This is a genomic window from Haloferax mediterranei ATCC 33500, assembly GCF_000306765.2.
Taxonomy (GTDB): Archaea; Halobacteriota; Halobacteria; order Halobacteriales; family Haloferacaceae; genus Haloferax; species Haloferax mediterranei.
The window spans coordinates 1,391,358-1,502,932 of sequence record NC_017941.2; the positions used below are offsets into that span (position 1 = coordinate 1,391,358).

114 protein-coding genes and 1 tRNA gene (2 of these 115 cut by a window edge) are annotated in these 111,575 nt (G+C 61.3%); 52 read left to right on the top strand and 63 right to left on the bottom strand.

Annotated features, from left to right (window positions below; genetic code table 11):
- The 3 genes from HFX_RS07220 to HFX_RS07230 all read right to left on the bottom strand — a co-directional run.
- Positions 1-938, bottom strand: the 5' portion of a protein-coding gene (locus HFX_RS07220; RefSeq protein WP_004056979.1) for an ABC transporter ATP-binding protein. It extends 622 nt beyond the left edge of the window; the window shows 938 of its 1,560 coding nt (coding positions 1-938); the start codon lies at positions 936-938; its stop codon lies beyond the left edge, outside the window.
- A 260-nt stretch (positions 939-1,198) separates the two neighbouring features.
- Entirely contained in the window at positions 1,199-2,323 is a 1,125-nt protein-coding gene (locus HFX_RS07225) for a BMP family lipoprotein (RefSeq protein WP_004056978.1), read from the bottom strand.
- A 207-nt stretch (positions 2,324-2,530) separates the two neighbouring features.
- The gene (locus HFX_RS07230) at positions 2,531-3,892 is read right to left on the bottom strand and encodes a phosphopentomutase/phosphoglucosamine mutase (protein ID WP_004056977.1); all 1,362 of its coding nucleotides are present in this window, start codon (positions 3,890-3,892) and stop codon (positions 2,531-2,533) included.
- A 141-nt stretch (positions 3,893-4,033) separates the two neighbouring features.
- Here HFX_RS07230 and HFX_RS07235 point away from each other — a divergent pair, with 141 nt between their 5' ends.
- Both HFX_RS07235 and HFX_RS07240 read left to right on the top strand, forming a co-directional pair.
- A complete protein-coding gene (locus HFX_RS07235) occupies positions 4,034-4,318 on the top strand; it encodes an acylphosphatase (RefSeq protein ID WP_004056976.1) in 285 nt (94 codons plus the stop codon).
- A 90-nt stretch (positions 4,319-4,408) separates the two neighbouring features.
- Positions 4,409-4,648 carry a hypothetical protein gene (locus tag HFX_RS07240; RefSeq protein ID WP_004056975.1) on the top strand — a complete coding sequence of 80 codons (240 nt, stop codon included), beginning with the start codon at positions 4,409-4,411 and terminating at the stop codon, positions 4,646-4,648.
- A gap of 45 nt (positions 4,649-4,693) precedes the next feature.
- On the opposite strand, the gene HFX_RS07245 is transcribed toward HFX_RS07240, so the two are convergent.
- The 3 genes from HFX_RS07245 to HFX_RS07255 form a co-directional block, all read right to left on the bottom strand.
- Positions 4,694-5,137, bottom strand: coding sequence for a hypothetical protein (locus HFX_RS07245; RefSeq protein WP_004056974.1), 444 nt, complete (start codon positions 5,135-5,137; stop codon positions 4,694-4,696).
- A 449-nt stretch (positions 5,138-5,586) separates the two neighbouring features.
- Positions 5,587-6,264, bottom strand: a complete 678-nt coding sequence (locus HFX_RS07250; RefSeq protein ID WP_004056973.1) for a winged helix-turn-helix domain-containing protein — start codon at positions 6,262-6,264, stop codon at positions 5,587-5,589.
- Positions 6,265-6,599: 335 nt separating this feature from the next.
- On the bottom strand, positions 6,600-6,986 hold the full coding sequence (locus HFX_RS07255) for a hotdog family protein (protein ID WP_004056972.1): 387 nt from the start codon (positions 6,984-6,986) through the stop codon (positions 6,600-6,602).
- Between the two features lie 192 nt (positions 6,987-7,178).
- Here HFX_RS07255 and HFX_RS07260 point away from each other — a divergent pair, with 192 nt between their 5' ends.
- Entirely contained in the window at positions 7,179-7,832 is a 654-nt protein-coding gene (locus HFX_RS07260) for a hypothetical protein (RefSeq protein WP_004056971.1), read from the top strand.
- 72 nt (positions 7,833-7,904) lie between these two features.
- Here the strand turns inward: HFX_RS07260 and HFX_RS07265 are convergent, their stop codons facing one another.
- Positions 7,905-8,237 carry an SRPBCC family protein gene (locus HFX_RS07265; RefSeq protein WP_004056970.1) on the bottom strand — a complete coding sequence of 111 codons (333 nt, stop codon included), beginning with the start codon at positions 8,235-8,237 and terminating at the stop codon, positions 7,905-7,907.
- A gap of 188 nt (positions 8,238-8,425) precedes the next feature.
- Between HFX_RS07265 and HFX_RS20480 the strand changes: the two genes are divergently transcribed.
- The 3 genes from HFX_RS20480 to HFX_RS07275 all read left to right on the top strand — a co-directional run bounded on the left by HFX_RS20480 (position 8,426) and on the right by HFX_RS07275 (position 10,963).
- Positions 8,426-8,548, top strand: a complete 123-nt coding sequence (locus HFX_RS20480) for a hypothetical protein (protein ID WP_269321953.1) — start codon at positions 8,426-8,428, stop codon at positions 8,546-8,548.
- Positions 8,549-8,805: 257 nt separating this feature from the next.
- On the top strand, positions 8,806-9,780 hold the full coding sequence (mvaD, locus tag HFX_RS07270) for a phosphomevalonate decarboxylase MvaD (RefSeq protein ID WP_004056968.1): 975 nt from the start codon (positions 8,806-8,808) through the stop codon (positions 9,778-9,780).
- Positions 9,781-9,829: 49 nt separating this feature from the next.
- The gene (locus HFX_RS07275) at positions 9,830-10,963 is read left to right on the top strand and encodes an NAD(P)/FAD-dependent oxidoreductase (protein ID WP_004056967.1); all 1,134 of its coding nucleotides are present in this window, start codon (positions 9,830-9,832) and stop codon (positions 10,961-10,963) included.
- 40 nt (positions 10,964-11,003) lie between these two features.
- Here the strand turns inward: HFX_RS07275 and HFX_RS07280 are convergent, their stop codons facing one another.
- Positions 11,004-12,326 (bottom strand): DUF7096 domain-containing protein, encoded by a 1,323-nt coding sequence (locus HFX_RS07280; protein WP_004056966.1) that lies wholly within the window; start codon positions 12,324-12,326, stop codon positions 11,004-11,006.
- Between the two features lie 235 nt (positions 12,327-12,561).
- On the opposite strand from HFX_RS07280, the gene HFX_RS07285 reads away from it, so the two are divergent.
- The 7 genes from HFX_RS07285 (at position 12,562) to HFX_RS07315 (ending at position 19,191) form a co-directional block, all read left to right on the top strand.
- Complete coding sequence (locus HFX_RS07285; protein WP_004056965.1) at positions 12,562-13,896, top strand: helix-turn-helix transcriptional regulator; 1,335 nt, start codon at positions 12,562-12,564, stop codon at positions 13,894-13,896.
- Between the two features lie 117 nt (positions 13,897-14,013).
- Entirely contained in the window at positions 14,014-15,168 is a 1,155-nt protein-coding gene (locus HFX_RS07290) for an acyl-CoA dehydrogenase family protein (protein ID WP_004056964.1), read from the top strand.
- 77 nt (positions 15,169-15,245) lie between these two features.
- Positions 15,246-15,944 carry an HAD family hydrolase gene (locus HFX_RS07295; protein ID WP_004056963.1) on the top strand — a complete coding sequence of 233 codons (699 nt, stop codon included), beginning with the start codon at positions 15,246-15,248 and terminating at the stop codon, positions 15,942-15,944.
- Positions 15,945-16,012: 68 nt separating this feature from the next.
- A complete protein-coding gene (locus tag HFX_RS07300; RefSeq protein WP_004056962.1) occupies positions 16,013-16,324 on the top strand; it encodes a non-histone chromosomal MC1 family protein in 312 nt (103 codons plus the stop codon).
- Positions 16,325-16,537: 213 nt separating this feature from the next.
- On the top strand, positions 16,538-18,187 hold the full coding sequence (locus HFX_RS07305) for a right-handed parallel beta-helix repeat-containing protein (RefSeq protein WP_231512892.1): 1,650 nt from the start codon (positions 16,538-16,540) through the stop codon (positions 18,185-18,187).
- 257 nt (positions 18,188-18,444) lie between these two features.
- The gene (locus HFX_RS07310) at positions 18,445-18,894 is read left to right on the top strand and encodes a hypothetical protein (protein WP_004056960.1); all 450 of its coding nucleotides are present in this window, start codon (positions 18,445-18,447) and stop codon (positions 18,892-18,894) included.
- 21 nt (positions 18,895-18,915) lie between these two features.
- Positions 18,916-19,191 (top strand): hypothetical protein, encoded by a 276-nt coding sequence (locus HFX_RS07315; protein ID WP_004056959.1) that lies wholly within the window; start codon positions 18,916-18,918, stop codon positions 19,189-19,191.
- A gap of 97 nt (positions 19,192-19,288) precedes the next feature.
- Here the strand turns inward: HFX_RS07315 and HFX_RS07320 are convergent, their stop codons facing one another.
- Both HFX_RS07320 and HFX_RS07325 read right to left on the bottom strand, forming a co-directional pair.
- A complete protein-coding gene (locus HFX_RS07320) occupies positions 19,289-20,164 on the bottom strand; it encodes a DUF4399 domain-containing protein (protein WP_004056958.1) in 876 nt (291 codons plus the stop codon).
- A gap of 230 nt (positions 20,165-20,394) precedes the next feature.
- The gene (locus tag HFX_RS07325; protein WP_004056957.1) at positions 20,395-20,613 is read right to left on the bottom strand and encodes a hypothetical protein; all 219 of its coding nucleotides are present in this window, start codon (positions 20,611-20,613) and stop codon (positions 20,395-20,397) included.
- 211 nt (positions 20,614-20,824) lie between these two features.
- Here HFX_RS07325 and HFX_RS07330 point away from each other — a divergent pair, with 211 nt between their 5' ends.
- Positions 20,825-21,136, top strand: coding sequence for a MarR family transcriptional regulator (locus tag HFX_RS07330; protein ID WP_231512891.1), 312 nt, complete (start codon positions 20,825-20,827; stop codon positions 21,134-21,136).
- A 120-nt stretch (positions 21,137-21,256) separates the two neighbouring features.
- Positions 21,257-22,324, top strand: a complete 1,068-nt coding sequence (locus HFX_RS07335; RefSeq protein ID WP_004056955.1) for a hypothetical protein — start codon at positions 21,257-21,259, stop codon at positions 22,322-22,324.
- Between the two features lie 229 nt (positions 22,325-22,553).
- On the opposite strand, the gene HFX_RS19645 is transcribed toward HFX_RS07335, so the two are convergent.
- Together HFX_RS19645 and HFX_RS07340 are read right to left on the bottom strand one after the other, a co-directional pair.
- Positions 22,554-23,318, bottom strand: coding sequence for a hypothetical protein (locus HFX_RS19645; RefSeq protein ID WP_137685669.1), 765 nt, complete (start codon positions 23,316-23,318; stop codon positions 22,554-22,556).
- A 560-nt stretch (positions 23,319-23,878) separates the two neighbouring features.
- A tRNA-Arg gene (locus HFX_RS07340) sits at positions 23,879-23,953 on the bottom strand.
- 94 nt (positions 23,954-24,047) lie between these two features.
- On the opposite strand from HFX_RS07340, the gene HFX_RS07345 reads away from it, so the two are divergent.
- From HFX_RS07345 to HFX_RS07355, 3 genes are all read left to right on the top strand, one after another.
- Positions 24,048-24,902 carry a geranylgeranylglycerol-phosphate geranylgeranyltransferase gene (locus HFX_RS07345; protein ID WP_004056954.1) on the top strand — a complete coding sequence of 285 codons (855 nt, stop codon included), beginning with the start codon at positions 24,048-24,050 and terminating at the stop codon, positions 24,900-24,902.
- A gap of 183 nt (positions 24,903-25,085) precedes the next feature.
- Complete coding sequence (locus tag HFX_RS07350; RefSeq protein WP_004056953.1) at positions 25,086-25,697, top strand: RAD55 family ATPase; 612 nt, start codon at positions 25,086-25,088, stop codon at positions 25,695-25,697.
- Between the two features lie 74 nt (positions 25,698-25,771).
- The gene (locus tag HFX_RS07355; protein WP_004056952.1) at positions 25,772-26,194 is read left to right on the top strand and encodes a CoA-binding protein; all 423 of its coding nucleotides are present in this window, start codon (positions 25,772-25,774) and stop codon (positions 26,192-26,194) included.
- 80 nt (positions 26,195-26,274) lie between these two features.
- Here the strand turns inward: HFX_RS07355 and HFX_RS07360 are convergent, their stop codons facing one another.
- The 6 genes from HFX_RS07360 to HFX_RS07385 form a co-directional block, all read right to left on the bottom strand.
- Complete coding sequence (locus tag HFX_RS07360) at positions 26,275-27,255, bottom strand: PLP-dependent cysteine synthase family protein (protein ID WP_004056951.1); 981 nt, start codon at positions 27,253-27,255, stop codon at positions 26,275-26,277.
- A 95-nt stretch (positions 27,256-27,350) separates the two neighbouring features.
- The gene (locus HFX_RS07365) at positions 27,351-27,689 is read right to left on the bottom strand and encodes a DUF5798 family protein (protein ID WP_004056950.1); all 339 of its coding nucleotides are present in this window, start codon (positions 27,687-27,689) and stop codon (positions 27,351-27,353) included.
- Positions 27,690-27,788: 99 nt separating this feature from the next.
- Entirely contained in the window at positions 27,789-28,847 is a 1,059-nt protein-coding gene (locus HFX_RS07370; protein WP_004056949.1) for an ABC transporter permease, read from the bottom strand.
- A complete protein-coding gene (locus HFX_RS07375) occupies positions 28,840-30,708 on the bottom strand; it encodes an ABC transporter permease family protein (RefSeq protein ID WP_004056948.1) in 1,869 nt (622 codons plus the stop codon). Before HFX_RS07375 ends, HFX_RS07370 begins: the two co-directional genes overlap by 8 nt.
- Complete coding sequence (locus HFX_RS07380; RefSeq protein ID WP_004056947.1) at positions 30,705-31,622, bottom strand: ABC transporter ATP-binding protein; 918 nt, start codon at positions 31,620-31,622, stop codon at positions 30,705-30,707. Before HFX_RS07380 ends, HFX_RS07375 begins: the two co-directional genes overlap by 4 nt.
- A gap of 342 nt (positions 31,623-31,964) precedes the next feature.
- Positions 31,965-32,825 (bottom strand): 3-hydroxyacyl-CoA dehydrogenase family protein, encoded by an 861-nt coding sequence (locus HFX_RS07385; protein WP_004056946.1) that lies wholly within the window; start codon positions 32,823-32,825, stop codon positions 31,965-31,967.
- A gap of 115 nt (positions 32,826-32,940) precedes the next feature.
- Between HFX_RS07385 and HFX_RS07390 the strand changes: the two genes are divergently transcribed.
- The 5 genes from HFX_RS07390 to HFX_RS07405 all read left to right on the top strand — a co-directional run bounded on the left by HFX_RS07390 (position 32,941) and on the right by HFX_RS07405 (position 37,754).
- Positions 32,941-34,086, top strand: a complete 1,146-nt coding sequence (locus tag HFX_RS07390; RefSeq protein ID WP_004056945.1) for a helix-hairpin-helix domain-containing protein — start codon at positions 32,941-32,943, stop codon at positions 34,084-34,086.
- 192 nt (positions 34,087-34,278) lie between these two features.
- The gene (locus HFX_RS20485) at positions 34,279-34,413 is read left to right on the top strand and encodes a hypothetical protein (RefSeq protein WP_269321952.1); all 135 of its coding nucleotides are present in this window, start codon (positions 34,279-34,281) and stop codon (positions 34,411-34,413) included.
- The gene (locus tag HFX_RS07395; RefSeq protein ID WP_004056944.1) at positions 34,413-35,306 is read left to right on the top strand and encodes a class 1 fructose-bisphosphatase; all 894 of its coding nucleotides are present in this window, start codon (positions 34,413-34,415) and stop codon (positions 35,304-35,306) included. The genes HFX_RS20485 and HFX_RS07395 overlap by 1 nt, the downstream gene beginning before the upstream one ends.
- A gap of 116 nt (positions 35,307-35,422) precedes the next feature.
- Complete coding sequence (locus tag HFX_RS07400) at positions 35,423-37,171, top strand: acyl-CoA carboxylase subunit beta (protein ID WP_004056943.1); 1,749 nt, start codon at positions 35,423-35,425, stop codon at positions 37,169-37,171.
- 223 nt (positions 37,172-37,394) lie between these two features.
- Positions 37,395-37,754 (top strand): DUF5658 family protein, encoded by a 360-nt coding sequence (locus HFX_RS07405; protein ID WP_049917410.1) that lies wholly within the window; start codon positions 37,395-37,397, stop codon positions 37,752-37,754.
- A gap of 113 nt (positions 37,755-37,867) precedes the next feature.
- Here HFX_RS07405 and HFX_RS07410 read toward each other — a convergent pair whose 3' ends face one another.
- A complete protein-coding gene (locus tag HFX_RS07410; protein WP_004056941.1) occupies positions 37,868-38,329 on the bottom strand; it encodes a MaoC family dehydratase in 462 nt (153 codons plus the stop codon).
- A gap of 223 nt (positions 38,330-38,552) precedes the next feature.
- Between HFX_RS07410 and gdhB the strand changes: the two genes are divergently transcribed.
- From gdhB to pyrI, 5 genes are all read left to right on the top strand, one after another.
- Positions 38,553-39,839, top strand: coding sequence for a glutamate dehydrogenase GdhB (gene gdhB, locus HFX_RS07415; protein WP_004056940.1), 1,287 nt, complete (start codon positions 38,553-38,555; stop codon positions 39,837-39,839).
- 114 nt (positions 39,840-39,953) lie between these two features.
- Positions 39,954-40,793: an HpcH/HpaI aldolase/citrate lyase family protein gene (locus tag HFX_RS07420; protein ID WP_004056939.1), complete on the top strand. Its 840-nt coding sequence runs from the start codon at positions 39,954-39,956 to the stop codon at positions 40,791-40,793.
- A gap of 110 nt (positions 40,794-40,903) precedes the next feature.
- Entirely contained in the window at positions 40,904-42,157 is a 1,254-nt protein-coding gene (locus HFX_RS07425) for a Glu/Leu/Phe/Val family dehydrogenase (RefSeq protein WP_004056938.1), read from the top strand.
- A gap of 182 nt (positions 42,158-42,339) precedes the next feature.
- Positions 42,340-43,257 carry an aspartate carbamoyltransferase gene (gene pyrB, locus HFX_RS07430; protein WP_004056937.1) on the top strand — a complete coding sequence of 306 codons (918 nt, stop codon included), beginning with the start codon at positions 42,340-42,342 and terminating at the stop codon, positions 43,255-43,257.
- On the top strand, positions 43,250-43,717 hold the full coding sequence (gene pyrI, locus HFX_RS07435; RefSeq protein WP_004056936.1) for an aspartate carbamoyltransferase regulatory subunit: 468 nt from the start codon (positions 43,250-43,252) through the stop codon (positions 43,715-43,717). Before pyrB ends, pyrI begins: the two co-directional genes overlap by 8 nt.
- 36 nt (positions 43,718-43,753) lie before the next feature.
- On the opposite strand, the gene HFX_RS07440 is transcribed toward pyrI, so the two are convergent.
- Positions 43,754-45,286 (bottom strand): response regulator, encoded by a 1,533-nt coding sequence (locus tag HFX_RS07440; RefSeq protein ID WP_004056935.1) that lies wholly within the window; start codon positions 45,284-45,286, stop codon positions 43,754-43,756.
- Between the two features lie 502 nt (positions 45,287-45,788).
- Here HFX_RS07440 and HFX_RS07445 point away from each other — a divergent pair.
- Positions 45,789-46,664 (top strand): hypothetical protein, encoded by an 876-nt coding sequence (locus HFX_RS07445; protein ID WP_004056934.1) that lies wholly within the window; start codon positions 45,789-45,791, stop codon positions 46,662-46,664.
- Positions 46,665-46,951: 287 nt separating this feature from the next.
- Here the strand turns inward: HFX_RS07445 and HFX_RS07450 are convergent, their stop codons facing one another.
- The 8 genes from HFX_RS07450 to HFX_RS07485 form a co-directional block, all read right to left on the bottom strand.
- Positions 46,952-47,710 (bottom strand): SDR family oxidoreductase, encoded by a 759-nt coding sequence (locus tag HFX_RS07450; RefSeq protein ID WP_004056932.1) that lies wholly within the window; start codon positions 47,708-47,710, stop codon positions 46,952-46,954.
- 109 nt (positions 47,711-47,819) lie between these two features.
- Entirely contained in the window at positions 47,820-48,566 is a 747-nt protein-coding gene (locus HFX_RS07455; protein ID WP_004056931.1) for a ThuA domain-containing protein, read from the bottom strand.
- A 127-nt stretch (positions 48,567-48,693) separates the two neighbouring features.
- A complete protein-coding gene (locus HFX_RS07460) occupies positions 48,694-49,497 on the bottom strand; it encodes an enoyl-CoA hydratase/isomerase family protein (protein ID WP_004056930.1) in 804 nt (267 codons plus the stop codon).
- A 100-nt stretch (positions 49,498-49,597) separates the two neighbouring features.
- Complete coding sequence (menC, locus tag HFX_RS07465) at positions 49,598-50,626, bottom strand: o-succinylbenzoate synthase (protein ID WP_004056929.1); 1,029 nt, start codon at positions 50,624-50,626, stop codon at positions 49,598-49,600.
- The gene (locus HFX_RS07470; RefSeq protein ID WP_004056928.1) at positions 50,626-51,522 is read right to left on the bottom strand and encodes a 1,4-dihydroxy-2-naphthoate polyprenyltransferase; all 897 of its coding nucleotides are present in this window, start codon (positions 51,520-51,522) and stop codon (positions 50,626-50,628) included. Before HFX_RS07470 ends, menC begins: the two co-directional genes overlap by 1 nt.
- Positions 51,523-51,657: 135 nt before the next feature.
- The gene (locus HFX_RS07475; protein ID WP_004056927.1) at positions 51,658-52,587 is read right to left on the bottom strand and encodes an NAD(P)/FAD-dependent oxidoreductase; all 930 of its coding nucleotides are present in this window, start codon (positions 52,585-52,587) and stop codon (positions 51,658-51,660) included.
- A 2-nt stretch (positions 52,588-52,589) separates the two neighbouring features.
- The gene (locus HFX_RS07480) at positions 52,590-53,813 is read right to left on the bottom strand and encodes an ABC transporter substrate-binding protein (protein WP_004056926.1); all 1,224 of its coding nucleotides are present in this window, start codon (positions 53,811-53,813) and stop codon (positions 52,590-52,592) included.
- A gap of 79 nt (positions 53,814-53,892) precedes the next feature.
- Positions 53,893-54,810, bottom strand: a complete 918-nt coding sequence (locus HFX_RS07485; protein WP_004056925.1) for a 1,4-dihydroxy-2-naphthoyl-CoA synthase — start codon at positions 54,808-54,810, stop codon at positions 53,893-53,895.
- A gap of 144 nt (positions 54,811-54,954) precedes the next feature.
- Between HFX_RS07485 and HFX_RS07490 the strand changes: the two genes are divergently transcribed.
- Together HFX_RS07490 and HFX_RS07495 are read left to right on the top strand one after the other, a co-directional pair.
- Entirely contained in the window at positions 54,955-55,404 is a 450-nt protein-coding gene (locus HFX_RS07490) for a CopD family protein (RefSeq protein WP_004056924.1), read from the top strand.
- On the top strand, positions 55,397-55,948 hold the full coding sequence (locus HFX_RS07495) for a hypothetical protein (protein ID WP_004056923.1): 552 nt from the start codon (positions 55,397-55,399) through the stop codon (positions 55,946-55,948). Before HFX_RS07490 ends, HFX_RS07495 begins: the two co-directional genes overlap by 8 nt.
- Positions 55,949-55,950: 2 nt before the next feature.
- Here the strand turns inward: HFX_RS07495 and HFX_RS20490 are convergent, their stop codons facing one another.
- From HFX_RS20490 to HFX_RS07510, 4 genes are all read right to left on the bottom strand, one after another.
- On the bottom strand, positions 55,951-56,076 hold the full coding sequence (locus tag HFX_RS20490) for a hypothetical protein (RefSeq protein ID WP_269321951.1): 126 nt from the start codon (positions 56,074-56,076) through the stop codon (positions 55,951-55,953).
- A gap of 30 nt (positions 56,077-56,106) precedes the next feature.
- Positions 56,107-57,852 carry a 2-succinyl-5-enolpyruvyl-6-hydroxy-3-cyclohexene-1-carboxylic-acid synthase gene (menD, locus tag HFX_RS07500; RefSeq protein WP_004056922.1) on the bottom strand — a complete coding sequence of 582 codons (1,746 nt, stop codon included), beginning with the start codon at positions 57,850-57,852 and terminating at the stop codon, positions 56,107-56,109.
- 54 nt (positions 57,853-57,906) lie between these two features.
- A complete protein-coding gene (locus HFX_RS07505) occupies positions 57,907-59,232 on the bottom strand; it encodes an isochorismate synthase (RefSeq protein ID WP_004056921.1) in 1,326 nt (441 codons plus the stop codon).
- Between the two features lie 331 nt (positions 59,233-59,563).
- Complete coding sequence (locus HFX_RS07510) at positions 59,564-60,157, bottom strand: sulfite oxidase-like oxidoreductase (RefSeq protein ID WP_014732319.1); 594 nt, start codon at positions 60,155-60,157, stop codon at positions 59,564-59,566.
- Between the two features lie 259 nt (positions 60,158-60,416).
- On the opposite strand from HFX_RS07510, the gene HFX_RS07515 reads away from it, so the two are divergent.
- From HFX_RS07515 to HFX_RS07525, 3 genes are all read left to right on the top strand, one after another.
- Positions 60,417-60,629 carry a ribbon-helix-helix domain-containing protein gene (locus HFX_RS07515; protein WP_004056919.1) on the top strand — a complete coding sequence of 71 codons (213 nt, stop codon included), beginning with the start codon at positions 60,417-60,419 and terminating at the stop codon, positions 60,627-60,629.
- A gap of 58 nt (positions 60,630-60,687) precedes the next feature.
- Positions 60,688-60,966, top strand: coding sequence for a UPF0058 family protein (locus HFX_RS07520; RefSeq protein WP_004056918.1), 279 nt, complete (start codon positions 60,688-60,690; stop codon positions 60,964-60,966).
- Positions 60,967-61,095: 129 nt separating this feature from the next.
- Entirely contained in the window at positions 61,096-62,751 is a 1,656-nt protein-coding gene (locus HFX_RS07525; protein WP_004056917.1) for a rhomboid family intramembrane serine protease, read from the top strand.
- 33 nt (positions 62,752-62,784) lie between these two features.
- On the opposite strand, the gene HFX_RS07530 is transcribed toward HFX_RS07525, so the two are convergent.
- From HFX_RS07530 to HFX_RS07540, 3 genes are all read right to left on the bottom strand, one after another.
- Positions 62,785-63,411, bottom strand: a complete 627-nt coding sequence (locus tag HFX_RS07530) for an METTL5 family protein (RefSeq protein WP_004056916.1) — start codon at positions 63,409-63,411, stop codon at positions 62,785-62,787.
- The gene (locus HFX_RS07535; protein ID WP_004056915.1) at positions 63,411-63,806 is read right to left on the bottom strand and encodes a hypothetical protein; all 396 of its coding nucleotides are present in this window, start codon (positions 63,804-63,806) and stop codon (positions 63,411-63,413) included. The genes HFX_RS07530 and HFX_RS07535 overlap by 1 nt, the downstream gene beginning before the upstream one ends.
- 297 nt (positions 63,807-64,103) lie before the next feature.
- Positions 64,104-65,102, bottom strand: coding sequence for a lamin tail domain-containing protein (locus HFX_RS07540; protein WP_014732321.1), 999 nt, complete (start codon positions 65,100-65,102; stop codon positions 64,104-64,106).
- Between the two features lie 141 nt (positions 65,103-65,243).
- Between HFX_RS07540 and HFX_RS07545 the strand changes: the two genes are divergently transcribed.
- Positions 65,244-66,194, top strand: coding sequence for a transcription initiation factor IIB (locus HFX_RS07545; protein ID WP_004056913.1), 951 nt, complete (start codon positions 65,244-65,246; stop codon positions 66,192-66,194).
- 34 nt (positions 66,195-66,228) lie between these two features.
- On the opposite strand, the gene HFX_RS07550 is transcribed toward HFX_RS07545, so the two are convergent.
- The gene (locus tag HFX_RS07550) at positions 66,229-67,872 is read right to left on the bottom strand and encodes a flippase activity-associated protein Agl23 (RefSeq protein WP_004056912.1); all 1,644 of its coding nucleotides are present in this window, start codon (positions 67,870-67,872) and stop codon (positions 66,229-66,231) included.
- 124 nt (positions 67,873-67,996) lie between these two features.
- Here HFX_RS07550 and HFX_RS07555 point away from each other — a divergent pair, with 124 nt between their 5' ends.
- The 3 genes from HFX_RS07555 (at position 67,997) to HFX_RS07565 (ending at position 69,237) form a co-directional block, all read left to right on the top strand.
- The gene (locus tag HFX_RS07555) at positions 67,997-68,284 is read left to right on the top strand and encodes a hypothetical protein (protein ID WP_004056911.1); all 288 of its coding nucleotides are present in this window, start codon (positions 67,997-67,999) and stop codon (positions 68,282-68,284) included.
- A 34-nt stretch (positions 68,285-68,318) separates the two neighbouring features.
- The gene (locus tag HFX_RS07560; protein WP_004056910.1) at positions 68,319-68,807 is read left to right on the top strand and encodes a universal stress protein; all 489 of its coding nucleotides are present in this window, start codon (positions 68,319-68,321) and stop codon (positions 68,805-68,807) included.
- A 103-nt stretch (positions 68,808-68,910) separates the two neighbouring features.
- Positions 68,911-69,237, top strand: a complete 327-nt coding sequence (locus tag HFX_RS07565; RefSeq protein WP_004056909.1) for a 2Fe-2S iron-sulfur cluster-binding protein — start codon at positions 68,911-68,913, stop codon at positions 69,235-69,237.
- Between the two features lie 113 nt (positions 69,238-69,350).
- On the opposite strand, the gene HFX_RS07570 is transcribed toward HFX_RS07565, so the two are convergent.
- Together HFX_RS07570 and HFX_RS07575 are read right to left on the bottom strand one after the other, a co-directional pair.
- Complete coding sequence (locus HFX_RS07570; RefSeq protein ID WP_004056908.1) at positions 69,351-70,487, bottom strand: MBL fold metallo-hydrolase; 1,137 nt, start codon at positions 70,485-70,487, stop codon at positions 69,351-69,353.
- 72 nt (positions 70,488-70,559) lie between these two features.
- The gene (locus tag HFX_RS07575; RefSeq protein ID WP_004056907.1) at positions 70,560-72,299 is read right to left on the bottom strand and encodes a globin-coupled sensor protein; all 1,740 of its coding nucleotides are present in this window, start codon (positions 72,297-72,299) and stop codon (positions 70,560-70,562) included.
- A gap of 147 nt (positions 72,300-72,446) precedes the next feature.
- Between HFX_RS07575 and HFX_RS07580 the strand changes: the two genes are divergently transcribed.
- From HFX_RS07580 to galK, 3 genes are all read left to right on the top strand, one after another.
- The gene (locus HFX_RS07580) at positions 72,447-73,082 is read left to right on the top strand and encodes a hypothetical protein (protein WP_004056906.1); all 636 of its coding nucleotides are present in this window, start codon (positions 72,447-72,449) and stop codon (positions 73,080-73,082) included.
- A 105-nt stretch (positions 73,083-73,187) separates the two neighbouring features.
- Complete coding sequence (locus HFX_RS07585; protein WP_004056905.1) at positions 73,188-73,754, top strand: MOSC domain-containing protein; 567 nt, start codon at positions 73,188-73,190, stop codon at positions 73,752-73,754.
- Positions 73,751-74,959, top strand: a complete 1,209-nt coding sequence (gene galK, locus HFX_RS07590) for a galactokinase (protein WP_004056904.1) — start codon at positions 73,751-73,753, stop codon at positions 74,957-74,959. Before HFX_RS07585 ends, galK begins: the two co-directional genes overlap by 4 nt.
- Positions 74,960-75,139: 180 nt before the next feature.
- On the opposite strand, the gene HFX_RS07595 is transcribed toward galK, so the two are convergent.
- Together HFX_RS07595 and HFX_RS07600 are read right to left on the bottom strand one after the other, a co-directional pair.
- A complete protein-coding gene (locus HFX_RS07595) occupies positions 75,140-76,093 on the bottom strand; it encodes an acetamidase/formamidase family protein (protein WP_004056903.1) in 954 nt (317 codons plus the stop codon).
- A 100-nt stretch (positions 76,094-76,193) separates the two neighbouring features.
- The gene (locus HFX_RS07600; RefSeq protein ID WP_004056902.1) at positions 76,194-77,432 is read right to left on the bottom strand and encodes a mandelate racemase/muconate lactonizing enzyme family protein; all 1,239 of its coding nucleotides are present in this window, start codon (positions 77,430-77,432) and stop codon (positions 76,194-76,196) included.
- A gap of 433 nt (positions 77,433-77,865) precedes the next feature.
- Here HFX_RS07600 and HFX_RS07605 point away from each other — a divergent pair, with 433 nt between their 5' ends.
- Positions 77,866-78,390 carry a hypothetical protein gene (locus HFX_RS07605; protein ID WP_004056901.1) on the top strand — a complete coding sequence of 175 codons (525 nt, stop codon included), beginning with the start codon at positions 77,866-77,868 and terminating at the stop codon, positions 78,388-78,390.
- A gap of 113 nt (positions 78,391-78,503) precedes the next feature.
- On the opposite strand, the gene HFX_RS07610 is transcribed toward HFX_RS07605, so the two are convergent.
- The gene (locus HFX_RS07610; protein WP_004056900.1) at positions 78,504-79,724 is read right to left on the bottom strand and encodes an HAD family hydrolase; all 1,221 of its coding nucleotides are present in this window, start codon (positions 79,722-79,724) and stop codon (positions 78,504-78,506) included.
- Between the two features lie 130 nt (positions 79,725-79,854).
- On the opposite strand from HFX_RS07610, the gene HFX_RS07615 reads away from it, so the two are divergent.
- Positions 79,855-80,301: a DUF5799 family protein gene (locus HFX_RS07615; RefSeq protein ID WP_004056899.1), complete on the top strand. Its 447-nt coding sequence runs from the start codon at positions 79,855-79,857 to the stop codon at positions 80,299-80,301.
- Positions 80,302-80,384: 83 nt separating this feature from the next.
- Here the strand turns inward: HFX_RS07615 and HFX_RS20010 are convergent, their stop codons facing one another.
- Complete coding sequence (locus HFX_RS20010) at positions 80,385-80,534, bottom strand: DUF7557 family protein (protein WP_004056898.1); 150 nt, start codon at positions 80,532-80,534, stop codon at positions 80,385-80,387.
- A 121-nt stretch (positions 80,535-80,655) separates the two neighbouring features.
- Here HFX_RS20010 and HFX_RS07620 point away from each other — a divergent pair, with 121 nt between their 5' ends.
- Entirely contained in the window at positions 80,656-83,820 is a 3,165-nt protein-coding gene (locus tag HFX_RS07620) for a PAS domain-containing protein (protein ID WP_004056897.1), read from the top strand.
- Between the two features lie 52 nt (positions 83,821-83,872).
- On the opposite strand, the gene fba is transcribed toward HFX_RS07620, so the two are convergent.
- The 16 genes from fba to HFX_RS07700 form a co-directional block, all read right to left on the bottom strand.
- Positions 83,873-84,883, bottom strand: a complete 1,011-nt coding sequence (gene fba, locus HFX_RS07625; RefSeq protein ID WP_004056896.1) for a class II fructose-bisphosphate aldolase — start codon at positions 84,881-84,883, stop codon at positions 83,873-83,875.
- A gap of 169 nt (positions 84,884-85,052) precedes the next feature.
- Positions 85,053-85,538 carry a fructose PTS transporter subunit IIB gene (gene ptfB, locus HFX_RS07630; protein ID WP_004056895.1) on the bottom strand — a complete coding sequence of 162 codons (486 nt, stop codon included), beginning with the start codon at positions 85,536-85,538 and terminating at the stop codon, positions 85,053-85,055.
- Positions 85,535-87,232, bottom strand: a complete 1,698-nt coding sequence (gene ptsP / locus HFX_RS07635; protein WP_004056894.1) for a phosphoenolpyruvate--protein phosphotransferase — start codon at positions 87,230-87,232, stop codon at positions 85,535-85,537. The genes ptfB and ptsP overlap by 4 nt, the downstream gene beginning before the upstream one ends.
- Before the next feature lie 2 nt (positions 87,233-87,234).
- The gene (ptsH1, locus tag HFX_RS07640) at positions 87,235-87,504 is read right to left on the bottom strand and encodes a phosphocarrier protein HPr (RefSeq protein WP_004056893.1); all 270 of its coding nucleotides are present in this window, start codon (positions 87,502-87,504) and stop codon (positions 87,235-87,237) included.
- Positions 87,504-87,968 carry a fructose PTS transporter subunit IIA gene (gene ptfA / locus HFX_RS07645; protein WP_004056892.1) on the bottom strand — a complete coding sequence of 155 codons (465 nt, stop codon included), beginning with the start codon at positions 87,966-87,968 and terminating at the stop codon, positions 87,504-87,506. The genes ptsH1 and ptfA overlap by 1 nt, the downstream gene beginning before the upstream one ends.
- 39 nt (positions 87,969-88,007) lie before the next feature.
- A complete protein-coding gene (gene ptfC / locus HFX_RS07650; protein ID WP_004056891.1) occupies positions 88,008-89,135 on the bottom strand; it encodes a fructose PTS transporter subunit IIC in 1,128 nt (375 codons plus the stop codon).
- Between the two features lie 106 nt (positions 89,136-89,241).
- Complete coding sequence (gene pfkB, locus HFX_RS07655; protein ID WP_004056890.1) at positions 89,242-90,159, bottom strand: 1-phosphofructokinase; 918 nt, start codon at positions 90,157-90,159, stop codon at positions 89,242-89,244.
- Entirely contained in the window at positions 90,156-90,923 is a 768-nt protein-coding gene (gene glpR, locus HFX_RS07660) for an HTH-type transcriptional regulator GlpR (RefSeq protein WP_004056889.1), read from the bottom strand. The genes pfkB and glpR overlap by 4 nt, the downstream gene beginning before the upstream one ends.
- A 364-nt stretch (positions 90,924-91,287) precedes the next feature.
- The gene (leuB, locus tag HFX_RS07665; RefSeq protein WP_004056888.1) at positions 91,288-92,268 is read right to left on the bottom strand and encodes a 3-isopropylmalate dehydrogenase; all 981 of its coding nucleotides are present in this window, start codon (positions 92,266-92,268) and stop codon (positions 91,288-91,290) included.
- Positions 92,261-92,869 (bottom strand): 3-isopropylmalate dehydratase small subunit, encoded by a 609-nt coding sequence (gene leuD, locus HFX_RS07670; RefSeq protein WP_004056887.1) that lies wholly within the window; start codon positions 92,867-92,869, stop codon positions 92,261-92,263. Before leuD ends, leuB begins: the two co-directional genes overlap by 8 nt.
- On the bottom strand, positions 92,866-94,287 hold the full coding sequence (gene leuC / locus HFX_RS07675) for a 3-isopropylmalate dehydratase large subunit (RefSeq protein WP_014732325.1): 1,422 nt from the start codon (positions 94,285-94,287) through the stop codon (positions 92,866-92,868). Before leuC ends, leuD begins: the two co-directional genes overlap by 4 nt.
- Positions 94,280-94,564 carry a hypothetical protein gene (locus HFX_RS07680; protein ID WP_004056885.1) on the bottom strand — a complete coding sequence of 95 codons (285 nt, stop codon included), beginning with the start codon at positions 94,562-94,564 and terminating at the stop codon, positions 94,280-94,282. Before HFX_RS07680 ends, leuC begins: the two co-directional genes overlap by 8 nt.
- Positions 94,565-94,590: 26 nt before the next feature.
- Complete coding sequence (ilvC, locus tag HFX_RS07685; protein WP_014732326.1) at positions 94,591-95,628, bottom strand: ketol-acid reductoisomerase; 1,038 nt, start codon at positions 95,626-95,628, stop codon at positions 94,591-94,593.
- Entirely contained in the window at positions 95,625-96,281 is a 657-nt protein-coding gene (gene ilvN, locus HFX_RS07690; protein WP_004056883.1) for an acetolactate synthase small subunit, read from the bottom strand. Before ilvN ends, ilvC begins: the two co-directional genes overlap by 4 nt.
- Positions 96,278-98,035: a biosynthetic-type acetolactate synthase large subunit gene (ilvB, locus tag HFX_RS07695; protein ID WP_004056882.1), complete on the bottom strand. Its 1,758-nt coding sequence runs from the start codon at positions 98,033-98,035 to the stop codon at positions 96,278-96,280. The genes ilvN and ilvB overlap by 4 nt, the downstream gene beginning before the upstream one ends.
- Before the next feature lie 385 nt (positions 98,036-98,420).
- Positions 98,421-99,665, bottom strand: a complete 1,245-nt coding sequence (locus tag HFX_RS07700; protein WP_238547489.1) for a LeuA family protein — start codon at positions 99,663-99,665, stop codon at positions 98,421-98,423.
- A 358-nt stretch (positions 99,666-100,023) separates the two neighbouring features.
- On the opposite strand from HFX_RS07700, the gene HFX_RS07705 reads away from it, so the two are divergent.
- From HFX_RS07705 to HFX_RS07715, 3 genes are all read left to right on the top strand, one after another.
- The gene (locus tag HFX_RS07705; protein ID WP_004056880.1) at positions 100,024-100,311 is read left to right on the top strand and encodes a DUF5779 family protein; all 288 of its coding nucleotides are present in this window, start codon (positions 100,024-100,026) and stop codon (positions 100,309-100,311) included.
- Positions 100,312-100,387: 76 nt separating this feature from the next.
- On the top strand, positions 100,388-101,074 hold the full coding sequence (locus HFX_RS07710; protein ID WP_179955375.1) for an MBL fold metallo-hydrolase: 687 nt from the start codon (positions 100,388-100,390) through the stop codon (positions 101,072-101,074).
- Positions 101,074-101,655, top strand: a complete 582-nt coding sequence (locus tag HFX_RS07715; protein WP_004056878.1) for a hypothetical protein — start codon at positions 101,074-101,076, stop codon at positions 101,653-101,655. Before HFX_RS07710 ends, HFX_RS07715 begins: the two co-directional genes overlap by 1 nt.
- Positions 101,656-101,720: 65 nt before the next feature.
- Here the strand turns inward: HFX_RS07715 and HFX_RS07720 are convergent, their stop codons facing one another.
- The gene (locus tag HFX_RS07720; protein ID WP_004056877.1) at positions 101,721-101,933 is read right to left on the bottom strand and encodes a ribbon-helix-helix domain-containing protein; all 213 of its coding nucleotides are present in this window, start codon (positions 101,931-101,933) and stop codon (positions 101,721-101,723) included.
- Positions 101,934-102,076: 143 nt separating this feature from the next.
- Here HFX_RS07720 and HFX_RS07725 point away from each other — a divergent pair, with 143 nt between their 5' ends.
- Complete coding sequence (locus HFX_RS07725; RefSeq protein WP_049917400.1) at positions 102,077-102,403, top strand: hypothetical protein; 327 nt, start codon at positions 102,077-102,079, stop codon at positions 102,401-102,403.
- A gap of 18 nt (positions 102,404-102,421) precedes the next feature.
- Here HFX_RS07725 and aglJ read toward each other — a convergent pair whose 3' ends face one another.
- Positions 102,422-103,348: an S-layer glycoprotein N-glycosyltransferase AglJ gene (aglJ, locus tag HFX_RS07730; RefSeq protein ID WP_004056875.1), complete on the bottom strand. Its 927-nt coding sequence runs from the start codon at positions 103,346-103,348 to the stop codon at positions 102,422-102,424.
- A 104-nt stretch (positions 103,349-103,452) separates the two neighbouring features.
- Here aglJ and HFX_RS07735 point away from each other — a divergent pair, with 104 nt between their 5' ends.
- The 4 genes from HFX_RS07735 (at position 103,453) to HFX_RS07750 (ending at position 107,840) form a co-directional block, all read left to right on the top strand.
- Positions 103,453-104,607 (top strand): glycosyltransferase, encoded by a 1,155-nt coding sequence (locus HFX_RS07735; RefSeq protein WP_004056874.1) that lies wholly within the window; start codon positions 103,453-103,455, stop codon positions 104,605-104,607.
- Positions 104,608-104,643: 36 nt separating this feature from the next.
- Positions 104,644-105,684, top strand: a complete 1,041-nt coding sequence (locus HFX_RS07740) for a glycosyltransferase family 4 protein (protein ID WP_004056873.1) — start codon at positions 104,644-104,646, stop codon at positions 105,682-105,684.
- Positions 105,685-105,838: 154 nt separating this feature from the next.
- Positions 105,839-106,408: a class I SAM-dependent methyltransferase gene (locus tag HFX_RS07745; RefSeq protein WP_004056872.1), complete on the top strand. Its 570-nt coding sequence runs from the start codon at positions 105,839-105,841 to the stop codon at positions 106,406-106,408.
- Positions 106,409-106,475: 67 nt separating this feature from the next.
- Positions 106,476-107,840, top strand: coding sequence for a sulfatase (locus tag HFX_RS07750; RefSeq protein ID WP_004056871.1), 1,365 nt, complete (start codon positions 106,476-106,478; stop codon positions 107,838-107,840).
- A gap of 8 nt (positions 107,841-107,848) precedes the next feature.
- On the opposite strand, the gene HFX_RS07755 is transcribed toward HFX_RS07750, so the two are convergent.
- The 3 genes in view from HFX_RS07755 to HFX_RS07765 are tightly spaced (at most 24 nt apart) and all read right to left on the bottom strand, a layout consistent with a single transcriptional unit that may run on beyond the window.
- Positions 107,849-109,198: a sulfatase gene (locus HFX_RS07755; protein WP_004056870.1), complete on the bottom strand. Its 1,350-nt coding sequence runs from the start codon at positions 109,196-109,198 to the stop codon at positions 107,849-107,851.
- Between the two features lies 1 nt (position 109,199).
- On the bottom strand, positions 109,200-110,753 hold the full coding sequence (locus HFX_RS07760) for an alkaline phosphatase family protein (protein ID WP_004056869.1): 1,554 nt from the start codon (positions 110,751-110,753) through the stop codon (positions 109,200-109,202).
- A gap of 24 nt (positions 110,754-110,777) precedes the next feature.
- Positions 110,778-111,575, bottom strand: the 3' portion of a protein-coding gene (locus tag HFX_RS07765; protein WP_004056868.1) for a glycosyltransferase family 4 protein. The gene runs 237 nt beyond the window's last position; the window shows 798 of its 1,035 coding nt (coding positions 238-1,035); its start codon lies beyond the right edge, outside the window; its stop codon occupies positions 110,778-110,780.

A 111,575-nucleotide genomic window follows, 5' to 3' on the forward strand; every position in this document is an offset into this window, starting at 1 on the left:
TCGGTCGGGGTTCGGAGGCCGGTGATCGCCTCGACAAGTTGTGACTGTCCGTTGCCGTCGACGCCGGCGATACCGAAGACTTCGCCCTCTCGAATATCGAACGAGACGTCGGAGACCGCCGGAATCCCGCGGTTGTCGTCCGCGTGGAGTCCGTCGACCGAGAGAATCTCGGTACCCGGCTCGTTCGGTTCGGCCTTCGGTTCGAGAAGGACTTCGCGACCGACCATTAGTTCAGCGAGTTCCTCGTTCGAGGTCTCGTCGGCCTTCACCGTCCCCACGTTCTTCCCGTTGCGGAGAACGGTGATGTCGTCGGCGGCGTGCATCGCCTCGCCGAGCTTGTGGCTGATGAAAATAATCGTCTTGCCCTGCGCTGTGAGTTCCTCGAAGACGTGGAACAGTTCTTCGACCTCCTGCGGCGTGAGAACCGCAGTCGGTTCGTCCAGAATGAGGATATCTGCACCGCGATAGAGTGCTTTCAGAATTTCGACGCGCTGTTGAACGCCGACACTTACGTCTTCGATAGTGTCGTCGGGGTTCACGTCGAATCCGTATCGGTTCGAGAGGTCGATGACCTCTTGGCGCGCGCGCTCCCGGTCGACGGTCGTTCCGAACCACTTTCGCGGTTCGTTGCCGAGGACGATGTTCTCGGCGACCGTCATGGGGTCGACCAGCATGAAGTGCTGGTGGATCATACCGATACCGGCGGCGATTGCATCCGCAGGGGAGTCGAAATCCCGCGGTTCATCATTAACGTAGACGGTCCCCTCTGTGGGTTCATAGAGCCCGTAGAGGATGTTCATCAACGTCGTCTTGCCGGCCCCGTTTTCTCCCAGAAGTGCGTGCACCGTGCCGCGCTCGACGGTCAGGTCCACGTCGTCGTTGGCTACGACGCCGGGGAACCGTTTGGTAATTTCGTCGAGATGAACAGCGGTGCTCATCTTAACCCATTTTTCGGGGGGGTTTGCTTAAACTCGTGGTATTCGAGTCGCCGCGGGAGTCGTCCACACGGTTTGTCGCGCCGATTTACGGGAGATTCGAATTGTTCACCAAATCATCATTTCCGCTGGTCGATACCCACAGAGCTTGTCGGAGGTGTCGGGTCGACTCACACCAGAGTTCAGGAGTCGAGATGGTGAACGCTCGGTGCAGTCGCTCCCTGTGAGACGCGTCGAAAGAAAACCGTGCGTCGTGTCGCCGCTTATTCGGTCGTCGTCGGGACTTCGATGTCGCCGGCGATGATGGACTCGCGGGACTTCGTGAGTTTATCCTTGACTTCCTGCGGAATCTCGGAGCCGAGTTCGTTACCGTAGACGGCGGCGATACCGTCTTCTTCGAGGCCGAGCGTCGTGACAGAGCCACCCTTGAACTCGTCGTTCACGACGTTTCCGACAGACGTGAAGACAGGCGTCTCGACGCGCTTGACCATCGATGCGAGGATAACGTCGGCGTATTTCGGCTCGGTCACGGACTGGTCGGAGTCGACACCGATTGCGAACTTACCCTTCTCCTCTGCGGCTTCGAAGACACCGAGACCGGTCGCACCCGCCGCGTGGTAGACGATGTCCGCACCCTTATCGTACATCGAGACGGCGATTTCCTTCCCCTTCGCGGAGTCGGAGAACGACCCGGCGTAGGCGACGTCGACCGTGATTTCCTCGTCAGCGTGCTTCACACCGGCTTCGTAGCCGGCCTGGAACTTCTTGATAAGCGGGGCGTCGACACCGCCGACGAAGCCAACGCGCTTCTTGTCGGGCGTCGTCTCGCCAGCGCCAGCAGCGAACTCCTGCGTCGTGAGCAGTCCGGCGAGATAGCCAACCTGGAAGGAGCCCTGTTCCTCACGGAACACGTAGCTTGCGACGTTGTCCAGCTCAGGAAGCTTGTCGTCGACGAGCATGAACTTCTGGTCCGGGAAGTTCGGTGCCGTCTCCTTCAGCGCGGACTTCTGTGCGAAGCCGATACACGAGACGAGGTCGTAGTCCGGACTCGTCGACTGCGCGAAGCGACGCTGGTACTGCGGGAACTCCTCGGACGCAGACGGCTGTGCTTCTTGGTACTCGATTCCGAGTTCCGTCTTCGCCTGCTCGATGCCCCGCTTTGCCGCGTCGTTGAACGACTTGTCGCCGAGGCCGCCGAGCGCGTAGACCATTCCGACGTTGGCCGCCGGAGCGGATCCATCGGTCGTCTGTGCGTCCGTCGTGGTTTTCTCGTCACTACCGTGTTCGGTCGTCGTGGTTTCGCCGCCCTCGCTTGGGCCGCCAGTACACCCTGCGAGACCCGTAATGCCCGCAATCCCTGCCGCTTTAACAAAAGAGCGTCTGTCCATATCTATGGTCACCTATTGAGATAGCGGCTCCGAAAATTGCATAAAGGTGTCGTTTCGGAGTTCAAAGCCATCAGATGTCCGAACTCAACCACCAGAATGACAAATGAATTCAATTTGTTCCGTGGTGACAGCGACCGGGAAGGGCAGAATGTTCCGATAGCGCAAGATTGCGGTGACGGCGTCCTGCAGGACCGGAAACGGCCCAGCCTATGCGTGTTCGATTTCTGCTTCGACGACGGTCGTCACCTCGTCGACGAGCGCATCCACGTCGTCGGCCTCCGCGTAGACGCGGATGTATGGTTCGGTCCCCGAGGGCCGGACGAGCGTCCACGATGCGTCGGCGAACTCCAGTCGGACGCCGTACTCGGTGTCGACGGACTCGGGGTCCATCGCGTCCGGGAGCGACGTTTCGAGTGCTGCCATCGCGACCGCCTTCTTTTCGTCGGGGCAGGAAACGCTAACCTTGCGGTAGGGGCGCTCCGTGACCGGCTCACGCAGTCCGTCCATGCCGGACTCGGCCGCGAGGCGGGCAATGAGTGCCGCGGAGGCGACGCCGTCAATCCAGCCGCCGAGAGACGGATGGATGTGCTTCCACGGTTCGGCCGCGAACACCACGTCGCCACCGTCGGCACGGGCGCTGGCGATACCCTCGTGGAGTGCGCCGAGGCGGACGCGCTCAACCCGGCCGCCCGCTTCGCGGACGCGCTCGTCGATGCGCCCGGATGCGTTCGGCGTCGTGACGATAACGGGGTCAGAAACGTCGGAAACCCGAACGTAGTGCTCGGCGACGATGGCGATAATCGTGTCCTCGTGGACGATTTCGCCCTCGTCGTCGATGATGACGATGCGGTCGGAGTCGCCGTCGTGACCGATACCGAAGTCGAAGTCGCCCTCAGCGACGAACGCTCGAAGGTCCATCAGTGTCTCGGGCGTCGGCTTCGATTCGCGACCGGGGAAGTGGCCGTCGATTTGCGCGTTCAGCGTGACGACGTGAGCGCCGAGGTCGCGGAGTACCTGCGGCGTGCCGAGTGCGGACATGCCGTTTCCGCAGTCGACGGCGACGCGAAGACCGTCGAGGTCCGAGCCATGCTCGGAGGCGAAGTCGACGATAGTTTCGCGGTAGTCGTCGAGGACGCCGCTCGTTCCACGTGCGCCCCAATGGTCCCACTCGACAGGGTTCGCACTGGACTCGACGCGAGTTTCGATGCCTCGTTCGAGGTCACGGTCGTACTCCTCGCCGTCGACGAACATCTTGATACCGTTGTCGGTCGGCGGGTTGTGCGAGGCGGTGAGCATGATGCCGCGGCGGCCCTGCGAGGCGAACGCGAGCGCCGGCGTCGGAACGACGCCCACGCGGGTCACGTCTGCACCGGCCGAGAGCAGTCCGGCCTCGACTGCGGCGGCGAGTCCCTGCCCGCTCGTTCGTCCGTCGCGGCCGACGACGAACTCGGCCGAACTGTCCGATTCGAGTGCGGCGAGACCGGCGGCGCGGCCGACGTCGAGGGCGAGTTCCGGTGTCACTCGCTCCGTCACGCTGCCGCGAATACCGGCGGTGCCGAAGAGTTCCATAGTCCAGCGTTGGGAGGGTCGCACTTAGATGCTGACGGTTTGCGGGATGCGTGAGAGGCGAGCGCACGGCCGACTCGACGCTCCCGCGGCCAGTTCTGTGAGACGTCACGCCTTTGCTGCCGGACGACGAATCGTCGGCGCATGAGCGAGAGCACGCGAACGCGCGCACACGTGTACGTGTCCGGTCACGTTCAGGGCGTGTACTACCGAGCGACGACCCGCGACACCGCCCGTGACCTCGGCGTCGACGGGTGGGTGAAGAACCTCTCTGACGGCCGCGTCGAAGCCGTTTTCGAAGGGCCGCGCGACGATGTGGAGTCCATGGTCCAGTGGTGCCACGACGGGAGTCCGATGGCCAGCGTCGACGAGGTTGACGTGACCTACGAGTCACCAGAGGGAGTAACGGGATTCCGAATCGAGCGGTGAGTTCCGGATAATCGCGTCTCGTGTCGTACCATCGGTAACATCAGTGAGACGGCCAAATCGTTCAAGAGGCGGTCAATGAGATGTGGCCGCATGAACTTCCGGAGCGACACGCGCGCAATCGGCGTCGCAAAGCTGTTTTTCACCCTCGTCACGAGCGTCGGTCTCGGTCTCTCGATGGGAACCTCGTTTCTCATCGTCCGCGGACCGTTTCTCGGCGGTCCCACGCTCGACCCGTTCCCGATGATGGGCGCGCTGGCCGTCTTCATCGTCGGTATCGTCGTCTTGACGTGGGGAACGACGCGACTCTTCGGCGTGGGGAGCGGCGCGTAGTTCGCCCCGACCGTGAAATGGGGTGCGTAGTTCGGCGACGGAGCTTCAGGCGTGCTGGTCGACGCCGAGTTCGGCCATCGCGCGGATGACGACGTGTGCTTCGACGAGGTCGCGCTGTTCGACCATCGGGTTGTCCGCGTTGCCAACGACCTCGTGGGCCTCGGCAAGCAGTTGCTGTTCCTGTTCGGTCTGGTCCGGTTCGTCGCGGGTGCTGTTCAACAGTGCCTCGAAATCCTCGCGGATGCTGAAGTCGGCGCGCGCAACGTTACAGCGCGAAAGCGGATGTGTATCGAGGTCGAGAACCAACGCTGAAACGAGTTCCCAGTCGCTCTCACAGAACTGAAGCGTCACGTCGCCGACGATGTCGCGCCACGCGATGGGTGCGGCGTTCTGCATCAGTGTCACTGCCCGCGGCGGGACAGCGATTCGAGTGACTGTCTTCGGGTCGTCGCAGAGACAGCACGGTTGGTCCGTCCTGCCGGTGTACATACGCGGGGTTAGGAGAGGGGGAAGATGTACCTTCGGGCTAGAAGAGACGATGTTTGGGTGCGGGGACAGTCTGAAGAGACTCTCAGCTACGAGTGGCGAAACGAAAGGGTTCGAATCCGGGGCAGGGATGTCGAACCCCCAAGAGGCACAGGGGCGCGACCAACTGATTGGCTGGCACTGAAGCACGCGTTGGGCTGGCTGAATGTTCTGTGGCTGCGACAGCGGCCACGCCATATTATTAATTGTAAACCATAGATAAAAATCTTCGTTCTAGTGGACTACCAAACACTATATCCGACTATATAATTCTGTATTTCAAAATCTAGGCCCCATTATGGCTAGAATGCCAATACCATTTAGTCCCGGCGCGCAGAGGATAGCCACCGCCACTGACCACAGCTTCGTTGTGATACGAATTCTGGATGGAAGGTGAGACCCGAAAGGGAGACTTACGAATCGAGTGCCATAGTCGTCAACTGCTGGCAGGTCTCTCGAAGGTCGCTGATGACGGTGTCGAACTCCACGTCGAGAGAGACGAGGAGTTTTACTTCGTCATCGAGCGGAATCCGGACAACGAGGGTCTCCTCGATTGCGAACGCGACGAGGTCGGGTGCACCGATGGACAACTCAGCTAATGGTTCGTCGAGTGCTTCTTCGTTCGTGAGTGTCGAGACGAGCGTCTTCATCGTCTCTTCGTCGTAGCGGTCTGCAAGCGAAGGCGAGAAGAACCGAACCCACGTCTGGACGGGTTCACACCAGACGACCGCGCGAAGCGAATCGCCGTACGACAACTCCAGTTCCTCGATTAGCTCGGGAGACGGGAAGTTACCGGGGTCGACGACGGTAACCTCCGCTTCTTGGTCGAGTGCGACCCGTTCGTACGCGAGTTCACCGAGGTCGGTCAGTCCATACAATCGACCTTTCTGCTGGGACTCAGGGACCAGTAGTTCAACGATTTCTCGCTCTCGAAGCTCCGAGAGCGCACGAGACACGTGTGGTTGCGCGAGGTTAGTCTCCGCCGCGATTCGCGACGGAAGCCCAGAGCCGTGCTCCGAAAGGTACCGACACACTGCCCGGCGGTACCGAGAGCTCGCAATGTAGCCTGCGGAGTCCCAGGCGTCAGTCATAGCTGGGAATCACCGTGGATGTTCTTCACCATCATTGACACGTTCTAGGGAGATATGCAATGCCTAGCTGGGTATATCTTTCGAGCGTGAACAATATTACCACAGTTGTATCATGTTTAAGTCCCCTACACTGATGGCCTGAGTGGGTCGAAAACGCACCGCACCGTGGTGAAGACGACAGGAGTGTCTGGTCTACTCCAATTGTGTGTTTCTCAATATACTTAAGCGGAGGGTCTGGAGTTCGCTCGTCAGCACTTAGAGAGGAGGAAGTGAAGCAACTAACCTACGACGAACCAAAGACACCAGCACACAGAACGTATCTCTCTGGGAGAGAACTAATCGTCCTTCCAGATTATTCCCTCGACCGTCGCGCCCAACACGGCCTCACCGTTCGCCTTCTCGCACACGACGTCAGACGTGAATTCGTAGCGGTCGTCCCGTTCGACGACCGTGTCGTACGTCGACGAACAGGTAATCGGCTCGCCGGTGTAGACCGGTTGCAGAAATTCGAACTCCATCGTCCGGGCTAACACTTCGTTGTCACCGCCCAACTTCGTGGGAAGCGTTGCCGTCAACAACCCTTGGACCATCACTCGTCCGTCCGCATCCGGTTCGGTATGTCGGGGCTGTGCGTCTCCGGAGAGCTCTGCAAATTGCTGGACATCTTCGACCGTGAACGTTCGCTCGTACGTTTGCGTCTCGCCCTCGACTGGTTGATTCATCTGAATCTCTACTCCATATCACGTGACCCGGTGTAGTAAAACTGTAGTATAATGTAAACGTTAAACAGTGGTAATTATATCGGATGTCCACGGCGGCCCGTCGGAAGCGAACGCGAGTCCGTCGACCGAGTCAGTCTCGGTTGCACAGAGTACCGGGAAGCTTTATCTCAGGGTCTTTTGTCTGTCCGTGTGATGAGCGACGTGTCGTTGTCGAACCTACTCTCGTTTCTCGAAACTGACGACGTAGCGACCGTCGTCGAACGAGTCCGGGCAGCACGTGACGGGAGAACCAAGCGGAGTAAACGCGACGGTCGGATGTTTCTCTTTGCGGCCCCCGCGGGCGAACAACAACCGACCGAAGTTATCTGGGTCGACGTCGAAGCGGCGTTCGACCAACAGACCGTCGAGGCGTTTGCCGAGCGCTGTGAAGGGCGGGGTATCGAGGGAACACTTCTGACCACGGGCGACGAAGAACGTGCCCGAGAGACGCTTGCATTCACCTTTGCGACCGAAGAGCAACTCGAAGAACCAGGGGATACACCCGAAGAGCCGGAACTCCTCGTCGACCCAGAGGAGGTTGACGTACCAATCACCTTGGAGACACTGGACGACCTCGTAGCAGCACTCGAAGAGACCGACCTCGCCGACGAAGTCATCGACGAGTACCACGAACCACACGAACCGGAGTTCGAGGACATCCTCAACGAAATCGACGAAGAAGAAGCCGAGCAGGCGGCAACCGATGCTGAACAGGAATCCGGGTCGGGGTCCGGACTCATTTTCGTTCTTCTCGTCGTCCTTGTCGGTATCGCCGCCGTCGCACTGTTTCTGTTCGGTCCGTTCTGAACCGGGTCAGTTCGTTCTCTTCGTTTCAGCCTATTTAGAGTCTTTTTACCCCGTCTGAGCCTGTTCACCTGTTCAGCCCTGTTTGTTCTTCGCGGACGTTGCTAGCCGGTCGATTCGGCGGAGCGCGGCCACACAGACCACCACATAGGGACCGGCGAGTGGTGGAATCTCGAATGCAACCTCACACCGGTCGATACCAACCGCTTCGACTCGGTGGCCCGTCGCTGGAATTCCGGCGACCCGCCACGTCCATCGGTGGTCGTTGCACGTTTCGATAGTAAACGGAATCCAGATGCCACCGACGCGGACCTCGCCACGACTCCCCGCTTCGATTTTCCCGTCGACACCGCGAACCGCCGAGACACTCGGTCCCCACTCGGGCCAGTCCTCAACGGAGACCAGCATATCCCAGACAATCGACTCGGGCGCTGAAACCTCCCGACTAACGACTAAGCGTCGCCCATCCACGGTCCGCTCGAAGTGGGGCCTTATCGCACCTATGTTGTCTCCCACATATCCTAATATGCTAATAAGTCGTAATATAATATCCCCGAAAGCCTTATGCCTCAACCATGGTAGTCAGTAGCAAGGACATGAAGCACACAGACACCCGACCGAAACCGACGATGCGAGACGTTAGCCACACACCACCGATGGGAGAGAGCGTCACGAACGTCTGGGAACGCGGCAACGAGGCTGAATCAAGCGAAACATAACAGAGCAGAAAGAATCGACTGCAAAGTAACAGAGCAGAAGGGATTCGCAAACACGAAGTACCGACCACAATCCACCACCATCACCACCTTCTCACCTCCCGCTGGAGACGGGAGCGCAGGCAGCCGTCCTACCCCATGCCTGCTATTGCGACCGACCGTGTTGGCCCAGTCACTGGCTGACACGCCCGTTTTGATTTGCAGCAGCGTAGCCGTCACCTATCGGGACGTTTAACCCCGAGTCCGACGGGCGTTCGAATATGAAGGCGACCGCCAAGGCCCACCCAATCCAGGGCCTCGTGAAGTACCACGGGATGCGAGACCCTGAGATTCGACTGCCGTATCACGACAGCATCAGCGTCTGTACGGCACCGAGCCACACGAAGACGACTGTCGAATTCCTCCCCGACGCCGACGAGGACGTGTACGTCATCGGCGGTGAGGAGGTCGAAGGCCGCGGCGCAGAGCGTATCCGCGACGTGGTCGAACACGTTCGCGACCTCGCCGACTTCGACCACCGCGTCCGCCTCGAAAGTGAGAACTCCTTCCCGTCGAACATCGGATTCGGTTCGTCGTCGTCCGGGTTCGCCGCCGCGGCGATGGCACTCGCCGAGGCTGCCGACCTCGACCTGACGCGTCCGGAGATTTCGACCATCGCCCGCCGTGGGTCGTCCTCAGCCGCCCGCGCGGTTACGGGTGCCTTCTCGCACCTCTATTCGGGCATGAACGACACCGACTGCCGCTCCGAGCGCATCGAGACCGACCTCGAAGACGACCTTCGAATCGTCGCCGCGCACGTGCCCGCGTACAAGGAAACCGAGCAGGCCCACGCTGAGGCCGCCGACAGCCACATGTTCCAGGCCCGGATGGCCCACATGCATAAGCAAATCGACGACATGCGCGACGCGCTCTACGAGGCCGACTTCGACGCCGCCTTCGAACTCGCCGAGCACGACTCGCTTTCGCTCGCCGCGACGACGATGACCGGACCCGCCGGGTGGGTCTATTGGCAACCGCGCACCATCGCCGTGTTCAACGCCATCCGCGAACTCCGCGCGGAAGAAGACATCCCGGCCTACTTCTCGACTGACACGGGAGCCAGCGTCTACATCAACACGACAACTGAGTACGTCGACCGTGTCGAGAAAGTCGTCGCCGACTGCAACGTCGAGACCGACGTGTGGGAAGTCGGCGGTCCCGCCGAAATTCTCGACGAGTCGGACGCGCTGTTCTAAGCGCGCTCTCGCCGTCACCCTCTTTTCACTTGCGTCCGAGGTGATAGCCATGCGTGTCCTGGTTCTCGGTGCCGGGTACGCGGGCCTCACGCTCGCTCGCGAACTCGAACGCCGACTCCCCGCCGACGCCGACCTGACCGTGGTGAACGACTCGCCGTATCACCTCGTCCAGCACGAAGTCCACCGCGTAGTTCGGCACCCCTCCGTCGCCGACGCGATTCAGGTCCCGCTGGACGAAGCACTTCAGCGCGCCGAAATCATCGTCGACCGCGTGGAGCATGTCGACCACGACGCTCGCGCCGTCGCCCTCGCTGGCGGTGAGACGCTCGACTACGACTACTGCGCCGTCTGTCTCGGCGCGGAGACCGCCTACTACGACATCCCCGGCCTCGAATCTCACTCGGTCCCGCTCAAGCGACTCGACCACGCCAAGGACATCCGCGCCCGCTTTTTCGACGACTGCGACGAGGGCGGCACCATCGTCGTCGGTGGGGCCGGTCTCTCGGGCGTCCAAGTTGCGGGCGAACTCGCTGCCCTTCGAGACGAGGAAGACGCCCGCACCGATATCGTTCTCATCGAACAGATGGATACCGTCGCGCCGACGTTCCCCGAGAACTTCCAGCGAGCAGTTCGTGATGAACTGCTCGATAGGGGCGTCGACGTTCGGACCGAGACGGCGGTCCAATCGGTCACCGAGACGACCGTCACAACCGACACCGGGTACCTCGACTACGACATGCTCGTCTGGACCGGTGGCATCACCGGCAACGGTGCGATGGCTGGTGAGCGGCCCCCCGTCAGAGCGGACCTCCGACTGGACAAGCAAACTTTCGTCGTCGGTGACGCCGCCCGTATTGTGGACGCCGACGGCGAACCCGTTCCGGCAAGCGCATCTGCGGCCCTCCGCGAGGCGAAAGTCGCCGCGAAGAACATCGCCGCACTGGTCGACTACGATGACTGCGGCGACGAGAACGACTTCCCTCCGCGACCCGAGCCGTACCGGTTCGAAGTCCCCGGTTGGATTGTCTCCGTCGGTGACGGCACAGTGGCGCAGGTCGGCCCGAGTATCTTCCGTGGCAGCGCCGCGAAGGCGATGAAAACGACAGTCGGAGCGGGACATCTCACTTCGGTAGGGGCCGTATCGCAGGCGGTCGACCTCGTCGAAGAGGAGTTGAACCCCTGAGATTCGTTGTGAACCGAACGGTGTAATCAAAAATCGCTGTTCACACCCAGATTGGGCGTTCGAGTGTCTGTTTATACGGCCATTTACTTCCGAACCTATCTTCGATGCTACCTACTCCGAATCCATCATCGTCATCCTCGTCATCTATCCCGAATCCATCATCGTCATCCTCGTCACCCACCCCAAATCCGTCGTCGTCATCGTCACCCACCCCAAATCCATCATCGTCATCCTCGTCACCCACCCCAAATCCGTCGTCGTCATCGTCATCATCTATCCCGAATCCATCGTCGCTGTCTTCACTCTTCTCTTGGTCCTCTTCGTCCGCTTCATTCTCTTCGTCCGCTTCATCTCTCCCATCCTCATGTTCGGCTTCAGGACCCTCGAAGTCGGGCGATTTGACCTCTGATTCAAGGCGGAAAACCGTACCAGATGACCCGTCGACGCGGACTTCAGCATCACCCGTGAAGTTACCGCCGGTAAGTTCGAACTCGAACTCGTAGTAACCGGAATTGTCGTGGTCGTTCCCTTCGAGAAGTGACCAAGAACCATTTGATGGCGACCTGAGTTCGTTGCGGGCCATGTCGAGCGCGGCGGACTCGTTGATGGAGAAGGTAGTGTCGTTGTCGCGTTCGCGTTCAATCTCACGAGACGTTTCACCACCTTCGCTCTCGACGCTGATGGAAACCCCCTGGGTTGTCTCGATCTCAATTGTACCCGTGGCCAGGCCGGTAAAGTGCTTCAACAGCGCCTCCGTACCGCTCCCAGTCACGGTATCGAGTTCGTCATCAATGGTCTGGAGCTGAACGTCGTCGAAGCCAGCGGTCGACAAACTCTCGTTGGAGACGTTTTTCGAACGGGTTTTGAGTTGCTCAACGCTCCGAAGAAGATGTCCACTCCGCGCGTTGAGCGTTGCAATTCGTTGGGCATACTCCGAGCGGGTCAACTCACCGGATTCGTAGGCCTCGGTTGCTTCTTCGTAGCTATCGAGAATCTCTTCGGCACGCGCTTCGAGTTCTTCGGCCCGGTCAGCGATGACTACTGCTCGGTCAGCGTCCCTACCGGACGCAACCCGAACCTCGAACGCGCTTTCTTCCATTTCCGTTCGGACCTCGCTGTCCGTCTGGGAAACGATAGTCGTGAGTTGTTGGCCCACTGTGACCCTGATAGTTTGGTTCGCCGCGGAGTCATTGCCGGACGAGACAGTGGTCGTGTTATTCGCTGCGTACCAACCGTCAGTGTCGACAGTAAACGCTACCGGGGTCGAGACAGTATTCGCTGCCCCGCTTGCCGCTGCTACGGGTGTGGCGACACCCAGCACCAGAGTACAGGCGAGCAGTACCGGGAGCAGTTTTCGCATCATATTTGTTTCCACTCTCGTCGGAGATATCATAAACCAGAATTACCGTGAGTACAGTTTTCGGTGAATTTCAAACTGTTTCAAATCGTTTCAGATTGTTGTACTTCGGAAATTCACACGTATCATAGGTTATAGCCTTCAATTACCCGTTCGAAAAGACATATCAAGAAAGATACTTAGAGATGTGAGACAGTCCACGCGGTTTATATATCGTACACTGCTACCCAGAGTCGTCTAGATGAATCGTCCCTCTGTGCGCACTATCCTCGTCAGTCTCATCGTCTTTAGTCTCGTCGGCGGAGCGCTCAGTGCTACCGGTGTGGCCACTGCACAGGTAGTTTCCATACCGACAGCAGCCACACAACCACAACCCAACATCGATACGACCGTTCTCAGAGTCACAGTCCACGAGAACACCTCTGCGACCTGGACACTCCAGGTCCGAACGCGACTCAAAACGAAACAGGACCTCACGGAGTATCGAGCGTTCCAATCGCAGTTCGAAAACGACACAAACAGTTTCCTCGGCCCGTTCGCAGCGCGAATCAATGGGACCGTTGATGCTGCGGAGCAAGCAACCGGTCGGGAAATGGACGCGACAGACTTCGCCGCGTCGACGAGCATCCAATCGCTGCCCCGGAAGTGGGGGGTAGTCACATACCAATTCCGATGGTGTAACTTTTCGACGCTCCGAGACGAGCAACTCGTCGTCGGTGATGTCTTCCAAAGCGGCCTGTTCATCGCTGAGAACGACACGCTCGAAGTGGTTTCACCTCCCGGCTACCGAATCAACTCAGTCAACCCACGTGCAACACAACGTGACGACGGCATTGTCTCATGGGATGGCCCCGAATCGTTTGCCAACGGACAACCACTCGTTGTCTTCGAGCCACGTGAATCAAATACGAATGCGACGAATACGACGAATACGACGAATACGACGAATACGACGAATACGACACCAGTAACAGAACCGAGCCGTGTAGCCAGTAACTGGCAGGTCGTTGGTGGTCTCGCGGTCGTCGGCGTGCTGTTCGTATTCGTGATCAGCACTCGATGGCGTAACTTGGAGGGTTCCAGTGGGGGAGTAGAAACAAGTGCTGATATCGGTGACGGGGCTGTCGGCGGACCCAACAGTGGATACGTCGACAGCAGCCCAGCCCAGATTGACGACGGTGGCGTCGATGACGCTGGCAACGGTAATAGCGCCGATGATGACGACGATTCCACCGATGGGGACACTAGTACTGACGACGGTAGGAAACAGACGAGGGATGGCACAGAACAGACGAAGAGCGGCCCAACATCCAAGTCAGTAGACCAGCATCCGACTGGGACCGAACCATCCGCAAAGAAGCAGCCAATCTTGACCGACGAAGACCACGTTCGGAAGGTCGTCAAAGATGCTGGTGGTCGAATCCGACAGAAGGACATAGTGACGGAACTCGAGTGGTCGAAATCGAAGGTGTCTCGGGTGCTCTCGCGCATGGAGGACGACGGGTTGGTAAAGAAACTCCGACTCGGGCGCGAGAACATCGTCGAACTCGTCTCAGAGTCTGACGAAGAATCGTAGGCTCCGTAGTAGGTGACTGGCGCGGCGATTCCATCTTTTCTCTATTTTTCCATTACACAAGTTTTGAGTTGTTTATAGTGTCAAAAACATTATTGGTGAAGTGTGTGACCATCAATCATGGACTACAACCTCTCAGACGAACAGCGAGCCATCCGAGACGAAGTCCGGCGGTTCGCGGAGAACGAGATTGCACCCGTCGCGGGCGAGTACGACGAGGAAGAGAAGTATCCCTACGAAATCGTCCAGAAGGCGGCCGAGATGGGGCTGACGGGCGCACACTTCCCCGTCGAGTACGGCGGCGTCGGTTACTCGTCATTCGAGAACGCGTTGGTCACAGAAGAGTTGTTCGCGGTCGACCCCGGTATCGGTCTCTGCATCACGAGCGCCGGATTCGGCGCGGAAGCCATCATCAACTTCGGGACTGAAGACCAGAAAGAGCGCTTCCTGCCTCCCATCGTCGACGGCGAGTCAGTCATGGGTACGGCAATCAGCGAACCACAGGCAGGGTCCGACGTAACGTCCGTCCGAACCACCGCCGAGAAAGACGGCGACGAGTGGGTCATCAACGGCAACAAGATGTGGATTACCAACGGGACCGTCGGTGATTACTTCGTCGTCATGTGCCAGACCGACCCCGACGCGGACGACCGGTACTCGGGATTCTCGCAAATCATCGTCGAAGCGGATAGAGACGGTTTCTCGGCCGACAAAATCACTGGAAAGATGGGGATTCGCGCCAGCGACACCGCCGAACTCATCTTCGACGATGTTCGCGTGCCCGAAGAGAATCTCGTCGGAACCCGCGGGATGGGCTTTCTCCAACTCATGCAGTTCTTCGATGAGACGCGGACCGCCGTTGCTGCGCAGGCGGTCGGTATCGCCAAGGGTGCCTGCGAGCAGGCACTCGACTACGCCAAAGAACGGGAGCAGTTCGGTCGCTCCATCAGCGACTTTCAGGCTGTTCAGCACAAACTCGCCGAGATGCACACCGCCACCGAGGCGGCCCGGCAGTTGACGTACAAGTCCGCATGGAGCGTCGACAACGACGAAGGCCAGTTGACCGCGCTGGCGTCGATGGCCAAAGAGTTCGCTTCTAACGTCGCAACCGACGTGGCCGACGAAGCCGTCCAGATTCACGGCGGGGCCGGGTTCGTCAACGACCACGACGTGGAACGACTCTACCGCGACGCGAAAATCACGCAGATATACGAAGGGACGTCGGAGATTCAAAAGAACGTTATCGCCCGTGAACTGCTCGGGAAGGGCATCTAACAGCCCAACAGGCGGTTCCCCGACCGCACTTCCGAGTTCGGGATGACCGTTTTATTCTTCGCTCTCGTAATTCAGGAGTGGCACCTTTCGACGCGATACTGTTCGACCTCGATGGGACGCTCTGTACAAACGACCAATGCGGCGAGACCATCTACAACGGAGCGTTCGCCGCTGCTGACATCGAGCGCTTCGGTGACCCCGCCGACCTCTGGGCAGCGCTCGACGGCCCGCCGGACCCTGACAACCCTGAAGCGCACCTCACAGCAAGCTTCGAGCGGGTGGCAGCGCAGTACGGCCGCGAGTCGGTCGATGCGACGGCGCTCGCCCGTGGGTTCCTCGAAACAGTCGACCACACAGCCGTCTCGTTCTTGCCGGGTGCTAAGGCGGCGCTTTCGGCGGCCCGCGCCCGGTCACACGTCGGCCTCGTCACTAACGGGCCGGAACGCCGCCAGTCGGTCAAACTCGATGCACTCGGTATCGACGACGCGTTCGACGTGGTCGTCTTCGCCGGTGACATGCCGCGGCGAAAACCGCATCCGGACCCCTTCGACCGGGCACTCGACGCACTTGATGTCGGTCCCGCCGTGAGTCTCTACGTCGGCAATTCGCTGGAGTTCGATGTCGGCGGCGCACAGCGCGCCGGCCTCGATGCCGCGTGGTGCCCGGACGACACTGGAACCGACCTCGACCCGGGAGCCTACACTCCCGAGTACGTCCTGCAGTCACTCCACGAGTTCACCGATATTCTCGATACCCATTCTGATGTTCGCCGATAGCGGGATGGGAATCATCCAACGTTCGGTTGACACGAACTACTAATTCGGAGTGCGTGTTACTACCCGGCATGGTCCGAGAAGATGGCAAACGCAACTTCGTTCTCGTGGAGGACGACGGCGAAGAGACGAGCGTGTTCAGCGGTAAGTATCCCCGACAGGCAGCGTTGAAGGCCGCCCGTCGACTCCCCGCCGCACCGAGCCTCGAGGATGTGGATGGGAAAGCGACGATTCGACTTCGTGAGCGAGGGACCGACAAGGTGCACGTCTACGAAGGCTGGGCGTGGATTGAAGAGAAAGACGACGACGCACCCGACTGGATGGACGACGAAGTCACCCGGGCGAACGTCTCGAAACAGCGTATCGAGCACATCGAGTCGTAGGTGGTTGGTGCCGAGGCTGCCGACTTTTGTGTGGTGGCGTGGAGAGTGTGGGGTCGGGTCATTCTGGTTTTTGTGCGCTGATGTCTTGTCGTCGTTTGTTCAATCGCACGACATAATGAGATATGTGACAAAAAGACACTATCTGAATCACGGGTTTAAAATGCCTTATCAAACCGATAATAATCTACGCAGGAATTCGTCTCGGAGTCGGACATGCGTAAAATAGTCATGGTACTCGCCATCACCGGAGTCATTGTCGCCGGGACGGTGGCCGGTGCTGTTACTGCCACAGCCCAAGAACCAGGAACACAACCAATCACTGATTGTACGACAATCACCTCACCGGGCGTCTACACGTTAGGGAAGGACATCACGAACACCACCGCCGACACGTGCATCCAGATCGAAACCAGCGATGTCGTGTTGAATGGTGGAAACCACACCCTGATCGGCGACGGTGACGGGATTGCGGTCGACGCGACTGCAACCGAGGAGCGTGCCCAAGATGCCTACGAGAACGTTACGGTCCGTTCGCTCAACGCCGAGTCTTGGGAGACCGGGATTTCCTTCGTCAACACGCGGAATGCCACGGCGACGAACGTCGCTATCGCTGATTCGGTTGTGGGTGTTCAAATCGGGTCGGCCGAGTCACGACTCGGGTACGTGACGGCGGCACATCGCTCCACCGTCAGTAACGCAACACTCAGCAACGTCGACAGCGGCGTTCTCGTGGTTAAGTCGAACAACGCTACCGTCGTGGACAATACGCTCACCGACTACAGCGATACCGGCGTCCACTTCAATGTCGCCAGCAACTCCTCCGTCCACGGGAACGAGATTACCGACCCCAACGGCTCAGCGGGGACTGCGATTTCTCTCAGCGTCACGGCCCAAGAATACGGGGGCGGGGTCGACAACAACGTCGTCGCGTCGAACCGAATCGTGAACGGAACGATTAGCGTCAATCCCGATCAGTCACAATCCACCGGAAACCGGATCATCCGGAACGAGATCACGAACGGAAGTATTGCCGTCAGTTGGAGTCGAGGTGGCCACACACTCGTTGCGGACAACCGGCTTACGAACAGCGACGTCAGCGTAGAAGTGTCTACAAACGTCACCGTCGAGGACAACGTACTTACAAACCCCAACGAGGCACCTGAAGAGAGCATCTATCTCAGCGATGCGGGGTTGAATACCGTCCAAGACAACACGGTTATCGGCGCACAGACCGGTATCCTGCTCGATGCCGTCGCACAAGAGAACGCGATTGTGGACAACAAAGTTATCAATAGTGAGTCAGGAATCGAACTCGACGGAGACTCGGTGAACAACACAGTTGCCGAGAACACGCTTATCAACAACGGGAACGGCATTGTGGTCTCCCTTGTAAATACGTTCTCCGAGGGGACGAACGATGTCCGCAAAAACAATATCGTGAACAATGAAAACGGTCTCCTCGTGAAGGCAACGGACCGACCGCTTATCGTCGAGTCCAACAGCCTCAGAGCCAACACGAACGGTATCCTCATCCAGAAAACTATCACTTGTTCGCCCGATGCTGAGGGGGCCGAACTCGTCTCGGTACACGGCAATGTCATCGCCGGTAGTGGAGCCTACGGTGTGCTGAACGAGAACCAAGACATACTGAATGCCACAGGGAACTTTTGGGGCGCGAGAGACGGACCGTCGAGCGCGGACGACGAGATACCCGGTGACCCTGTGACGGGAACACTGGCAAACGGAAGCGGCACAGCCGTCTCGGAGGACTCAGGTCACGCCGGACAGTCGAACGTCCAGTTCGACTCGTGGCTCCAGCAGCCCCCCGAAGACGCGGAGAGAAGTAACGAAACGGCGTCATAACCGTCATAACCGCAGCGCTGTCCCGCGTCCTCAGTTTTCTTTGAACGGCCTCTAAGCGGACGGCAAGAGTAGGAGCGGACGACGAGTGTCGGTTTGTTCATCCACGGATTCGACAGAGGAGAATCCCGGGTTCCGGAACTGGGGATTCCTTCATGCGGTCGTCGGGCGAGAACAGGACCACCAAATATGATATATCAATTATGCGTAAGTGAGCGCGTCGTATGAATTTATGAGAAGGGAATAACTCTGCACAGAAGATGGCTGATGACCCGACTCCGCTCCGGTTTCGGACATACCCCTGGTTTCCCGTGCTCACTGTGGGAACGCTCCTCTTCTTGAGCATCCTCTCTGCTACCGGGACCGATTTAGGGGTGTTTGTAATCCTCCAGTTTTTCTTGCTCATGGGGCTATACGTCTCCGCCCTCCTCGGTATCCACGGAATACTCCGAGATATCGGTTCACTCAACGCGGTAGAGGCGGAGTGGCAACCGTCGTGGCCGCGGTATATCGCTGCGATCCTCGGCATCGCTGCGGGGGTGACGCTTATTACGGTCTTCCCGCCGGTACCGCTCCCAGAAGACAAGCCCCTCGGATTGCTTGGTCTCCTCGGCCTCGGTATCGTGTCGATCACGCTCGCGAGCGGCCCCGTTTGTCTGGTCTATCTGCTCATTCGGTGGCGACGAGTCGGCCTAAATTACTTAAAGTAGTAGGAACGTCGAATGGTAGATATGACTACCGTGATACCCACCTTCATTGGTATCGGACTGCTGATATTCTACTGCGGTGCTTTCGAGTGGTTCGCGCCGGAATATCACCGTCTCCCCTGGGTTGATCCACCGGACGGCGCAGGAGAGGTAACGCATAGCGGTCTGGAAGTGGTCGCCGGTGCGGGTTGCGTGTTCGTGATGTATCTGGCTGGTATTTGGTTCCTATTTGGCTGGATTCCGGTCTTCGATCGACTCGAGATGGTTCTTGTCCAGTTGTTATCCGCATTTGGACTGTGAGAGGGGTTCTGGGTATGACAGATTCAAATACTTCTCACTCTCCGCAGATGATCTGCAGACAGTGAGTTCCCACTACTGTGACGGAATTGTTGGTGCTCTACTCGGTCGTGACCGTCGTGTGGGTGTGAACCATCGTTGCGCGGTGGGTACCCGACCCGACTTGGAAGTGAATCGTGTGTTCGCCGGGTTCGTACTCGTCACCTAACTGTTCTGCGAGATCGAGACTGCCACTCGTCGAGCCATCGCCGAAGTGGATGTGGCGTGCGTCGCTCGGAATGACGTCGCCGACCGGGACGTGGTCGGTGTCGATGAGCGCGTGGAGATGACCAGCGTTCGAGTTGATTCCGTTACTGGACGGTTCGATGGTGTAGTTCTCGGCGGTGATGTCCCACTCGACGACGCTACCGTCGACACTCGTATCGAGGCTGAGGCTGGCCTCGTCACGAACGGTAACCTCGACAGTCTCGACTAGGTCCATCGCCTTGTGCTTACCGTCGCCGACCTGCAGATGGAGCGTGTGTTCGCCCGGTTCGAGTTCGAGAACACCATCCTCCTGACCAGTTCCGTAGTGGATGTGTGAGTCGTCGCTAGGGATAACCTCACCCGGAGTCACGGGTTCGGTGTCGACCAGGATGTGATAGTGGCCGGCACCTTCGTTGACCGCACCGGCTTCCTCGATGGTGACGCCGTCCGCGGTGGCTTTCCACTGTACGTACGTGCTGGTGAGTTCCGCCCCCGCGGACGGCACCTCGAACGAGACGCTGGCGTCGGAGCTGACGCCGTTCATGTACGTATCGGAGTCAGCAGTCGTGGTCACTGCTTCAGACTCCGTCGCGGTTTCTTGTTTCGTAGTCGTTTCGTTGGATTCGGTCTCGGTCCCATCTGATGGGGCACCGGTACAACCGGCGAGGCCGACAGCGACTGCACTTGCAATCGTTCCGACGAACGCCCGTCTCGAAACGTTGTTTCGCATAGACATTTTTTACGTTGATGCTGGTATGTCATCAAACTATAATTTTGCGATTGTCGATGAGTATCTGGATAGCTAACACGGAACGGGGATTGATAGCATCGAATAGGATAGTTTTTGTCGCACAGGGAGGCGTGCGCGATGGTGGTCAGACAGATCTGAAAGTATCGTGGTAATCTCTCGGGGTGCTAACCACTCAAAGAACTGACTAGTCGTATTACTGGCGTCCGACCTTACAACCGGACACCGTATTGGTTCTCGAACTTCTTCTTAAGCATAACGTAGGCGAAAACACTTCCAACGATGGCCGTCCCGAAGGCGATAAGCAAGAGAATATCTTCGAAGATGGTGAGGCTCACGCCCATGATGACGACGAAGTAAACGGAGGGCGCACCGTAAAGGAGGGCCTTGAGTAGGGATTCGGAGACGTCCTGTTGCTCTGAAGTATCCATACACAGTCGCCACACTCGGCCTATAAATTCACAATGTCAATCTGATAGTATATAGATGATAATTCATCCGACACAAGTCGGGCTTTGGTTCCCAATTGTGTACTATATGCTAGGTTTTTGGGGTCGTTCCGGTAGGGCGTTCCCCAGTTGGGGGTGCTTCTCGTCTACTCCCTTGTTCTCAATGATTGCCTACCCGACGTGTTTCCGGAAGATGAGGTCACGAGCGTTCCCTCCGTTTGCGTACTCGCCCGCTTCGTCCCTCGATTTGCCCTGCGTCGAGTGGATGAACCAGACTGACGACCAGGTACTGGAGCTTTTAGACGAATCTGACCTGATTCTCTTGCCTGCTGTCGTTGTGATGAATCTCGATTACACTCGGAACTGGGGTTCTCGCCGAATGAGCAAACTCAACGATGCCGGGGTGATTGAAGAGGTCGAGCGAGGGTACTACCGGATTTCTTCGAAGGGTCGCGCCTATCTTACCGGGGAGATCGACGCAGTCGAGTTAGAGAACAGCGAGTGAGGTAGCACCCATTTCCCTTACCCGTAAAGGGGGCGGGTGGATGGGTGGGTGAAAATCAAGGTGACAAATCAATTTGGGTGGTAGAATACGTTTTTCAATATGAAGCGAGATCCAGAAAATATGAAAGGAGAAGTTGAATTTTCTGAACTTGAAAAGAAGACACCGTTTACCACTGCTCTACGAGGTCGAGTCATTCCTGCTGGCAATATCTACGACCCGGAACATGACAATGAAGAATTGCCTGATTTCACACAGGGTGAAGACTGGTTGAATTTCGTTCCAGATGCAGAAGGCAATCTTCGATTCTATAAGGGAGAGCCAATCTCAGGAGTATATTTCGGGAAGGAGCCAGCAAATCCAGAAACAGACCTAAACAACACTTTTGTGGAGTTGTATTATCAAAGGCTATCGTTTCCGCACATTGCAGGTTTAGTCCCAAGTCTATTAGACGATTTACGAAATCTAGCCACTGTTTTGTCAAAGATGGCGCACTACCAGTCAAACATCCCAAGCGGTTCATGGGCAATTCAGAGATTCATTCAAACCGAACTCGAGTACCTATTCTTACAGTCCAGAAGTATCTACGATGGTCTTCAATTCATAATTGCAAACACCTGGAAAATGATATACTCTGTCGAGGAAGAAGACGATTTCAGCGCCCAACTTCCAACAAGCTCTTTCAGGAAAATGGCGCTTATAGGCGAAGACCAAGAACCGATCTCAGCTGATTCATTAGTGAAAAAGTACGGAATTCCTGAGTCACTGGCCGAGTTCTACTCTAACGAAGCACCAATATTTTCAAAAATCAGAGACTTCCGAGATTCAATTGTCCACCATGGAGACTCACCAGAAACGATATTCATCACGGAAGATGGGTTAGCTGTTGATACTACAGCAGAACCATATTGTAAATTTGACATCTGGGAAAATAATCAACTTCTTGAAAATGAACTTGCACCTTTGTGGCCATTTGTTGCCTATGTGGTGAAACAAACAGTAACTGCACTGGACAGATTCCTATCCGGGCTTCTTGCTAAGCCCCTGCATTTACCATACAAGTTGGCAGAAGGGTACGATGTGTATATGCGTGGCCCGCACATAACGAATTTAAACCATTTAGACAGTCTGATTTCTTCTGATCAGTGGGGAGAAGAGTTCGTTAACACCGTCGAAGACAGATTATTTTAAAGAAATAGTTTTCGAAGGACTATTCTTGACTGTTTCAGTTGAGTGGTTCCGCATCTTGAAGGATGGAATGAAACTCTTCCCAGTCCTCAAACTGCTCCTGAAACAAATCACTCGGCAGGTTCCACGCCCACAGCACAGCATCATCCGGGTCGTACTTCTCCAGCGTCGGTTTGAGGTACAGTAGAGCTGAAGGGGACTCTAGTAAAACTAGTAAGTAGAGGTTGGTGGGCTATGACTCAGCAACCCGCCCCGTGTAGTAGTCTATGATGAGTGAATCTGTGTAAGCGAACTGTACAACAGCAAAAGTTCGAGCAAAGATCAATACAGGAAGTAAGAATATAGTCATGACCAACGATGATAACCAGATAGCAGGGGTAGAAAAATTGAGCAACGACATCAACAACATCACACCTACAGCACCAACGACAGCGTATGTGAGATTTTGTGCAAGGATTAGTGTTCGACGTAGTCGCCGCGTAGATGGAGAAATCCTACCTTCCATATATGACATAAAGACAGAGTACACTGCGTGAGGCCCTTTTGTGTTAAAATCAAAGCCAAATTGGTTTTTGAATGTTTCTTCAAAATCTCCTTTAGTTTCTGTGAAGATAGTTCCTCTTTCTTTATTTGCGGCATATGATTCACGTGCTTTCATTAGAGGCACAATAGATCGGATTTTGTTGGCATACTTAGCGAATGCAAGATCAGCACGATCGAGAATGGCGAGATCACGTTCATTATCGTTATAGTAGTAAACGACCTGTCTAAATGGCAGAGGAACTCTGAAAACCGTCGCGCGAAACATCTCAACAAGTTCTCCAGCGAATAAAGCCAGAATCAACACAGAAAGTATAGTAAATTGATTATTTGGATCAGGTACAGGACCAACTACGAAAATATATGGGATGGATGAAGACAAAAAGACTAACCCAGGGACAATTCTAGTCATGATATCCCCGAGATCAAATCCAGCAAATTTTACATTTGATGACATATTGTTGCCTTTCTGTCTAAAGGTGCATATTTCTTACCTGTGTGGATAATTCACACCCCCATAGCTTTGATTGGAGTAGTCCTCTACGTGAATCACAGCATCCGCACTCTCCGGGTTATCAAAAGCATGTTCTTTGACAAGATGATAAGCGTACCACTCAGCGCTATGAACCACAACGTTACACTTCGAGCACCGCCACATCCCGACTCTTTTGAGGTCGTAGTGTAGCCTTGTCTCTTGCAGTACACGCTGAACTGGCAGTTTCAGTGGAGCCATATCGACGCCACCACCGCCGAGAAGGTATTCCTCACCGTCGCGGTCGATGGTTGCTTCCAGTCACCACTCTGACCTGAGCGACGCACGCCGGAACGATTCTGGTTTCTCCTCGTCTTCGCCGTTCACCACCGGTTCGACGAAATTGGTGTGCTTCAGAAAGGTCGACGTCCGAAAACGGGGGGCGCTGCAGGATTATGAACTTCACTCGCAACGCTTCGCGTTGCTCGCTAGTTCAAATCCTTCGCGTAGATGATTCTCTGCTCACGTTGTTCGCGGAAGAATCATGGGCGCTGCAGGATTTGAACCCACGGCAACTTGGTCCGAAGCCAAGCACTCTGTCCAGACTGAGCTAAGCGCCCTACACAACTTCGTCTGTTGCGGATTGTTTTAAATGGATTGATTCGTGACGGCGACTCCGCGCGTTTTATACCTGCACTCCATACAGTACCCGGTATGTCTCTCGGAGCACGGGCGCGCGGGTTCGTCGAACTCACCCGACCGGGAAACGCCATCGCCGCGGGCGTCCTCACCTTCACCGGGGCGTTCGTCGCCGGGGCGTCGCTCGGTGATACGCTCGTCGTCGTCGCTGCTATCCTCGCGACCGTGTTCGCCACGGGCGCGGGCAACGCGGTCAACGACTACTTCGACCGCGATATCGACCGAATAAATCGTCCGGACCGGCCTATTCCCCGCGGCGCTGTCACCGCCGCGGAAGCCAAGTGGTTCAGCATCGCCCTCTTCGGCGGTGCTGTCGTGTCGGCACTCGTGTTACCGCTCGTCGCCATCGGTATCGCGGTGGTGAACCTCGTCGCGCTGCTCGCCTACACGGAGTTCTTCAAGGGCCTCCCGGGCGTCGGAAACATCGTCGTCGCCGCGCTCACGGGCTCGACGTTCCTCTTCGGTGGCGCAGCTATCGGCAAACCGCTCGGGGCGCTCGTCTTGTGCCTCCTCGCCGCGCTGGCGACGCTGACCCGCGAAATCGTCAAAGACGTAGAGGACATCGCCGGTGACAAAAAAGAGGGCCTTCGAACACTCCCAATCGTCGTTGGTGAGCAAACGTCGCTGTGGCTCGGTGTTGGCGTCCTCGTCGTCGCCATTGCCGCGAGTGCGGTGCCGTTCATCCGTGGCGCGTTCGGCTTAGCGTACCTTGGGCTGGTCGTCCCCGCCGACGTCGTGATGCTCGTGGCGGCCGCACGGTCGTTCGAGCATCCGGGCGTGGCTCAACGCCGGCTCAAACACGGGATGTTTCTGGCTGCGTTCGCGTTCATCGTCGGCCGAGCCTCGTCGCTCGCAGGAGTCACACTATGACGATACTGCACGAACATGGGGTAGGGTTCTCTGAAGAATACCCTGAGAAGGTGAACATCCGATCCTCCAATCAAAAAGAATATTACCAGTTCACCGTATGGTCGTACTATCCGATGACTCCCGGCGAGCGGAAGCGTCATGCGATTGTATCCCTCGGAGTCGACAGTGAGCCGAGGTACTCGCATGTATAATCTGGGTGCAGACCTCGACGTTGAGGTCGAACCGGGGACGAATCTTCTCATTAGCGGCCCGCCGCTAACTGGTAAGCGGTCGCTGGCGCTCGATATCCTCGAAGAAGGGACCCGAACCGGCGAAGGTGCAATCATCGTCACGACGAAAGACGGTGCAGACCGCATCCTCAAGGACTTCGGGAAACGGGTCGACTACGAGCAGAATCCAGTCTCCGCCATCGACTGCGTCACCAAACAGCAGGGTGTCGGCGACGTTCGCGACGACGAGCGAATCAAGTACACGTCGTCGCCGGTGGATATGACGGGAATCGGAATCAAGCTCTCCGAGGTACTCCAGGAGTTCTACCAAGACCGCGGGCTAGAGCAAAACCGCATCGTCCTCCATTCGCTGTCGACGCTCCTGATGTACGCCGACCTCCAGACGGTATTCCGGTTCCTCCACGTCTTCACGGGCCGTATCCAAAGTGTGGGCGGTCTCGGCCTATTCGTTATCGACGCCGACGCCCACGACGACCGGACGATGAACACCATCAAACAGCTGTTCGACGGCATTATCACGACTCACGAAGACGCTGCGCCCGATATCCGCCTCGCGGACCACTAACGGAATCATCACTGACTGCACTGCCGGTGCACGCTCGCACGGAGTTTTTACCCACAGGTCGTCTCCACACAGGTATGCCCATCACGAGCGACGACGAACTGCGCACGCTGTTCGACTACGAAACCATCGCGGTCGTCGGCTGTTCGGCGACGCCCGGCAAGGCGGCCCACGACATCCCCGAGTACATGCAGCGCCACGGCTATCGCGTGATTCCAGTCAACCCATTCCAAGACGAAATCCTCGGCGAGAAGGCGTACGACTCCCTTGCCGATGTCGAAGAAGACATCGACATCGTCGACGTGTTTCGCCCGTCTTCCGAGGCGGGCGGCATCGTTGACGACGCTATCGAGCGCGCAAACGAGCGCGGCGATATCAAAGCAGTCTGGCTCCAACTTGGCATCCGCGACGACGAGGCCGCAACGCGTGCCGAAGGAGCGGGTCTCGATTTCGTGCAGGACAAGTGCTACAAGAACGAGCACTCGCGGCTCATTGACTGAGCAGAACGTCCGAAGAGAGGGTGGAAACGAGGTCAACTCGTGACCGGTAACACACCCAGAACCGAGTTACTGCAGTTTCGTTAGCCTTCCCAGGACTCGAAGTCGCCGTAAATGCCCTTCGAGAGGTACCGCTCTGAGGAGTCAGGGAACACGGTCACGACAGAATCGTACGGGAGGTCGATTTCACCGGCGGCGGCGCGTTCGGCCACGTCGAGCGCGGCGAGAGAGTTCGCGGCCGCACTCGACGCGACGAGGTGACCTTCCTCCGAGGCGAGCCGTTGCATCTCGGCGTGGCTGTCTCGGTCGGAAATTTGGACGATTTCGTCGACTAACTCGGGGTCGAACAGTTCGTTGGTGTCGGGGTTGTGCGTACCGATTCCTTCGGTTTTGTATGGGGCTTCTTCCACGTCGCGGTCGTGGAGCGTGGAGTACAGCGAGCCTTCGGGTTCGACGGCGGTAACGAAGGTTTCTTCGTGGTGTTCGCGCCCGTATCGGGCCATTCCCATGAGCGTTCCCGCGGTCCCGCACCCGGCGACGAGCGCGCCGACTTCGTTGTCGAGGGTGTCGTAAATCTCCGGGGCGGTGGTCTCGTAGTGCGCTTCGGGATTGAGCGGATTCGAGAACTGCTGCGGAACGACGGCGTCGTCGAGTTCCTCGGCAAGTTGGTGAGCGCGGTCGATAGCGCCGCCCATACCGTCTTCGGTGGGCGTGTTCACCACGTCGGCACCGAGCGCGCGCATGAGTGTCTGCTTTTCGACGCTGAATCGTTCGGGGACGACGAACACGGCACGAATACCGAGTTGCCCGGCGGCGACAGCAAGACCGATACCGGTGTTTCCGGCGGTCGGTTCGACGACGGTTCCTCCCTCGGGGAGTTCGCCCGATTCGAGCATCTGTTCGAGCATGTACTTGCCGATGCGGTCCTTGACGCTCGCGCCGGGGTTGAACGACTCGAGTTTCGCGTAGACGGGTACCTCGTCGGGTGATGCGTGGACCCGGACGAGTGGCGTCTCGCCGATGGTGTCGAGCACCGAGTCGAAGGGTTCGCGGTGCGTGGTCATACGGGGGCAAATGTTGCCCCCGGTCCTGAACGTTTTCATCCGTTCGTCCGGGGTTCGTCGTCGGAGAAATAGCGGGGAAACCGGGGTTCGGAAGTCTACTGGTCCGTCGACGCGTTTTCGTCGCCGGCCGAATCAGCATCGTCGGACGCGTCGTCCGAGTCAGCGACCGAATCGGGCTGTACGTCCTCCGCTTCGGAGATGTGCGCCTGTGCGATGGCCGCGTCGAGGTCGACGCCTTGTTCTTCGGCAATCGCTTCGAGAATCGCCCGCTGTTCGGCGTTTTCGGCTTCGAGGCGGTCGACGCGCGCCTCCGTTTCATTGACGGTTTCTCTGACCTCGACGATTTGCTCGCGCAACTCGTTGAGCTTCTTGTACACGTCTTCGGCCATCTCTGCGACCTTCTGGAGCTTCTTTGCGGTTCCTCCGAGTGCCATATATCGCCCCTCGGACTCCGCGCTTGTACGAGTTCCGGTGCCAAATTATTGGGGGAGAGATGCATTGTCGGTCGAGGGTGACTGGTCGGTCCGGCGAGACTACCCGAGTTCGTTCGGGTCGACCCGAGACACGACGACGCGCAACCCTACGAGCGAAACGAGTCCAACGACGACCAGACCAATGACGGCGGCTCGAGCACCGAGACCGGCAGTCCCGAGCGCCAGTTTCGCCGCCGTATTCGCGGGGTTGAGCGGCAGGAGCGACGTGCCAGCGAAGACGAGGAGTACGCCGAGCGAGTAGAGCAGTTGCGACGTACGGCGGTCGGGTGCCGTAATCGCCACGGTTGCGCCGAGTGTAACGACCACGGCTGTGAGACCAGCGACCAGCCCGAACAGCCACGTGACGTTGTCGATGCCGGTTCCATTGAGTTGGAGGAGGAGCATCCACGCGACCGCCTGAATCGGAGCCAACCCGCCTGCCGCGAGGAGTTTTCCGTCCACGACCGCCGAGAAACTCACGGGTGCGACGCGGAGGAGTTCGAGCGTTCCGCGAGCAACCTCCTCGGTCAGTGAGTCCACGACGAGCGACCCCGAGATGAAGACGGGAAGGAACAACAGGAGCGGGACGAGCACCGTGTAGGTGAAGCCGAAGTACGGACTCGATTCTATCTCGACCGGCACGGGAAGCGGGTTCGTCGACAGGAACGCCCTCCGGTCGGCGCGCTCGTTTCGCTCCAGTTCGCGGAGTGCGTCGCGGAGTCGAACGACGACTGCCGTCGTCTCTACGCCCGTATCGGGCGCGACCGCCGAAACCTGTATGCGACCGTTCTCCCCCGTCGACGCCTCCAAGACGGCATCGACCTGCCGTTCTTCGAAGGCCGTCATCGCGGTCGACTGAGACGAGTACACGCGCCCGTCGAGTCCAGATTCGGACGCGACGGCGCGGAGCAAGTCCCTGACGGCATCCTCGTCGCCGGTGATGGCGACCTCGACCTGATAGCTCGCCGCACCCGGGTCGTACAGCGAGACGAGACCAACGACGAGGAACGACGAGAACGCCGCCACGAACAACTGGATGGCCAGCGCCAGTACGATGGTCTTCTCCTTCCGTAGACTACCGAGTTCGCGCCGAGCGATGGCGAATCGTGGGTTACCCAAGGGCCGTCACCACCTGCAGGTTGTAGACGAGGTGAATGCCAATCGCCCCGACGAGCGATAGAGCGTAGGCGGATTTCCCCCGACTCGCGCCGAGTGCGGTGACGCTTGCTGTCACGGCATGGAGCACGAGCGGCGCGAGGAGCAACCCGACCGCAACGACGATACTGATGCCAGTCGCGTCGGCGACGCCCACGCCTGCCGGGGCGAATGCGGTCTGCCCGAGTGTGAGCGACTGGAGTCCGGCGATTTGGGCGATAGCTGTGAACTTCTCGCCCACGAAAAAACCGAGGCCGGAGAGGCCGCCGAGGACGAGTGACGTGCGGACCGTCCGCGCAAAGCGAGCGTTCTCGAAGGCGGCGTAGACGTGGAGACTCTTGGCGAGTTCTTCGACGACTGCGACCGCAACCAGAATGAGCGGGACGGTCACGTCGATTGGGAGAACGAACAACACGGCGATAGCGAGGAGTTCGGCGATGAAGACAAACGGAATGGACAGCGCCGACAGTGATGCAATCGACCGCGGACGCGAGATGCGACTGTCGAGCGCGTCGAGGAACTTGAGCGGAACCGACCGCTGGGTGAACATATCTTCTTCGCGGTAGACGCCGATTCCGAGGAGGAACAATACGACTGCGGCGAGGAGAATCGGGCCGACCGAGAAGGCGAACTCACCGAGCGGGATTGCATCGCCGCCCAAGTCGCGGACGACGAGTGTCAAAGGCGAGATGAGCGCGATTGGCGTAACGTTCGTGAAGATGGCCGGGACGAAGGTGTACGTCGTCAAGAACACCGAGACGGTGACCGTCACGAACGTGAGTTCTTTGAACGACCGGGCGAACATCGCGCCGACGAACGTCGCCGCGAGGAACAAGAGACCGATTGGGACGACGGCCGCAACGGAGACGAACCCGCCGCCGACGGCCATCGCGATGGCGGCGGTGATACCGACCATCCCGAGCAGGTACGGAAGCGTCTTCCCGGCGACGATGTCGCCCGGCGAGATGGGTGCGACGAGTAGGAGTTCGCCGCGTCGGTTGATTCGCTCGTTGAGGATGCTCGACCCGTACGCCTGAATCACGAAATTCATCGGCACGAGGAAGACGAACGCGAGGACGAGCGACGCGAAGGGGAACGGCGGATTGATGCTCGCGGGCGACCCGCTGGTGTCGCCGCCGAAGAGACTCGCTGCTCCACCGAGCGGCGACGCACCGATTTTGCCGTCGTCCGCGGCCGCGGCATCGGATGGGGCCGTTCCGGCTCCAGTCGAGCCATCTCCACTCACTGTGCCGGTGGAGGAACCGCTTCCGTCTGTTCCGTCCGTACCCGACGAACCGCCGGAGCCATCCCCGGCCGCACCAGCGCCGCCAGAGCTATCGTCGACCCGGCTTCCTGCGGGGACGAGTGCACCACGCTCCCGGTACTGGAGGTTGACGACGACGGGGAACGCCGCGGATTGATTCTCCTCGCGGACCATCTGCCGCTCGTTGTACGACTGAACTGCATCCCTGAACGCTCCGTAAGCTGCGTCTCCGGTTCGCGTGTCGGCCACGGAGACGTGCCGTTCGGTGACGATGAGTTCGACGTTCGGGTCCGATATCGGTCTCGGGTCGAGCGTCGGTGACTGGTCGACTGCGTCGTAATACGGGCTGTCGGATGCGATTCCGACTCGGTAGAGGTCGCGGTCGAGGGCGGCTCCGCTTCCCGCTGCTCCGGCGGCGATGCCCCCAGCAACCAGTACAGCGATGAGTCCGAGAACGACTGTTTTGCGGTCGAGTGTACCGGCCGAACGCGACACCTCCCACCGGGCGATTCGGAAGATAGCGCGTGCGTGCGCGACGAGCCGCGTCTTGCGGTCAGTCACGACCGCCCGCGACCCCCTTCCGCGGTACTCTTCGTCGGTGCTTCTCCGGCGAGTCGGAGGAAGATATCCTCCAGTGATGGCTCGTCGGTTCGGATGTCGGCGACGCGACCGCCCGCCGACTCGGCCGCCTCGCGGAGTGCTTCCACCTCGGCCATGTCGTCGACGACGGCGACGTGGCGGGTACCGTCAGGACCGGCTTCCGTCTCAGTCTCGGGAAGTGAAACCGTCGTGTAGACGCGGTAGGTCGTCTCGCCGTGTTTCTCACGAATCTCGGGAATCGTTCCGCGGGCGATTATCTCGCCGCGGTTCATGATGACCACGCGGTCGCAGATGGATTCGACGTGAAACAGGTTGTGAGCGCTGAAGACGACGGTCTTGTCTTCGTCGCGGAGTTCCTGTACGAAATCGAGGACGACGTTCGTCGTCAGCGGGTCGAGACCGCTCGCGGGTTCGTCGTAGATGAGCAAGTCCGGGTCGTTGACGAGGGAGCGAGCGATTGCGACCTTCCGCTTCATTCCCTTCGACATGTCGCCGAGGCGTCTGTCGCGGTATTCGAGGTCGAGACGGTCGAGTACCGCCCCGGTCCGGTCGTCGGCCACGCCGCGGGGGACGTCGTACAGGTCCGCGAAAAATCGGAGGTACGACCGCGGCGTCATGTCCTCGTAGAGCGGCGACTCTTCGGGGAGAAACCCGAGTTTCCGGCGCATCTCGGGGTCTTCGGGGTCGAACCCGAGCACCGACGCCGTGCCGGAAGTGGGTTCGACGAGTCCGGCGAGCATCTTCAGCGTCGTCGTCTTTCCCGCGCCGTTTGGGCCGACGATGCCGAACACCTCGCCCGACTCGACCGAGAAGTCGCTGCCCACGACGGCCGGAAAGTCGCCGTAGGTCTTTCGCAGGTTCTCGACCGTAATCATTGACGGAACGTTCGGGTAGCCACGAATAAATGGTTCGTGCGGAATTTCAGAACTGATAGGCTTCCCCTCCGCGGGACAACAGTTTCGTCCCTCTCACGGCGAATGGTCGGGCATGCCCGCTGAGGATTTTCGTCGCCCGAGTTCGTCCGCTTCGTCGGTGGGGTTGTGGCCGGGGCGCTTCTCGCTTACGTCGCCAACGCCGAGTCGTAGGTGGTGTCTGGGTTAGCAGTGGCGCTTACCGGACTGGGCGGGCTGTTTCTCGTCATCGGCGTGGTTGGGGCCGGCGTGATGAAGTTCCGAAAAAGGTCGTAGTCGAACTGCCGCCGTGTCGGCGCGCGTCGTCTACTCGTACTCGTAGAAGCCCTTGCCCGTCTTCTTACCGAGGTCACCAGCGGCGACTTTGCGCTTGAGCAGGTACGCCGGTTTGTAGCGGTCGCCGAGTTCCTCGAAGAGCGTCTCGGAGGCGTCGAGACAGATGTCGAGACCGATGTGGTCGGCGAGGGTGAGCGGGCCCATCGGGACGTTCGTACCGAGGGTCATGCCGCGGTCGATATCCTCCTTCGAGGCGACGCCTTCGTCGTAGGCGCGGATACCCTCGTTGAGCCACGGCATGAGAATGCGGTTGGTGACGAACCCGGGTTTGTCGTCGGATTCCCACGTCTCCTTGCCGAGGTCTTCGGAGAACTCGTGGGCAAACTCGACGACTTCGGGGTCGGTCTTCTCGCCGCGGACGACTTCGACGCCCTTCATGATGGGGACGGGGTTCATGAAGTGAAGCCCGACGACCAGTTCGGGTCGGTCCGTCGCGGCCGCGATAGTCGTAATCGAGAGGGTGCTCGTGTTCGTCGCGAGAACGACGCCTTCGGGGACGATTTCGTCGAGGTCCGCGAAGATGTCGCGTTTGATGTCCATGTTCTCGACGGCCGCCTCGATGACGAGGTCACACTTGGTGAGGTCTTCGAGGTCGGTCGTTCCGAGGATGCGGTTTTTCGTCGCCTCGGCTTCGTCCTCGGTCATCTTTTCCTTCTCGACGAACTGCGAGAGACTGTCGTCGATGGCAGAAAGACCGTTCTCGACGTACTCGTCTTTGAGGTCGCGCATAATCACGTCGTAGCCACTCATCGCGGCGACCTGCGCGATTCCGTTACCCATCGTTCCAGCGCCGACGACGCCCACCGTGTCAATGTCGTTCGTACCGTGCATGTGCAGCACTGCGCAAGGTGGCGAGGTAAAACTTGCCGAAGCGTCCAAAATAGTGACAAACTCGTGACTATCACGGAAACGCTCAAGTTCGGGGCCGAAATGGAGATATGCAACGGTGACTGGCGCGAATGACACGGGCAAACACAACGGCGGCGGCGCTGAAGGGGGAATGGGGGACGTGCAGGATCACCTAAACGACGCCAACGAACAGTCGACAGAGACAGACGAACAACCGGCCGGCACGGATGGGGGTCCGACCGATTCGGATGGGGGTCTGAACGATTCGGACAACCATCCGACGGATGCCGACGGGCATGCAACGGACACTGACGAGCAACCAACCGATACTGACGAGCAACCAACCGATACTGACGAGTACGCAATCGAGCCCGGTGAGTATTCGCCGGAATACGGCGAGTACGCAGCCGAAACTGACGAACTTCCCACGGACACCGACGAGGCGATAGAGCACCTCCTCAGACCGCGTCCGTACGACGCGCCCGACGCCGTTCCGGGCGGGCTACAAGACCTGAAGTACATCGGCCCAGCGACGGCCGACGCGCTCTCCGCGTCGAACATCGACGCGGGAGCCATCGTCGACGGGGAAGTGTGCTACCGCGACCTCGTCGAGGCCGGCGTCAATTCCGGCGTCGCGGCGAAGATTCGACGCTGGCACTCGCTGTCGTGGTCGTTCGGGTCGGGAGACGACCTGGACCGCCGGTCCTCGCAGGTTCGGGGGTTGGGAGACGACGAACGCGAATGGGTCGCCGCGAGTTCCGGCGATTGGGGGTCCGCCGATGACGCAGACGAGTCGTCCGGTGATTGGACGCCCACGGGGCAGACTGCGGCGTCGAACGGGCCGAACCGGGACGGCGACTGGACACCCACGGGGACGGAGTCGTCAGACGATGAAACCCCGACCCAGTCGGAGGACTGGACACCAACCGGGAACACAGAAACGAAAGGGGACAGCCCGAACCGAGGGGGCGACTGGACGCCGCGCGGACAAGCCGATACGTCGGCTGACGGGTCCGGAGACGCGCTTGCTGCTGAGGTCGCGTGGCGCGAGCGGTCGAAGCCGGAGCCGCTGACGACGCTCGATGGAATCGACGAGGACAACGCCGAGCTACTCGCCGAGGCCGGCGTCCGCTCCGTCCGGCGACTCGCCACCGCGGACCCGGAACACGTAGCAGATGCACTCCAAATCGACCCGACCGTCGTTAGCGCGTGGAAGTCACAAGCGCGTGACGCGATGGAGTGAGGCAACCGGCAAATCGGCGGAGGTCGCCAGCGAACGACCCTCCGAACATTTACTATATATGTAGTAAGTTCTATTCATGGCACAAATTGCCGTAATATTTGGTTAGGACCTCCATAAACGCAAAATTCGGCATAATCTCCAAAGCGCCCTAGACGTAGTTTTTATATACTGGGTTACACCATCTTGAACCAGATGATGTCCGGTTCCGACACGACCGTCGCCTCCCCGCAGGCGGTCTCTACGTCCCCGACAGCCTCCGGTCTCGGTTCCCGTCTCGATGGAACCGTGGCGCGCACGTCTCGCGGTCCCTCCGAGGGGTGTCTGTAATGGCGACCAAAGACATCAACACCGCAGACACGGCACACGAGATTCGGACTATCGACGAAGTTGTCGATGTCATCGCCAGCACCGCCCCCGAGATTCGAACGGGGCTGCCGGGCCGCCGCGTCGCCGCCGAGGAAGAAAACCCGAGCGGCGAGACGCAGATGGCTGCGGACGTGTTCGCAGACGACCTGCTTTGCGAGCGAATCGGTGCGCTAGAGGGTGTCGGCGAATACGCGAGCGAGGAGCGACCCGAGTCCATCGACGTGGGTAACGGCTCGCTGTCGGTCGCACTCGACCCGCTCGACGGCTCGTCGAACCTGAAGCCGAACAACACCATGGGGACCATCTTCGCCGTCTACGACGGGCCGCTTCCGGCGCACGGCCGCGACCTCGTCGCCGCCGGCTACGTCCTCTACGGACCCGTCATGACGATGATTGTCGCCCGCGACGGCACCGTCAACGAGTACGTCGTCTACGACGATTCGAGCTACGAACTCGTTCGAGAGGATATCACACTTCCCGAGGAGGGAACCGTCTACGGCTTCGGCGGTCGCGTCCCCGACTGGACCGACGACTTCGAAGCGTTCGCGCGCGAGGTCGAACAGGATGCGTCGCGAAAGCTCCGCTACGGTGGGTCGATGATTGGCGACGTGAACCAGATTCTTACCTACGGCGGCATCTTCAGCTACCCGACGCTTCAGTCGGCACCTGAAGGCAAACTCCGCGTGCAGTTCGAAGGCTACCCAATCGGCTACGTCATCGAGACGGCCGGCGGTGCCACGTCTGACGGCACGAAGTCGCTTCTAGACGTTGACAAGGACGAACTCCACGCGCGCACCCCGCTTTACATCGGAAACACCGACCTCGTGACGGAACTCGAATCGGCGCTTGACTGAGTTACTGGCTGCATCCGTTCTCGACTGACGGCACGGCTTGGCGGTATCCGATTTTCTGGTCGTTCGTCGAATCATACATGGAAAACCATTTTGAATACGGTGACGCATCCCAGAGTATGAAGGTCAGAATCGGCGACGGCGCGACTGGTGACGAGGCCGAAGCCATCGCGAGCGCGCTGGCTCGACACCTCGGCACGGACGTAAACGTCTTCGTTGGCGATGGCGAGGAATCCGTGGCGGATGCCGAACCGCCCGCGGACGCCTTCCCGCTCGATGCCGACGACGTACATCCGACGGAACGGGAAGAAACGCTCCGCGAGGAAATCGCCGACATTCTCGGCGGCGGTCCGCAGAAGTACAAAGACCGGCTTCCCGAGTCGGGGAAACTGTTCGTCCGCGACCGCCTCGACCTCTGGTTCCCCGAGGGGCTGAAGTTCGAAGACGGGAAATTCGCCAACTTCGACTCGTGGCACGAGAACTCCCCCGAAGTCGACGAGGCGGACCCGAACACCCGCCTGCCGGGAGACGGTCTCCTCACCGGTGCCGCGGCATTCGAAGGCCGCGACCTGCACTTCATGGCCAACGATTTCACCGTCAAGGCCGGGTCGATGGCCAGCCGCGGCGTCGAGAAGTTCCTCCGGATGCAACAGCGGGCGCTCAAGACCGGCAAGCCGGTGTTGTACCTGATGGACTCCTCCGGCGGCCGTATCGACCAGCAGACCGGCTTCTTCGCCAACCGCGAGGGCATCGGGAAATACTACTACAACCACTCGATGCTCTCGGGCTACGTCCCGCAGATTTGCGTCCTCTACGGGCCGTGTATCGCCGGTGCGGCGTACACCCCGGTCTTCGCCGACTTCACCATCATGGTCGAGGGGATGTCCGCGATGGCTATCGCCTCGCCGCGCATGGTGAAGATGGTCACCGGCGAGGAGATTTCCATGCAGGACCTCGGCGGCGCGCAGATGCACGCCCAAGAGTCCGGCAGCGCCGACCTCGTCGCCCGCGACGAGCAGCACGCCCGCGAACTCGTCTCGCAACTCATCACGTACCTTCCGGACAAAGCGGGCGAGAAACCGCCGCGCTCGAAGCCGAAGCCACCGCGGCTTTCCCCCGGCGGTATCGACGAACTCATCCCCGAGTCGCCGAACCGCCCCTACGACGCCCACGACCTCATCGAACGCGTCGTCGACGCCGAATCGGTGTTCGAACTGAAACCCGACTACGGCAAGGAAATCGTCACCGCGTTTGCGCGAATCGACGGCCGCCCGGTTGGTATCGTCGCCAACCAGCCAACCGAGCGCTCGGGCGCAATCTTCCCCGACGCCGCGGAGAAGGCCGCAGAGTTCATCTGGACGTGCGACGCCTACGAGATTCCGCTGCTCTATCTCTGTGACACGCCGGGCTTCATGGCCGGGTCGCAGGTCGAAAAGGACGCCATTCTTGAGAAGGGGAAGAAGTTCATCTACGCCACGTCGTCGGCGACGGTCCCCAAACAGACCGTCATCGTCCGCAAGGCCTACGGTGCGGGCATCTACGCGATGGGTGGACCCGCCTACGACCCAGACAGCGTTATCGCACTCCCATCGGGAGAAATCGGAATCATGGGTCCGGAAGCGGCCATCAACGCCGTCTACGCGAACAAACTCGCCGCAATCGACGACCCCGAGGAGCGCAAACAGCGCGAGGACGAACTCCGCGAGGAGTACCGCGAGGATATCGACGCTCACCGGATGGCGAGCGAAGTCGTTATCGACGAAATCGTCCCGCCGTCGAGCCTCCGCGAGGAACTCGTCAACCGCTTCGAGTTCTACGCCGACGTGGACAAGTCGCTCCCGGACAAGAAACACGGCACCGTTCTCTGAACGGGGTGTCGGGAGTCGGGTGAGCGGTAGGCAGCCCAACAGCCAACCGAACTCGTACTGTATTTCTGCAATCTGCTCCGCGTTACGCACCGGTTTCGCCGGTAGTTACTGTCTAAATAATTGACTTAAGCAGTTTGTACTGAGGATGGACGCGACTCGATACGTTGTATCGCAGGTCGACACGCTCCCATTCGGGGGGTGCTCGTCTGTCGGTTCGTCCATCATGAGTCACGAAATCCCCCGGGCCGGGATGATACAGGAACTTCTGTCAGATGTAGTGCACGGTGACCACGGCCTTTGGCTCGTGACCATGCTGGCGCTCGTCCTCGACGTGTTAACGACGCTGTACGGGCTTGGACAGGGATTGACGGAACTGAATCCGGTCGTCATCAAGCTTATTCCGAGTTTCGGGCCGGTCGGGTCACTGCTCTTATTGAAACTCGTCGTCCTCGCGGTCGCTCTCGTCGCGTGGGAGATGCTCCCAACTCGTTATCGCGCGGCGATACCAATCAGCGTCGCCGTCCCCTGGGGTGTCGCCGGGTTGATGAATACGCAACTCATCCTCGTCACGATATTTGGCTAGGCGACTGGGCGACCGCGTTCCGTTCCTACAGACGAAACAGTCACGGATACAGGTGAGACAACCCCGGCTACAGGTGAGATAACCTCGGCTACGGACGAGACAGCCATGACAACTCACTCGGCGTCCACGAACTCTTTTTTCAGCGATAGCGCCGTCCGCTCGAACTCACAGACGAGGTCGTCGTCCTGATTGAACACCTCGACGTTCATCGTCACAACGCCACGTTCGCCGTCGGAGGTCTCGCGCTTGTCGAGGACGGTCGTCTGCGCGCGGAGCGTGTCGCCGTGGAACACCGGGTTCGGATGCGACACGTCGTCGTAACTCAGGTTCGCCACGATGGTTCCGTCGGTCGTGTCGGGAATCGAGAGGCCGACGGCGAGACTCATCGTGTAGAGACCGTTGACCAGCCGCTCGCCGAACTGCGTCTCGGACGCGAACTCGGCGTCGAGGTGGAGCGGCTGCTGGTTCATCGTCATATCGCAGAACTGCTGGTTGTCCGACTCGGAGACGGTGCGGCGCTTTTCGTGTTCGATAGTCTGGCCGACCTCGAACTCCTCGTAGTACAGACCGGTCATAGCCGAGGATGTGTAAGACCATGATAAAATCGTACCGGTCGAAGCCGGCGTCGCGGTGCATGACAACTATTGCCCCGAGCGAAATCAGATAACAACCATTATAATTACCGACCGTCGAGGAATGCGAAAGCGCCTGCTGACTACGGAAATAACGGTCGGCGATGGCGTGAGACAGCACCCCTGTCGACTGGCTTCGCCGGGAAGCAACCGGCACGAATGCACTATGGCATCCGCAGCACCATCCACCTCGACGGACGACGAACCGACGGAAGAGACAGCCCTCGAAACGGCCCGCCGACAGCTCGAACGCGCGGCGGCACACCTCGACGTGGACCCTGGCGTCATCGAGCGTCTTCACCACCCAAACCAGGTTCACCGCGTCTCGGTTCCCCTCGAACGTGACGACGGCTCGACGGCCGTGTACACCGGATACCGCGCACAGCACGACAGCGTCCGCGGCCCCTACAAGGGCGGCCTCCGCTTCCACCCGGATGTGACCGAAGACGAGTGCATCGGTCTCTCGATGTGGATGACGTGGAAGTGCGCCGTGATGGACATCCCCTTCGGCGGCGGGAAAGGCGGCATCGTCGTCAACCCCAAGGACCTCTCGACCGACGAGAAAGAGCGTCTCACCCGCCGCTTCGCCGAGGAACTCCGACCCTTCATCGGCCCGACGAAAGACATCCCCGCGCCTGACATGGGCACAGACGCCCAGACGATGGCGTGGTTCATGGACGCCTACTCGATGCAGGAAGGCGAGACGCAAGCTGGCGTCGTCACGGGCAAGCCACCAGTCGTCGGCGGCAGTAAGGGCCGCGACACCGCGCCGGGTCGCTCGGTTGCCATCATCGCCCGCGAAGCCATCGACCATCTCGGCTGGGACATCGAAGACACCACGGTCGCCGTGCAGGGCTTCGGTTCCGTCGGTGCCCCCGCTGCGCGCCTCCTCGATGACTCCGGTGCGACGGTCGTCGCCGTCTCCGACGTGAACGGCGCAATCTACGACCCCGAGGGTCTCGACACCCACGACGTGCCGACCCACGAGGAAGAACCCGAAGCCGTCATGAAGTACGACGCGCCGGAGAAGCTTTCCAACGAGGAACTCCTCGAACTCGACGTCGACGTGCTCATCCCCGCGGCCATCGGCAACGTGCTGACCGCCGAAAACGCCGACGACGTGCAGGCGAATCTCATCGTCGAGGGTGCCAACGGTCCGACGACCTCCGCAGCGGGCGAAATCTTCGAAGAACGCGACATTCCGGTCGTCCCCGACATCCTCGCCAACGCCGGCGGTGTCACCGTGAGCTACTTCGAGTGGCTGCAGGACCTCAACCACCGCTCGTGGTCGCTCGACCGCGTCCACGAGGAACTGGAGACCGAGATGCTCAGCGCGTGGGACGCCGTCCGCGAGCAGGTCGAAGAGTACGACGTGACGTGGCGCGACGCCGCGTACATGGTCGCGCTCAAGCGCGTTGCGGCCGCCCACGAGCACCGCGGCCTCTGGCCCTGAAACGACCGTTGACGCCGTAACCGACGGCGAATCACCTCCCCGCTGACGAATCGTTTTTGTTCAGACAACTGAACGGTATCATTCTTGGCAGCGCCGAACGATACTCCACTCACTATGCCACGACGAAGCGTCCTGTTTTCACCTGGCGACCGACCAGAACTGATGCGAAAAGCACCCGAAGCGGGGGCGGACGTGCTGGTGTTCGACCTCGAAGACGCCGTTGCTCCCGAGCGAAAAGACGAGGCGCGAGAAGCTGTCACCGACGTCCTCTCGGACCCCGACTTCGACCCCGACGCCGAAGTGACGGTTCGAGTGAATCCGGGTGAGACCGGTCTCGACGATATTGCCGCCGTGTGCGACCGCCACCCGCCGGACGCGCTTGTCGTCCCAAAAGCGACGAGCTCGAAGGACGTGACACGCGTCGCCAGCGCTGCCCGGGAAGTCGGTGCCGACTGTCCTGTCATCGCCATCATCGAGAGCGCTGCGGGCGTCCTCGCCGCCCCCGACGTGGCCGCTGCCGCCGACACTACCGCCGTCATCTTCGGGGCGGAAGACTTCGCGGCCGACGTAGATGCGACCCGTACCGACGCCGGAACAGAGGTTCTCTACGCCCGCGAGCGCGTCGTCGTCGCGGCCGCCGCCGCAGAGGTCGACGCCATCGACACGCTCCACGTCGATTATCAGGACGATGCGGGACTCCGTGAAGCGGCCCAATTCGGCCGGGAACTCGGTTACGACGGGAAGCTGGCGATTCACCCCGCACAGGTCCCCATCATCAACGAAGCGTTCTCACCCGACTCCGAGGACGTGGGATGGGCGAAGAAGGTCCTTCGCGCCCGGGACGAGGCGGCGGCCGACGGTCGCGGCGTCTTCGGCGTCGACGGCGAGATGATAGACGCACCGCTGGTCAAGCAAGCCGAAAATATCCTCGACCGCGCCGACGAATCGTACTAACTCGCCGCCCGGCGTTTAATGACACCTATTACCAATGGGCACAGATATTATCATTATCGTATGGTAAAAATTCCGCTACGCTTAAACGGGTGCCCGGAGCGTATTACGTCATGGCACAAGAGGCGAATCCATTCGAGAGTCTGCAGGAGCAAATCGACGACGCAGCAGCCTACCTCGATGTTCGTGGTGACGTTATCGAACGTCTGAAAAATCCCGAGCGAGTCCTCGAAACAAACCTGTCTGTCGAGATGGATAACGGAGATGTCGGCGTCTTCCGCGCCTACCGCTCGCAGTTTAACGGCGACCGAGGGCCGTACAAAGGCGGTATTCGATACCACCCGGGCGTCACCCGCGACGAGGTAAAGGCGCTTTCGGGCTGGATGGTCTACAAGTGCGCCGTCGTCGACATCCCCTACGGCGGCGGGAAAGGCGGCATCGTCATCGACCCTAAGGACTACAGCGAATCCGAACTCGAACGTATCTCGCGAGCGTTTGCAAAGGAACTCCGCCCGCTTATCGGCGAAGACCGCGACATCCCCGCGCCCGACGTGAACACCGGCCAGCGCGAGATGAACTGGATTAAAGACACCTACGAGACCCTCGAAAACACCACCGCACCGGGTGTCATCACGGGCAAGGCGCTCTCGAACGGCGGCAGCGAGGGTCGCGTCGAGGCGACTGGACGCTCGACGATGCTCACGGCTCGCGAGGCGTTCGACTACCTCGACCGCGACATCGAAGGCGCAACCGTCGCCGTACAGGGCTACGGGAACGCCGGGTCCGTCGCCGCGAAGCTCATCGAGGACCTCGGTGCAACCATCGTCGCTGTCTCCGACTCCTCCGGTGCCGTCTACAACCCCGACGGTATCGACGCCCGCGCCGTCAAGCAGTTCAAGAACGAGACGGGAAGCGTCTCCGACTACGAGGGCACCGAAGCGATGACCAACGAGGAACTGCTCACGCTCGACGTGGACCTGCTCGTCCCCGCGGCGCTCGAAAACGCCATCGACGGCGACCTCGCCGGTGACGTTCAGGCCGACATGATTGTCGAGGCCGCAAACGGCCCGCTCACGCCCGAGGCCGACGAAGTCCTCACCGAGCGCGACGTGCACGTGCTTCCCGACATCCTCGCCAACGCCGGCGGCGTCACTGTCTCGTACTTCGAGTGGGTCCAGAACCGCCAGCGCTTCTACTGGACCGAAGAGCGCGTCAACAACGAACTCGAACGCATCATCGTCGACGCGTTCGACAACCTCGTGGACGCCTACGAGACGCACAACCTGCCGAACTTCCGTACCGCGGCGTACGTCGTCGCAATCCAGCGCGTCGTCGACGCGTACGACTCCAGCGGCAACTGGCCCTGAGAACGTCGGCACCGACTGCCTGCGTTCGGTCACTCACGATGGGCGGCTAACAGCACTACCATGGTGGGTTTTTACCCGCCACTTCGGATTCGTGGTTCGTTCTTTTTGTGCATGGTTTTGTATATCACACCTTTCGGACGATGCCGGGAGATTCAAGTCGGTGTAGGTCTGCTACTTCATCGATGCGTCAGGACCACCTCATCTCCGCGGCACACCTCTCGCGGGAGGACATCGAGGCGGTGCTCGACCGCGCGGCCGAAATCGACGACGACACGGCTGCGTTCCGGCAACGACACGCCGGAAAGGTTCTTGGGCTCTGTTTCTTCGAGCCGAGCACGCGAACTCGAATGAGCTTCGACACCGCGATGAAACGCCTTGGCGGCCAGACGGTCGACATGGGACCGGTCGAGTCGTCGTCAGTCAAGAAAGGCGAGACGCTCGCCGACACGGTCCGCGTGGTCGAAGGCTACGCGGACGCCCTCGTGCTTCGCCACCCGAGTGAGGGCGCGGCTACGATGGCCGCCGAGTTCGTCGACGTACCCCTCGTCAACGCCGGTGACGGCGCGGGCCAGCACCCGAGCCAGACCCTCCTCGACCTCTACACCATTCGGGAGAACGCCGGACTCGACGACCTCACCATCGGCATCATGGGTGACCTGAAATACGGGCGGACGGTTCACTCCCTCGCTGAGGCGCTGACGAACTTCGACGCCAGCCAGCACTTCATCAGCCCCGAGAGTCTCCGACTCCCCCGAAACGTTCGATACGACCTCCACGCCTCGGGCGCGCAGGTCAAGGAACACACCGAACTCGACGAGGTGCTCCCCGAACTCGACGTGCTCTACGTGACGCGTATCCAGCGCGAGCGCTTCCCCGACGAAAACGAGTACCGAAAGGTCGCGGGACAGTACCAAATCGATGCTGAGACGTTGAAGGCCGCTTCCGACGACCTCACCGTCATGCACCCGCTTCCCCGCGTGGACGAGATTTCGCCCGACATCGACGATACCGACCACGCGACGTACTTCGAACAGGCTCACAACGGCATCCCGGTTCGGATGGCGCTTCTGGACATCCTCCTCTCACAAGCCGATGACTGACGACCACCAACTCCGCGTCTCGAAGATTCAAAACGGAACCGTCATCGACCACGTCGCCGCCGGACAGGCGCTCAACGTCCTCGCCATTCTCGGCATCGACGGCACGAGCGGTGAGGCGGTCTCGGTCGGGATGAACGTCCCCTCGGACCGTCTTGGCCGCAAGGACATCGTCAAGGTCGAAGGCCGCGAACTGAGCCAGTCGGAAGTTGACGTGATCTCGCTTATCGCACCGGCGGCGAGCATCAACATCGTCCGCGACTACGACGTTATCGAGAAGAACCGTGTCGTGCGCCCAGACGTCGTAACGGGCATCATCTCCTGTCCGAATCGCAACTGCATCACCAACGCCGACGAACCGATTACCTCCCGCTTTACGGTCCTCTCGGACGGCGTCCGCTGTGACTACTGCGAGTCCATCGTCCGCGAAGACGAAGTCGCAGCCAACCTCGACGTCAACTAATCGTCGAAACCACTCTCGACGTCAACTAATCGACGCTTACGTTTTGCTTGGCTCAGATTCGTCAGAACTCTCGTCCACGTTGTCGGTGTCGCGGTCCGTATCGATGTAGTCTAAACCGTCGAAGTCCGCGTCATCGCAGTCTGTATCGGAGAACGTGACGCCGTCGAACTCGAAGCGAGCACCGCCCGACGAACTGTCGACAACAGAAACAGACCAACCGTGAGCCTCAGCCAGCGACCGGACGATGTCGAGTCCGAACCCCGTTCCGTCCGGTGCGGTCGTAAATCCGGGTTCGAACACCTGAGTAGCGATACTGGAGTCGATGCCGTTGCCGTCGTCTTCGACCGCAAATCCGTCTTCCGAGTCCAGAACCTCGACAGTTACCGTCGGCGACGTACCAGCGTGGTCAGCGACGTTTCGAAAGAGGTTCTCGAACAGTCGCTGGAGGCGTCCGGGGTCGGCATGGATTATTTGCTCCGAGTCGATAACGAGTGTCGCATCACCCGTGTCAGCGGTATCCCACGCCTGTCCGACGATGCCTTCGAACGAGACCGGTGAGAACTCGACAACTGTGGTCCCCCGCCGTGCCGCTTTCAAGACGTTGTTGACGATTTCACTCATCCGGTCCAGCGAGGTTGCGACCCGTTCGAGATACTCCGAGTCGTTCTGCTGTCGTGCAAGGTCGAGAAAGCCCGTCGAGATAGAAAGGGGATTTCGAAGGTCGTGCGAGAGGACGCGGGCGAACTCGTCGAGGCGTTCGTTTTGCCGAGCGAGTTGTTCTTCGTGTCGACGGAGTACCGTGATGTCGCGACCGACTCCGCAGAAACCGACGACTGTACCGTCCGGAGCGACGAGTCGGTGTCCGGTAAGTTGGAACAGTATCGTTCCCTTCGTCGTCGGTAGTCGGGCTTCAAAGACTGTCTCCCCGTTCTCCAGCACTTGGTTGACTGCCCGCTTGACAACTTCTCGGTCGCCCTCTTCGAAGAACGACTCGGCGGGCGTTCCGAAGAGTTCCTCGTCGGATTTCTCGGTGAGTTCGCTAAAGCGACTGTTCCACGAGACGAGCCTTCCGGACTGGTCGTAGACGTAGAACACGTCGTCGAGCGCGTCGAGTGCATCTTCGACGACCCACTCTCTATTGTCTACCTCCCCGCTTTCGGTGACCGAAACTCGGGTCGATTGGTCGACTCGGTATTGGCGTGCAAGGCGTCCGACGCGCGGAGCGAGTTCGGTCTCCGGGTCGAGGTCGTCGTTCTTGAGGTAGCCCGAGATACCCAAGTCGACGAGTTCAGTCACCGACTGTGACGTGGGTTCGTCCGCCAGAAAAACGACCGGGAGGTCCGACTCCGACGCTCGAATCTCTCGGAGGAGTGACGAGCCATCGCCGTCCGGAAGCGTCTCAGTCAGGACGAGACAGTCGAACGGACTGTCCGCATCGAGTGCCGAGCACGCAGCGTCGAATGTCTCGGCGGTTTCGACCGTCACCCGCGTTACGGCATGCTCTACAGCACGGGCGATTTCTCGGCCGCCGCCGACCGAGAGGATACGAAGTGACGAGTCGAAGGACATACAGAATCAAGCACGAATTGTGCAAGTTAGTGAATGTCTCCCAGAGTGATAATGCTTCTGTGGTTGTTTACTCGGGTCCGTAATCAAGTCAAATTCGAGTCGTTGGTCGGACTCCCAGAACCAATCGTGTTGAAATCATGTCGTAATCAATTAGTGTCGTGCCGTCGTAAATCAGAATATGTCCAAGAAGGCGAAACTCGTCTTGGTACTGGCACTCGTCGCACTCCTATACACTGTCTTCTCCGGCAATGGAGAGACCGTCGAAGTCGAGATCGAAGAGTAACTTCCCCCATTCGTTTATCGCTCGGTCACCCTCGACCGAGTTCCACAACTGCAGCTCTAAGAGTGAATACACCGCCACACGAAAGAAGATACACCGCCACGAATGTTGTGAGTTATATGGCCGACTATCCACCGATTTCAATTCTCGGTTCGCGTCTTATCCATCCTTCCGAAGCCTGAGAACGAACGACTTACCCGACGGCCACGCGAAAGCGGAACCATGTACGGGGTCGTCACGCGCAACGCAGACGAAGTCGACTGGCCCGAGTTCGACCGCGGGTTCTACGAGGTCAAGGACGTGACCGGACGGGCGGCCGCGCCGCTTCCGAACGCCGTAAACATGATTTCGTGTTTCGGCGACAACGCCGCCGCAAACGAGAGTCCAGACCTCGTCCCCGTCGACGGCGAAGGGAATCTGGCGACGCGGGACCGAACCTACTTCGACTGGGCGTACATCTGCCCGACCAACGAGAAGTACCGCGCGGGCCTGTTCGAAATCATCGACGACGCCGCCGCAGAAAACCGGGACGTGCGACTCGACGACGTTGGCTTCCCCCGCGACGAGTACTGCCAATGTGACCGGTGTACGAGTCAGTTCGAGACGTGGGCCGACGAACACGACCGCGACGCCGACGACGAAGACGCGTGGTTCGAGTGGCGCGCCGAGGTCATCACCGACTTCGTCGCCGAGGCCGCCGAGCGAATCCCCGGTCGCGTCTATCTCACCCTCTACCCCGACCCCTATCCCGGCCACCTCTACCGCCGGGCGGGCCTCGACATCGAGGCGCTTTCAGAGTTCGTCGACGAGTTCGTCGTCCCGCTCTACGATACGTACTACGGGACGACGTACTGGTTAGAGACTATCGCCAAGGGATTCATCTCGCTTCTCGACCCCTACGACGTGGCGTTCTCGCTCGAACTGTACGCCGTCAACGTCGATGTCGACGACCTCATTCACGCGGTCGAAGTCGCAGACGAGTACGCGGACGACGTACTCTTCGGCTACGACGCGAGCAACGCGGCGGCGACGCTCCGCCGGATGACCGCGGACAAAAAGCGCGGACAGACCTTCCATCCGGACGACGCGACCCGCTGAGTTCGATACACAGGGGTACGCAGAGCCGAAGGGGCGTGATTCAAATCGCGCCAGAGAGGAAGCCGATAACGACGATACCGAGGAGGAAGATGAGCGTTGCGACCGCGAACAGGACGAACATGAGTCGCTGTCCACCCGACGATTGTGCCATGTTAGTTTATTGAGGACTGTGGGTACTTATTGCACTCGGCGCTTTTTCGGACACGGAACAGTCGCCGGTTGTCGGTGTGAAAAATCCGGGACGCGTCCGAGATGAAAACTCAGGGTCCAGTTCGCAAGGTGTCCGGTTACGGGACGACAAACCCGCCGTCGACGACCATCGGGTGTCCGGTGACGAACGACGCGTCGTCGGAACAGAGGTAGACGACGGCACTTGCGACCTCTTCGGGTTCTCCGAAGCGACCGACCGGTTCGCTCGCGAGGAGGCCCTCTCTCACTTTCTCGTTGTCGGCGGCAGCGCGGTCTATCATCGGCGTCTCGATGGCCCCCGGACAGACGGCATTGACGCGGACATCCTCGGTTGCGACTTCGAGGGCGGCCGAGCGGGTCAGGCCGATAACGCCGTGTTTGGTCGCGTAGTAGTGCGCGAGGTTCGGCGTACCGGTCAACCCAGCAACCGAAGACGTGTTGACGATTGCGCCGCCACCGTTCTCGACGAGATGCGGAATCTCGTACTTCATACCGAGGAAGACGCCGGTGAGGTTGATGTCGACGACCTGCTGGAAATCTTCCAGAGGCATGTCCGGGATGGAGTTGGGCGTTCCCTCGATACCCGCGTTGTTGTGCGCGAAGTCGAGTCCGCCGAACTCACGTACCGTCTCGTCGACGAGGTCAGAGACGTCCGCTTCTTTCGAAACGTCGGCCTCGAAGAACACGGCTTCGCCGCCGTTTTGCTCTATCTCGTTGACTACCTCCTGTCCCGCGTCAACCTGTACGTCCGAGAGTACAACCTTCGCACCCTCTTCCGCAAAGCGCAGCGCAGTCGACCGTCCGATACCAGATGCAGCGCCCGTAACGAGGGCGACTTTTCCTTCGATTCCCTTCATGATATTAACGCGACCTGGCAATCGTACTTCGAGTCGCCGAGGCCGCAGTGAACTAGTTGAACGTTTGCCACTATAACCTTTGTTCAATTGATAGTTCTGTACCAGAAAATCAGTCGGTGCAGCGACCAACTCCGTCGAGGTCTTCGATCGGGTCTGCGTTCCCGAAGTACGGGTCCGGGCCGTCGCCGGGTGCTGCCCAGTCGACAGCGTTCGCGAGAATGGTTCGAATTTCGGGTTGGTCGTAGATTGGGTACGTCTCGTGTCCCGGTCGGAAGTAGAAGATGCGACCCTCCCCGCGAGTGTAGCAACACCCGCTCCGGAACACTTCCCCGCCTTCGAACCACGAGAGGAAGACGAGTTCGTCCGGTGCGGGAATATCGAAGCGCTCGCCGTACATCTCGGCTTGCGGCACCTCGAAGGACTCGGGAAGTCCGTCGGCGATGGGGTGGCCGGGTTCGACGGTCCAGATGCGTTCTTTTTCGCCCGCTTCGCGCCACTTGAGCGAACACGTCGTCCCCATCAGGCGCTTGAAGGGCTTCGAGTAGTGGCCCGAGTGGAGGACGAGCAGACCCATCCCGTCGTGGACGCGCTCGACCACGCGGTCGACAATGTCGTCACCGACTTCCTCGTGGGCTTTGTGGCCCCACCACGCGAGCACGTCCGTCTCTTCGAGGACCGATTCGGAGAGTCCGTGCTCGGGTTCGTCGAGTGTCGCGGTGTTCACGTCGTAGCCCGCATCGCGGAGACCGTCGGCGATGGTCTCGTGGATTCCGTCGGGGTAGATTGCGGCGACGTCGTCGTTTTCCTTCTCGTGTCGGAATTCGTTCCAGACGGTGACGGTGAGGTCCTCGCTCATGTCGGCTTCAACACGGGAGTCGGTCAAGTAGCCACCGTTCAGAGAACCGTACTCACACAGGGTCGGTAACGAGACAGATTGTTACGCCGGTCGAACGATTCAGGGCGAGTCAAAATAGACTTCCTCCTTACCGACCTTCGAACTCCGGTTCTCGACGCGCCATGAACGACTCCACGCCCTCGGCGTGGTCCTCGGTCTCGAAAATAACGGCTTGTGCCGCCGCTTCGTGTTCGATGGCCGCGTCGATGGAGTCGTCGGGTCGGCGAAGCAGTCGCTTGGAGGCGGTGAGCGCCTTCGTCGGCCCGCTGGTGATGCGTTCCGTCAATTCGTCGAGTTCGGCTTCGAACTCGTCCACGGCGGCGACGCGGTTCACGACGCCGAGTTCCAACGCCCGCTCCGGGTCGAGCAGTTCACCCGTGTAGACGAGTTCCATCGCCACGTTTTGCCCGACGAGTCGGGGCAGCAGATACGAGAGACCTGAATCGACCGCGAGACCGACGCGGCGGAAGCCGAATCCGATGTGGGCGTCTTCGCGAAGCAGTTGGAGGTCACAGGCGATTGCGAGCGAGGCACCCGCGCCGACGGCCGCGCCGTCAATCGCGGCGATAGTCGGGAGGTCGCACTCGTAGATTCGACGGACGCAGTCGGCGGTGTCGTGGACGATATGGTCCACAGCGTCGGGGAGCGCCATCGCGTCGGCCTGAAGTTCCATCATCGCGTTCACGTCGCCACCGGCGCAGAATGCACCTTCACTCCCGCGGAGCACAACGCATCTGGCGTCGTCCGGGAGCGACGCGAGCGCCTCGCGCACCCCGGCCGTCACGTCAACAGTAAGCGCGTTTCGAGTTTCTGGGGCGTCGAGCGTCACTGTCGCGACGCCTGCGTCAATATCGAGTCGGACTGTGTCAGCATCGAGTTCGACCTCAGTCATCTTCGACGCAGACGTGCAGAATCGTGAAAAACGTTTGGTCCGTGGAGAGTTGAACGGAGCGGGCGGGAGGTCTCAGTTGAACAGTTTGTGGCGGCCAGTCTCAGTCGAAGACGTCGGTCACGTCAATGCCGAGTCCCGGCGCATCCGGGACACGCATCGTTCCGTCCCGAACGGGCGCAGGGTCGTCTGCGAGGTCGCCATCGAGGAACGAGGCGGTCGCCAGGCCGTGTGCGCGGTTGTCGGGCAACGATGCGGCGACGTGCAGTGCTCCAAGTCGGGCGACAACGGCGTCGATAGTCGTGGTGACGACGACGCCAACACCCGCGTCTCGGGCGCGTGCGGCCACGTCGCGGACTCGGTCGGGGCCGCCGAGCGCCATTGGCTTGCAGACGAGCACGTCCGCCGCGTTCGAAGCAATCGCTCGCTTGGGAGAAACGGTGGCAAGCGATTCGTCGAGCGCGATGGGCGTGTCGTGGAGTCGACGGAGGACCGCGTGGCCGTCGAGTTCCGTCGCGGGAAGCGGCTGTTCGAGGTATTCGAGGTCGACATCGGCGACCGCATCGAGGAATCGGTCGGCGGTCCAGCGGTCCCACGAGGCGTTCGCGTCGGCCCGAATCGACACGCCGGAACCGACCGCGTCGCGAACGGCTCGAAGACGGTCGGCATCTTCCGAAGGGTCCCGCGCACCGACCTTCACTTTCAGGCACTCGTAGCCCTGCGAGACGGCTGTTTTCGCGGCTTCGACGGTCGATTCGAGACCCGCGTCACCGAGTGTCGAATTCACCGGAAACGAGGTGTGCGAATCGGTGTCTAGTGTCGTCGCAAGCGGCTGGTTCGCGGCGCGGGCGCGGGCATCTGCGAGGGCGAGCGAGACGGCGTGTCTGGCTGCTGGTGCGTCGGCGAGGGAACCGTCTGCGAGTGCACGCTTCGGGTCCGAAACTGAGTTGAGTGCGTCCCCACACTCGGCGAGTGATTCGGTCCAGCCCGGAAGAGGGGTCGCTTCGCCGATGCCCGTCGTTCCCGCGGCGTCGACCGCGACGAGGAACCCTTCGCGGCGCTCGATATCGCCCTTGGCGGTGGAAAGCGGCTGTCGGAGGTCGACCGAGAACTCGCGAATTTGAAGCTCCATTATGCCAGAACGAGACCGACCGAGAAGAGGACGGCGTAGAGCGCGAGGAGTTTCCCAGTATCCTCTAGCGCCGGGTTGAGCTTCTCGCCTTTCGTCTCGGTCATGACGGTCTGGGCGATGCGGGCAGCGATAGGCATCGAGAGGGCCGGTAGGAGGACGAACCACTCGAACCCGGAGCGCGACCAGAGGTAGAACGGCACCGCGTAGGCGAGTGCGAGCATCGCGAGGTACTCGCCGCGGGCGACGCCGTAGCCGAATCGAACCGCGAGCGTCCGCTTGCCCGTGGTCGCGTCTTCCTCCTTGTCGCGGACGTTGTTCACGACGAGGATGTTCGTCGAGAGCGCCGCGATTGGGAGGCTGACAACGATAGCGACGAGAGTGACGGTTCCCTCTGGAATCCCGACCGGGAAGGGTGCGAGAAAACTCACGGCCTGCACGTAGAAGGTCCCGACGACGGCGACGAGACCGAAGAAAATGAAGACGAACAGGTCGCCGAGACCGTGATAGCCGAGCGGGTACGGACCGCCGGTGTAGGCGATGCCGGACGCGACAGAGAGGAGCCCGATGACGAGAATCGGAACGCCGCCGACGTAGACGAGGTAGGTGCCGAGCAGGATGGCGGCAGCGAACGTGAGGTACATAGCGCGTTTGACCTCGGACGGGGGGATGAGTCCGCCCGCGGTGACGCGCGTGAAGCCTTCGCGTGCCTCGGTGTCAGCGCCCTGAATCGCGTCGTAGTAGTCGTTAGCGAAGTTCGTCCCGATTTGGATGAGCAGCGCTCCGACGAGCGCCGCGAGCGCGGGAAGCGGGGCGAATTTGCCGGCGTGGACGGCGAGGGCCGTGCCGACGAGAACGGGTGCGGCGGCCGCGGGAAGCGTCTGCGGCCGCGACGCCATCACCCACGCCTTCGTGCGAGAGATGTCCTGCGTGCTCATTATCTGCATACGAGGGCCGAAGCAGTGAGTAAGTTCCTATCGAAAACCGTTCGACGCCGGGGAAAAGTGGGGGACTACGGCAGTTCGGCGTCGAAATCAGTCTTCGGAACCGGAATCGGCGGCGTTTTCCGCGTCGGAATCGGCGTCAGCGTCGTCATCGCGTTCGACGCCGATATCGAGGTGTTCCGCGAGCCGTTCGTGGCCGCGCGCCGCTCGCGCTTCGACTTCCTCTTCAGAGAGGTACGTCGAAAGTCGCCGGTCAATGTCGGCCTCACGAAGGTCGTGCAGTTCCGCCTCGTCGAGTTCGCAGTCGTCCGGGACCCGACTGTCGAACCACTCGCGCCAGTCGTCCCGGTCGCCGTCGAGTTCCGCCTCGCGCCGCATCCAGTCCCAGTGGCCCGCGATTTCCTCGGGATAGCCGTGTTCGTGACGGAAGTCGGCGATAGCTGTTCGGGCAACTCGCGCGCCGTGGCCGGCCGAGATAATCGCCTGCGCGTTGATTCCAGTCACCGGCGCGGCGACGTACAGGCCGTCGAACGGCGTGCTCCCGTCTTCGTCGGCGTAGTCGCGGTTGAATCGCTCGCGTTCCTCACCCTCGTACTCGTAGGAGATGAACATCTCGTCGTCGCCGAGCGGTTTGAGAAACTCGCCGCCGTATCTGGCCGCCGCGATGACGCGTCCGGCGGTGACGGTTCGGCCGTCCTGCGTCGTGACGGTGAAACCCGTTTCAGCCTGTGAGACTTCCTCTACGAGGTCAGAGACGAGTTCGCACCCGGCTTCCTCGGCGTGGTCGTGCATCAACCCGTACAGTGTGTCGATATCGATTCCCGCGGGGAAGCCGAGATAGTTCTCCAGATACGCACAGCGCCGAAGCGACGAGCGACCGCGGTCGAAGATGACGGTATCGAGACCGTAGCGTCCCGTAAACACACCCGCGGAACAGCCTGCCGGGCCGCCACCGACGATGACGACATCGTAATCGAAGTCGTTGTACTCCGTCGACTGGTGATTCTCGCTTGTGGACATACTCAGAAGTTTCCGTTGACGATGTCGGCGACCCGCTGTCGGTCGAACAGTTGGGTATCGCTGGTCACCTCACCGAACACGTCGGGGAACAGTTGCTGTGCGCCGCGCTCGGTTAGGAACAGGTTCTGAATCGGTCCCTGAAAGAGATAGCCACCGCGGTAGACGCGCTCGTTTTTGACCGCCTTGAGTTCGCTCGCGACCGGGTGCGACTGCATGAAGTCGAGCACCGTGTCGCGGAACTCGGTCGCCGACTTGCGTTCGTGAGCACGCAGGAGAATCACGTCGGGGTCGATTTCCAGCATGGTTTCGTAGTCGATTTTCCCGCGGTCGGTGGTGCTCAGCCCCTTCACGCCGGTTCCAGCCAGCGCGTCGCTGACGCCGAGGTCGTGCCACTGCTTCTTGCTCGTCCCTTGGTCATTGAGCCGGTACGGCGAGAACTCCTCGGGTTGGTCGCTGCCCGCGTAGACGAGCAACACGTTCGGTCGCTCGTCCGCTGGCGGAAGCTGCGTTTGGATGTCGGCGATGAACTCGTCGTGGAGCGCCTTGAACGCCTCGTAGCGCTCTTCTTCCTGGAAGAGCTGAGCGACCTTCTCGAACGCCTCGTAGAGGGTGTAGTACCGGTAGTCGTGCCACTCGTCTTCGCGGCGGAAAATGAGATTGCCCACGAACGGTGCGACATTCTTGGAAATTTCGTCGACGTCCTCCTGCTTCCAGCCGAACCAGTTGACGAGCATCTCCGGGTCCATCAGGTGGACTTCGTTGTCCAACTCGTAGAATATCTCCTTTGACATGTCGCTGTCCGACAGTTGGTTCTGCTCTATTCGCTCGCGGTCGATACTCACGCCCGGGAGTTCGTCGTACACGTAGCTGTAGTACCGGCCCGCACCGCCGATACCGGTCATGCTGTCGCCGCCGCCGAGCGCGACACCCATGTCGGCGTAGCCGCCGTCGTAGGCAATCCACGACTCGGGAACCGACTCGAATGTGACCTCGCCAGTCGGTGCCATCGTCACCGAGTACGACGTATCCTCCTCTGCCGTCTCGGTCGCCGTCGAAGCGTCCGTTTCAGTCGCGGTCTCGGCCGCCGTGGTCGTCTCTGCTGACTCGCCGCCTCCCGACGAATCGGACGTACAGCCCGCGAGAAGCCCAGCGCCGAGGACTGAACCCCCGTACCGCATGCAGTTGCGTCGCGTCAGTTTCTTTCGGCCCGTAGAGTTATCTTCCATGGGTTTAGGCTACCCTAAATGTATAAGACGTTTTCTAATTTTTGGCGGGCCTAAAAATACGCTGACACGCTTGGCGCGTTCAGTAGTGCCAAGGGTACTCGCGGAACCGCGGTTCGCGCTTTTCGAGGAAGGCATCGCGGCCCTCTTGAGCCTCTTCGGTCATGTAGGCCAGTCGGGTCGCCTCGCCGGCGAACACCTGCTGGCCGACCATGCCGTCGTCGGTCATGTTGAAGGCATATTTGAGCATCCGCATCGCCGTCGGCGACTTCTTCGTCATCTCGTCGGCCCACTCCAGCGCCACGTCCTCTAGTTCCTCGTGGGGAATCGCCTCGTTCGCCATTCCCATGTCCACGGCTTCCTCGGCGGAGTAGGTCTTGCCCATGAAGAACACTTCGCGGGCCTTCTTCTGGCCGACCTGTTTGGCGAGGTACGCAGAGCCGAAGCCGCCGTCGAAGGAGGCCACGTCGGGGTCGGTCTGGAGGAACTTCGCGTGTTCCTCGGAGGCGAGCGTCATGTCGCAGACGACGTGCAGGGAGTGGCCGCCGCCGACGGCCCAGCCCGGAACCACGGCGACGACCGGCTTGGGCATGAAGCGAATGAGTCGCTGGACTTCGAGGATGTGCAGACGCCCGGCTTTCGCCTCGCGGACGAGCGGGTCGTCGGACACGTCGGCCTCGTCGTCGTCGCGGTACTCGTAGCCCGAGCCACCGCGAACTGACTGGTCGCCGCCGGAACAGAACGCCCAGCCGCCGTCTTTCTCCGAGGGGCCGTTTCCGGTCAAGAGAACACAGCCCACGTCGGCGCGCTTGCGTGCGTCGTCGAGCGCAGCGTAGAGTTCGTCAACTGTTCCCGGACGGAAGGCGTTTCGGACTTCCGGTCGGTCGAATGCGATTCGAACCGCCGGAATGTCGACGGCGCGGTGGTAGGTGATGTCGTCGAACGCCTCAGAGCCGTCAACCGGTTCCCAGCGGTCGGGGTCGAAAATCTCAGAGACCATATCGAGTGGCGGCGCGGGCGGCGCAAAAAGATTCGCTTGCGACGTCGGCGCGAGTGGACCACGTCGGCACCGACAGCCGGAACAACCGCACTGCCCGCGCTGTACCCAAGTATATCTGTCATCATTCCAATTATTGCAACTAGCATGTCTCTGGCCTCGTCGCTCCTCGTGCGATTCGTCCACGTCTCGGGGATGGCGCTCATTTTCGGCGGTGCAGTGTTCGTGTGGGCCGCACTCCGCACATCCGACCGCTCGACCGAGCGGCTCGCGGACGGTGGGCGACGCTCGCTCGCAACGACCTACGAATGGGCCTTCTGGGGAACGATGGGTCTGCTACTCGTCACGGGCGTCGGAAACCTCGGCACGCTCGGCCCGCCGGGACCGACGACGCGGTGGGGGACGGTGCTGACGGTGAAACTCGCCGCCGTCATCGTCTTCGTGCTCGGCTCGTTCGTTCGGACGCTCGTCGTCCTCCGGCTGAGAGGTGAGCGACCGAGTGCCTCCCAAAGCGAACTTCTCAGCAAATCCTACGGCGCGACCGCCGGAGTAGTTCTCGTCTTAGTCGCCCTCGCCGAGGTGCTCGCCCATGGGTGACGCCGACTCGTTCGAGGTCTGGGTCGTTTCGACGTTCAACCTCGTGATTCTCAGTCTCGTTCTCCTCTTTATCGCCCATACGAACGGCGGGCTTGCGGGGTCGCTCTCCGGGTTCGGAACGCTTCCGGGTGTGCTCGTCTTCGGCTATCTGTGGGTGCTGGCCGTGGCTTCGACCCGACGGTCGCTGCGTGCTGGCGGTCTCGACGACCGACCCGAGGGCGGACTGCGGTCGCTCGCCTGGTACGGATTCGTCGGCGGCGCGCGCATCGGGTCGGCGTTCGTCCTCGGTATCGTCGTCGTTCTTTTTCTCATCGACTTCTTGCTGGAACCCACACGGGCCGTCTCGTCCTTCGCCAACCTCGCCCAGAATATCTCGCAGGTCGCCTCGTTCGCCCTCATCGTGCTCTTTGTCGGGTCGCTCGCGGGCATCATCGGTGGCGTCATCGGCGGGCTTTCGGTACTGCTCGATGCCGGACTCTACGGGGTCGCAACCCGACTCACGGGGCCTGCGACGGAGACGGCTCGGTCGAACACGGGCGAGTGACCTTAGCCCCGGAGCGGCCCGCGCGGACTCGTCAACCACGACGTCAGCCCGACGAGGACGCCGCTCGAAATGCCCGCAAGCAACCCGACGGCGACTGCAACAACGTAGGCAGTTCGCGTGGAGGGCATACGACCACGATAAAATCCGTCGCTGAAAAGTCAGTCGGTTAACTTGTTCACGACGCGCTCGCGGAGGTCCTCGCGGACGCGATGTGAGATTTCGGCGTCGGTGCGAACTTCGAGCACGTCGGTCCCGTCGGATGCGACGGAGTCGGCGTAGGCGTCGCGGAACTCGTCGGTGCCGACCGAGTCGAACGAGAGGTCGTAGAGGTCTGCTGTCGCCTCGAAGTCGAGACCGTGCGGCGTCTTGAACTGGTCGGTGAACGGCGGTTCGTACTCCTCGATGGGGAGCATGTGGAAGATGCCGCCGCCGTCGTTGTTGACGAGGACGATTGTTGCATCCACGCCGAGACGGCCGAGGGCGAGCAGGCCGTTCATGTCGTGGTAGTACGCGAGGTCGCCGGTGAGAAGCGTCAGGTGGTCGGTCGTCGCCGACCCGGCACCGAGCGCCGACGAGACGATGCCGTCGATGCCCGACGCACCGCGGTTCCCGAGGACGGTTCGTGCCTTGGTAGAGGGGCGGGCGAATCGGTCGAGGTCGCGGACGGGCATCGAGTTCGAGACGAAGACGGTCGCCGGTTCGGGCGCGAGGTCGGCCACGTCAGCCGCGATTCGACCCTCGAATGCGTCGGTTTCGGCGTCAACAGCGTCCCAGTGGGTCGCCTCAGCGTCGGCCCATCGTCGATTCCACTCGGTGTCCGGACGGTTGCGAACGAGTTGCGAGAGTCGCCACGAGAGCACCGATGGCTCGGCTTCGACGAGGTCCGTCGCGATGAATTCGGCTTCGCGCCACTGGCCCGTCGGGTCCACGAGATACTGCCGGGCGTCGGTGCGCGCGAGGTACTTCCGAAGCGGCTTGGAAGTCGGCGACGCGCCGATTCTGACGACGACTTCGGGGTCGGGCCAGTCGGCCGTGACGCGCTCGTCGAGGTAGGCGTCGTAGCCGCCGAGGACGGTCGTCGTTCGGGTGTGGCCGCCGAAGCGCAGGCCGGAAAGCGGGTCGGCGACGACGGGGAAGCCAGTTGCGTGCGCGAAGGCGGCGATGGCTTCGGCGTTGAAGCCCGGTGGGTCCGCCGGGCCGGCGATGATGAGACCGCGGTCCACGGCGAGTTCGTCCGCGAGTTTTCGCAGATGGTCGTCCGAGAGTTCGGGCGCGCCACTCGTCGTCTTGACGTACGGGGAACCGTTTCGGCCGTCGAGTGCCTCGCGGCTGAGGTCGGCGGAAACGTCGTCTTCGACGTAGGTTGGTTCGAGCGGTTTCCGGAAGGGGAAATTGAGGTGGACCGGACCGGAATCGACGCCCGTTGCCTCCGAGACGGCGCGTGCGGCGGTGGTTCGGAGGCTCCGGAGCTTCCGGTCTGTCGCCTCGGGTTCGGGCATGTCTTTGTACCAGCGGACGGCGTCGCCGTAGAGCTTCTCTTGGTCGACTGTCTGGTTAGCTCCGCTATCACGGAGTTCCGGCGGGCGGTCGGCGGTGAGGACGAGCATCGGGACGCGCGCCTGCGACGCCTCGATGACGGCGGGGTGGAAGTTGGCGGCGGCGGTCCCGGAGGTACAGACGATGGGCGTCACGTCGCCCGTCCGCCGGGCGCGTCCGAGCGCGAAGTAGGCAGCGGACCGCTCGTCGAGGTGTGAGAACGTCTCGATGTCGTCGTGGCGGTCGAACGCCTCGGTGAGCGGCGTCGAGCGACTGCCGGGTGCGATGCACACCGCGTTGATTCCGGTGCGTGCCAGTTCGTCGGCGAAGGTTCGTGCCCAGAGGGTGTTTCGGTTCGGCGCTGTCATCTCGTGTTGTCTCTAATCGTCGTGGTGAGTCGGTACGAAAGACGGCTCGAACGTTCAGTCGTCGCGTTCGAGTTCGTCGAGGATGGGTCGGTATTTGAGCTGTACTTCGTCCCACTCGGCGTCGGGGTCGGAGTCGGCGACGAGACCGACGCCCGCAAAGAGCGTCGCCAGCGTGTCATCCACGATAGCCGAGCGGATAGCGACCGCGAAACTACCGTCGCCGTCGGCGTCGAACCAGCCGACAGGGGCGGCATACCAGCCGCGGTCGAACGGTTCGGTCTCACGGATTACGTCGAGTGCGGCAGCAGGCGGAAGCCCGCCGACCGCCGGAGTCGGGTGAAGCGCGTCCACGAGCGAAAGGACGTGTTCGTCGCGTTCGAGCGTCGCGTCGATTGGCGTCCAGAGGTGCTGGACGGTGGCGAGTTTCCGGATGCCGCGGTCGCCGACGCGAATCTCGGCCGAGAGGGGGTCGAGCTGTTCGCGAATCGTCTCCGCGACGAGTTCGTGCTCGTGGCTGTCTTTTTCGCTCGATAGGAGTTCGTCCGCCAACCACTCGTCTTCGTCGTCGGTGTCGCCGCGGCCGGTCGTCCCGGCGAGTGCGCCGGTTTCGACCTCTCGGCCGCGAAGCGAGACGAGTCGCTCGGGTGTCGCGCCGAAGAAACTCGCCCCAACGCCGGGTTCGACGAGGAATCTGTGGCACTCGGGATACGTGTCACCGAGGCGGGCGAGCAGGTCGGGGACCGACGCGGGTCGGTCGAGTTCGACTTCGAGGGCCTGCGCGAGGACGACCTTCCGAAGGTCGCCGGCGAGGATACGTGAGATAGCCACCTCGACACTGTCGCGCCACGCATCCACAGATGTCATTCGGTGTCGTTTCGAAACACCCGGCGGTCCCTGTGGCGGGGCGTCGGGGAGGTCGGTAAGCGTCTCGCGGACCTCGACGAGTCGTTGTTCGACCATTTCGGGGTCGTCGCCGGCGGCAGTGACAGTAAGCCATGCCTCGTCGCCGTCGAAGACGAGTTGTACTTCGGGGACGACGAAGCGCGCCGCCGGGAAGTCACTCCAAGGGTCGCGCCCCGTAGCCCCTTCGTGGAACGCGAGTCCACCGAAGAAACGAGGTCGGGCAACAGACGGGCCGTCGATATCGGCACCGTCGAAGAGTGAAGCCGCTGTCTCTCGAACCTGTGTGAGTCTCGCTGGGCCGTCAGCCTCGACAGTCACGGCCGCGCCGCCGCCGACGACGGCTGGCTCGTCGGGGGCAGTCCACACCGTCCGTGGGCGGTGTACTGCCGCGAGAGACGCCGTGACGGGGGGCGCAGACAGTCGAACCGACCTACTGACGAGATGTGTTGTCACCTCGTCGGTCCGCAACGGTTCCATCGACCGAGGGTCAGGACCGGGGACGCTTGAAACTCTCCCTTCTGTTCTGCGAGAGAGTCGTGATATTGTCCATAGCACGCACAAATATGTGAATGAATCAACAGATTAGGCGTCTTGGGACGGGGATGCAGAGGACTCCTGCGTACTCTAACTATACCGCTCTTCGTTCCACGGGTTACGCCCACCTTTTTCCGAGTCTCCCTACGGTCGACTCGCAAAAATCTGGACCAAAAACAAACCTAACTATACCGCTCTTCGTTCCACGAGTTACGCCCACCTTTTTCCGAGTCTCCCTACGGTCGACTCGCAAAAATCTGGACCAAAAACAAACCTAACTATACCGCTCTTCGTTCCACGGGTTCGCCGTGTTCGAGTACCCACGCTTCTCCCAGTAGCCACGCTCGGGTTCGGTGAGGAACTCGACGCCCGAAACCCACTTCGCGCCCTTGTAAGCGTACTTGTGTGGGGTGACGACTCGAAGCGGGCCACCGTGGTCCGCGGGGAGGTCGTCGCCGTCGTAGCCCCAGACGAACATCACTTCGTCCCGCATACACTGCTCAAGCGAGAGGTTCGTCGTGTAGCCGTCCATCGCGTGAAACATGACGTGGACCGCATCCTCGGTGACGCCCGCTTCTTCCGCGAGCGTCGGGAACGTGACGCCTTCGAACTCGCAGTCGAACTTACTCCACCCAGTGACGCAGTGGAAATCCTGAATCTGCGTCTCCGACGGGAGGTCGCGAAACTCGTCAAAAGAGAGGTCGAGCTGATTTTCGACTGCTCCCCACACCTCGAACGACCACGTTTCCGGGTCCCACGAGGGCGTCCCGCTCTTCGAGAGAACCGGGAATCCTTGCGTCTCGCGTTGACCCGGCGGGAGTCGATCCCCGTCGAACTCCTCGTAGAGATGAGTCACGTCTTTGGGCATGCCCGAACCTTCGACCCGACGCACCTATCAGTAACGACTCCGGGCTCGTTCGATTGGTACGACTTCGGGCTGACTGGATTCGCTCGACTTCGAACCGAACTCGATTACGACGGAACACCACGCCTCCCCGAGTATCGGTTTCCACAATCATACCACTACAGAATACCGGACCTTCGTATTCTGCGAGATGAACTTCAGGAAACCCTATTGTCCCCCCGGTAGAGTTATATACGGCCCTTCCAAACCGACGGACGTTCAGATGCCCAAAGTAGAGATTACCGTACCGGAACACCTGGAGATGCAGATCGTGCAGCTCGTCGAACAGGGCGAGTTTGTCAACCGTGACGAGGCCATCGAGGACCTGCTTTCGACTGGCATCCGCGCGTACAAGACGAGCGGTCCGATGTCCGACGAGGACCGTGCATTCGAAGACGACGGCATGATGGGCCACGAAGACGAATACGTCTTCTGAGCCGAATGACAGTAACCCCCAATAACTCTTAAACCGCTCTCTCGCCTAACGAACTCTCATGCACAAGGACGAACTGCTGGAGCTGCACGAACAGATGGTTATCATCAAGGACCACTTCTCCGCTCGCGACCACGTCGATTCGAGTCTGTTCGACCCGTACGATGAACTCGGCGTCGAACCGTCGCACGTCCACAAATCCAAGAGCGAACACAAACACGCTGTCTTCGTGCTCGGGAACGCGCTCGCCACCGCGATGAGCGACGACGAGTTCTCGAGTGCCGGCCGCGTCGGCAAGCGGATGGAAGAACTGGCCGACGACGCCGAAGGCAAAATTTGAGCGACGGGTTCGCCCGCTTGCACCTTCCGAGCGGAGCTTGCTACTACCGTATTCGTGTCTCCTGCTAGCATATTCCAAGCAGTTCTCCGCGGGTTTCTTTATCACCCGTTCGTACGACACAGGTAGCCAATGCTAGACATCCCGGGCTGGATACCGCTCCACCGGCTCGCCGCCGTCGCCACACTTCTCGTCGCCGTCGTCGCGCTCACGCTCGCCGACCGGCCGAGCCGACTCGCGACGGCGCTCCGCCGTCGATTCCTCTTTGGGCTCCCGTGGGGAACCCTCGTGAGCGTCGGCGGTGTTCTCTTCGTCTATCTATTCGTGCAGGACGGACTGTCTTCGTGGTACCGGCCCATGGTCATCCCGTTCCGGGCGTGGTCGTACTTCTACCCGCTGGGGATGGCCACCGCCGCATTCTCGCATTCCGGTGCCGGACACCTTATCGGCAACCTCATCGGAACGCTCACGCTGGCACCGGTCGCCGAGTACGCGTGGGGACATTACCCGACCCGACGTGGGTCGACCTCGTTTGGGTCGCTCCGCGAGAACCCCTACGTTCGGGCATTCATCATCTTCCCCGGAGTCGTCTTTGGCGTCGGTCTCCTCACCTCGGTGTTCGCACTCGGTCCGGTCATCGGCTTTTCCGGCGTCGTATTCGCGTTCGCCGGGTTCGCGCTCGTCACCCGACCGCTCACGACGGTGCTCGCGTTCGTCTCTGGGCGCGTCGTCAGGGTCTTCTACAACGCGATGTTGTCTCCGGAAGTCGTCTCGACAGCACGGCCAGTGTTCTCAACGCCGAGGTGGGCGCAAATCGCCATTCAGGGGCACGCAATCGGTCTCCTGTTCGGCATCCTCCTCGGTCTGTGGGTCGCCCGACAGCGGAGAGACGAGCAACTGTCGGCATTTCGAAGTTTCGCGGGCGTCCTGCTGTTCGCAATCAGCGAGTCGCTGTGGGCGGTCTACTTCTTCCGCGGCGGCGGGACGTACGTCCTCTTTCGCGCCGTCGGCTTCGCGCTCGTCGTCCTGCTCGCGTTGCTCGTCGCGCTCACCGTCTCGGCATCTGATAAGCCGCTGCGCGAGCGCGCACCGACGGGACATGCCTTTTCGGCCCGGCGCTGGCAAGTCGGCGCGGTGGTCCTCCTCCTCGTCGTCTCCGCGCTGTCGGGGCCGGCAGTGCTGTACAACTTGTTTACTGCGACCAACGACGACCTGCCCGGAGAGAGCGTATCGGTCGAGGATTACGAGGTAACCTACGCCGAGGACGTTCCGAACGGGTTGACCGCCGCGTTCGACATCGAACTGTTCGGCGAGTCGACGACGACCAACACCTCCGGCGTCATCGTCAAGAGCCAACGGCGCGGTATCTGGACGACAGCCGTCTCGAAGAATCGGTTGGCATTCGACGGCGAAACGGCCGTCAGGTTGGGCGGCCTTGGCTGGCGGGACAGAGTTACGGCGGTCCGAGACGGATACGCCGTCGTCGGGTCCGGAAACACGGCATATCGAGTGTTCCTCGTGGACGATGGGAATACGACACTCGCCTACAAGACGGAGCCAGTACGGGCCGGTCCCGTCATCTCCCGGCGCAACATCTCAGTCGTGCCGACTGCGATGGGCTACGACCTTCAGGTGTCGTCCGAAAGCGGAACCGTCAGAGGACCGATGCCGACAACGAACGTGAGCACGACGCTCGGGGGCATCCGATTCGTCCGGCAAGGGCGCTCCATTTTCGCGGAGTCTCGGGGGACGCGCGTCCGGGTCGCTCGTCAGGAATCGTACGAGTAGGCCGTCGGGGAGAGACCGGACCCACCCCCGAGATTACCACTCGATACGGAATACTTCAGCATCGAGTTCGCGGCGGTCCGCGTCGTGGAAATCGAACTGACGTTCGAGGTCGAACGTCGCACGGAACGCGTCTGTCAGTTCACCGCCCGCGTCGGCGACGAAAGATTCCACGAACTCCTTGCTCCCCTCGTTGTGGACCGAATACGATACGTCTGCGACCCGCGAAACTGCTTCGAGGAACGCTCTATCCGCGTGTTCATTGCCGCGTTGGGCACCGAACGGCGGGTTCATCAGCACGGTGATTGGTTGGTCGTCGGGAAGCGAAACCGGGAGACGAGTCGCATCGCCGCGAATCCAGTGGATGGGGGCGCTGGCACCGACGCGACGAGCGTTGTCGACTGCCGTCTCGAGCGCGTCGGGGTCGAGTTCGACGCCGACGACGCGAGCGGGGGACCTGAGTGCGGCACCGAGAGCGAGCATTCCGGTTCCGGTCCCGAGGTCGAGAACGGTCGTCCCTTCGATATCACCCCGGAGGTCCGCGAGGTGGACGAGATGCGCCGCGAGGTCCGGCGGCGTCGGATACTGTTCCAGAGAGACCTTCGGGTTCTCGAAGCCAGCGACTACCGCCAACTGCGCCTCAAGCGCGGCCTTGGTTGCCATCAGGCGTCGATGGAACCCCGAACCTCAAAAGCGACACCCTCGCGGTGGGCACGTTCGTCGAGCGCCGCGAGTGCCGAGGACACCTCGTCGGGCCGACAGCATTCGCCGACATCGACGATGACGCGTCCGACACCGAGGAAAGCGGCGGCGCGAACGTACTCGCGGAGACGGTCGGATTCCGACTGCACTGCAAACGGGTCATCCTCGCAGAATTGCGCTTCGACGGAGAGTTCAGCCGGTAGGTATCCTTCGTCGGCGAGTCCGGCCTTCAGGTCACGGAGGTGTGCGGGGGCGGTCGAACCCAGACACGATGCGTCGAGCGCGACGGGCGTGAGGTCGGTTGGGCGGCCTGCTGCGACTGCGGCTTCCACGGAGGTCGTATCGAGCGTGCTCATGATACCCACACATTTCTATTGGTTATGTATATATCTTTGTAAATGCGCAATAGTAATTTTCAGGTGTATTCTATCTCAAGATGTTCGTGACCGTGTTCTAGACTAGATACTAATGGTGGAGGGGTACGTAATCGGTCTGGGGGTCACACGCTCCAACCCCCTTTCCCCCAAAACAGCGGTCTGGGGTCGCACGGTTCCCGTTCAAAAATACACCCCCTCGCTGAGATATACGAGCAGCAGAAGACCACAATTACTGAGTTATCGTAAGAAGACCACAATTACTGAATTACCGTACTGTCACTCGTACGTGTACGTGAGGACTTCCGTGCCGGTCGAACTCCGCACAGTGACCGTGTCACCGCCGTTGTTCCAGACTGCGCCGGAACGGCCCCAGTAAACGTCCGTTTCTGTGTCCGTCCCGGTCCCGGTGTGGAGTGTGAGTGTTGCACCGCTTGCGAGTTTCGTCCCGGTAGCGAAGGTGTACGTTGCTCCTGCGGCGTCCGAGATGGTCCAGCCCGAAAGGTCGATAGATTCGTCGCCGTCGTTTCGCAGCGTTACGTACTCGCCGTTGAGATTGTCGTTGTCGTTGCCGGGCGCGTCGGCGACGACGGAGACTGACAGTCTGTCGTCGGTCGCCGTATCCTCGCCACTAGCTGTCGAGCCTTCAGTTGCGCAGGACCAGAGACCCACACCGCCCTCGCGGGCCTCGCGCTCGGCACGTTCGTAGCGCTCGCGCTCCTCGAAGGAACTGTCGTAGAATCGAGCGTGGCCGTCGGTGATGAGGTCGTAATTGAACTCCGACCCGTCGACGACGACGTAGGCGAGGATTCTCCCGTAGTAGCCCCGCTTGCCCGCTTTCTCGTCGTATCGGAGTTCGACGGTCTCGTCCGAGAGCCGGGATTTCGCATAGGCACTCGCATCGTCTCCGGCCGCACCGAGACACGCCTTCCCCGCGTCGGTTTCGGGGATACCTTCGAACTCGTCGGGCGTGTTTTCGCCGTACACTTCGGGAGTATCGACGCCGAGGAGGCGAATCGTCTCACGGGAACCGTTCGGCATGACGACTTTAATCGTATCTCCGTCGACGACTTCGACAACGTCGACTGTGACATCACCCGATGCGGAGGGAGTCAACGACTGTGTCTGTGGTGTCGTCTCGGCGGCCGTCATCTCAGTTGTGGTCGGTTCAGCGCTCGGCGAATCAGGGGAATCGGAGCCAGCGCCACCCGTGCCAGCACACCCTGCGAGGACCACAAACAGTGCAATGACGAGCGTTACGGTAGTACGTCTGACCATTTGATTCACCGTTTGTCAGGGAACCGTATAAGTAGGTGAGTCGGACAGCTTCGAAGCCGAGCGCCACGAATCGCAAGACGGAGTCCTTTATCAGATTTCTGTTACAAAGGTTTAAATTCACGCTCCACCAGAAACCTTTTAATGGAACGTCCGAGCCGGCAGCGTCAGCGAGAGGAGGCAACGGCACAAGAGGACGAGCAAGTCAACTGCCCGGAGTGCGGGTCGGACCAGATCGTCACAGACGCAGATCAGGGGGAGTTAGTGTGTGACGACTGTGGTCTCGTTCTCGATGAGCGACAAATCGACCGCGGGCCAGAGTGGCGCGCGTTCAATCACTCCGAACGCCAATCGAAGTCGCGCGTCGGCGCACCAATCACCGAGACGATGCACGACCGCGGGTTGACGACGACCATCGACTGGAAGGACAAAGACGCCTACGGTCGGTCACTCTCGTCCGAGAAGCGATCCCAGATGCACCGTCTTCGAAAATGGCAAGAGCGAATTCGAACCAAAGACGCCGGCGAGCGTAACCTGCAGTTCGCACTCAGCGAAATCGACCGCATGGCGTCCGCGCTCGGCGTCCCGCGTTCGGTACGCGAGGTCGCATCCGTCATTTATCGTCGCGCGCTCAACGAGGACCTGATTCGCGGGCGCTCCATCGAGGGTGTCGCCACATCGGCGCTCTACGCCGCCTGCCGTCAGGAAGGCATCCCGCGCTCGCTCGACGAAGTCGCCGAAGTGTCGCGCGTCCCGCAGAAGGAAATCGGCCGCACGTATCGCTACATCTCGCAAGAACTCGGGCTGGAACTCAAGCCCGTCGACCCGAAGCAGTTCGTTCCGCGGTTCGCCTCCGCACTCGAACTCTCCGAGGAAGTGCAGGCGAAGGCGACCGAAATCATCGACGTTTCCGCAGAACAGGGCCTGCTCTCCGGCAAGTCACCGACCGGATTCGCCGCCGCCGCTATCTACGCGGCGTCGCTTCTCTGCAACGAGAAGAAGACCCAGCGCGAAGTCGCAGATGTCGCGCAGGTCACCGAGGTCACCATCCGGAATCGCTATCAGGAACAGATTGAAGCGATGGGCTTCCGCTAAACCGCACCGCACCGTTACTCCGCGCCGCAGCGTTTCAGTTTTTCACGAAGACCACAATCGGACGGTCCCAGAGACCGGTGTCGTAGTTGTGAGCCACGTAGCCGTCGAGCTTCGGCGCTAACGTCCCACGCTCCGATGCGGGTGCGATGACGACCGGAGGGACGGACGACTGTTGTTTAAACGCGGAGAGGTTCGTTGTCGATGTCGTGTCGGCACCGATTCGCTCCACGTACCACGCCATCGGCAGTCGTTCACCCCACTTCTTGGGGACCGGTGGGTAGTCAGCCGCGCCGTCCGAGACGTACATCGAACTGCCGTAGTAGAGCACTTCTACGTCCAAATCGTCGGTCGGACCGACCCACGCAGAGAGGTTGTCGCGGAACGCGGTGAAGTCGCTCGACGGCTGTCCGTAGTGTGCGAGTTTAGTGTCACGGTCGCTCGGGGCGTATACCTCGGTTGTCGCGACCGCACCAGTCTGTGCGACGAGTGCGAGCAAGATGAGGAGTGCCGCGGCGACGCGAGGCGTATCCCTGCTGTCGAACGCCTGTCTTCCCCACCGGACGAGTGCCGCGAGGCCGACCGCCGCCGGGATGGCGAGCGGGACGACGACGTAGACGCCGAGCCACGATGCGGAGACCTCCGTCAGCATCGGGACGAACACGAGTACAGCACCCGCCCAGTAAGTCGCTGCCGAGACGACAGTTCTCGGACCGCCGGATGCGTAGCGGTCGACGACGAAGACACCAACTGCGAGGAGCGTGACCGGGAGCGCCGCGAGGGCAAGCACCTCTACGAGATTCCCGAGGTACGGAAGATACTGGTGGGTGGCACCGGGGTAGCGGTTGACGATGCGGACGCCGACGAATCGCTGGACAGATTCGAACAGTGCGACATCGATAGCACCGAGAATCGTCCCCGGCGTGTAGAGACCGACTCCGTTGGTATCGCCCGCTCGTGGAGCGAACAGGAAGACGTAGAGACCGACGAAGACGAGGACGGCCCGTGCGGCGGGTGTCGCTGCACCGCGGACGCGAGCCGAGAGTTCACCGAGTCGCGTCGCGGCCGGACGTGAGGACGAAACGAGGGCAGCGTGGTCGAAGACGAGGAGACCGGCGACAGCGAGACAACAGAGCACGACGATGCCAAGCCCGGACGAGGCGATTGCGAGCACGCAGGCTGCCGCGAAACCGTAGGCGTTCTGTTGGCCCTTTCCGTCGAACAGTCGGAGGGCGAATCCGAAGGCGGCGAGGGCGAATCCGATTGCGAGCAGGTCGCCGCGGGCGAACCGACCGTAGTAGACGAGAAGCGGGTTCGCCGCGAGAATGGCCGCAACGGCGACGGTCTCGTCGTTTTCGAGATGGTCCCGAAAGAGGAGACTCACGAGCGGCAGGGCCGCGCCGACGAGCGCAACAGGGAGTCTGAGCGCGAAATCAGTGGTCCCGAAAAGCGCTAACGAAGTCCGCGAGAGGAGGTAGACGAGCGGCCCGCCAGCAACCGGACGGTACGCGAAAAAGCCACTTTCGAGGTATCGGAGACTCCAGTAGCCGACGCGTGCCTCGTCCCAGTGCAGCGGGCGGTCGCCGAGGCCGACGAGGCGGACGACGAGTGCCACGAGCGCCAGTGCACCGACGGCGAGCGTCGTTCGGTCGGGGCGTTGCCCGACGCGGGAGGGAATCATGAAGTCACGTGGTGCGCCGGACGGCAGAAAGGTTACGGAACATTTGAGGAAACGATTCCAGTCAGAGTGCCGACGAACTGGTGGCTTCGAAAGCGTCATCCCCACCGACCGGTAGCACACGGATATGGCACTCATCGATTCGCTTCCGGCGCGACCGTTAGAACCACAGGAACTCACGTCGCTGAACCGCTCCGAGGCGTTCGAACTCGTCGTCGCTGTCGAAAACGACGGTCCGGCCCGCGGCCTCCTTTTCGCCACCGAAGCGTGGGTCAAAGGGGCCGCCTACGACGACGAGTCCGGATGGTCAGTGGTCGAGACGGAGGAACTCGACGAAGAAACCGCACGAATCGACGGCCTACAATCCTGTGAATCGGCGGTGCTCTCCTTCCAAGACGCCGATAGCGAGGAGTAGAACTAACCTAATTCCGAACGAAGTATACGCCGTCATGTACAGCGAAATCCTCGTGCCGACCGACGGGAGCAGGGCCGCCGAACGCGCCATCGACCACGCACTCAACCTCGCGGAGACCTACGATGCACGGATTCACGCGCTGTACGTCGTCGATACCAGTATCTACACGTCGCTCGATGCCGGCGCAGACGTCGTCATCGACGCCCTCGAACGTGAGGGTGAGGCCGCAACCAGACACGTCCGCGAGGCCGCCGAGAAAGCGGACGTCGAATTCGAAAGCGAAGTGATGACCGGAACCGCCTACCGCTCTATCCGAAAGTACACCGAGGACCACGATATCGACCTCGTCGTCATGGGAACCCACGGTCGGACGGGGCTGAGCCACTACCTGCTCGGAAGCGTGACCGAGCGCGTGGTCCGAACCTCACCGGTTCCGGTCCTCACCACGCGGATGCAAGACGAAGAAGAAACCGAAGAATCGGCGGACGCGACCGGCGAGACGAACACCGAACCGGCCGAATGAGTCCCCTGACGGGCGACGAAACACCGACGAGCTAGGCTGTTTGACACCGATAGACCCGGCCGTTTGATAAACAGTTTTGGTGCGCTCGCTCATACGCCGCGGTATGACTGAGTACACCGTCGAGTTCGTCGGTACGGGCGAGACCATCACGGTTTCCGACAAACAAACCATCCTCAAGGCCTGTATTGAGGAGGGCATCGCACAGGAGTACTCCTGCCGCGTCGGGATGTGCCTCGCCTGCTCTGCGGAGATTCTCGAAGGCGACGTCACACAGCCTGCGGCCCGCGGGCTGACCGAAGAAGAATCCGAGAAGTACGCGCTCACCTGTATGGCTCGTCCGCAGAGCGACCTGAAGCTCGAACGTGGTATCTACCCGCCCAGCATCGAGGACGACGCTGTCACCGCGGGTGCCGCCGCAGACGACGACTAACGACGGGTGTCGACGGCGCGGATGGGAACACCCGCGCTCACGTTCTTTTCTTCTCACGCCGATTGCTGACTTCACGTACCGACTGGCGAGCGGTCGGCACGTGGTCGTTTGTTTCAGTCACTCGCCGTCGCCGCGCAGTTGTTCGGCCCTAACTCCACCTCGAAGGCCTCGTCGTCGGCGAGCGAGTCGCGTCCGAGATTGGTGTCGATGATGCGTTCGTAGTTGGTCGGTCGCGGCGGCATATCGTCGAGGACGAACGAAACGAACTCGTCTTCGTCCATCGAGAGCGCATCGAGCTGGTTGCGAAGCGCGTCGAGCGTGGCCACATAGACGCTGTTATCGTTGGACTCGGCCTGTTCACTGTAGTGTCCGGGCGCGATGCGCGTGCCGCCGTCGAACTCGCCGTACCGCTCGCGGAGCGTCTCGTAGAGCCGCCGAGCCGCTGCGGGTGCGCCCGCATCGCCGTCTTCGAGGTCGGGGCGTGCGACGCTCTCCAGAAAGAGACTGTCGCCGACGAAACGCAGGTCTCCGAGACGGTAGGCGGTCATCTCGCTCGTATGTCCCGGTGCGTGAACGGCGACGAGTTCCGCATCGCCAACCGAGATGGTATCGCCGTCTTCCACGAGTCGGGCATCGAAATCGAGACCGCGGTCGACTGCACCGACTGGAACGACAGCGGGTGCGTCTGCGAGTTCGGAGACGGCGCGGACGCCGCTCACGTGGTCGGCGTGGACGTGAGTGTCGACGGCGGCGACGATTTCAGCGCCGTGCTCGCGGGCGTCTTCGACGTAGCGCGATGCGAACGTCCGGAGCGGGTCGATAACGACGGCTTCGTCGTCGACGATGACCATGTAGGCGAGACACCCGCTCGATGGGCGGTCGTACTGGAGCACCGTCGCATCGTCGTGTTCCATTTCGCGAGCACGGTAGACGCGCGCCCAGCCTTCCATTCCTGTTTCGAGGTTCTCGGCTTCGACACCGGCGTCGGAGAGCAGGTCGGCGACGGTCGCACTCGCCCGGCCCTCCCCGCACGCGACGACGACCGGCTTTGGTGCGTCTCGGAACTGGTCTGCGAGCTCCGAGACGGTCCCGAGCACGTCCGCCTGCGTGAACTCAATCGCTGGAATCTGCGTCGCCGTCACGCGTTGTCCATCGATGTGCCACGCTTCGAACTCGTCGCGGTTTCGGACATCGAGTATCGCTGTCGGGTCGCCGCGCTGGAGTCGCGCCGCGAGTTCGTCGGGGGACATATCTACACCGTACGCACTCGGGGCGCAAGAACGCACCGCGGACTTCGAAGGAGAAACCACTCGGCCCGGAGCCTACTCTGTCGTCCCACCGTCGTTGCTGAGGTTCGGGTCGGGAGCTTCGTCGTATCCTGCTTCATCGAGGACGCTGGCCGGTGGACCGTCGATATCGCCCGAAGCGTCGAGATTCGTTGGCGAGGACAGTCCGTCCTCGTCGCCAACTCCTGACGCTCCCGAGTCATCGTCACTGCCGAGTCGCTCGGCCGCGTCGCGGATGGCGAGCACCTGCTGGGTCTGCGAGCGGGTCGCATCGGCGATTTCAGCTATCTGCTCCGAGACGTCGTCCGCTCGCATATTTGCATCGTCGACCATGTTCGCTATCTGTTCGGCGCTCGCGGCTTGGTCGTCGGTCGCTGACGCGACTTCACTCACACCGATGGTCGCCTGTTCGACCGCGGACGAGATGTCCGTTAGACTCCGCATCACGTCTTCTCCGCGGTCGATGCCGTCGTGAAGCCGGTCGGTCGTCTGCGAGAGGCTGTCGATAGTGTCCTGTGCTTCTTCCTGAATGTGGTCGACCGTGGTCTCGACTTCGGAGGCGCGCGCCTGCGACTCTTCGGCGAGGTTCTTGACCTCGCTCGCGACGACGGCGAATCCCTCTCCGGCCTCGCCCGCGCGGGCCGCCTCGATGGAGGCGTTGAGCGCCAGCAGATTCGTCTGCTCGGCGATGTCGTTAATCGCATCGAGCACTTCGTCTATCTCTTCGATTTGGTCGTGAAGGCGCTGTACGTCGCTCGATGCCGTCTCGGCCGCCTCGCTCACGTCGCGCATCACGTCGATAGCCTCGTCAGCCGCGTCCTCGCCCTCCGCCGCGCGGTCCGCCGCGTCGGCGCTGGTCCGTTCGACCTCTTCGGCCGTTGCCGCAATCTCTTCGACGGTGGCGCTCATGTCCGACACCTCCGACGCGACCGTTTCCATGTCGTCGGCCTGCTTCTCCGCGATGGTTTCGATGTCGGTGGTGCGGTCGGTGACTTGCTCGGATGTCGACAGCAGCTCTTCGACTGGTTCACTCACGTCGGCTTCGACTTCGGCCGCGAGTTCGCGGCGGCGCGCTGCAGCGGCCCGTGCGGCCTCACTGTGCGAGTGGATGTACGTGTCCATCGCCACCTGTTGGTCGAGAGAAAGCAGTTTCAAGACCGGAAGGAGTCGTTCGACGAGCGCATCGACCGCGTCGTCGACTGGGTCGTTGCTGCTACCCGTGCTGGTCTGAGCTTTATCGGTACCACTGCTACCACCGAGAAGGCCACTCAGTAATCCGTTGTTTTCACCCCCGTTACCGTCTGCTCCGCCGAATTCATCCTTTACTTCGGACGCGATTGCCTCGGTAATCCCCTCGTAGTACACCGAATACGCGCCGAGATAGAACTTCGGCCCGAGGTCTATCAAATCGTGTATTTTCCCGATGCGTGCCCGCTTTGCGAAGTAATCGGTGTCGTACTCGCCGGAGGCCAGTTGGCGAAGATAGGCCGCCTGGTCGGCTTGCAGCATCTCCATCGTTTTCGTCGACCGGTCGAAGAACGCCGTCGTTTCGGCGTGCTCGCCGAGGTGGTCGTAAAACTCGGCGGCGAACTCGTCCGCGAACTCGTCGAAGAGCGGTTCGAGGTCGCGAACGCGCTGCTCGTCGTCCGCAGAGAGACGGACGAACGACTTCCGCCACTCGATTTCAGCTTCGTCGATATCTAATTGCGAGAGAAGAGAGTCCCCGTCGACGCGCGCTCGCACGTCGGCTGTCACTTGCTCCGAGGGGTCAGTCATACATGTCACTCACCAGCCAACCATATTTCAACCCTCTCCACACGATATCACTATTGATATCCCCAAATATTTGCGGCCCGCTTCCGAGTCACAGCGAGAGTCGCTTGCAGGCTAACGTTCACATCGACGGCACCCCAGAGAGCATGTATGAACGCTGAAGAATTCTGTGAGTCTATCGAGGCGGCAAAGCAAACGCAACTCGAACGACTCGGGTCCTCGAAGCTCCTTCTCGCCCTCACCGAAGCGGACCTATCCAAACCGGCGGTACTCCGCACCGCCGCTTTCTCGGAGCACGCGGCCCGCGAGACGTTCCGCTCGTGGGCCGAAAGCGAGGACGACGAGCGCGCGAAATCGGCGTTCGAGACGACAGCACAACAGGAAGACGAGCACCTCCAGCGGGTCCTCGGTGCGCTTGACGAAGCTATCGACTTCCCGGACGAACCGGGACCGATGCACGCGTACCTCCGCGGGCGCGACGACACCATCGAACGAATCGCCGCTGGCATGGTCGGCCGCGGACTCGTCTCGCTTCGAACCCACACGCAGGTAATCGGCTTTTTCGTCAACGAGGCGGACAGACAGGGTGCGGACCTGTTCCGGGAGTTAAAATCCGAAACCGAAGACACCCTCAACATCGGTCTCGACCTGCTCGACGAGTTGTGTGTGAGCGACGACGACTGGGAGCGCGCCCGGATGGTCGCCGAGTACGTCATCCAAGTTGCCTATGACGACTACGCTGACGGACTCGCCGAACTCGGCGTCGACCCCAAGCCGCTTTGTTGAGGCCGACCGTCGACCAAGAGATGTTCGTCCGCCGTCGCTGTCCGAACCGACTCATCCGCCGTCGCTGTCCGAACCTATTCGTCCCCCCGAGTGGTAGCCCGAAGCATGACTACCGAAGTACGCGGACGCGTGGAGGCGCTCTACACCGCACCGTCGAAGGGCGAGTCGATGGTGGCCCACGAGACCGTCGCGGTCAGAGACGGGGGCGTCGACGGTGACCGGTACTTCGAGGGAACCGGCTACTACTCCGCGACCGACGGGTGTCAGGTGACGCTCGTCGATGCCGCGGTGCTGGACGACGCCGAACGCGAGTTCGGACTCGACCTTTCGAGCGGACAACACCGCCGAAACGTCGTCGTCCGCGGCGTCGACCTCGCAGACCTGCTCGATGCGACGTTCGAACTTGGCGAGGCTGAACTCCGTGGAACGAAACTCAGGCCGCCCTGTGCGTATCTCGCGGACCTCGTCGGCGACGAAGACGTGGTCGAAGCGCTTCGCGAACGTCGCGGCGGTATCTGTGCCGATGTCGTCACACCCGGCCACGTCGCCGTCGGTGACGGTCTTCGGGTGACCGAAGCGAACCCGCGCGAGATGGGGAGGCAGATAGCCGAACGACTCGGCGGAAGCAACGCAGAAACGGAGCCTTCGGGACCAGAGGTCGGACACGAATGACAGAATCGAATCGGCAGACTGAATCGAGTCAGCAGACTGAGCACGGCCCAGTCAACCGAGCGAGAGCGGGTCTTCAGACGGCGTTCGGTACCGGGTCGAACACGCAAGACCCAGTCGTCGCGCTCGCACCCGGCCGAGTGAACCTCGTCGGCGGCCACACCGACTACAACGACGGTCTCTGTCTCCCGATGGCCGTGGACCGATACGTCGCGGTCGCCGCCCGTCCCCGAGATGATGACCTGCTGCGTGTCCATGCGACCGACTTCGACGGGACGGCACGGATTGCCCCCGGCGACGACCCAGACGGCTGGGCCGCCTACATCGCCGCCGTCGCTCGCGTCCTCCGCGAACAGGTGCCGATTCCCGGTTCAGACCTCGCTATCGCTTCGACTGTCCCATCGGGGGCCGGTCTCTCATCGTCCGCAGCGCTCGAGCTCGCAACCGGGCGGGCGCTTCTCGCCGTCGCGGACGCGGAACTGCCGACGACCGACCTCGCACTCGCGTGTTGGCGGGCCGAACGAGAGGGCGTCGGCGTCGAGTGCGGTATCCTCGACCAGTTCGCCGTCGGTCTCTGCAAGTCCGACTCGGCGCTTTTTCTCGACTGCCGAACCCGCGAGTACGAACACGTCCCGCTCGGCGGAGCGGTCGGCATCCTCGTGATAGACACCGGTGTCTCCCACGAGTTAGCGGACTCGGGTTACAACGACCGCGTCCGCGAGTGCCGCGAGGCAGTTACCGCGCTCCGAGATGCGTCTGGCCGCCCGCTCGACACGCTCAGGGATGTCGACCGCGACCTGCTGGAATCCCACGCCGATGCCCTCGAACCAGTCCACTACCGCCGGGCGAAACACGTCGTGACCGAAAACGAACGCGTCAACGTTGCCCGCGATGCGCTCTCCGCGGGTGACTTCGAACGGGTCGGTGAAGCGATGGTCGCGGGTCACGAAAGTCTCCGCGACGAGTACGAAGTGAGTTCCCCGGAATTGGATGCCGCAGTCGAACTCGCAACCGAGGTCGATGGTGTCTACGGGGCGCGGATGACCGGCGGCGGATTCGGCGGCAGCGCCGTGGCGCTGGTCGACGGCGACGAACTCGGTTGCGCAAAAGAAGCGATTCGAGCGGTGCTCCCCGAGCGTGTCGGGTCGGATGCACGGGTGTTCGCCTGCCGACCCAGCGGTGGTGTTGGGTTGGTTCACTCCCGCTGACGACTTCGCCTCACCGCTCCGCACCTTACCTCTCCGGACCCCATCTCACCATACCTTACCTCTCTGCATCCAACCTCTCTGCACCTCACCTTACCTCACCTTACCTTACCTTACCTCACCTTACCTTACCTTACCTCACCTTACCTTACCTTACCTTACCTTACCTCTTTGCACCCCACTTCACTCGGGGAAGATGCTGTTCGGCAGGAATGCGGTGACCGACCAGTTGGGCGCGCCCACGACCTCGCTCATTTTGAGGTCGAGTGCTGCGGAACAGAGGATATAGGCCTCGCCGCGGGTCAATCCGTGCTCGGATTCGAGGTGCGAAATCATGTGCCGGACGGCCCGCTTCATCGCACCCATCAGGTTATCGTCGATGCCGGTCGTCCCATACGCCGGTCCCTCAGACCCAATTGAGATAGCCGCCGTCTCCAACTCAGGTTGCGAGATGGACTTGTCTTTCAGCACGTCGAATCGCGCCGTGACGAACATCGGCGCTTCGATACCGGTGACACAGACCTCGCCGTCGCCCTGTGCCGCGTGACAGTCACCGGTCGAAAAGAGCGCATCTTCGACTTCGATTGGGAGGTACAGCGTTGACCCCTTCGTGAGCTGTGCCACATCCATGTTGCCACCGGTGTCACGCGGTGGGAGTGTGTTGTGCGCGCCGCTGGCGGCCGGGGCGACGCCGGCGATTCCGGGGAACAGGTTCAGCGGCACTTCGATGTCGTTCACGAAGTGCGCCACGTCGTCGCCGAGGTCCCAGATGTAGAGCCCTCCCTCCTCGAAGTCTTCCGGGAGGAGCCCGTAGCCCATCTCGCCGGGCATATAGCCCGTATAGCCCCATCCCTTGTGCTCGAAGTCGAGGAACTCGACGGCGAGGACGTCGCCCGGCTCGGCACCTTCGACGGCGACCGGACCGGTAAGCGGGTGAACCGGGTCGAAACTCACGTTCCCGAAGTCTTCCGCTGTCGACCCCGGCGTGATTTGTCCGTCGAGCGCGTCTCGGCACTCGAATCGAACCACTTCGCCGGGTTCGACGGTGAGGACCGATTCGAGGCTGTTGTCCCACTTGTTGTGAATGTATTCGTCGTCGTCACTCAGCTCGTAGTCGATGGTGTAATCGTCCGTCATACGATAACATATAACGTTCTTATGTGACAAAAACTAGCTAGACAGGAGGCCCGCAGAATCGAGAAAACCGAAAGAGAGGAGGGTTGGAGTTCGGCGAAGTTTACGCTTCGTCGAAGAGGGTATCGCCGTCGACCATGTGCGCTTCGACGGTGTCCATGTCGAGCGTCAGGCCGAGACCCGGCTCCTCCGGAATCTCGATGTAGCCGTCCTCGATGACGGTCTCCTCGACGAGGTCCTCCCACCAGCCGAGTTCGTAGGAGTGGTACTCGACGGCAAGCGAGTTCGGAATCGCCGTGCCGACGTGCGCGGAGGCCATCGTCGCGACGGGTGACGAGACGTTGTGCATAGCGACCGGGACGTAGTACTGGTTCGCCACGTCAGCAATCTTCTGCGTCTCGCGCATGCCGCCGACTTTGGGCATGTCGGGCGCGACGATGTCGACCGCCTGATTCTGGATGAGGCGGCGGAGTTCGGTCACGCGGTAGCGGTTTTCACCGACCGTGATGGGGGTGAGCGTAGACTTCGTGACTTCTTCCTGCACTTCGAGGTTCTCCGGCGGGACGGGGTCTTCGAGCCACCACACGTCGTAGTCCTCGATAGCCGCTGCGAGACGCTTCGCGCTGCCGCCCGAGAACGTCCAGTGGCAGTCGAACGCCACGTCCGCGCGGTCCTTCACGCGTTCGGTGACCTTCTCGACGATTTCGGCCTTGTGCCGAATCTCGCCGGGGCGGAGGTGTCGGTTCGCGCGGTCCTTTTCGAAGCCGGACGGCACGTCGAGGTCGAACTTCAGGGCGTCGTAGCCGAGTTCCTCGACGACGCGCTCTGCCTCGTCGGCGCAGGCTTCGGGGTCGGCTTCTTCCTCGGTGTGGCAGTCGCAGTAGACGCGAACCTTGTCGCGGTACTTCCCGCCGAGAAGCTGGTAGGCCGGGATTTCGAGAATCTTGCCCGCGAGGTCGTGTAGGGCGATTTCAATGCCAGCGATGGCGGTGACGGTGACACCCTCAACGGAGCCTTCACCGGACATCTTTTGCACGAGGTGTTCGTATAGACGGTCGATGTCGAGCGGGTTCTCCCCCACGATGAAGGGCTTCATGCGCTCGATGAGTTCGGGGACGCCAGCACCCCAGTAGGCCTCACCGGTGCCGACGATACCCGCATCGGTGTAGATTCGGACGAGGGTCCACGGGAAGTTCCCATCGACCATCGTCGTCTGTACGTCCGTAATCTCCACGTCTCGGCCGCCACCGCGCTTTGCGGTCACGCCCATCGTCTCCGCGGAGAGCTCTCGCATCGTATACTCCGCGTTCGGGTCGTGAAGGTCCGCGTAGTTCTTACCCATGTGTTAGGGTTTACTCGTAGATTAGTAAAGTTTTCCGACGGAAGTGTCCCCTCCTCGGGTCGAGGGTGACGACTCGGTGATACGACCGGTGCTCAGAGCCGAGGGCCACACCCGTAGTGACTCGATAACCTCCGGATTTTGTGACTATCTGTAAGATGTGAGAGTACTTCGGAAACGGACACTCAGAGCCGGTTGGTATTCCCGTGTTAAGACGAGTTAAGGTATCATATTTTCGCAGACTGCGGTACATTCTGAATTCGTGAACCTCCAACTGTTGTGTAACTCATCCGGTGCGACTGAACCGGTCGTCTGTCTGGGAGTAGATAATTCGTAACGAAAGCCTCCGAAGACAAATATCGAGTTGAATCATGTCTCCGACTGCCAGCGCTGAATCACTCCATAGAACAGACACCGACACACCGGAGGTTGCTCGATGAACCGTAATCGACTCGGCGTCGCGGTCGTCGTCTTGGTCATCGTCGTATTCGCCCTGCTGTCCGGCGGCGTGAACACGTCCAGCAAGTCGGTCCCGACAGACGAAGCCGACGCGACTATCGACACGGACGTAACCAACCCGGACAGCGACGCGGACGGCACCAACGACGTACTCAAAGAACCCGCTATCGTCGACAGTGATGACGACTCGGAGACGGATAACAATAGCTCCGACACCGATACCAGTACCACCAACGGCACGTTCACGACGGTGAACGAGACGGATACCGACGACAACTCAGAGACGACGAAGAAAAACAGCGGGTCGAGTTCCGACGACTCGGACGACTCCGACTCGGATACCAACGACGGGTCGTCGACGGACGACAGCACCACAGACCACTCGCCGAGTACCGACGACGATGACAGTTCGTCTACCGACGACAGCGACTCGACCACCGACGACAACACAACAACCGACGATTCGTCCACTGACGACGAGACCGATATGTGTACAGTGTGAATTGCCGACACTGTAAGCAGGGTGGGGGGTATACCCATCCACGTTACAGGGTGGCATTGTCGGCGATAGTGCGTCGAGACAGCCTCGACGTATCGTACTCGGTCGACCAGCCGTTAGTCGACAAGCAGGTTGAGCGCGTACGCGGTTCGGAGCACCGACGCAGCGTCTCCCCGGTCGAACACTAGCTCGTCGGTTTCACGGACGTGTTCGAGCACGCCTGGCGAGGAGTGATCCGGTGCCGCGGCGAGACCCTGATCGTTTTCTGCGGCCCACGTCATCACGTCGAGGTCGGACTTCGAGTCGCCCATGACGAGCACGAACGGGTCGTCCACACCGAGCACGTCGAGGGCGGCTTCGACACCTGCAGCCTTGTTCAAATCGACCGCGGAGAGTTCCGCGGCGTCAGCGTGGTAGTACGCGACTGTAACGCGTTCGAGCGTCGCTTCGACCTCCGCCGGAATCTCCGTCTTCGGGTCCGGACGCTCGTCGCGGTCGGCGAGCACGCCTTCGATTTCCGGGTCTCGCGCCGCGAAGTAGGACCGAACCCACCCGGGGCCGTCCGGGTCGTCGGTGACGGCTTCGCCGAGGAGGTCCAAGAGGTAGACGAGCGCCTCGTCGATGACCGTCTCCGCGCTGTCGCTTCCGGTCTCGAAATTCGGCTTGAGTGTGACGTTGAACTCGTTGCCCTGCAGGTGGACACACCCGCGCAGCGAATCCGGAAGGTCGCGAATCACGCGCCCGCGAACCGACTCGAAGACCGACTGAACCGATTCGTCGAGCGTCTCGTAGAGCAGTCGCTTCGTGTCGGAGCCGTGTCCCGGCGTAAACACGCCCGTCCCCGCCTCGTAGACGATGCTCACGTCGCCGGAGTGGACGAGTTCGTTGCCGAGTCCCTGAATGGCGAACCCCTTGACGTTCTCCAGCGTCTGTCCGGTACAGATGACGATGGGGACGTCCGCCTCGTGGAACTCGGTGAGGAGGTGCAACACCTCCCGCGGAATCTCGTTGTCCGTTCGACCCGCCGAGCGAAGCGTCTCGTCCACGTCGAGCACGAGCGCGTTGACTTGACGACCGTACTTGGTGTAGAGGTCGAGGGCGGTAAACGCCTGATCTCTAGTGGCGCGGGCGGCGAGTTCGGCGTAGCGGTCGCCGTCCGAAAACGACCGCCTGATTCGGTCTTTCTTGTCTGTTAACTCGTCATCGACGGCCTGCCAGTGTGAGAGCGCCACCGAAGAGTCGAGTGGCGGCAAGAGGTCGACGAAGTCCTGTGCGTCCCGGACCGCGTCTGCATCGAAGTTCTCGTACAGTCGATACAGGATATCGTACCGCTCCATGACTCGGGGTCGTCACCCAACCGCATTAAACCCGTGTGGCAGGCGAATCGTGCCGCGATTGCTCGACCGGGTCCCGAAATCGTCGGACGACCCCGCAACTCTGATACTGACTGGCCGACGACGTGTGCACATGGCACACTGGACCGACAGCATCGTCGGCGACCGAATGACGGTAGACCGCGAGTTCAACGACCAGGTGATGAATTCCCGGTTCTCCAGTCAGGAGTGGGGTCTCATCATGACGGCGACCGAATTCGAAATCGAAGATGCGGACGACCCCGAGGCGGCACGAATCGTCGCGGAGACAGAGAAAGTCCCGCAGATTATCCCCGAACTGGACAACATCCGCAAACAGATGGGTTCGATGGGTGGGGGACAACAAGAGTCGCCGTCCGGTGGCGGCGGTATCGTCGACTCCATCAAGGGGGCACTCGGTCTCGGCGACGGCGGCAATCAGGGAGAACAGGAGAAACTGGAGGACGCAGAGCGTCTTACGCAGGCCTACGCGGAGACGCTTCAGGAACACCTCGAAAACAAGGGCAAGTGGGAACAGGTCCGCATCAGCTACCTCGAATAACGGTGGCACGACGGGGCAACCCGACCGAGTCCTCGGAGTCTACCTGTGAATATCAGCGACGTACTCCGCAGTAGAGACGAATCTCAGTACTCCTCGCCAGCGTGGAACAGGGTTCGCTCGCTCGCTTCGTAGATGTTCATCAGTTCGTTGATAAGCTCGTCGTACTCCTCGTCTTCTTCTCGGAGATTGTCGAGTCGGGCGACCGTCTCGTCGTCGAGGTGAATCTGCGGCATAGTTGTTACCAGGTCGGCTGATACCTTAAGCAGCGGGTCGTGTCCCGAATAGCGGCTCAGATACGAACACCGGTTAGAGCATGAACATATTAACCACTGCCCGTCCATACTATTCTGTATTGTGGATAGTCTGGAGAACGAACAAAACGAGCCGATTCGTGTCCTCTACGTCGACGACGATGAGTCGTTCGCAGACAAGGTCCAGACGAAACTCTCCAATATCGACTCGAACATCGATGTTACGCTTTCGAGCGATATCGAAACAGCACTAGAGCGTGTCACGTCTCAGTCAATCGACTGCGTCGTCACCACGTATTCACTTGGAGCGGCGACCGGTCTCGACCTTGTCGACGCAGTCCGCGAACGAGCGGCGCCACTCCCGACGATATTGCTCACCAAGCAACGAGATGGACACGTAACCGCCGAAGCGGCATCGAACAACGCGTCCGACCATATCACGCTACAGGCCGAACGAGACAATTTCAGTATTCTCGCAACTCGAGTTGAGACGCTCGTCAGCGCGGTCCGAAATAAGCAACGCGCCGTTGCGACAACCAACCGATTCAGGCGGACGCTCGAACGCACGACTGATGCAATCTACGCGGTGAACAGCGACTGGGAAATCGAGTACATGAACCAGAAGATGGCAGACCGTGTTGGCTGTGACCCTGACAGTGTCGTCGGGGCCATCCTCTGGGAAGAGTTTCCGTCTATTGCCGGAACCGAACTGGAGACGCGGTATCGAACCGCGGTGGAAACTGGTGAGCCGGTTTCATTCGAGCAGTATCTCGGGCCGCCGTTCGACTACTGGGTCGAAGTGCGTGCCTTCCCTGACGACGACGGCCTCACTGTCTTCTCCCGGGAGATAACCGAAGAGCGGGAACGGGAACGCGAACTCCAGCGCAGCAAGGCGATTTTAGAGAACGTCCACGATGTCGTATTCGTCATCGACTCATCGATGGAGATTCAGTATGCGAATCCGTCGGCCGCCCGTGCTCGTAGTGGACCCGACGCGCTGCGCGGAATGAATATTCTCGATATCATGAGAGACAGCGTTTCGGACGAGGACTACGAACGATTCCGCGAGGCAGTCCGCGAGACGCTCTCCGGCATGGAAGACCGGAGTGACGGTGGCCCAACTGGGCTGTATGATTTTGACCTCCAGATGACGGCCGATACGACGTTCGGACGCCGGGCGTTCGACGTCAGACTCGCGCCACTGTACGACGCAACTGAAAAACAGGTCCTCATTGTCGCGCGAGACGTGACTGAACGCTACGAAGCACAGCAGCAACTCGAACAGGAGCGAGACGCGCTTCAGGCGGTCCAGCGGGTGATGGGAAATGCAACCCTCTCGACCGACGAACGACTAACAAAGCTGCTCGAAATCGGCTGTCAGACGCTCGGACTCGACCTCGGTGTCGTCTCCAATATCGACGGGAACGACTACGAAATCCGTGCGATTCACCCGACCGGTGGCGAGATCTCTGTCGGCGACCGATTCGACCTCGGATCGACCTACTGCAAAGAGGTCGTCGAAAACGACGAGGTATGTTCATTCATAGACGCGGTCGACGCCGGATACGAGTCCCACCCCGCGTATCAGGAGTTCGGGCTGAAAGCGTATATCGGGGCCCCGCTCACAGTCGATGGCGAACGATACGGGACGGTGAACTTCTCCAGTTCGTCAACCCGTAAGACACCGTTCGGGGAGTTCGAGCGAACACTCGTCGAACTCCTCGGCGAACTGGTCAGCGCGGAGTTATCACGCGACCGCAGTCGAACCGAGCTCGAACAGACGAATCGGCGACTCGAATCACTCATCGAGACTGCACCGATGGCGATTATGGAAGTCGGTAGACGTGGAAACCTGCTTCTCTGGAATCAGGGTGCCGAAGAGATGTTCGGGTGGTCGAGAGAGGAGGTCATCGGAACGTTCAATCCGCTGGTTCCAGACGAGAAGATAGACGAGTACGAGAGTCACCTAGCAAAAACGTTTGCGGGCGAGCGAGTCTACGGCAAAGAGATTCGGCGGCAGACGAAAGCCGGAGACAAACTCGACTTGTTGCTCTCGACGGCCTCGATAGCGGACCCAGAAGGAGGCGTCGACCGGGTAATCGCCATCCTCGAAGATATCACGCCGCAGAAACGAATCGAGCGGAGTCTACGGGAACTCCAGCAGACCGCACAGGAACTCACCGTCGCGTCGTCGACCGAGGAAGTCGGCGAAATCGCCGTCGAAGCCGCGGTCGACGTGCTCGGACTCGAGGTGACGAGTATCTGGGAGTACGACGAGCAGGAAGATGCGCTCGTCCCACTCACCGAGACGAGCGCGGCGCGCGACCTGTACGGGGAGACGCCGACACTCACGGCCGGAGAGAGTCTCGCCTGGGAGTCCTTCGAGTCGGGTGAAATCCGCGTCTACGACGACGTTCGACAACACGACGGCCGATACAACAAGGACACCGAGATGCGAAGTGAGATAATCGTCCCGCTCGGGCGGCACGGTCTCTTGCTCACCGGTTCGACGTCGTCGCGGGAGTTTACTGACCGTGACACCGACCTCTTTCGAATCCTCGCTGCGTCCGCCGAAGCCGCGATGGTTCGGGCGAAACGAGAGAACGAACTCAGGCGGCAGAACGAACGCCTTGACGAGTTCGCAGATGTCGTCGCTCACGACCTTCGGAATCCACTGACAGTCGCGTCCGGCTTTCTCGACATCGCTGCCGAAACCGGAAACGAACAGTACTTCGACCGGGTACGGTCCGCACACGAACGTATCGAGAACCTCATCGAAGACCTCCTCACGCTTTCCCGCGGCGAACGACCCATCGACGATAGCTCCGAAATCGACCTCGAGAAACTGGCGGAGGAGTCGTGGGGGTACGTCAATACCGACAAGGCGAACCTCTCACTCTCCGAGTCGCTACCGACGGTTCACGGGGATGCAAACCGGTTGAAGCACCTGTTCGAGAACTTGTTCCGGAACGCAATCGAACACGGTGGGGGCGACGTCAACGTGACAGTCGAAGAGCTTGCCGACGGGTCAGGGTTCGCTGTCGAAGACGATGGAGTCGGTATTTCGCCGGAGCGGCAAGCGGACGTGTTCGACCACGGCGTCTCGTACAGCGATGACGGAACCGGATTCGGGCTGAGTATCGTCGCCGCTATCGCCCGCGAACACGGGTGGTCGGTCTCGGTGACCGACGGAGCAGACGGCGGTGCCCGCTTCGAATTCGAATCTGAGCGCAGCGAATCCACGGAGAAAACAGCGCAGACGCAGTAACGAACGCGTCTGCCGGTAGGCGTCTCGACAGCGTTCGAACGAGAATCTGACTCTATGCTTTCGACGACAGTTGCTTGAAGAGGCTCTTCCCGGCGCTGCCGGAGACTTCCGTCAAGTCGGCGTGTACGTCGGCGATACGCCCGCGGATGTCACGGCCGACGACGCGCGGGTCAAACACCGACTTGTCAGGTGACCACTCGGTGTCGTTGAAGAACGTGTCGCGAGTGCCTTCGACGCCTTCCGGCGGGACGATGGCGTTGGGGTCTTCGCTGTAGAGGTCGTAGGCGGTCCGCGTGTACTCGTACTGGTAGCGCGTGTCCTTGTTGACCTTGCAGATGCCGTGTTTGAGCATCTCCTGAAGCTGGTCGGGCTGGACGCCCGAAGAGCCGTGGAGGACGAGCGGCGTATCGAGTCCGTGGTCGCGAAGCGCCTGACGAATGTCGCGCGCGAGGTCAGGGCGGAGTTCGAGGTCCTTACCCTTGGCGACGCCGTGTTGCGTGCCGACAGAGATAGCAAGCAGGTCAGCACCCGTCTTGTCGACGAACTCGACGGCCTGCTCGGGGTCCGTGTAGAACGCCTCTTCGGCTTCGATTTCGTCTTCGACGCCCTTGATTTGGCCGAGTTCGGCCTCGATGAGGGTGTCGGAGCCTGCGGCCTCGACCATCTCGACGACCTCGCGACTCGTCGCGACGTTCTCGTCGAACGGTTCGTGCGAGGCGTCAATCATAATCGATGACGGGATGTCGAGTTCGATTTGCTGCTCGATGAACTCGAGGTCCGTCTGGTGGTCCATGTTGAGGAAGACGCCGATGTCGTACTGCTCGGCGATGACCTCGATGTAGTTACCCATGGCCTTCAGGCCCGCGACAGGGTCACCGTTGCCCGCGAACTTGCAGGCCCCGCCGCTGAGTTGTAACAGAAGGTCCGAGTTCATCCGGTCGGCACCCTCCATGAGTCCCATCATGATGCTCGGCTCCGCGATGTTGCTCGCGATGAGACCGAATCCTTCGTCGAGCGCCTCGTCGTACACTGTGGCGAGTTCCTCCCCGCCGTAGAACGGCATTATGCGTTCACCTCGAATTCGTCAACGATTGCGAGGATAATAATCTATGGGAAGCGAGTTTCGAATCTGCACGTTATTGTTTGTTCATGTCCGAGTTAATTTTCGTGAAGCGTCGAAGTCGCGCCGCTCGAAGCGTGAGAAAACAGCGAACTCGCCGCCGCCAGTGAGCTTAGGAGAACAGCTTCTTCAGCCGGGCGAAAAGGCCCTTCTCCGGGTCGCCGCCGCGACGGACAGGTTCGTCAGGTTGCGCACGTTCAGCACCCGATTCTGCTTCCGACGAGGCGGCAGCCTCGGCATCCGCGTCGGCAGCGCCCTCGCCGCTCCCGAAAGTGACCGACCCGGTCTTGCCCGCGTCGGCGAGTTCGGCCGCCTTCTCGATGACGGCTTCGGCGTTGTTGACGCCGTCTTTGACGGTCCCTTTGAGGACGAGTTTTCCCTCGAATCGGTCGCGGCTAACCGACGTGTCCGAGGTGATGATGACCGCATCGGCCTCGGCGATGGCGTCCGCATCGAGTTCGTCTTGTGTCCCCATCGCGCCCTGGACTTCGACGTCGATGTCGTGTCCGAGGCGTTCTGCGATCTGCAGGAGGTTCTCAGCCGCCATCTGGCTGTGTGCGATACCGGTTGGACAGGATGTGACTGCGACGAATTTCATTGGTTCTCTGTAAGGGTCTCTATGACTTCAGCCTTGGTCTCAGCCCGAAGTACGCGCGCCGCGAGGGCTTCTGCGTCTTCGGTATCTGTCTCCGTCACGGCTGCTTTCACCTGCGGAACCGTGACGGCGCTCATGCTCAACTCGTCGAGTCCGAGACCGACGAGCAGTTCGGTAAGGTCGGGGTCGCCAGCCATCTCGCCGCACATACCGACCCAGCAGTCGGTGTCGTCGGCAGCAGAGACAGTGGCATCGATGGCACGGAGCACTGCGGGTTGCCGGTAGTCCCCGAGGTCAGAGACGCGCTCGTTCCCGCGTTCTGCGGCCATCACGTACTGTGCGAGGTCGTTCGTTCCGATACTGAAGAAGTCGACGTGCGGGGCGAACTGGTCGGCCATGAAGGCCGTTGCGGGCGTTTCGACCATGATGCCGAACTCGGGCATCTCGTGGACGATACCCTCCTCTGTGAGGTCGTCCGCGACCGACTCGAATTGCTCACGTGCACGCCGAAGTTCCTCGACCGTCGAGACGAGCGGGAGCATCACAGAGAGGCGTGCTCCGTCGGCGCTTCCCGCAGCACGCAGAAGGGCGCGAATCTGCGTTTCGAAGAGGTCGGCGTCGGGGCCGAGCGACCGGCGGATACCGCGCTCACCGAGGAACGGGTTTTCCTCGTCCGGCAAGTCGAGATAGGGAACCGGCTTGTCGCCGCCGATATCGAGCGTCCTGACGACGACGCGCCCGGCGTCGAACGACTCGGCCGCCTCGACGTACGCATCGAACTGCTCGTCCTCGTCCGGCGGCGACTCGCGGTCGAGAAAGAGGAATTCGGTCCGGAACAGCCCGACGCCGTCGGCCCCACGGTCGACTGCCGGCCCGAGGTCGGCACGCGTGCCGATGTTCGCCGCGACTTCGATGTCGACGCCGTCTGCCGTCTCGACCGGGTCGTGGCGGATTTCCACGTCGGTATCGGCCGCGGCGGCCTCCTTCTGCTCGTCGTCCGGTTGGACCACGAGGTCACCGGTCTCGCCGTCGACGACGACTTCCGTGTCGTCTTCGACTGCGTTCAACTCCTCGCCGACGCCGACGATGGCGGGCAGGGCGAGCGACCGGGCGAAGATAGCCGCGTGCGAGGTTCGGCCGCCAGTGACCGTGACGAATCCGGCGACGCGCTCGGGGTCGAGTTGCGCCGTGTCACTCGGTGTGAGGCGTTCGGCGACGACGACGCTCCCCGTCGGCAACGACGAGAGGTCGGTCCGTTCGGCGTCGGAAAGCACGCGCACGAGTCTATCGCGGATGTCGCGTAGGTCATCGGCGCGTTCGCCCATGCGTCCGCCCATGTTCTCGAACTGCTCGACAAACGACGAGAACGTCTCCTGAACGGCGTGTTCTGCCGGTAGTCCGCCCTCGATAGCGTCGGCGACGCCGTCGGTTATCTGCGGGTCGTTGAGAAACTGGATATGCGCGTCGAAGACCGCGGCTTCCTCTTTTCCGACCCGGTCGGCAGTGCGCGCTCGCTCGGTTTCGAGTTCGTCTTCGGCGGCTTCGCGGGCGTCTTCGAAGCGGGCCAGTTCGGCCTCGGCGTCGATATCTTCCGGTTCCGGTGGCTCCGGGAGGTCCGCGTCCGGGCGATACCAGATGACTGTCCCGACGCCCGAAAGCGGGGTGACACCGATACCGGAGAGGGTTCGTTCGGCCATAGTTACTGTTTGGCTTCGGGCGTAGAAAGGATAGCTTCGAGTGCGTCGAGTGTTGCTTCCGCGTCGTCGCCCTCGGCGACGAGCCGAACGTCTTCGCCGGCGGCAACGCCGAGTCCCGTCACGGCGAGCATGCTCGCGGCGGGTGCGAGGCCGTCCGAGTCAGCGCGGCCGAGTTGCACGTCGGCGTCGAACTCGTTCGCCGTCTCGACGAACTTCGAGGCGGGCCGGGCGTGAAGCCCGTCTTCGGGGACGACGGTGACGATTCGCTCCATCAGGCGACCACCTCGCCGAGCACGTCTTGGACCGTCTCTTTGCGCTCTGCTTCGAGGAGTTTCTCGCGTACGTCTTCGTGCATGAGCGACCGCGAGAGTGCGCTCAGAATCTGCAGGTGGTCTTCGCCGCCTTCGGCGGGGACGAGAATCATAAACAGGAGTCGCGCGGGCTTGTCGTCCATCGCGTCGAAGTCGATTCCCTCGGTCGACCGACCGAACGCGACTGTCGGTTTCGAGACGGCGTCGGTCTTCGCGTGCGGGATGCCGATACCGAATCCGACGCCGGTCGTCGCCTCCTCCTCGCGTTCGAGGAGGGCGGTGAGCGCAGCCTCTCGGTCGTCGACGCGGCCGGCGTCGACAGCCAAATCGAGGAGGAACTCGATGGCTCCCTCCTTCGTCGCCGGTGGCTCTTCGAGTGAGATCAATTCGAGCGGTGTGATGGTGCTGATATCTGCTACGTCCATGGTGCTTCGTTCGAGTATGGAAAGATTGGTTTCGTGTGGTCAGTCGTCGGAACTCTGTGCCGCGATTTTCGCGTCGAAGTTCGGCTTGATGGCCGTCGCGATGGCCGCCGTCACGAGCGAACCGAGCAGGATACAGCCGACGAACGCGAGGGGCTGGTTCGACAGCGGAACGACGAAGATGCCACCGTGAGGAGCGGGCATCGTCACGCCGAGCGCCATCGAGGCCGCACCCGCGACGGCGCTTCCGGCGACGACACTCGGGATGATGCGGGCCGGGTCAGCGGCCGCGTAGGGAATCGCCCCCTCGGTAATAAACGAGAAGCCGAGGAGAACGCCGCTTTTGGCGTTCTCGTACATCTCAGCGGCGTACTTCTGCGGCGCGATGAAGTTCGACAGTGCGAGGCCAATCGGCGGGACCATCCCCGCAATCATGACCGCCGCCATCGGTGCCGTGACGCCCTCAGAGATCAGACCGACAGAGAACACGTAGGCGACCTTGTTGATGGGACCGCCCATATCGGAAGCCATCATCGCACCGAGAATCGCGCCGAGGACGATGGCCTGTCCGCCGCCCTGCATATTGCTCAGGAAGTCCGTGAGTCCCGCGTTCGCGATGGAGATAGGGACGCCCAGCACGAACAGCATAATTGGCGTGAGCACCGCCGTCGTCGCGACCGGAATGAGGAGCACGGGCATCATCGGTGCGATAAACTCCGGCACGTTGCGCTGCTTGAACCAGCGCGCGACGATGCCGGCGAGGAACCCGGCCACGATTGCGCCGAGGTATCCGGCACCGGCAGAGCCACCCTGAAGGCCGATAACGTCACCGGCCGCTTTCAGGACGTTCCCCTGCTGAATGATGTACGAGAGAATGAACCCCGGTGCAAGTCCCGGCCTGTCGGCGATGGCGTACGCGATGTACGCGCCGAGCACCGGGACCATGAGCGTCAGGCCCGCGACACCGATTTGTGCGAGGAACCAGCCAGGGGTACCCGTGCTCTCGAACACGTTCCGTACGTTGTTCGAGAACGAGGCGACAGCGTAGCCCAGTGCAAGGAAAATGCCGCCAATCGTTACGAACGGGATCATAAACGAGACCCCAGTCATGAGGTCCTCCTTCACCGACGTGAGGTAGGACCGAACCGCGTCTTCTGCGTCGTTTGCCATAGTGTTGCCAACCCTCTGCAGAAACGTACGTAAATATACTCAAAAATCCTTTCGAATACGAATATTTCTGCTCGTTTTAGTCGTTAACAAACATCAGTTCGGGTATTTACCGCCGCCGTACAGTGGTTACCTCGATGCGCGTTTCGTTCGTGAGTACGCCGTCGAGGTCCGGAACCCGTGTTCCGGCGACGCTAACGACGCGGGCGGCAGTTAGGATTCCCATGCGAAGCGCGTCTGCGTCGTCCAATCCGTGTTCGCGGGCTGCGATGAATCCCGAGAGAATGGCGTCGCCAGCGCCGACAGTATCGACGACCTCGACGTCGGCCGCGGGTGCTGACAGGACTTCGTCGTCGGTGACGAGAAGCGCTCCGTCGGCTCCGAGTGACGCGAGTACGTACTCGAACCCGCGGTTTTGGAGCTCTTCAGCGGCTGCAACCGCGTCTTCGTCGGTTTCGATGGTTCGCCCCGTCGCCGCCGCGAGTTCCGAGCGATTGGGTTTGCAGACGAAGTAGTCGGCTTCGAGGTCGGAAAGAGACTCACCGCCCATGTCGACTGCGGTTCGCCAGTTCCCTGCGCGAGCGAGTCTATCGACCGCCGAGAGCGACATTCCCGGAGGAAGACTCCCGCCCACGAGGAGCGTGTCCGGGTCGTTTGCTTGCACCGTTTCGACGAGTTCGTCCACGTGGGCTGCACGAATCTGCGGGCCGTTGTGATTGAGTTTGTATTCGCCGTCCTCGGCGAGCACGGTCGTGTTCAGACGCGTGTCGTCGTCGATGGCCACGAAATCAGCGGAGACGCCGTCGGCATCGAGGCGGTCACGAACGAATTTTCCGAAGTGGCCGCCGAGAAATCCGGTTGCGGCCGCGTCGACGTCGAGCGCCGAGACGTACTTGGCGACGTTGATGCCCTTTCCACCGGCGGTGAACACCGCGTCGTCGGTTCGGTGGACGACGCCGGTTTCGAGCGGTTCGTCGAAGTGAATCGTGTGGTCCACCGCGGGATTCGGGGTAACGGTGAGAATCATTGCCCAGCCCCATCGGCGACATCGACACCTGCACTTTCGATAGCCTCGCGGGTCCCCTCCTCGAGTTCACCGTCGGTGATGAACAGGTCGATGTCTCCCAGCGGGGCGAACTGGACGAAGCTTCGACGACCGAGTTTGGACACGTCGGCGACGAGGACGACCTTCTCGGCCTTTTCGACCATCAGCTCTTTCATCCGCGCTTCGTCCTCGTTCGGCGTGGTGAGCCCGGAGTCGGCATCCAGCGCGTTCGTCCCGAGGAAAAGCAGGTCGAAGTTCGTCCGCTGCATGAACGATTCGGCGGTCGGTCCCACGAGCGCCTTCGTTCGCCGCCGGAGCGTCCCGCCGGTGAGTTTGACCTCGTTGTCGTCGTCGTTCAACTCGACTGCAAGCCGCGGCGAGTTGGTGACTCCCAAAATCGTGCCGTCTTTGGGAACCTTCCGAGCGACTTCCATCGTCGTCGTCCCCGCGTCGAAGAAGACGACCTGACCTTCGGCCAGTTCCTCGACCGCTCGGTCGGCGATTGCGCGTTTTCCTTCGAGATTCTGTACTTCCTTTTGCCCGTAGGTTTGCTCGCGGCCGACGGAAGTCACGGGAACGGCTCCGCCGTGCGACCGTTCGATGAGTCCACGGGTTTCGAGTTCACGCAAGTCACGGCGTATTGTCGCCTTCGAGTAGCCCAGATTCTCGGAGAGGGATTCGACGGAACGGCCATCAGAATCGGCGACGAGTTCGACGATACGGCGTTTGCGCTCTGCTGGTAACATCGATAGCGGTACCTCGTTAGGTGGATGGTACGTCGGCGGGTAGTGTTAATTGTTTATGTTGGAATACGCCTGTATCTGATCGGGTTTGGCAGACCACACACAGGAACGAAAACAACAGCGCGTGAATTCGAAACTGAACGAGAAACGGAACAGGGAAACGAGCGAGAGGGCGGGAAGCGACCGAGAAACGAGCGAGAAAAGAGCAGAAAAGAGACGAAGCCCGCCTGTCGGAGGAGTGGGCAGGGGCAACTGAATCCGAACAGGGCTTCGTCGGGACAGGACACACCGAACCGATTGGAGTAGTTGGCTACACCGAACCGGTTGTTTGTTGAGGGTTTCGTTAGACCCGACCGAGTTTTCGAGTTTAGAGGCGGTCGATAACCGCCGCGGTCACGTCCTCCGTGGAGGCGTCGCCGCCGAGGTCCGGCGTGCGCGGACCGTCCGCGAGAACGCCTTCGACAGCGGCACGCACCCGGTCTGCCTCGTCTTCGTAGTCGAGGTAGTCCAAGAGCATCGCCGCCGAGAGGATGGTCGCCGCTGGGTTGGCGATTCCTTCGCCCGCGATGTCGGGTGCGGAGCCGTGGACCGGTTCGAACAGGGCGCTATCCGGGCCGATATTGGCCGACGGGAGCAGACCGAGACCGCCGACGAGTCCGGCCGCGAGGTCCGAAAGCACGTCGCCCGCGAGGTTCGGACAGACGATGGTGTCGAACTGCGTCGGGTCGAGACAGACGCGCGTCGCGAAGGCGTCCATGAGGACTTCCTCGACCTCGACGCCGCGTTCGTCGGCGACGGCGACGACGGCGTCGCGGAATCGACCGTCGGTCTCTCGCATCACGTTCGCCTTGTGGGCGACCTGGAAGCTACCGCCCTCGCCGCCGACGTAGTCGCAGGCGTACTCGGCGAGACGCTCAGACGCGGACGTGGTGACCACGCGCGTGAGCGTGGAAAGGTCGTCAGACAGGCGGTCCTCGTGGCCCGAGTAGACGCCCTCGGTGTTCTCCCGGAGGAAGACGAGGTCCGTCTCCGGGCGCAGGGCGTCCACGCCGGGGTAGGCTTTCGCCGGGCGGACGTTGACGAACGAATCGACAGCCTCCCGAAGCGGGAGGATGACATCCGCCGCAGTCTCGCCCGCGGCCCCGAACAAGGTCGCGTCGGCCTCGGCCGCGAGGTCGTAGGTCTCCTGCGGGAGCGCCTCGCCGGTCTCTTCTTTCACGTGGTCGCCGGCGTCGGCTTCGACGAACTCGAAGTCGCCGTCGCCGACCGCTTTGAGCACGTCAACTGCGGCCGGGATGACCTCGCTTCCAATACCATCGCCGGGGATGACGACGATTTCCTCAGTCATCGACGTAGGGCAAGGCGGCGGCTTTCTCGGCGACCGCGTCGGCGTTCGACTTCATAAGCGCCGTCGTGTCCCAGACGCCCTCGGTGAGCGCCTTCCGCTGTGCGTCGTCCACAGTTGCCTCAACGGTCGTGTCTCCGTAGGTGACCGTCTCGGCTTCGACGTCGACGTCGATGTCTTCGTCCGGGTTCTCGTCGACCCACTCCTGCAGTTCGACGATGGTCTCGTGGTCGGCCGTGACCGTCGGAATGCCGAGCGCGAGGCAGTTTCCGGCGAAGATTTCGGCGAACGACTCGCCGACGATGGCATCGATGCCCCAGCGCATGAGCGCCTGTGGAGCGTGTTCGCGCGACGAACCGCAGCCGAAGTTGGCATTGACGACCATTACCGAGGCGTCTTGGAAGTGCGGCTCGTTCATCGGGTGGTCCTTGGTGTCGTCGTTCTCGTCGTAGCGCTTGTCGAAGAACGCAAACTCGCCGAGACCGTCGAACGTGACGACCTTCATGAACCGCGCCGGGATTATCTGGTCCGTGTCGATGTCGTTTCCGCGGATGGGGACGCCCGACCCGGAAACGTAGTTGACTTCCGGTATCTCTTCAGTCATGCAGCGCTCACCTCCTTCAGTTCGCGCACGTCAGTCACGTGCCCGGTTACGGCCGCGGCGGCGACCATGCGCGGGTTCATCAGCACGGTCTTGCCATCTTTCGAACCCTGCCGGCCGATGAAGTTGCGGTTCGACGAGGACGCGGAGGCCTCGTCGCCCTCCAGTTGGTCCTCGTTCATGCCGAGACACATCGAACAGCCCGCTTCGCGCCACTCGAATCCGGCTTCCTCGAACACCTCGTTCAGGCCCTCCGCTTCGGCGGCGGCCTTGACGCGCTGACTGCCGGGGACGACCATCGCGCGAACGCTATCGGCAACCTGTCGACCCTTCACGACCTCCGCCGCGCGGCGCAGGTCGGGCATCCGGGCGTTCGTACACGACCCGAGGAAGGCGACGTCGATTTCGTAGCCCTCCATCGTCTGCCCGGGTTCGACGCCCATGTGCTCTTGTGACATTCGGGCGGTGTCCTGCTTCTCTTCGGGCAGGTCTTCCGGTGCCGGAATCGGCTGCGTGATACCGACGCCCTGTCCGGGCGTGGTTCCCCACGTGACGACGGGTTCGAGTTCCGACCCGTCGATGGTAACGACGTCGTCGTACTCGGCGTCCTCGTCGGAGCGGATGGACTCCCAGTACGGCTTGAGTTCGTCGAATTTCTCGGGGTTTTCTTGGAAGTAATCGGTCTGCTTGAGCCACTCGTAGGTGGTCTCGTCGGGGTTGACGTACCCCGCGCGAGCGCCGCCCTCGATGGACATGTTGCAGATGCTCATCCGACCTTCCATATCGAGGTTCTCGATGGCCTCACCGGCGTACTCGTAGACGTAGCCGACGCCGCCTTCGGTTCCCAGTCGGCGGATGATTTCGAGGACGACGTCCTTTGCTTCGACGCCGGGGCCGAGTTCGCCCGTAACCTCGATTTTCCGCACCTTCTTTTTCTCCATCGCGACGGTCTGGGTCGCCAGTACGTCGCGAATCTGGCTCGTCCCGATACCGAACGCCAGCGCGCCGAACGCGCCGTGGGTCGAGGTGTGGCTGTCGCCACAGACGATAGTCATGCCGGGTTGGGTCAGGCCCTGCTCCGGCCCGATGACGTGAACGATTCCCTGGTCGCCCGAGGTCGGGTCCGAGAAGTTGATGCCCGCGTCGCGGACGTTCTGTTCGAGTTCGGACATCATCTCCTCGGCCGCGTCGTCGCGGAAGGGCCGCGACTGGTCCGAGGTGGGGACGATATGGTCGACCGTCGCGTGGGTCCGCTCGGGGTACGCGACTTCCAGGTCGCGTTCTTGCAGCATCCCGAACGCCTGCGGACTCGTCACCTCGTGGATGAGGTGCAGGCCGCAGAACAACTGCGTCTGGCCGGTCGGGAGTTCGGAAACGGTATGTTCCCCCCAGACGTTGTCGTAGAGCGTTCCCTCACTCATTTACGTCACCTGTTCCCGTCCGATTACGGCCGGTGATTTCGGTGTGTCCGCGTTGCCAAACGTCGTTCGTCCCGTCGCCGTACGGGGGCGTGTGGTCCACGTCTCCCATCGACTCCGACCCGCCCGTCATCGCAGGGTTCCGGTCGGACCTGCCGCCGTCGGTGACGGCCGGGCCGCGTTCGTAGACCGTCGTGAACGTCTCGCCCGTATAGGGATTGGTATGGCTAACATTTCGCATGCGATTCGATGCGTCGTCTCGTTTCTCGTGTCGCGTCATTGGTTCGTGGTAGGTGTGGGTGGTGGTCAGTCGTCTGCCGGTGCTTCTGCTTTCTCCGTGTCGTCTTCGTCGGCCCACGAGAACAGGTCGCGGAGCGGTTCGCCGACCTGCTCGATGTCGTGGTTCTCTTCTGCTTCCTTGAGCTGGGTGTACGACGGGCGACCCGCCTGGTTCTCCAGAATCCACTCGCGTGCGAAGGTGCCGTCTTGGACCTCTTCGAGGACCTCCTCCATGCGCTCTCGGCTGTGTTCGTCGACGACGCGGTCACCGCGGGTCAGGCCGCCGAATTCGGCGGTGTCGGACACCGAATGCCACATGCCGCCGAGCCCGTCTTCGTACATCAGGTCGACGATGAGTTTCAGCTCGTTCAGGCACTCGAAGTAGGCCATCTCGGGGGAGTAGCCCGCATCGACGGGCGTCTCGTAGCCCTGCTTGACGAGCGAGGTGACGCCGCCGCAGAGGACGGCCTGTTCGCCGAACAGGTCCGTCTCGGTCTCCTCCTTGAACGTCGTCTCGATGACACCCGCACGAGTACAGCCGATGGCGTGGGCGTACGCCAGTGCTTCGGCTTTCGCCTCGCTGGTCGTATCCTGGTAGACCGCGATGAGTCCGGGCGTCCCCTCCTCGGCCTCGTAGTTGCGGCGGACGAGGTGGCCGGGGGACTTCGGCGCGACGAGCGTCACGTCGACATCCTCTGGCGGGCGAATCTGGTTGTAGTGGATGTTGAAGCCGTGGGCGAACTGGAGCGTGTCGCCGGGTTCGAGACCGTCGCGAATCTCTTCGAACACCGCCGGTTGGACGGTGTCGGGGACGAGGACGGAGACGATGTCGGCTTCCGCGGCTGCCTCGGCGGGCGTCGCAACGCGGAGTCCGTCTTCGCGCGCGGCTTCGCGGGACGACGAGTCGGCGCGGAGACCGACGACCACGTCGACCCCGCTGTCGGCGAGGTTCTGGGCGTGGGCGTGGCCCTGACTGCCGTATCCGAGGATGGCTACGGTCTTGTCGTCGATGTTCGTTCGGTCTGCGTCGTCGTCGTAGTAGACTGTCGTGGTGAGTTCGGTCATTTGGTATTGGGTGTTGGTTTCGTGGGTTCGCCGGAGGTTGCGGGTTCCTCTCCGGGGACTGTCTTCTTCGCGCCGTGGGCGAGGGCGGTCTGGCCGGTCCGGGCGATTTCGATGATGCCGAACCGACGGAAGGCGTCCACGGCGTCGTCGATTTTGTGCTCGTCGCCGGTCAGTTGGACCGTGATGGTCTCCGGGCCGGCGTCGAGGGTCTGGCCATCGTACATCTCCGTGATGGCGTGGACCTTATCGGGCTCTTCGCCGCGAACTTTCAACAGGACGAGTTCCGCGCGAACGGCGTCGTCGTCCAGTTCGCCGATGGAGATGACCGGCTTGAGTTTCGCGAGTTGTTTTTCTATCTGGTCGATGCCGGGGTCGGGTTCCTCGACGACCATCGTGATGCGCGCGTGCCCATCGACGGTGGTCGGCCCGACCGTGAGGCTCTCGATGTTGAACTGTCGGCGCGCGGCGAGGCCGGCGACTCGCGAGAGGACGCCGGGTTCGTGCTCGACGATGGCCGACAGCACGGTTCTGCGTGGTTCGTGTTCGGACTCCGCTTCGGGGTCGATGCGGATGCCCTGGGCGTTCCGCCGCCCATCTGGGTGCGGCCGTTCTTCGGGCGCGGGACCCTGCAGTCCTCGTTGGCTATCACTCATAACTGGTCCTCCGTCAGGGCGAATTTCCCGTTCGCGCCGCCCGAAGAGACCATCGGGTAGACGTTTTCGGCGGGGTCCACGTGGAAGTCGATAACCGACGGGCCGTCGTAGGCCAGCGCCTCTTCGATGGCGTCGGGGACCTCCTCGTAAGAGTTGACGGTCCAACCGCGCGCGCCGAAGGCTTCGGCGAGTTTGTCGAACTGCGGACACCACTCGTAGCCGGCGGCCATGCGACGACCCTCGAAGAAGGCGTCCTGCCACTGGCGAACCATCCCGATGTACTCGTTGTTCAGGATGGCGACGGTGATGTCGAGATTCTCGCGGACCGCGACCGACAGTTCCTGAATCGTCATCAGGAACGAGGCGTCGCCGTCGACGCAGACGACGGTTTCGTCGTCGTCAGCGGCGAGTCGGGCACCGATAGCGGCCGGCAGGCCGTAGCCCATCGTTCCCAGTCCGTGCGACGAGACCCACCGACGCGGCTCGCGAAACGTCCAGTACTGGGCGGCCCACATCTGGTGTTGGCCGACGCCGCTCGTGACGATGGTCTCGTCGGGCGTCGCTTCGTCCAGTGCCTCGACGACGAACTGCGGTTTCAGCGGTTCGTTGTCGGGGGCCGCGTAGTCCATCGGGTACTCGTCGGTCCATGCTTGGCACTGTTCGACCCACTCGCGGGCGTCGGGACTCGCCGTCATCTCGGCGTCGACGCGCTCGATAGCGCGGCCGGCGTCGCCGACGACCGGGTAGTCTGCGTGGATGTTCTTCGAAATTTCCGCCGGGTCGATGTCGATGTGAACGACCGCTGCTTCGGGTGCGAACGTGTCGATGCCGCCGGTCAAGCGGTCATCGAATCGCGTCCCGATTGCGATGAGGCAGTCGGTGTGCGTGATGGCCATGTTGGCGTAGCCGGTGCCGTGCATCCCTGCCCACGAGAGGCAGAGTTCGTGGTCTTCCGGCATCGCGCCGATTCCGGGCATCGTCGTGACGACCGGAATCTGGTGCTCGGTCGCAAACTGCCGGGCCACGTCCGTCGCATCCCCCTTGACGACTCCACCGCCGAACAGCAGGAGTGGCTTTTCCGCGCGCTCGATGGCTCGAGCCGCCGCCTCGACTTCGGCATCGTCCGGCTCTGTCCGGGGGCGGCACGTCTCCGGTGCCTTCCCCGGGCCGGGTTCGCGGTCGGTCTCGCCGAGGGAGACGTCCTTCGGGAGGTCGACCAGCGTCGGGCCGGGGCGACCCTCGGCGGCGAGCGCGAACGCTTCACCGACGGTGTCGCCGACAGTGTCGGGAGACGTGGCGAAGTAGTTGTGCTTCGTGATGGGCGCGGTGACGCCCGTCGTATCCGTCTCCTGAAACGCGTCGGAACCAACCATGTCGGACGGGACCTGTCCCGTGAGCGCGAGCATCGCGTCGGAATCCATGTTCGCGTCGGCGATGCCGGTCACGAGATTGGTTGCGCCCGGGCCGGACGTGGCGAGACAGACACCCGGGTCGCCGTGAACGACGCCGTACGCGTCTGCAGCGTGGGACGCACCCTGTTCGTGCGCCATCGTCACGTGACGGATGTCGGAGTGATACAGCGCGTCGTAGATGGGCATGATAGCCCCGCCCTGCACGCCGAATGCCGTGTCAACACCGGCGTTTTCGAGGGCGCGAACGACCGCCGTCGAGCCCGAAGTAACTTCGGTTTCCGTCGGTTCGTCGGGCGTCGTGGTCGGATTGGGGTCGGTCGTGGTTGCTGTGCGTTCACTCATGTGTCGGCTCCGTGGTATCCGCGATGTGTGTTCGGTCGTCGATACGGGTGCTGTCGGTCGGCTGCGTGGTGCTGAGACTCCATTGTGGGGACTGCAGGGGTGTCTGAAAACGGTGCGAATCCGCGGGACAGAGAGATGGAGTGGTAGGGGGCTAGGCCCCTACAATAATGAGCGACCGAACAGCAGCGACGGCAGCACCGCTCGCTCCGAACTGCGGAGCGGCGAGTGCCTGGGTGTCGTCGCGCTGCTTCATCGTATGCCACACGTACTTCCGGGCTATAATAATCCTTTCGCGGCGGGCAACGATTGCACGCCGTTTGGGACGGGGCCCGGAACCGGGTACACGTGTAGGGCGGTCGCCCCGTAGGGCCACAGCCCGACGCCATCAGGCGCGGACCTCCTCCTCTCTCTCGTTTTCGTGGGGTACCCCCACATCGCGGGCGAACACTTCGAGCGTCGAGTCGTCGATGCGCTCTTTTTCCGCGCCGTGGTCCTTGACGCGGCGGGTGACTTCTCGAACCTCGGCGTCCGAGGGGTCGAACCCGATGTCCGCGAGACGCTTTCGAACCGAATGCGTCCCCGTGTGCTTGCCGAGTACGAACTCGCGCGTCGCGCCGACCATCTCCGGGGTCATGACGCCCGGTTCGAACGTGTCGGCGTTCTCGATGACGCCAGCGGCGTGAATACCGCTCTCGTGGGAGAAGGCGTTCCGCCCGACGACCGGCTTGTTCGCCGGAACCGGGATGTCGGACGCCTGCTCGACGATGCGAGCCAACTCGGTGATTCTCGTCGTGTCGATGCCGGTGTCCACGCCGTAGAGGGATTCTGCGGACATGACGACCTCCTCGTAGGCGGCGTTGCCGGCGCGTTCGCCGATGCCGTTGACCGACACCTGCGCTTGTGCGGCACCGGCTTCGAATCCGGCCATCGCGTTGGCCGACGCCAGTCCGAAGTCGTCGTGTGCGTGCACGTCGATTCGGGCGTCGGTGTGTTCGCAGACCGTCTCGACCATCCGGGCAAAGCGCGTCGGCGTCGCCACGCCGCAGGTGTCGGGGAGGTTAATCCAGTCGACACCGGCGTCGGAGACGGCTTCGACGACCTCGATGAGGAACGCCTCGTCAGTCCGGGTGGCGTCCATCGGCGAGAACATTACTTCGACGCCCGCGTCGCGGACGCGTTCGACACTGCGAACGGCGCGCTCGACGGCTTCCTCGCGGGAGGCGTGCATCGAGTCGGCCAACTGGACATCGCTGGTGCTCACGAACGTGTGCACCATGTCCACGCCGGAGTCCAGCGCGGCTTCGATGTCCTTGTCGACGACGCGGGCCAACCCGCACGTCGTCGTGTCCGTCGAAGCAGCGATATCGGAAACTGCCTCGAACTCCGCATCAGAGTTCACCGGGAACCCTGCCTCGATGACGTGGGTTCCCATGTCGTCGAGGGTGTCGGCGATATCGCGTTTCTCCTCGTAACTGAAGGAGGTTCGCGGAGACTGTTCGCCGTCGCGGAGTGTCGTGTCGAAGATTCGTACGTCTTCGATTTCAGATTGTTGGGCTAATGTGCCCTGGAAGAACTCGACCCGCCGGAGAACCCGACGAATCCTCCGTGTTGTTGTGAGACATCGTGTCAGTCAGGTGCCTCAACTCATATTTAAATGTTTCTCCCAGACAGTATCACGAACGTTCACCTCCGACAGCGTGACAATGACTGTCGGCCCTAATCAAAGTACCTAAACGGCCTTATATTATCCAATGTCATATAGTGACTTGATATGCCGGTGCAGCGTTCACCATGTCGCAGTTCCTAATACAACCACACATAGTTTAGAAACAAAATTTTGGAAGGGGTGCGCGCACTTTGTACTGGACAAATGTGAGCCGCGAACGGCGGTCATCGGGACCACTGTAACCCGGTCTGGCCAACAACCACCCAACTACTCACCATCGACTGACCGAACCCTTTTCTCGTCGCTCGACAACCGGGCGGGTATGGGCGACTTCAATCTCAACTTGCAGACGGCCGAAGAACATCTCGACGTGGACGACGCCGAGGGGGATGTCGTCCTCGGCGTCCTCGACGGGTCGACCCCGCCGGAGGAGTGGGTCGAGTCCGTCGCTCGCGGAAACGTTCTCATGTTGGCTATCGACGGCGACCTCAACAAACTCGCGTCGGACTTCGCACGCGATGTCAAGGATATGGGCGGACAGTTGATGCACTTCCGGAAGTTCCTCGTCGTCTCCCCACCGGGGGTCCAAATCAACACCGACAATCTCTGAAGATTGGGGGTGAGCAAAACCGGGGCCATCGGCCGCGGGGAGAGGTCTTATGCGCGTTCCGCCCGACAATACAGTCATGCCGATGAAAGGTCGCGGAACCTCCCAACTCCAAGAAGTTGACCGATGGGACCACGGTGTCGGATGGCTCGCGCACCCCGACGAGACCATGCAACGCGCCAGCCACATTGTCGAAGTCAACGGCGACGTATGGGTATTCGACCCGGTCGACGCACCCGGCGTTGACGACCTGTTCGCCGAGTTCGGCGACGTAGCCGGCGTCGCTATCGGACTCGACAGACACAAACGCGACGCGGCGGCCATCGCCAACCGCCACGAAGTCCCCGTCTACGTCGCGTCGTGGATGACCGGCGTTGCCGACGAACTCGACGCGAACGTCGAGCGGTTCGGAAACACGCTCGCCGACTCGGGCTTTCAGACGTTCCGTATCGTCGACCGCTCGGTCCCGCCGTGGCAGGAAGTCGGCTTCTATCACGAGGAACTGCGGACGCTCTTCGTTCCCGAGACAGTCGGCACGGTCGACTACTTCTGTGCACCCGGTGAACGACTCGGTGTCCATCCCATGCTCCGTCCGTTCCCGCCGCGACGGGCGTTGTACGGCTACGACCCCGACCGCCTGCTCGTCGGCCACGGTGCGGGTATCTCGGAGAACGCGGGTGACGAACTCAGAACAGCACTCTCGAACGCCCGGAGGAACCTCCCGAACGCCTACATACAGGTGGTCAAGTCGATGTTGTCGAACTGATGGGGGACGAGACGAGCATGCTCGGTGACGAAGGACACGCGGTTGGCGACGAAGGACATATGATTGGTAACGAAACACAGACAGTCGGCGATGGGGGACCCAAAGTCGGCGAATCGGAAACCACCCACTCGGTGAACGACGAAACCGTCGAACCAGACGAGCAACGCCGTATTCACGCGACTCGCGGCCTCATCGACGTACTCCTCGATATGGCAGAGGACGCAGAACCGCAGGCGGTGAACCTCGTTCTCGCGCCGACTCCCGCCGGAGAATTCGATTCGGACCTCGGACTCGACCCCGAGACGCCGGTGCTCACGCACTTCTACATGGCCGAAGCGGGCCAGTCGGTGAGTGCCGTCTTCGGGATGGACCTCGGGACACCCGCAGGAAGGGGCCGCGCCCGGTTCCTCACGCATCCACAGGGGCCGTTCAAACTCACCGAGCGCGACGACCTCGCCGCGGTCGTCCTCCTCGCCGTTCCGCCGTGGGAAGACCGGACGCTGGCCGCCTTCGACCGTGCCGGTCGAAAGCTCGAACTCGTCATCGTCGACGCCGAACCGCCGAAAGAAGAACTGGCCTGATTTGGACCCGGTTGTCCCGGGCGAGTTTGGGGTGCAGCAGGTCGCGGTATCGAAACCCGGAGTCGCTACTGTAGGTAGCCGAGGTCGGTCAACTGCTCCGCAATCTCCTGGAACTCCGACTCGGAGAGGTCGCCACCCGACCGCTCGTGCTGGATGACGATGCTGCGAAGCAGAAACCGGACGAGGTCACTCGTACTGGAAAATGTCGTTCCTTCGAGTGTTTCGTCGACGCGGCCGGCCAGCTCCTTCGGGATAGAAACCGTCGTGTACTCCGTCATAGCTTGTATCTGGAACTCATCGGGGTTAACCCCAGCGGTACTTCGTAGTAATATAATTCAAGGCAATATTTTGACAAGTGGTGACTAACGATATCTCCGGAGGTTGGGGGTTTTTTCCGCCACGGGTGAGTTATACCGATTCGATGGCTGCGAGACCGCCCCAAAACGATATGTCGGAGCCGGATACAATCGAGTTCGGCATCGCCGCACTGGCCGACGATGTCGATACCGCCGATATCGACTATCCAGCAGATACACGGACGATTGTGCAGGCGCTCGACGATGTCGACGTGCCAGTCGACGCCGCAGGAAACACGGTCAAAATAAGCGAGGCGCTCGAAGTCGCGTCGAAAGACCGCTTCGAGTCGCGTCGGGAGCTGCTGGACACACTGCACCCGATTTTCGAGGAATACCGTGCGAAGGCGTCGAAAAGCCTCATGGGGCGGCTTCGCGCGCTCGTCCCGTTCTGACGGTCCGACGTTTCTCTCCTAGTCGTCCGAACTCTCTCCTTCGAGGTCTTGGATGCGCTTCATTTGTTCGCGGTGGAGCGACAAGATGAGGTCAGACAGCACGCCGAACATCAGCAGTTGGACGCCGAAGAGGATGCCCGCCGCGGAGACGACGGCGATAACCTCGTGTGACACGGTCCGGACAACCCACTCGTAGGCCACGTACGCGGCGAGACCGAGCCCCGTCGCGGTCGACGCGAGACCGACGCTCCCGAAGTAGAAAAGCGGGTTGTTGGTCTTGGCGCGTCGGTAGAGTTCGAGAAAGATGATGCCGCCGTCGCGAATCGGGTGGAGGTTCGTATCCGACCCGTCCGGGCGAGGGTAGTACGTCGTGGGCACGACCGTCGTCTCGATGCCGCGTTTCGCGCACTCGACGGCCATCTCCGTCTCGATACCGAACCCGTCTGAGGTGAGCGTCATCTGCAAGAACGATTCGCGGGTGAACGCGCGGTAGCCGCTGAGAATATCTCCAAAGTCCTGCCCGTGGATGAGCGCGAAGGCGCGGTTGATGATTTGGTTGCCAATCCTGTTCAGCGTCGTCATCGCGCCGGACCGCATGTCGGCGAACCGGTCGCCGATGACGTGTTCGTATCCCTCACCGAGCGGTTCGAGCATCTTCGGCGCGTCCGTTGGCTCGTAGGTCCCGTCACCGTCGAGCATCAGGACGTATTTGGTTTCGACGTGCTTTTCAACGGCTTCTCTGACTGCTTGTCCCTTCCCGTCCCCGGACTGAACGACGACGCGCGCGCCGGCCTCTTCGGCGAGTTCGCGCGTCCTGTCCGTGGAGTCGCCGTCGACGACGAGGACGTTTCCGAACCCCTCGTCTCGGTAGTCGGCGACGACCTCGGCGATAGTCTCCGCTTCGTTGTAGGTCGGGACGAGGACGCAAACGTCCGCGTAATCCATCGGCAGTACCTGTGAAGTGGACGCTTAAAAGTGGTTCCGAAACCCGGTGCGCATTCGCGGAAGGGACCGTCGGGATTTTTGTCGCAGTCCGTCAAGGGCGGACCATGCGCAGACTCGTCAAACGTCTCGGCGGTGCCGTCACGGCGCTCCTTTCTCTCACGGGGCTCCCCTACGTGATTTACCTGCTCCTTGCAAAGGTGTGGAACCCACAGGGGTCACCCGCAGAAAAGAGCCGTGCGGAACCGTCAGTCAGCATCGTCCTCCCGACGTACAACGAAGAACGAATCGTCGAGAACAAACTCCGCGACCTCGTGTCGCTCGACTACCCGATGGACAAAGTCGAGGTCGTCGTCGTCGACTCCAGCGATGACGACACTCGCGACATCATCCGCAACTTCTTCGCCGACCGGGAGACCCCCGAGTTGACGCTCCTCGAAGAAGACGAACGCCGCGGCCTCGCGCCCGCGCTCAACGACGCCTACGCCGCCACGAAAAACGAGATGGTCGTCAAGACCGACTGCGACTCGAAAGTGGCCCCCAACGCGCTCCGCGAAGCGGCCGCGAACCTCGCAGACCCGGATGTCGGTGCAGTAACTGGCCGAAACGTCGAGGTACTCGGCGGCAGCGACGTCGAAGAGGGCTACCGCGACATCCAGGCGACCATCCAGGCGCTGGAGTCGCACATCGACTCGACGCTCATCTTCCACGGTCCCTTCTCGGCGTTCGAGCGGGACGAAATCGTCCCTATCGACCCCGACTCCATCGCCGACGACACCGAGTTGGCGCTGAAGATTCGACGCAACGGCAAGCGCGTCATCTTCGACCCGGCAGTGCAGTACATGGAAGCGTCACACTCCGAGTTCGGCAAGCGGCGCACGCAGAAGGACCGTCGTGCGATGGGCCTGATTCGCCTGCTCTTCCAGCACCGCGACGCCATCGGTCGCCACGGTCTCTACGGCGGCGTCGTCCTCCCGTTCAACTGGTGGTTCATGGTCGTCTCGCCGTGGCTCCTCGCGGGCGCAATCGGGCTGACAACGCTCGCCGGTCTCCTCGTCGCCGGCCCGCTCGGACTCGCAATTCCCGCCGCGCTCGGCGCGTTCACGCTCCTCGGCTCGCGCGACCTCCTCGGCTCGCTCCAGCCGTTTTACGCCATCTTCGACACGCAGGTGTCCCTGCTTTTCGCCGCCGTGAAACTCCTCCGCGGCGAAGGTTCGGCTATCTGGGACGTCGACGAGGAACTGCGGGATGTCTACGAATGAATCGCCGACTCAACCGACGGACCGACCGATAGCAGAATGAAGATACTGCAGGTGACGCCGCGGTATCCGCCACAGTCCGGCGGTGTCGAGACGCACGTCCGTGAAATCTCGGAACGTCTCGTCGACTGCGGCCACGACGTGACCGTCATCACCACGGACGCGGGGGCGGACGGCTTCCGCCGTGAGCGACGCAACGGTGTTCGCGTGCGGCGGCTTCGAGGTGTCGCACCCGGCGGTGCGATGCACATCTGCCCGCAAGTCACCCGCGCGGTGAGACAGGCTGACGCCGACGTCGTGCACGCACACAACTACCACTCGTTTCCGCTTTTCTTCGCGGCGCTCGGCGTTGGTGACCGAAGGTTCGTGGTGACGCCGCACTACCACGGCGCAAGCGCGAGTTCCGTTCGTGACCGTCTTCTGTCGCTGTACCAACCGCTCGGTCGATGGGCGGTCCGGCGCGCAGACCGAGTTGTTGCGGTGAGCGAGTGGGAGCGGTCACACCTCGAAGGTGATTTCGGCGTCGACGCGACGGTCATCCCGAACGGACTCGAAATCGACCGGTTTGCGTCGGCCGAGGCAACTGAGAGAGGCCGTCCGTACATCCTGACCGTCGGCCGGTTAGAGGAGTACAAGGGTGTCCAACACGCGATTCGAGCGCTTTCGGAACTTCCGGAGTACGACATACTGGTCGCCGGAAGCGGCGACTACCGCGACGAGTTGGAGCAAATCGCCGCCCGAGCGGACGTTTCCGACCGCGTCGAATTCCTCGGCTACGTCGCCGACGAGGACCTCCCCGGACTCTACGCGGGGGCCGCGGCGTACGTGACACTAAGCGAATTCGAAGCGTACGGCATGACGGTCGCAGAGGCGCTAACCGCGGGGACGCCTTGTGTCGTCTCCAACGCCGCTGCGCTCTCCGACTGGACCTCCGAGTCCGGAGTCGTGGGAATCACCGACACCAATCCGGTGCGTGTCGCAGCGGCCGTCCGCGAGGCGCGCGACCGAACAGAGACCGATGCAGAGACGGTCATCGACTGGGATGCCGTCGTCGGCAGGTTGCTCGACGTGTACGATTGAACGGTAACCGCACCAAGTGAAGCGGTCAGTATATGAATTCCCCCATTTTCAAAACAAACTAAGTTCCTATTTTAAAGAAAGGCTGACAATACCAGATTATCAAATGTCATTATTAGCACCAAACATTGACATTGGATAATAACGACTCTCGCATATGGCCACTTTGGAAGGGGGTCCGTCCATCGGTGCGAATATCGAGCACTCTGGTGGAGCGGGTGAACGCTTCGACAGCGAGATTGAAAACTTCGACAGAGCCAATCTCGGGTGCGGGGATGAGTACAAGGAAGGGTGGTATAACGTCGACATCCGAGACAGCGTCGACCCGGACGCTGTCTGGGACTTCAACGACTATCCGTGGCCATTCCCGGATGACGCCTTCGACGAGGTGGTTCTAGACAACGTCCTTGAACACCTCGACGACCACTACGCTGCCCTCCAAGAGATTCACCGTATTACTCGCGTCGGCGGAACGGCGAAGATTGCCGGACCACACTGGAACTCAGCCGGTGCGTGGATAGACCCAACACATACGCGCCCGTTCGACCCGCGGACGTTCGAGCACTACCTCATGAGCGATATGTTCGACATCGTCGACCTCACGGTAGACAAAGTTCGGTGGGCGAAACCACTCCCTGATTCGGCTGCGCTGTGGCTCGCCGATAGTTTCGGACAGGGAGTCTCCGGATTCGAGGTCGTCGTCACCCCGACTTCGCAGTCGAAATAACGGTCCGGGTTGAAACGGTCGGCACCGTCCAGAGTCCTTTTTACCCCGGTCGTGAGATGCGTACGGTATGAACGTGCTGCTCGTCACCGTGGACTCTCTCAGATACGACCGCGTGAACGAGCGGGTCATGCCGTTCACGCGGTCTTTCGCGGACGACGCGCTGGAATTCACCCAGTGTGTCGCGAACGGTCCATCCACCCCCGCTTCGTTCCCGTCTATCCACGCGAGTCGCCATTTCGCTAGCATCGACGGACTCGGTCTCCCTGCTGGCGGAGGCGGCATCGTCACGCTCGCAGAACACCTTCGGGACGCCGGCTTTGCCACCGCAGGCTACACAGACAACCACTTCACCAGCGGGTCGTACCACTTCGATAGGGGGTTCGACACGATGCACGACGCCAGTGGCTCGGCGGAGGCCGGGAAGCTCAAGCAGTTCGTCCAGTCGAACCTCAATAAGGACGGGATTCTGTTCAAAACCATCGAGCGAATCTACACCAAAGTCGACGCGATGTGGTCGACGACCGTCGGCAACGAAAGCGAGTACGAGCGGGCCGCCTCGCTCAACCGTCGCGCACTCGATTGGATAGACGAACGTGAGGAAGGCGAAGACTGGTTCGTCTGGCTTCACTACATGGACGTCCATCACCCCTACGAGGCCCCCGAAGAGTATCAGCGGCAGTTCCTCGACGAACCGGTTGGAATCGCCGAGTGTCGACGACTCTCGCGGAAGGGGACGCATCACCCCGAAGAGGTGACGGACGAAGAGTGGGAGTTGATTCGCAACCTGTACGACGCCGAGTGCGCCTACGTTGACGACCAGTTCGAATCGCTCATGGGCGAACTCGACCAGCGCGGGGTCGTAGACGACACGACCATCTGTTTCACCGCCGACCACGGCGAACTCGTCGGCGAACACGGCAATGCAGGCCATCCCGCTGAGTTCTGGGAAGGGACTGTTCGTGTTCCGTTCCTTTTGAGCGGAACCGACGAGACGGGAACCGTCGACGGGCAGGTCCGACTCCTCGATACGGCACCAACACTGGCGGACGCGGTTGGGCTGGATGTACCTCGCGAGTGGCGGGGAGAGTCTGCACTCGACGTGGCCCGTGGCACAGTTGATGGGCGAAAATACGCGTTCGGCGGTGTCGGTCGACAAATCGACTACAAGCGGAGCTACGTCCGCCGCAACGACGGCTGGAAGCTACTCCGACACGCCGACGACGGTGAGTTCTGCTTCGACGTCACCGAGACTCCCGAAGAGCGACCCGAAGACGACCGTTCGGGAGACGACATTCCCGAATACGACGAACTCTCCACCGCCCTCGACGAACACATGCAAGAAATGAAAGACCTCAGAAGCGGTGTTGGCGGCGTCGATGAGGGCGAAGAGATGGTCGAAGAACATCTCCGCGAACTTGGCTACCTCGAATAGCAGTCAAGTTATTCCAAGTACCCGAGTTCGGCGAGTCGGTCGCGCGTCGACGAATCGACTTCCATCTTCTCGTCGCCGTGGACGCCCATGCCGAACGTCTCGTACGCCTCTCGGAGTTCGGCAGGCGGGTCGTCAAGTGGGTGTTTCTCGCCCGGGTCGTCGCCGAGGTCAAACCACACCGTTTCGCCCGTTTCCGGAACGTCAATGAGTTTCTTCTCACCCAACCAGACGGCACGCTGATTGTATCCGTACCCGGTTTCTTCGCAGATGACGGGCGTTGCTGAGTCTGCTGTCCGAGAGAGCGGTCTCCCCGAGAACTCGGGTGTATTCCCGAGTTCGAGTGCCTCTGCGATGGTGGGAACGACATCGACGAGCGAGACGCGAGTGTCGTCGTGGCCAGTATCGACGGTCGGTACGTCGACCCACAGGGGGACCGTAGCAACCTCTTCGAGCACGCTATGGCCGTGGTCAGTCCCGTAGAACCCTCTCGGGTCGTCGTTCAGGCGTCGTTCGAGGTCAGTGTGTTCCCAGAACGCTTCGCCGTGGTCGCCGCAGACGACGACGATGGTGTCGTCTGGAATCGCTTCAAAGAGCCGACCGAGTTCGTCGTCTGCGCCGCGAATCGCCGCATCGTACGCGCGGAGTCGTGCATCTCGGTACTGCTCGAACTCATCGTCGTCGGTCGATTCTCGGAAGCGCCAGTCTTCGAGTCCGTCCACGTCGGGGACTCCGAACCGCTCGCGGTGTCTGTCTGGAATGTCGAGCGGTGCGTGTGGGTCACCGAGTTGGAGGTGTAGGAACCAGCGGTCGCGGTTGCTCATCCATTCGAGAGCCGTGTCGACGCGCTCTGTGGCGTCGGTGTACTTGATGTCGACCGACTGGAAGCGGTCGCCGACAGACTTGTCGGCCATCGGAATCGCGCTCACCATCCCCGTCTCGTAGCCCGCTGATTCGAGCAGGTCGGGGAGTGTTGGAACGTCCGAGCGCGGGCGGGTCGGGAACTGCTCTGACGAGAGGTCGCGCGGGTCAGAATCGAATCGACCACCGTGTTCGTGCGGATATCGGCCCGAGACGAGCGATGCAATGGATGGGAACGTCCACGGACTCGCAGCCGTCGCATTCGAAAACGACCGACCATCGAACGAATCGAGCGTGGGCGTCGTCGGTCTGTCGTACCCGAATCCGGAGACGTGGTCCGCTCGGAGGCAGTCGATGACGACGAACAGCACGTTTTGTGGGTTTCCGACAGTCGTGTCGTAGTCTACCGTTCGGTCCCGTCGTTCGCGCCAGTGGGCCACCTTGTGCCGGGTGTTCATCCACAGGTTGTTGAGTCGCGGGAATCGTTTGAGCGGGTTCATGTTACTCCACGTAACCGAGGCTCTTCAGCGTCTCCTCGACGTCGCGTTGGTCGGCGCGGTTGTCGCCAACGTCTGTCGCGGTCGACGGACCCGTTTCGACCGGTCGGTCAGCGGTTTCACCAGCGAAGAGTTGCGATAGGACCGACCCGTCGGCGTCCTCCGGTATGGGAACTCCGAGATAGTGGAGGATGGTCGGCGCGAGGTCGTACAGCGTCGGGTCGATGGACACGTCGCCGTCCGCAATGTCGTCACCCCATGCGGTGAACACACCGTGGTGTCGGTGGGTCGCAAGCCAGACCAACTGCTCGCCGAATACATCACCGCCGAGCGATTCGGGGGCATCGACGCCGGTCGTGTATTCGACGAGGAGGTCCGGCGAGAGCGGCATCGAACCCGTGTAGATGTCGGCGGGGTCGTGGACGGCCTCGGACACGGGCGTTCCGTCGGGCGTTTCGAGCGACTCGAACGCCGCGGTAAGGTCGGCGACGTACGCGTCCTTGTCGGCGTCGGAGTCGAACGCGCGGTCGTTGACGTAGACCGGACCGCGGCCGAGCGAGATGGCTTTCGTCTCGTCCCAGTCGATGGCGGCGTCCTGAATCGAGACACGACCGCTCTCGCTCGGGAACCACCGCTGGACCGATTCGGGGACGACAGCCTGTGCGAGGCTGACGAGACCGAGCGTATCGACCACGCGCTTGAGCCGTTCTTCGGTGAGTCCGACCGACGCGAGGAGGTTCCGAGACGACTCCTCTTTCACCACGAGGTCGTCGCGCTCGGCGAGCCATTGGTTGACGAGGAACGTTTCGTCGATTTCGACGAAGCCGTGGTCACTCATCAGGAAGACCGCCTCGGTGTCGTCGCGGTCGAGGAGTTCGCCGAGGCGAGCGTCGATTCGCTCGTAGAGTCGGCGGATGTGGTCCGGGCGGTCCCAAAGGCGGTGCTGGACGGTGTCGGTGATGAATACCGTCGTGTGCACGAAGTCCCGGTCGCGCTCCGTTGCCAACCACTCGGCGGCGTCGAAACGTTGGTCCGCGAGCGTCTGGGCCTCCGCTATCAGTTCGTCCGGCGACGCCTCGCTGAGGACGAGGTTGGGTTTGACCCGGTACGAGGGAATGGCATCGAGAAGGTCGGCTTTGAGCGACGCGGGCGAAGTGAACTCGCCGCGCTCCGAGGCGGGGCTTCCGGCGATGGTGAGCACGCCGTCTGTCGTCCGCGGCGGGTGCGTCGTCGGCATGTTCACCACGCCCGGTTTCACGCCCGCATCGACGAGCACGTCCCAGTACTCGCGCGACCGGAAGTCCGAGGAGTCGTTCGTCGAGATATCGCAGGTGTCGTGGTCGAACGAGAACCACTCGTAGACGCCGAGTTTTCCGGGTGTCTTCCCCGTGGAGTAGCACTTCCACGCGGGGAACGTAATCGGCGGCAGTGTACTTTCGAGGTCGGCATCGACGCCGCCCGAACAGAGGCGTTCGAAGGCGGGGAGGGCTCCGTCGTCCATCCACCGTCGGAGGAGCGACCAATCGGCCCCGTCGAGTCCGACGACGTATACGGTCATGGATTGAGTCTCGTCGGTAGACGTTTAAAATTCTTCGAGTACACTGGCGAATGCCGCTCTGAACGCGTCCTGTCTCGGTTCGGCGTCGAACGTCGCGCCGCGCGCGCTTGCGTTTTCGGAGAGGCGACGACGCTCAGAAGTCGTTCGGTCGAAGTACGTCGCCACGCCGTTCGCAATGTCCGACGGCGTGGGTTCGACCACGAGCGAGGGGTCGAGTTCACGCGCTTCGGATTTCGTTCCCGTCGCTTCGGTCACGACCGGTGGGAGTCCAGCACGCATTGCTTCGAGCACGCTCACTGGGAAGGTGTCCATGCGCGACGGTTGGACGTACACCGAGGCCGGGCCGAACGCGTCTTCGAGGGCTTCGACGTAGCCGCGGACGGTGACTCCCTCGGTCCGTTCGTACGATTCCGGATGTCCGCCGCCGACGACGTGGAGTTCGGCCTCGGGGTGGCGCTCTCTGACCATCGGCCACGCCTCGACGAGCAGGTCAACGCCCTTGTATCGCTCCGGTCGGCCGACCGTGACGGCGACCTTGCTCTCGATATCCGGTGTTACCGAGCCGAGCGCCTCGAACACGTCCGGTTGGACGAAGGGGTGCGAGACGGCCATCGGCGTGTCTTCGCCGACGATAGGGCGGGTGAAGTCGGCCGCGAAGTCGGAGACGGCGACCACGCCGTCGATGTAGCGCGACCCAATCGTTCGGACGAGGGGCTGGCCGAACCGACCGACGAGCGATTTCACCGCCGAACTTCCCTCGAAGTCGTCGCGGCCGAGACTGTACAGTCCGTGGTCGGCACAGAGATACACGAGCCTGGAGCC

Excerpts from the sequence above, each read along its gene's own strand:
- HFX_RS07225 (WP_004056978.1), bottom strand. The coding sequence starts at position 2,323 with ATGGACAGACGCTCTTTTGTTAAAGCGGCAGGGATTGCGGGCATTACG.
- HFX_RS07230 (WP_004056977.1), bottom strand. The coding sequence starts at position 3,892 with ATGGAACTCTTCGGCACCGCCGGTATTCGCGGCAGCGTGACGGAGCGA.
- HFX_RS07235 (WP_004056976.1), top strand. The coding sequence starts at position 4,034 with ATGAGCGAGAGCACGCGAACGCGCGCACACGTGTACGTGTCCGGTCAC.
- HFX_RS07240 (WP_004056975.1), top strand. The coding sequence starts at position 4,409 with ATGAACTTCCGGAGCGACACGCGCGCAATCGGCGTCGCAAAGCTGTTT.
- HFX_RS07245 (WP_004056974.1), bottom strand. The coding sequence starts at position 5,137 with ATGTACACCGGCAGGACGGACCAACCGTGCTGTCTCTGCGACGACCCG.
- HFX_RS07250 (WP_004056973.1), bottom strand. The coding sequence starts at position 6,264 with ATGACTGACGCCTGGGACTCCGCAGGCTACATTGCGAGCTCTCGGTAC.
- HFX_RS07255 (WP_004056972.1), bottom strand. The coding sequence starts at position 6,986 with ATGAATCAACCAGTCGAGGGCGAGACGCAAACGTACGAGCGAACGTTC.
- HFX_RS07260 (WP_004056971.1), top strand. The coding sequence starts at position 7,179 with ATGAGCGACGTGTCGTTGTCGAACCTACTCTCGTTTCTCGAAACTGAC.
- HFX_RS07265 (WP_004056970.1), bottom strand. The coding sequence starts at position 8,237 with ATGCTGGTCTCCGTTGAGGACTGGCCCGAGTGGGGACCGAGTGTCTCG.
- HFX_RS20480 (WP_269321953.1), top strand. The coding sequence starts at position 8,426 with ATGAAGCACACAGACACCCGACCGAAACCGACGATGCGAGACGTTAGC.
- mvaD (WP_004056968.1), top strand. The coding sequence starts at position 8,806 with ATGAAGGCGACCGCCAAGGCCCACCCAATCCAGGGCCTCGTGAAGTAC.
- HFX_RS07275 (WP_004056967.1), top strand. The coding sequence starts at position 9,830 with ATGCGTGTCCTGGTTCTCGGTGCCGGGTACGCGGGCCTCACGCTCGCT.
- HFX_RS07280 (WP_004056966.1), bottom strand. The coding sequence starts at position 12,326 with ATGATGCGAAAACTGCTCCCGGTACTGCTCGCCTGTACTCTGGTGCTG.
- HFX_RS07285 (WP_004056965.1), top strand. The coding sequence starts at position 12,562 with ATGAATCGTCCCTCTGTGCGCACTATCCTCGTCAGTCTCATCGTCTTT.
- HFX_RS07290 (WP_004056964.1), top strand. The coding sequence starts at position 14,014 with ATGGACTACAACCTCTCAGACGAACAGCGAGCCATCCGAGACGAAGTC.
- HFX_RS07300 (WP_004056962.1), top strand. The coding sequence starts at position 16,013 with ATGGTCCGAGAAGATGGCAAACGCAACTTCGTTCTCGTGGAGGACGAC.
- HFX_RS07305 (WP_231512892.1), top strand. The coding sequence starts at position 16,538 with ATGCGTAAAATAGTCATGGTACTCGCCATCACCGGAGTCATTGTCGCC.
- HFX_RS07310 (WP_004056960.1), top strand. The coding sequence starts at position 18,445 with ATGGCTGATGACCCGACTCCGCTCCGGTTTCGGACATACCCCTGGTTT.
- HFX_RS07315 (WP_004056959.1), top strand. The coding sequence starts at position 18,916 with ATGACTACCGTGATACCCACCTTCATTGGTATCGGACTGCTGATATTC.
- HFX_RS07320 (WP_004056958.1), bottom strand. The coding sequence starts at position 20,164 with ATGCGAAACAACGTTTCGAGACGGGCGTTCGTCGGAACGATTGCAAGT.
- HFX_RS07325 (WP_004056957.1), bottom strand. The coding sequence starts at position 20,613 with ATGGATACTTCAGAGCAACAGGACGTCTCCGAATCCCTACTCAAGGCC.
- HFX_RS07330 (WP_231512891.1), top strand. The coding sequence starts at position 20,825 with ATGAGGTCACGAGCGTTCCCTCCGTTTGCGTACTCGCCCGCTTCGTCC.
- HFX_RS07335 (WP_004056955.1), top strand. The coding sequence starts at position 21,257 with ATGAAAGGAGAAGTTGAATTTTCTGAACTTGAAAAGAAGACACCGTTT.
- HFX_RS19645 (WP_137685669.1), bottom strand. The coding sequence starts at position 23,318 with ATGTCATCAAATGTAAAATTTGCTGGATTTGATCTCGGGGATATCATG.
- HFX_RS07345 (WP_004056954.1), top strand. The coding sequence starts at position 24,048 with ATGTCTCTCGGAGCACGGGCGCGCGGGTTCGTCGAACTCACCCGACCG.
- HFX_RS07350 (WP_004056953.1), top strand. The coding sequence starts at position 25,086 with ATGTATAATCTGGGTGCAGACCTCGACGTTGAGGTCGAACCGGGGACG.
- HFX_RS07355 (WP_004056952.1), top strand. The coding sequence starts at position 25,772 with ATGCCCATCACGAGCGACGACGAACTGCGCACGCTGTTCGACTACGAA.
- HFX_RS07360 (WP_004056951.1), bottom strand. The coding sequence starts at position 27,255 with ATGACCACGCACCGCGAACCCTTCGACTCGGTGCTCGACACCATCGGC.
- HFX_RS07365 (WP_004056950.1), bottom strand. The coding sequence starts at position 27,689 with ATGGCACTCGGAGGAACCGCAAAGAAGCTCCAGAAGGTCGCAGAGATG.
- HFX_RS07380 (WP_004056947.1), bottom strand. The coding sequence starts at position 31,622 with ATGATTACGGTCGAGAACCTGCGAAAGACCTACGGCGACTTTCCGGCC.
- HFX_RS07385 (WP_004056946.1), bottom strand. The coding sequence starts at position 32,825 with ATGCACGGTACGAACGACATTGACACGGTGGGCGTCGTCGGCGCTGGA.
- HFX_RS20485 (WP_269321952.1), top strand. The coding sequence starts at position 34,279 with ATGATGTCCGGTTCCGACACGACCGTCGCCTCCCCGCAGGCGGTCTCT.
- HFX_RS07395 (WP_004056944.1), top strand. The coding sequence starts at position 34,413 with ATGGCGACCAAAGACATCAACACCGCAGACACGGCACACGAGATTCGG.
- HFX_RS07400 (WP_004056943.1), top strand. The coding sequence starts at position 35,423 with ATGAAGGTCAGAATCGGCGACGGCGCGACTGGTGACGAGGCCGAAGCC.
- HFX_RS07405 (WP_049917410.1), top strand. The coding sequence starts at position 37,395 with ATGAGTCACGAAATCCCCCGGGCCGGGATGATACAGGAACTTCTGTCA.
- HFX_RS07410 (WP_004056941.1), bottom strand. The coding sequence starts at position 38,329 with ATGACCGGTCTGTACTACGAGGAGTTCGAGGTCGGCCAGACTATCGAA.
- gdhB (WP_004056940.1), top strand. The coding sequence starts at position 38,553 with ATGGCATCCGCAGCACCATCCACCTCGACGGACGACGAACCGACGGAA.
- HFX_RS07420 (WP_004056939.1), top strand. The coding sequence starts at position 39,954 with ATGCCACGACGAAGCGTCCTGTTTTCACCTGGCGACCGACCAGAACTG.
- HFX_RS07425 (WP_004056938.1), top strand. The coding sequence starts at position 40,904 with ATGGCACAAGAGGCGAATCCATTCGAGAGTCTGCAGGAGCAAATCGAC.
- pyrB (WP_004056937.1), top strand. The coding sequence starts at position 42,340 with ATGCGTCAGGACCACCTCATCTCCGCGGCACACCTCTCGCGGGAGGAC.
- pyrI (WP_004056936.1), top strand. The coding sequence starts at position 43,250 with ATGACTGACGACCACCAACTCCGCGTCTCGAAGATTCAAAACGGAACC.
- HFX_RS07440 (WP_004056935.1), bottom strand. The coding sequence starts at position 45,286 with ATGTCCTTCGACTCGTCACTTCGTATCCTCTCGGTCGGCGGCGGCCGA.
- HFX_RS07445 (WP_004056934.1), top strand. The coding sequence starts at position 45,789 with ATGTACGGGGTCGTCACGCGCAACGCAGACGAAGTCGACTGGCCCGAG.
- HFX_RS07450 (WP_004056932.1), bottom strand. The coding sequence starts at position 47,710 with ATGAAGGGAATCGAAGGAAAAGTCGCCCTCGTTACGGGCGCTGCATCT.
- HFX_RS07455 (WP_004056931.1), bottom strand. The coding sequence starts at position 48,566 with ATGAGCGAGGACCTCACCGTCACCGTCTGGAACGAATTCCGACACGAG.
- HFX_RS07460 (WP_004056930.1), bottom strand. The coding sequence starts at position 49,497 with ATGACTGAGGTCGAACTCGATGCTGACACAGTCCGACTCGATATTGAC.
- menC (WP_004056929.1), bottom strand. The coding sequence starts at position 50,626 with ATGGAGCTTCAAATTCGCGAGTTCTCGGTCGACCTCCGACAGCCGCTT.
- HFX_RS07470 (WP_004056928.1), bottom strand. The coding sequence starts at position 51,522 with ATGGCGTCGCGGCCGCAGACGCTTCCCGCGGCCGCCGCACCCGTTCTC.
- HFX_RS07475 (WP_004056927.1), bottom strand. The coding sequence starts at position 52,587 with ATGTCCACAAGCGAGAATCACCAGTCGACGGAGTACAACGACTTCGAT.
- HFX_RS07480 (WP_004056926.1), bottom strand. The coding sequence starts at position 53,813 with ATGGAAGATAACTCTACGGGCCGAAAGAAACTGACGCGACGCAACTGC.
- HFX_RS07485 (WP_004056925.1), bottom strand. The coding sequence starts at position 54,810 with ATGGTCTCTGAGATTTTCGACCCCGACCGCTGGGAACCGGTTGACGGC.
- HFX_RS07490 (WP_004056924.1), top strand. The coding sequence starts at position 54,955 with ATGTCTCTGGCCTCGTCGCTCCTCGTGCGATTCGTCCACGTCTCGGGG.
- HFX_RS07495 (WP_004056923.1), top strand. The coding sequence starts at position 55,397 with ATGGGTGACGCCGACTCGTTCGAGGTCTGGGTCGTTTCGACGTTCAAC.
- HFX_RS20490 (WP_269321951.1), bottom strand. The coding sequence starts at position 56,076 with ATGCCCTCCACGCGAACTGCCTACGTTGTTGCAGTCGCCGTCGGGTTG.
- menD (WP_004056922.1), bottom strand. The coding sequence starts at position 57,852 with ATGACAGCGCCGAACCGAAACACCCTCTGGGCACGAACCTTCGCCGAC.
- HFX_RS07505 (WP_004056921.1), bottom strand. The coding sequence starts at position 59,232 with ATGGAACCGTTGCGGACCGACGAGGTGACAACACATCTCGTCAGTAGG.
- HFX_RS07510 (WP_014732319.1), bottom strand. The coding sequence starts at position 60,157 with ATGCCCAAAGACGTGACTCATCTCTACGAGGAGTTCGACGGGGATCGA.
- HFX_RS07515 (WP_004056919.1), top strand. The coding sequence starts at position 60,417 with ATGCCCAAAGTAGAGATTACCGTACCGGAACACCTGGAGATGCAGATC.
- HFX_RS07520 (WP_004056918.1), top strand. The coding sequence starts at position 60,688 with ATGCACAAGGACGAACTGCTGGAGCTGCACGAACAGATGGTTATCATC.
- HFX_RS07525 (WP_004056917.1), top strand. The coding sequence starts at position 61,096 with ATGCTAGACATCCCGGGCTGGATACCGCTCCACCGGCTCGCCGCCGTC.
- HFX_RS07530 (WP_004056916.1), bottom strand. The coding sequence starts at position 63,411 with ATGGCAACCAAGGCCGCGCTTGAGGCGCAGTTGGCGGTAGTCGCTGGC.
- HFX_RS07535 (WP_004056915.1), bottom strand. The coding sequence starts at position 63,806 with ATGAGCACGCTCGATACGACCTCCGTGGAAGCCGCAGTCGCAGCAGGC.
- HFX_RS07540 (WP_014732321.1), bottom strand. The coding sequence starts at position 65,102 with ATGGTCAGACGTACTACCGTAACGCTCGTCATTGCACTGTTTGTGGTC.
- HFX_RS07545 (WP_004056913.1), top strand. The coding sequence starts at position 65,244 with ATGGAACGTCCGAGCCGGCAGCGTCAGCGAGAGGAGGCAACGGCACAA.
- HFX_RS07550 (WP_004056912.1), bottom strand. The coding sequence starts at position 67,872 with ATGATTCCCTCCCGCGTCGGGCAACGCCCCGACCGAACGACGCTCGCC.
- HFX_RS07555 (WP_004056911.1), top strand. The coding sequence starts at position 67,997 with ATGGCACTCATCGATTCGCTTCCGGCGCGACCGTTAGAACCACAGGAA.
- HFX_RS07560 (WP_004056910.1), top strand. The coding sequence starts at position 68,319 with ATGTACAGCGAAATCCTCGTGCCGACCGACGGGAGCAGGGCCGCCGAA.
- HFX_RS07565 (WP_004056909.1), top strand. The coding sequence starts at position 68,911 with ATGACTGAGTACACCGTCGAGTTCGTCGGTACGGGCGAGACCATCACG.
- HFX_RS07570 (WP_004056908.1), bottom strand. The coding sequence starts at position 70,487 with ATGTCCCCCGACGAACTCGCGGCGCGACTCCAGCGCGGCGACCCGACA.
- HFX_RS07575 (WP_004056907.1), bottom strand. The coding sequence starts at position 72,299 with ATGACTGACCCCTCGGAGCAAGTGACAGCCGACGTGCGAGCGCGCGTC.
- HFX_RS07580 (WP_004056906.1), top strand. The coding sequence starts at position 72,447 with ATGAACGCTGAAGAATTCTGTGAGTCTATCGAGGCGGCAAAGCAAACG.
- HFX_RS07585 (WP_004056905.1), top strand. The coding sequence starts at position 73,188 with ATGACTACCGAAGTACGCGGACGCGTGGAGGCGCTCTACACCGCACCG.
- galK (WP_004056904.1), top strand. The coding sequence starts at position 73,751 with ATGACAGAATCGAATCGGCAGACTGAATCGAGTCAGCAGACTGAGCAC.
- HFX_RS07595 (WP_004056903.1), bottom strand. The coding sequence starts at position 76,093 with ATGACGGACGATTACACCATCGACTACGAGCTGAGTGACGACGACGAA.
- HFX_RS07600 (WP_004056902.1), bottom strand. The coding sequence starts at position 77,432 with ATGGGTAAGAACTACGCGGACCTTCACGACCCGAACGCGGAGTATACG.
- HFX_RS07605 (WP_004056901.1), top strand. The coding sequence starts at position 77,866 with ATGAACCGTAATCGACTCGGCGTCGCGGTCGTCGTCTTGGTCATCGTC.
- HFX_RS07610 (WP_004056900.1), bottom strand. The coding sequence starts at position 79,724 with ATGGAGCGGTACGATATCCTGTATCGACTGTACGAGAACTTCGATGCA.
- HFX_RS07615 (WP_004056899.1), top strand. The coding sequence starts at position 79,855 with ATGGCACACTGGACCGACAGCATCGTCGGCGACCGAATGACGGTAGAC.
- HFX_RS20010 (WP_004056898.1), bottom strand. The coding sequence starts at position 80,534 with ATGCCGCAGATTCACCTCGACGACGAGACGGTCGCCCGACTCGACAAT.
- fba (WP_004056896.1), bottom strand. The coding sequence starts at position 84,883 with ATGCCGTTCTACGGCGGGGAGGAACTCGCCACAGTGTACGACGAGGCG.
- ptfB (WP_004056895.1), bottom strand. The coding sequence starts at position 85,538 with ATGAAATTCGTCGCAGTCACATCCTGTCCAACCGGTATCGCACACAGC.
- ptsP (WP_004056894.1), bottom strand. The coding sequence starts at position 87,232 with ATGGCCGAACGAACCCTCTCCGGTATCGGTGTCACCCCGCTTTCGGGC.
- ptsH1 (WP_004056893.1), bottom strand. The coding sequence starts at position 87,504 with ATGGAGCGAATCGTCACCGTCGTCCCCGAAGACGGGCTTCACGCCCGG.
- ptfA (WP_004056892.1), bottom strand. The coding sequence starts at position 87,968 with ATGGACGTAGCAGATATCAGCACCATCACACCGCTCGAATTGATCTCA.
- ptfC (WP_004056891.1), bottom strand. The coding sequence starts at position 89,135 with ATGGCAAACGACGCAGAAGACGCGGTTCGGTCCTACCTCACGTCGGTG.
- pfkB (WP_004056890.1), bottom strand. The coding sequence starts at position 90,159 with ATGATTCTCACCGTTACCCCGAATCCCGCGGTGGACCACACGATTCAC.
- glpR (WP_004056889.1), bottom strand. The coding sequence starts at position 90,923 with ATGTTACCAGCAGAGCGCAAACGCCGTATCGTCGAACTCGTCGCCGAT.
- leuB (WP_004056888.1), bottom strand. The coding sequence starts at position 92,268 with ATGACTGAGGAAATCGTCGTCATCCCCGGCGATGGTATTGGAAGCGAG.
- leuD (WP_004056887.1), bottom strand. The coding sequence starts at position 92,869 with ATGACTGAAGAGATACCGGAAGTCAACTACGTTTCCGGGTCGGGCGTC.
- leuC (WP_014732325.1), bottom strand. The coding sequence starts at position 94,287 with ATGAGTGAGGGAACGCTCTACGACAACGTCTGGGGGGAACATACCGTT.
- HFX_RS07680 (WP_004056885.1), bottom strand. The coding sequence starts at position 94,564 with ATGACGCGACACGAGAAACGAGACGACGCATCGAATCGCATGCGAAAT.
- ilvC (WP_014732326.1), bottom strand. The coding sequence starts at position 95,628 with ATGACCGAACTCACCACGACAGTCTACTACGACGACGACGCAGACCGA.
- ilvN (WP_004056883.1), bottom strand. The coding sequence starts at position 96,281 with ATGAGTGATAGCCAACGAGGACTGCAGGGTCCCGCGCCCGAAGAACGG.
- ilvB (WP_004056882.1), bottom strand. The coding sequence starts at position 98,035 with ATGAGTGAACGCACAGCAACCACGACCGACCCCAATCCGACCACGACG.
- HFX_RS07705 (WP_004056880.1), top strand. The coding sequence starts at position 100,024 with ATGGGCGACTTCAATCTCAACTTGCAGACGGCCGAAGAACATCTCGAC.
- HFX_RS07710 (WP_179955375.1), top strand. The coding sequence starts at position 100,388 with ATGCCGATGAAAGGTCGCGGAACCTCCCAACTCCAAGAAGTTGACCGA.
- HFX_RS07715 (WP_004056878.1), top strand. The coding sequence starts at position 101,074 with ATGGGGGACGAGACGAGCATGCTCGGTGACGAAGGACACGCGGTTGGC.
- HFX_RS07720 (WP_004056877.1), bottom strand. The coding sequence starts at position 101,933 with ATGACGGAGTACACGACGGTTTCTATCCCGAAGGAGCTGGCCGGCCGC.
- HFX_RS07725 (WP_049917400.1), top strand. The coding sequence starts at position 102,077 with ATGGCTGCGAGACCGCCCCAAAACGATATGTCGGAGCCGGATACAATC.
- aglJ (WP_004056875.1), bottom strand. The coding sequence starts at position 103,348 with ATGGATTACGCGGACGTTTGCGTCCTCGTCCCGACCTACAACGAAGCG.
- HFX_RS07735 (WP_004056874.1), top strand. The coding sequence starts at position 103,453 with ATGCGCAGACTCGTCAAACGTCTCGGCGGTGCCGTCACGGCGCTCCTT.
- HFX_RS07740 (WP_004056873.1), top strand. The coding sequence starts at position 104,644 with ATGAAGATACTGCAGGTGACGCCGCGGTATCCGCCACAGTCCGGCGGT.
- HFX_RS07745 (WP_004056872.1), top strand. The coding sequence starts at position 105,839 with ATGGCCACTTTGGAAGGGGGTCCGTCCATCGGTGCGAATATCGAGCAC.
- HFX_RS07750 (WP_004056871.1), top strand. The coding sequence starts at position 106,476 with ATGAACGTGCTGCTCGTCACCGTGGACTCTCTCAGATACGACCGCGTG.
- HFX_RS07755 (WP_004056870.1), bottom strand. The coding sequence starts at position 109,198 with ATGAACCCGCTCAAACGATTCCCGCGACTCAACAACCTGTGGATGAAC.
- HFX_RS07760 (WP_004056869.1), bottom strand. The coding sequence starts at position 110,753 with ATGACCGTATACGTCGTCGGACTCGACGGGGCCGATTGGTCGCTCCTC.